This is a genomic window from Exiguobacterium sp. UBA3968, assembly GCF_002385115.1.
Lineage (GTDB): Bacteria > Bacillota > Bacilli > Exiguobacteriales > Exiguobacteriaceae > Exiguobacterium_A.
In genome coordinates this window covers 1-81,978 of record NZ_DGCW01000005.1, presented here as the reverse complement: position 1 = coordinate 81,978, position 81,978 = coordinate 1, and the positions used below count along the sequence as shown (strand labels likewise).

The 81,978-nt window shown below is 45.2% G+C and carries 74 protein-coding genes, 15 tRNA genes, 1 rRNA gene and 1 pseudogene; 25 read left to right on the top strand and 66 right to left on the bottom strand.

Annotation, left to right across the window (positions count from 1 at the left end; genetic code table 11):
* Positions 1-25 precede the first annotated feature (25 nt).
* The 9 genes from B3S86_RS02100 to addB all read right to left on the bottom strand — a co-directional run bounded on the left by B3S86_RS02100 (position 26) and on the right by addB (position 15,576).
* On the bottom strand, positions 26-859 hold the full coding sequence (locus B3S86_RS02100) for a phytoene/squalene synthase family protein (RefSeq protein ID WP_056060016.1): 834 nt from the start codon (positions 857-859) through the stop codon (positions 26-28).
* Positions 819-2,300 (bottom strand): phytoene desaturase family protein, encoded by a 1,482-nt coding sequence (locus tag B3S86_RS02095; RefSeq protein ID WP_035409351.1) that lies wholly within the window; start codon positions 2,298-2,300, stop codon positions 819-821. The genes B3S86_RS02100 and B3S86_RS02095 overlap by 41 nt, the downstream gene beginning before the upstream one ends.
* Positions 2,297-3,787: a phytoene desaturase family protein gene (locus tag B3S86_RS02090; protein ID WP_290748678.1), complete on the bottom strand. Its 1,491-nt coding sequence runs from the start codon at positions 3,785-3,787 to the stop codon at positions 2,297-2,299. Before B3S86_RS02090 ends, B3S86_RS02095 begins: the two co-directional genes overlap by 4 nt.
* A gap of 106 nt (positions 3,788-3,893) precedes the next feature.
* Positions 3,894-4,892, bottom strand: coding sequence for a class I SAM-dependent methyltransferase (locus tag B3S86_RS02085; RefSeq protein ID WP_035409355.1), 999 nt, complete (start codon positions 4,890-4,892; stop codon positions 3,894-3,896).
* Positions 4,893-5,031: 139 nt separating this feature from the next.
* Positions 5,032-5,412 carry a DUF1516 family protein gene (locus B3S86_RS02080; RefSeq protein ID WP_056060012.1) on the bottom strand — a complete coding sequence of 127 codons (381 nt, stop codon included), beginning with the start codon at positions 5,410-5,412 and terminating at the stop codon, positions 5,032-5,034.
* Positions 5,413-5,496: 84 nt separating this feature from the next.
* A complete protein-coding gene (locus B3S86_RS02075; RefSeq protein WP_290748674.1) occupies positions 5,497-8,040 on the bottom strand; it encodes a HAMP domain-containing sensor histidine kinase in 2,544 nt (847 codons plus the stop codon).
* On the bottom strand, positions 8,021-8,398 hold the full coding sequence (locus B3S86_RS02070) for a response regulator (RefSeq protein ID WP_035409361.1): 378 nt from the start codon (positions 8,396-8,398) through the stop codon (positions 8,021-8,023). The genes B3S86_RS02075 and B3S86_RS02070 overlap by 20 nt, the downstream gene beginning before the upstream one ends.
* A 198-nt stretch (positions 8,399-8,596) precedes the next feature.
* On the bottom strand, positions 8,597-12,148 hold the full coding sequence (gene addA, locus B3S86_RS02065) for a helicase-exonuclease AddAB subunit AddA (RefSeq protein ID WP_290748670.1): 3,552 nt from the start codon (positions 12,146-12,148) through the stop codon (positions 8,597-8,599).
* Positions 12,145-15,576, bottom strand: a complete 3,432-nt coding sequence (gene addB / locus B3S86_RS02060; RefSeq protein ID WP_290748667.1) for a helicase-exonuclease AddAB subunit AddB — start codon at positions 15,574-15,576, stop codon at positions 12,145-12,147. The genes addA and addB overlap by 4 nt, the downstream gene beginning before the upstream one ends.
* A gap of 138 nt (positions 15,577-15,714) precedes the next feature.
* Between addB and B3S86_RS02055 the strand changes: the two genes are divergently transcribed.
* Positions 15,715-16,092, top strand: coding sequence for a truncated hemoglobin (locus tag B3S86_RS02055; RefSeq protein WP_231496881.1), 378 nt, complete (start codon positions 15,715-15,717; stop codon positions 16,090-16,092).
* A gap of 60 nt (positions 16,093-16,152) precedes the next feature.
* Positions 16,153-16,494 carry a hypothetical protein gene (locus tag B3S86_RS02050; protein ID WP_029340963.1) on the top strand — a complete coding sequence of 114 codons (342 nt, stop codon included), beginning with the start codon at positions 16,153-16,155 and terminating at the stop codon, positions 16,492-16,494.
* Between the two features lie 44 nt (positions 16,495-16,538).
* On the opposite strand, the gene B3S86_RS02045 is transcribed toward B3S86_RS02050, so the two are convergent.
* From B3S86_RS02045 to B3S86_RS01980, 14 genes are all read right to left on the bottom strand, one after another.
* On the bottom strand, positions 16,539-16,946 hold the full coding sequence (locus B3S86_RS02045) for a hypothetical protein (protein ID WP_023467385.1): 408 nt from the start codon (positions 16,944-16,946) through the stop codon (positions 16,539-16,541).
* A gap of 98 nt (positions 16,947-17,044) precedes the next feature.
* On the bottom strand, positions 17,045-17,518 hold the full coding sequence (locus B3S86_RS02040) for a competence protein ComK (RefSeq protein ID WP_035409368.1): 474 nt from the start codon (positions 17,516-17,518) through the stop codon (positions 17,045-17,047).
* Positions 17,519-17,628: 110 nt separating this feature from the next.
* On the bottom strand, positions 17,629-19,011 hold the full coding sequence (locus B3S86_RS02035; protein ID WP_035409370.1) for a sensor histidine kinase: 1,383 nt from the start codon (positions 19,009-19,011) through the stop codon (positions 17,629-17,631).
* Positions 19,008-19,670 (bottom strand): response regulator transcription factor, encoded by a 663-nt coding sequence (locus B3S86_RS02030; RefSeq protein ID WP_023467381.1) that lies wholly within the window; start codon positions 19,668-19,670, stop codon positions 19,008-19,010. Before B3S86_RS02030 ends, B3S86_RS02035 begins: the two co-directional genes overlap by 4 nt.
* 134 nt (positions 19,671-19,804) lie before the next feature.
* Positions 19,805-19,960 (bottom strand): hypothetical protein, encoded by a 156-nt coding sequence (locus B3S86_RS02025; RefSeq protein ID WP_290748659.1) that lies wholly within the window; start codon positions 19,958-19,960, stop codon positions 19,805-19,807.
* 96 nt (positions 19,961-20,056) lie between these two features.
* The gene (gene mgsA, locus B3S86_RS02020; protein ID WP_029340960.1) at positions 20,057-20,491 is read right to left on the bottom strand and encodes a methylglyoxal synthase; all 435 of its coding nucleotides are present in this window, start codon (positions 20,489-20,491) and stop codon (positions 20,057-20,059) included.
* 66 nt (positions 20,492-20,557) lie between these two features.
* Positions 20,558-22,105, bottom strand: coding sequence for a fatty acid--CoA ligase family protein (locus tag B3S86_RS02015; protein WP_290748654.1), 1,548 nt, complete (start codon positions 22,103-22,105; stop codon positions 20,558-20,560).
* A 124-nt stretch (positions 22,106-22,229) separates the two neighbouring features.
* Positions 22,230-23,117: an SDR family oxidoreductase gene (locus B3S86_RS02010; protein ID WP_290748653.1), complete on the bottom strand. Its 888-nt coding sequence runs from the start codon at positions 23,115-23,117 to the stop codon at positions 22,230-22,232.
* Between the two features lie 50 nt (positions 23,118-23,167).
* Positions 23,168-24,157 (bottom strand): lipoate--protein ligase, encoded by a 990-nt coding sequence (locus B3S86_RS02005; RefSeq protein ID WP_214856732.1) that lies wholly within the window; start codon positions 24,155-24,157, stop codon positions 23,168-23,170.
* Between the two features lie 39 nt (positions 24,158-24,196).
* Complete coding sequence (locus B3S86_RS02000) at positions 24,197-24,877, bottom strand: DsbA family oxidoreductase (protein WP_290748650.1); 681 nt, start codon at positions 24,875-24,877, stop codon at positions 24,197-24,199.
* A gap of 146 nt (positions 24,878-25,023) precedes the next feature.
* Entirely contained in the window at positions 25,024-26,679 is a 1,656-nt protein-coding gene (locus tag B3S86_RS01995) for a glycerol-3-phosphate dehydrogenase/oxidase (RefSeq protein WP_290748648.1), read from the bottom strand.
* A 133-nt stretch (positions 26,680-26,812) separates the two neighbouring features.
* The gene (gene glpK, locus B3S86_RS01990) at positions 26,813-28,303 is read right to left on the bottom strand and encodes a glycerol kinase GlpK (RefSeq protein WP_035409380.1); all 1,491 of its coding nucleotides are present in this window, start codon (positions 28,301-28,303) and stop codon (positions 26,813-26,815) included.
* 30 nt (positions 28,304-28,333) lie between these two features.
* Complete coding sequence (locus tag B3S86_RS01985) at positions 28,334-29,158, bottom strand: MIP/aquaporin family protein (protein WP_035409382.1); 825 nt, start codon at positions 29,156-29,158, stop codon at positions 28,334-28,336.
* Positions 29,159-29,354: 196 nt separating this feature from the next.
* Positions 29,355-29,918: a glycerol-3-phosphate responsive antiterminator gene (locus B3S86_RS01980; RefSeq protein WP_023467370.1), complete on the bottom strand. Its 564-nt coding sequence runs from the start codon at positions 29,916-29,918 to the stop codon at positions 29,355-29,357.
* Positions 29,919-30,157: 239 nt separating this feature from the next.
* Here B3S86_RS01980 and B3S86_RS01975 point away from each other — a divergent pair, with 239 nt between their 5' ends.
* Positions 30,158-30,730: a hypothetical protein gene (locus B3S86_RS01975; protein WP_290748644.1), complete on the top strand. Its 573-nt coding sequence runs from the start codon at positions 30,158-30,160 to the stop codon at positions 30,728-30,730.
* A gap of 56 nt (positions 30,731-30,786) precedes the next feature.
* On the opposite strand, the gene B3S86_RS01970 is transcribed toward B3S86_RS01975, so the two are convergent.
* On the bottom strand, positions 30,787-31,530 hold the full coding sequence (locus tag B3S86_RS01970) for an ABC transporter permease (protein WP_290748642.1): 744 nt from the start codon (positions 31,528-31,530) through the stop codon (positions 30,787-30,789).
* Positions 31,508-32,425 (bottom strand): ABC transporter ATP-binding protein, encoded by a 918-nt coding sequence (locus B3S86_RS01965; protein ID WP_035409389.1) that lies wholly within the window; start codon positions 32,423-32,425, stop codon positions 31,508-31,510. The genes B3S86_RS01970 and B3S86_RS01965 overlap by 23 nt, the downstream gene beginning before the upstream one ends.
* Positions 32,426-32,577: 152 nt before the next feature.
* Here B3S86_RS01965 and B3S86_RS01960 point away from each other — a divergent pair, with 152 nt between their 5' ends.
* From B3S86_RS01960 to B3S86_RS01950, 3 genes are all read left to right on the top strand, one after another.
* Positions 32,578-33,048 (top strand): GNAT family N-acetyltransferase, encoded by a 471-nt coding sequence (locus tag B3S86_RS01960; RefSeq protein WP_290748637.1) that lies wholly within the window; start codon positions 32,578-32,580, stop codon positions 33,046-33,048.
* A gap of 26 nt (positions 33,049-33,074) precedes the next feature.
* Positions 33,075-34,658 (top strand): diguanylate cyclase domain-containing protein, encoded by a 1,584-nt coding sequence (locus B3S86_RS01955; RefSeq protein ID WP_290748634.1) that lies wholly within the window; start codon positions 33,075-33,077, stop codon positions 34,656-34,658.
* Positions 34,659-34,744: 86 nt separating this feature from the next.
* Positions 34,745-36,211, top strand: coding sequence for a glycoside hydrolase family 32 protein (locus B3S86_RS01950; protein WP_035409786.1), 1,467 nt, complete (start codon positions 34,745-34,747; stop codon positions 36,209-36,211).
* A gap of 49 nt (positions 36,212-36,260) precedes the next feature.
* Here B3S86_RS01950 and B3S86_RS01945 read toward each other — a convergent pair whose 3' ends face one another.
* The gene (locus B3S86_RS01945; protein ID WP_035409789.1) at positions 36,261-36,758 is read right to left on the bottom strand and encodes a GNAT family N-acetyltransferase; all 498 of its coding nucleotides are present in this window, start codon (positions 36,756-36,758) and stop codon (positions 36,261-36,263) included.
* Positions 36,759-37,005: 247 nt separating this feature from the next.
* Between B3S86_RS01945 and B3S86_RS01940 the strand changes: the two genes are divergently transcribed.
* Positions 37,006-39,168, top strand: coding sequence for an ATP-dependent helicase (locus tag B3S86_RS01940; RefSeq protein ID WP_290748626.1), 2,163 nt, complete (start codon positions 37,006-37,008; stop codon positions 39,166-39,168).
* A gap of 51 nt (positions 39,169-39,219) precedes the next feature.
* Here the strand turns inward: B3S86_RS01940 and mscL are convergent, their stop codons facing one another.
* The 7 genes and pseudogenes from mscL to B3S86_RS01905 all read right to left on the bottom strand — a co-directional run bounded on the left by mscL (position 39,220) and on the right by B3S86_RS01905 (position 45,987).
* Entirely contained in the window at positions 39,220-39,612 is a 393-nt protein-coding gene (gene mscL / locus B3S86_RS01935) for a large-conductance mechanosensitive channel protein MscL (protein ID WP_035409394.1), read from the bottom strand.
* A 12-nt stretch (positions 39,613-39,624) separates the two neighbouring features.
* On the bottom strand, positions 39,625-40,506 hold the full coding sequence (locus B3S86_RS01930; protein ID WP_214747401.1) for a Cof-type HAD-IIB family hydrolase: 882 nt from the start codon (positions 40,504-40,506) through the stop codon (positions 39,625-39,627).
* 75 nt (positions 40,507-40,581) lie between these two features.
* A pseudogene (gene cls, locus B3S86_RS01925) lies at positions 40,582-42,034 on the bottom strand (cardiolipin synthase).
* A gap of 133 nt (positions 42,035-42,167) precedes the next feature.
* Positions 42,168-43,577, bottom strand: a complete 1,410-nt coding sequence (gene hemG, locus B3S86_RS01920) for a protoporphyrinogen oxidase (RefSeq protein ID WP_035409399.1) — start codon at positions 43,575-43,577, stop codon at positions 42,168-42,170.
* Positions 43,567-44,499 carry a ferrochelatase gene (hemH, locus tag B3S86_RS01915; protein ID WP_023467355.1) on the bottom strand — a complete coding sequence of 311 codons (933 nt, stop codon included), beginning with the start codon at positions 44,497-44,499 and terminating at the stop codon, positions 43,567-43,569. Before hemH ends, hemG begins: the two co-directional genes overlap by 11 nt.
* On the bottom strand, positions 44,496-45,542 hold the full coding sequence (gene hemE, locus B3S86_RS01910; protein WP_035409400.1) for a uroporphyrinogen decarboxylase: 1,047 nt from the start codon (positions 45,540-45,542) through the stop codon (positions 44,496-44,498). Before hemE ends, hemH begins: the two co-directional genes overlap by 4 nt.
* 142 nt (positions 45,543-45,684) lie before the next feature.
* The gene (locus tag B3S86_RS01905; protein WP_035409401.1) at positions 45,685-45,987 is read right to left on the bottom strand and encodes a MerR family transcriptional regulator; all 303 of its coding nucleotides are present in this window, start codon (positions 45,985-45,987) and stop codon (positions 45,685-45,687) included.
* A gap of 117 nt (positions 45,988-46,104) precedes the next feature.
* On the opposite strand from B3S86_RS01905, the gene B3S86_RS01900 reads away from it, so the two are divergent.
* Positions 46,105-47,403, top strand: a complete 1,299-nt coding sequence (locus B3S86_RS01900; protein ID WP_035409402.1) for an ammonium transporter — start codon at positions 46,105-46,107, stop codon at positions 47,401-47,403.
* A 62-nt stretch (positions 47,404-47,465) separates the two neighbouring features.
* Here the strand turns inward: B3S86_RS01900 and B3S86_RS01895 are convergent, their stop codons facing one another.
* Entirely contained in the window at positions 47,466-48,602 is a 1,137-nt protein-coding gene (locus B3S86_RS01895) for an ABC transporter permease (protein ID WP_290748612.1), read from the bottom strand.
* Positions 48,599-49,333 carry an ABC transporter ATP-binding protein gene (locus B3S86_RS01890; RefSeq protein ID WP_035409404.1) on the bottom strand — a complete coding sequence of 245 codons (735 nt, stop codon included), beginning with the start codon at positions 49,331-49,333 and terminating at the stop codon, positions 48,599-48,601. The genes B3S86_RS01895 and B3S86_RS01890 overlap by 4 nt, the downstream gene beginning before the upstream one ends.
* Before the next feature lie 316 nt (positions 49,334-49,649).
* Here B3S86_RS01890 and B3S86_RS01885 point away from each other — a divergent pair, with 316 nt between their 5' ends.
* Positions 49,650-49,898 carry a GlsB/YeaQ/YmgE family stress response membrane protein gene (locus B3S86_RS01885; protein WP_035409405.1) on the top strand — a complete coding sequence of 83 codons (249 nt, stop codon included), beginning with the start codon at positions 49,650-49,652 and terminating at the stop codon, positions 49,896-49,898.
* A gap of 33 nt (positions 49,899-49,931) precedes the next feature.
* Positions 49,932-50,183 (top strand): GlsB/YeaQ/YmgE family stress response membrane protein, encoded by a 252-nt coding sequence (locus B3S86_RS01880; RefSeq protein WP_023467348.1) that lies wholly within the window; start codon positions 49,932-49,934, stop codon positions 50,181-50,183.
* Between the two features lie 57 nt (positions 50,184-50,240).
* Here the strand turns inward: B3S86_RS01880 and B3S86_RS01875 are convergent, their stop codons facing one another.
* Positions 50,241-51,293, bottom strand: a complete 1,053-nt coding sequence (locus tag B3S86_RS01875) for a TcaA second domain-containing protein (RefSeq protein ID WP_035409406.1) — start codon at positions 51,291-51,293, stop codon at positions 50,241-50,243.
* Positions 51,294-51,423: 130 nt separating this feature from the next.
* On the opposite strand from B3S86_RS01875, the gene B3S86_RS01870 reads away from it, so the two are divergent.
* From B3S86_RS01870 to B3S86_RS01850, 5 genes are all read left to right on the top strand, one after another.
* The gene (locus tag B3S86_RS01870) at positions 51,424-51,849 is read left to right on the top strand and encodes an HIT family protein (protein ID WP_290748603.1); all 426 of its coding nucleotides are present in this window, start codon (positions 51,424-51,426) and stop codon (positions 51,847-51,849) included.
* Positions 51,850-51,963: 114 nt separating this feature from the next.
* Positions 51,964-52,305, top strand: a complete 342-nt coding sequence (locus tag B3S86_RS01865; protein ID WP_214856756.1) for a hypothetical protein — start codon at positions 51,964-51,966, stop codon at positions 52,303-52,305.
* 83 nt (positions 52,306-52,388) lie between these two features.
* On the top strand, positions 52,389-52,958 hold the full coding sequence (locus B3S86_RS01860) for an HTH-type transcriptional regulator Hpr (RefSeq protein ID WP_035409411.1): 570 nt from the start codon (positions 52,389-52,391) through the stop codon (positions 52,956-52,958).
* 265 nt (positions 52,959-53,223) lie between these two features.
* Positions 53,224-54,138 (top strand): peptidylprolyl isomerase, encoded by a 915-nt coding sequence (locus tag B3S86_RS01855; protein ID WP_035409413.1) that lies wholly within the window; start codon positions 53,224-53,226, stop codon positions 54,136-54,138.
* 411 nt (positions 54,139-54,549) lie between these two features.
* Entirely contained in the window at positions 54,550-55,170 is a 621-nt protein-coding gene (locus B3S86_RS01850; RefSeq protein WP_052019077.1) for a hypothetical protein, read from the top strand.
* A gap of 174 nt (positions 55,171-55,344) precedes the next feature.
* Here the strand turns inward: B3S86_RS01850 and namA are convergent, their stop codons facing one another.
* Together namA and B3S86_RS01840 are read right to left on the bottom strand one after the other, a co-directional pair.
* Positions 55,345-56,376, bottom strand: a complete 1,032-nt coding sequence (namA, locus tag B3S86_RS01845; protein WP_035409415.1) for an NADPH dehydrogenase NamA — start codon at positions 56,374-56,376, stop codon at positions 55,345-55,347.
* Between the two features lie 12 nt (positions 56,377-56,388).
* Complete coding sequence (locus B3S86_RS01840) at positions 56,389-57,309, bottom strand: HD domain-containing protein (RefSeq protein ID WP_035409417.1); 921 nt, start codon at positions 57,307-57,309, stop codon at positions 56,389-56,391.
* Positions 57,310-57,413: 104 nt separating this feature from the next.
* On the opposite strand from B3S86_RS01840, the gene B3S86_RS01835 reads away from it, so the two are divergent.
* From B3S86_RS01835 to B3S86_RS01825, 3 genes are all read left to right on the top strand, one after another.
* Entirely contained in the window at positions 57,414-58,319 is a 906-nt protein-coding gene (locus B3S86_RS01835) for a magnesium transporter CorA family protein (RefSeq protein WP_290748588.1), read from the top strand.
* Positions 58,320-58,382: 63 nt separating this feature from the next.
* Positions 58,383-59,462 carry a DNA polymerase IV gene (gene dinB / locus B3S86_RS01830; protein WP_290748585.1) on the top strand — a complete coding sequence of 360 codons (1,080 nt, stop codon included), beginning with the start codon at positions 58,383-58,385 and terminating at the stop codon, positions 59,460-59,462.
* Positions 59,463-59,519: 57 nt separating this feature from the next.
* Positions 59,520-59,732 (top strand): YhzD family protein, encoded by a 213-nt coding sequence (locus tag B3S86_RS01825; protein ID WP_056059948.1) that lies wholly within the window; start codon positions 59,520-59,522, stop codon positions 59,730-59,732.
* Positions 59,733-59,785: 53 nt separating this feature from the next.
* Here B3S86_RS01825 and B3S86_RS01820 read toward each other — a convergent pair whose 3' ends face one another.
* Both B3S86_RS01820 and B3S86_RS01815 read right to left on the bottom strand, forming a co-directional pair.
* Positions 59,786-60,160, bottom strand: coding sequence for a YlbF family regulator (locus B3S86_RS01820; protein ID WP_023467337.1), 375 nt, complete (start codon positions 60,158-60,160; stop codon positions 59,786-59,788).
* A 20-nt stretch (positions 60,161-60,180) separates the two neighbouring features.
* Positions 60,181-61,317 (bottom strand): DUF445 family protein, encoded by a 1,137-nt coding sequence (locus tag B3S86_RS01815; RefSeq protein WP_290748578.1) that lies wholly within the window; start codon positions 61,315-61,317, stop codon positions 60,181-60,183.
* Positions 61,318-61,395: 78 nt separating this feature from the next.
* Between B3S86_RS01815 and B3S86_RS01810 the strand changes: the two genes are divergently transcribed.
* The 5 genes from B3S86_RS01810 (at position 61,396) to B3S86_RS01790 (ending at position 65,362) form a co-directional block, all read left to right on the top strand.
* Positions 61,396-62,229 (top strand): PucR family transcriptional regulator, encoded by an 834-nt coding sequence (locus B3S86_RS01810; protein ID WP_035409426.1) that lies wholly within the window; start codon positions 61,396-61,398, stop codon positions 62,227-62,229.
* A gap of 117 nt (positions 62,230-62,346) precedes the next feature.
* Positions 62,347-63,453, top strand: a complete 1,107-nt coding sequence (locus B3S86_RS01805) for an ABC transporter ATP-binding protein (protein WP_035409428.1) — start codon at positions 62,347-62,349, stop codon at positions 63,451-63,453.
* Between the two features lie 164 nt (positions 63,454-63,617).
* Positions 63,618-64,385, top strand: a complete 768-nt coding sequence (locus B3S86_RS01800) for a transporter substrate-binding domain-containing protein (RefSeq protein ID WP_035409429.1) — start codon at positions 63,618-63,620, stop codon at positions 64,383-64,385.
* Positions 64,382-65,032: an amino acid ABC transporter permease gene (locus tag B3S86_RS01795; protein WP_035409432.1), complete on the top strand. Its 651-nt coding sequence runs from the start codon at positions 64,382-64,384 to the stop codon at positions 65,030-65,032. The genes B3S86_RS01800 and B3S86_RS01795 overlap by 4 nt, the downstream gene beginning before the upstream one ends.
* Positions 65,033-65,173: 141 nt before the next feature.
* Complete coding sequence (locus tag B3S86_RS01790) at positions 65,174-65,362, top strand: hypothetical protein (protein WP_035409434.1); 189 nt, start codon at positions 65,174-65,176, stop codon at positions 65,360-65,362.
* Positions 65,363-65,536: 174 nt separating this feature from the next.
* On the opposite strand, the gene B3S86_RS01785 is transcribed toward B3S86_RS01790, so the two are convergent.
* Together B3S86_RS01785 and B3S86_RS01780 are read right to left on the bottom strand one after the other, a co-directional pair.
* Positions 65,537-66,433 carry an aldo/keto reductase gene (locus B3S86_RS01785; protein WP_290748571.1) on the bottom strand — a complete coding sequence of 299 codons (897 nt, stop codon included), beginning with the start codon at positions 66,431-66,433 and terminating at the stop codon, positions 65,537-65,539.
* Positions 66,434-66,570: 137 nt separating this feature from the next.
* On the bottom strand, positions 66,571-68,307 hold the full coding sequence (locus tag B3S86_RS01780; protein ID WP_290748568.1) for a phospho-sugar mutase: 1,737 nt from the start codon (positions 68,305-68,307) through the stop codon (positions 66,571-66,573).
* 92 nt (positions 68,308-68,399) lie between these two features.
* Between B3S86_RS01780 and B3S86_RS01775 the strand changes: the two genes are divergently transcribed.
* Positions 68,400-69,218: a sulfurtransferase gene (locus B3S86_RS01775; RefSeq protein WP_290748566.1), complete on the top strand. Its 819-nt coding sequence runs from the start codon at positions 68,400-68,402 to the stop codon at positions 69,216-69,218.
* A 41-nt stretch (positions 69,219-69,259) separates the two neighbouring features.
* On the opposite strand, the gene B3S86_RS01770 is transcribed toward B3S86_RS01775, so the two are convergent.
* The 4 genes from B3S86_RS01770 to B3S86_RS01755 are packed head-to-tail and all read right to left on the bottom strand — an operon-like array spanning position 69,260 to position 75,452.
* Positions 69,260-71,683 (bottom strand): glycogen/starch/alpha-glucan phosphorylase, encoded by a 2,424-nt coding sequence (locus B3S86_RS01770; RefSeq protein ID WP_290748563.1) that lies wholly within the window; start codon positions 71,681-71,683, stop codon positions 69,260-69,262.
* A 28-nt stretch (positions 71,684-71,711) separates the two neighbouring features.
* Positions 71,712-73,163 carry a glycogen synthase GlgA gene (glgA, locus tag B3S86_RS01765; RefSeq protein WP_029340919.1) on the bottom strand — a complete coding sequence of 484 codons (1,452 nt, stop codon included), beginning with the start codon at positions 73,161-73,163 and terminating at the stop codon, positions 71,712-71,714.
* Positions 73,164-73,177: 14 nt separating this feature from the next.
* Complete coding sequence (gene glgD, locus B3S86_RS01760; protein ID WP_035409446.1) at positions 73,178-74,278, bottom strand: glucose-1-phosphate adenylyltransferase subunit GlgD; 1,101 nt, start codon at positions 74,276-74,278, stop codon at positions 73,178-73,180.
* Between the two features lie 13 nt (positions 74,279-74,291).
* Entirely contained in the window at positions 74,292-75,452 is a 1,161-nt protein-coding gene (locus B3S86_RS01755) for a glucose-1-phosphate adenylyltransferase (RefSeq protein WP_290748557.1), read from the bottom strand.
* 205 nt (positions 75,453-75,657) lie between these two features.
* Here B3S86_RS01755 and B3S86_RS01750 point away from each other — a divergent pair, with 205 nt between their 5' ends.
* Positions 75,658-77,433 (top strand): transglycosylase domain-containing protein, encoded by a 1,776-nt coding sequence (locus B3S86_RS01750; RefSeq protein WP_290748553.1) that lies wholly within the window; start codon positions 75,658-75,660, stop codon positions 77,431-77,433.
* 1 nt (position 77,434) lies between these two features.
* Here B3S86_RS01750 and B3S86_RS01745 read toward each other — a convergent pair whose 3' ends face one another.
* The 20 genes from B3S86_RS01745 to rrf form a co-directional block, all read right to left on the bottom strand.
* Positions 77,435-78,001, bottom strand: coding sequence for a DUF5366 family protein (locus B3S86_RS01745; RefSeq protein ID WP_035409453.1), 567 nt, complete (start codon positions 77,999-78,001; stop codon positions 77,435-77,437).
* A 238-nt stretch (positions 78,002-78,239) separates the two neighbouring features.
* Positions 78,240-78,713: a tRNA (uridine(34)/cytosine(34)/5-carboxymethylaminomethyluridine(34)-2'-O)-methyltransferase TrmL gene (gene trmL, locus B3S86_RS01740; protein ID WP_214856782.1), complete on the bottom strand. Its 474-nt coding sequence runs from the start codon at positions 78,711-78,713 to the stop codon at positions 78,240-78,242.
* Between the two features lie 3 nt (positions 78,714-78,716).
* A complete protein-coding gene (locus B3S86_RS01735) occupies positions 78,717-79,196 on the bottom strand; it encodes a methylated-DNA--[protein]-cysteine S-methyltransferase (RefSeq protein WP_035409455.1) in 480 nt (159 codons plus the stop codon).
* Positions 79,171-80,331 carry a tRNA epoxyqueuosine(34) reductase QueG gene (gene queG / locus B3S86_RS01730; protein WP_035409457.1) on the bottom strand — a complete coding sequence of 387 codons (1,161 nt, stop codon included), beginning with the start codon at positions 80,329-80,331 and terminating at the stop codon, positions 79,171-79,173. The genes B3S86_RS01735 and queG overlap by 26 nt, the downstream gene beginning before the upstream one ends.
* An 87-nt stretch (positions 80,332-80,418) precedes the next feature.
* Positions 80,419-80,489 (bottom strand) — tRNA-Gly (locus tag B3S86_RS01725).
* Positions 80,490-80,527: 38 nt separating this feature from the next.
* Positions 80,528-80,598, bottom strand: a tRNA-Gly gene (locus B3S86_RS01720).
* Positions 80,599-80,602: 4 nt separating this feature from the next.
* A tRNA-Leu gene (locus B3S86_RS01715) sits at positions 80,603-80,683 on the bottom strand.
* Between the two features lie 36 nt (positions 80,684-80,719).
* Positions 80,720-80,793 (bottom strand) — tRNA-Cys (locus B3S86_RS01710).
* Positions 80,794-80,799: 6 nt separating this feature from the next.
* Positions 80,800-80,874: transfer RNA gene (locus B3S86_RS01705), tRNA-Gly, on the bottom strand.
* Positions 80,875-80,882: 8 nt separating this feature from the next.
* Positions 80,883-80,954: transfer RNA gene (locus tag B3S86_RS01700), tRNA-Gln, on the bottom strand.
* Between the two features lie 10 nt (positions 80,955-80,964).
* Positions 80,965-81,037: transfer RNA gene (locus B3S86_RS01695), tRNA-His, on the bottom strand.
* A gap of 9 nt (positions 81,038-81,046) precedes the next feature.
* Positions 81,047-81,117 (bottom strand) — tRNA-Trp (locus B3S86_RS01690).
* 4 nt (positions 81,118-81,121) lie between these two features.
* Positions 81,122-81,205, bottom strand: a tRNA-Tyr gene (locus tag B3S86_RS01685).
* Positions 81,206-81,236: 31 nt separating this feature from the next.
* A tRNA-Phe gene (locus B3S86_RS01680) sits at positions 81,237-81,312 on the bottom strand.
* 7 nt (positions 81,313-81,319) lie between these two features.
* A tRNA-Asp gene (locus B3S86_RS01675) sits at positions 81,320-81,395 on the bottom strand.
* 8 nt (positions 81,396-81,403) lie between these two features.
* Positions 81,404-81,477, bottom strand: a tRNA-Met gene (locus tag B3S86_RS01670).
* Positions 81,478-81,487: 10 nt separating this feature from the next.
* Positions 81,488-81,562 (bottom strand) — tRNA-Glu (locus B3S86_RS01665).
* Positions 81,563-81,583: 21 nt separating this feature from the next.
* Positions 81,584-81,674 (bottom strand) — tRNA-Ser (locus B3S86_RS01660).
* Between the two features lie 26 nt (positions 81,675-81,700).
* A tRNA-Asn gene (locus tag B3S86_RS01655) sits at positions 81,701-81,775 on the bottom strand.
* Positions 81,776-81,781: 6 nt separating this feature from the next.
* Positions 81,782-81,897: ribosomal RNA gene (gene rrf, locus B3S86_RS01650) — 5S ribosomal RNA — on the bottom strand.
* Positions 81,898-81,978: the final 81 nt, after the last annotated feature.

Genomic DNA, 81,978 nt, shown 5'->3' with positions numbered 1-81,978 from the left:
AAGGTCTTTTTTCTATGGTCTTGTATTAAATCGTTGCGAGCAACTTCATCTTTTGCCAACGGCTGACGTACGCCCGCTTCGTAAAGACGTCGTAATGATTATCCCGTGCCGCATCGAGGATACCACGGTATAAGAAGGCAGCTGCCTTTAAAGCGCGTCTGCTCTCCCGCGGATACCGATCAAACGATGGAATCGCCGCATCATACAGATGCTCTGCTCGAAGTGCAACCTCTTCCCAAAGACCAATGAAGTCTCCTGAAGGGCGACCAGCGAGTAATGACTCCGCTGTGACACCATATGTCTCCATCCATGAATGGGGCAAGTAGATGCGGCCGCGTTTTGCATCTTCTCCGACGTCTCGCAATATATTCGTTAGTTGCATCGCGATTCCAAGATCAATAGCAGATTTACGGAGATCAGGCTGTTGCGGTGCAAGGATGGGCAACAACATCAAACCGACAGTACTCGCTACGTAGTAGCTGTATTGCTCTGTCTCCTCAAGCGTCTGATAACGATTTTTCTCGATGTCCCAACGCATACCTTCCGCGAGTTCGAGAAAGGGTGTCTCATCCATTTCGTAACGTTCAAATACATCTGCTAACGCAATCCATAACGGTTTATTTAGTACTTCACCATTGCGGAATCGTTTGAATTCATTCAAGAAAGCTAGTAGACTCTCTTTCGGCGTATCCGACTCATCGACGGTATCATCGAGGAACCGGCAAAATGTATAAATCGCATAAACAGCTTGTCGATCTGCTTTTGGTAAGAGTGAAAAGGCTTTATAGAACGTTTTAGATCCGGACTGAATGACTTCCTCACATTTGATATACGCGTTCTGGATCGTCACTGAATTCATGTTTCCACCCCATCTCTTGTTCCATTCGGTTTACGAGTATCGTTGCGCCCATCATGACGACTGGTACTCCTCCACACGGATGCACCGATGCACCGACGGCATATAGTCGATCGATATCTGGATATGGTTTTGCCTGTGTCTTTAAGGCAGCTGATTGACGAATCGTCGGAGCAATTCCAAAACTGCCACCTTCGTATAGTCCAAATGCCTGTGCATCATTCGGTGTACGAATCTTCATTTCTTGTATCTTTTCCCGAAATCCCGGATGATGATGCTCGATTTTTTCGAGTACGGTCTCGACGAAGTCTACTTTTTCATAATCTTTCACACCATAGCCACGAGGAGAAGGAATTAATGAATAGACGACGCTATCGTCCGTTCCTGTTAAACTACGATCAATCTGACTCGGATGGAACAGATAGACTGCCGGATGTTCAGGTAATCGTCCTTTTTTAAAGATGTTTGTCATGAGTGGTTCCAAGTCATTCGGCATCAAAAATCGATGCACCGGTAAGTCAACTTTCCCTTTCATCTTGAAATACAGCAATAGCGTCCCGCCTGAAGGAGTATATGTTTTAGGTTGTTTACCTTCCACAAGACGTTCCATTAATGGAAACTCTCCATTTAGTACGATTTGATCGAATGCTTCATGTGTTCCACCTTGTAAGACGATTTCCTTCGCCTGTCCCTGGTCAACGACGACTCGTTCAACGGGTGCCTCGAAGACGAACCGGACACCTCGTTCGACTAATGTGTCATACATGCGTTCAGCAAGTGAGAAATAACCGCCTTTTACATACCAGACACCTTCTGCTTGTTCCCGGTATGGAATCAAACCATAGATGGATGGTGTCGTATACGGATTTCCTCCGATATAAAATGTTGGGAAACTGTATGCCATGCGCAAATATTTACTCTTGAAGTATCGCTTCAAATGATCATGCGCTGTCTCTAAAGCGTGCATCTGTAATAATGGACGCATCATTTCTGGATGCAACAGCTCCGTTTTCCGACGATAACCACGTTCTAAAAATTTCGATACACTCGTCTTATAATCCTTTTCTTTTTGATGCATGAATTCATAAAATCCACGACCTTCGCCGAATTGGCGTTCGATCGCAATGGCTTGGTCCACGACATCAGATACTTTCGTAACGACGGTCCCGTCGTCGAAGTGAAGGTCATACAATGGATCGACGCGTTCGAGTTTTACTCCCGTCACGCCTGCTTCTGCCAACTGCTCTTTCAACTTACCTGGCATCAAGACGATTGTCGGACCTTCATCGATGCGTCCACCGGATTCAAAATCGACGGATCGTAATCGACCACCGACATGCGCTTCTTTTTCAAAAATCGTAATCTCGACTCCCGGATGTCTTGCTGTCAGCAAAAGTGCTGCATGCAGTGTTCCGACGCCTGCTCCTACGAATCCTATTTTCATGTCCGCACCCCTTCTTTTTTGAGCACGAGTTCTGCCGTAATACGCGCGGATTCGAAGATTGTTGGTAAGCCGCTCCCTGGGTGTGTGCCTCCCCCGACAAGATACAAGTGATCCAGCTCTTCAAACTGGTTATGCGGTCGGAAATACATCATCTGTGTCAACTGATGCCCAAGGTTAAACGTCGCTCCTTGATGGATCCCCATCGCTTCCCAATCGTCCGGCGTGAACATCTCTTCGACTTCGATTGCCGCTTCAATCCCTTGATACGGTGAACGCGTTTCAAGCGTATCCAGAACACGTCGACGTAATTTTGGTCCTTCGATCGACCAATCGAGTTCCGAGTAGTTGTTCGGAACCGGAACTAACACATACATGGCGGACTTTCCTTCAGGTGCTAGTGTCGGATCAAGAACGGATGGATTTTGAACATAAAATGAAAAATCATCGGATAATTCTAAAGTCTGCGTCATCTCGCGAACGTTTTTCTCGTAGTCTTCCGCAAAATAAATCGTGTGATGTGGCGCATCGAATGTCCGATTGACGCCAAGATACAACATAAACGTCGAACACGAGAATTTTTTGCGATCAATTTTTGGTCGGGACCATTTTTTCAGTACTCCTTCCGGTACAAGGTGATTCATCGCATGTGCGAAATCAGCACCGACGATGACTTCATCAAATAACTCATGCTGACCTGACTCAAGGATGACCCCTTCGACGACTTTGCCGTTTAAGATCAATTGCTTGATACCTGTACCTAACTGAACCGCTCCACCGAGTTCTTCGATGGCACGTTGCATCGCAAGTGGCACCTGATGCATCCCACCAATCGGATGATGGACACCGTATGCATGTTCCATGTAAGACAAGATGGAGAAACCTCCTGGGCATTCCCAAGCCGACATCCCTAAGTACTTCGCTTGGAACGTAAAGGCATACTTCAGTTCTTCGCTCGTGAAATAGTCGGACAAGACATCATAAAGTGATCGCCCGAGTGAGAGACGCGGAAGTGCTGTTAAGACACGCGGTGACAAGTAGTCCGTTAATCGGTCATGACGTGTCTGTAGAATCGGCATCAACTTACCGAGCTTTAACGCTTGCTCTGCCATGAATCGATCGTACCCTTCCCCATTTCCCGGAAAGTGGCGCTCGATCGTCTCTTTCATCCGGTCCCGATCCGTCGTCATCGTGAACTGTTCTGTTCCACCTTTGAAATAGAGTGTATACATCGGATCAAGTGCCTTTAGATCTAAATAATCTTCTAACCGTAGACCGGCTTCGTGAAAGACGTTTTCTAAAATATGCGGCATATTAAGAAAAGTCGGTCCTCGATCAAATGTGTATTCACCTAGCTTGACGGCAGAAGTTCGTCCACCGACTTGCGGTTGTTTTTCATAAACGGTGACGTCTACTCCTTTTCCTGCTAATAACAAGGCACATGCAAGTCCCCCTGGTCCTGCTCCTATCACTGCTACGCGTCGCTTCACCCAAATCTCTCCTTTTTATCTCTCATCGTTTCAACTATTATACTAAGCACATAGTAAGAGCGACAAATTTGAACTGTCTTCCAACTGTAAAAACGCCAGACTTCGCTTAGGAAGTGGCGTTTGCAGTCACGATATACCAAGCACCTTCTTTTAAGAATGGTGTGATCGAAATATTTCCAAACCCAGCTTTCGATAAATCTTCTTTCAATTCTTCCTGGCTTGGTAATGGATACAAATTCTCATGCAGCGTCATAAAGGCATTGAATGCTGCTGAGAACGGTGCACCATGTGAACTGTCACGAAGTGGAGTGACGAGAATGACTGTTCCATCATCTTTGACGAAACGGCGTACCCCTTTTAGTAAAGCAAGACGTTCCGGTTGTGGGAAGTAATACAAAATATTATTCATCATGACACCATCATACGTTTCTTTTACGTCAAACGTTTTGATGTCTCCGACGACGAAGTCAATCTCTCCACTCGTATCTCGTCGTCTCGCTTCGGCGATGACCGACTCTTCAATATCGATTCCAGCGAGCCGCAATTCAGGTAACGCTTCATGAATTTTGCGAAGATAACCGCCATAGGCACAGCCGATATCGAGCAGTGATGTCAGATTGCGACTTCGAATGATATGACGTACAGCCGGGAAAGCAACGGTCTCGACAAGTGCCGACGTTTCGGCAACGATGTCGCCATGTTCTTCTCCATTAAAGACTTTCTGTTGCCCCTCTTCTAGGAATTGTGGATAAGAGAACAAGGCGGGTAAATGTAGCTCCATCATCTCAGATAACATAAAACCGATACTACGATCGTCTGATTGAGAAAGTTCTGGCAATACATGACGCGTCGCCGTATAACGTAAATCTTTTTTCTTTAAATGACCGACAGCTACGCCAACCTCAAACCAGCGGGATAACGCTTCCTGTGTCAGCGGACGTCGCATCCGTAGTTGCGCTTCCGCCTGCGTCGCTCCCGATTGAAGAGCATCGAATAACCCATATTTATAACCGATGTATCCATGCCAGAGTGGTAACACCGGTTCTGCGCGTTTCATCCATTTCCGTGCCCGGAAGACCTTCGTCCATTCCTTCAACTGTGCCACAAGCGTTCCCCTCTCTACTGTGTAATACATCCCTTTTCCCAAATAACAACCACTTGTAAACAAAAATTACTAGCAGACACGACAAAAAGAGTCCTTTCGACCCAAAAGGTCGAAAAGGACTCTTTGATTTCGCATAAAATCAGAAAAACTTCATACCGTATGGAAGCGAATAGCCAAGGAATACTGTCACAAGGACAAGCACGATGAATCCGATGACGAAACCGGAATAGGCTTTTCCTTTTTTGACACGAACGAGTGTCAATTCTCCGAAGATGAGCGTCAAAAGACCTGCTGTGATCTTCGCATGGTAGAGTGGATCTGGATTTTCAGACACCCCCATGATTTTAATGTACAGGTAAAGACCTGTCGCGAACGTCAATAAAAGCAGAAGACGGAACGCCATATGAATGCCTTTTGCGGCTTTCTTATTGTTCTTGTACATCGAAAACGCGACGAAGAACGTAACCAATAAAAGTACCCAAAGTAAGACGTGTGTGTGAACGAATGCTGTGATTGGCATTTCATTTCCTCCTTTCTTTTCCTATTTCATCGTATCTGATTTCCGTACGAACACCTAGTGTTATTTTGTTGCTATATGATTTTTTCAGGAGATTGTCACATGTGTGGACTGAACGAGTGGGAATTTGACAGTGAAAAGACTCCCTTCTCTTACGACCGATTCCACATGAATTTCTCCCCCATGACCGGTGACGATTTCTTTACAGATGGCTAGACCAAGGCCCGTACCACCGATTTTCCGACTATCCGAGTTATCGACGCGGTAAAACTTTTCGAATAGACGACTGAGTGATTGTTTCGGAATCCCGATTCCCTCATCCCGAACTTGAAGAATGACTTGATCACGTGATGTCGTGAGTACGACATCAATCGCACCACCAGATGGTGAGTATTTCACCGCATTATTCAATAAATTATTGAGTAACTGTCTGATTTTTTCTTCATCTGCTTCAATGACAGGCAACTGATTTCCTTCGTGACGGAACGTAATCCGGTGGGCTTGTGTCGAAGCCGCATAAAAGTGTGTCGTTTCTTCAGCAATCGCATGAATGTTCACAGATGTCTTTTTGTACGATTGTGTACCTGACTCCATGCGCTGGACGTCTAAGAAATCGTTGACGAGATTCGCAAGACGTTCTGTTTCGGAATGGATCGTCCGTAAGTATCGATCTTGGCGCGATTCTTCAATATCTCGATTGAGCATGAGCTCTGTAAAACCATAAATCGAAGAAAGCGGTGTTCGAAGTTCATGAGATACAGTCGAAACGAGTTCTGATTTCAAACGATCCATTTCGGTTTCTTTCGTCACATCCCGCATGACAAGCATCGTTCCTTTATGCACCTGATGAATGTGAATCACCTCGACATAAAATTGAATGAATACCGTTTCGTTTCTAATCGAGAACTGTAGACTATCTGTCGGTAATTCTCCACGAAGAACTGAATCAACATATCGACTGAAGTTTTCCGGTTCATCGACGACGGATTGAATGACTTCTAAGCATGTTTGAAGTGTTTCTTGTTCCGCCTGGACACCATATCGCAGTTCCGGGAATAGATCGTACAGTGGTCGATTGACGAAAACCTCTTCTTTCCCTGGCTCAAGATAGATGACCGCTTCACGAATTGAATCGAGAATCCGTTCCGTTTTCGTTTTTTCTCTCGTCATCTCGTCAAACAAACGCATCCGGAGAAGGGATAACGACAATTGACGAGAGAAGGACATGACATCCCGCATCTGTTCATTCGTAAACTGATCGCGGTAACGGACCAGATAGATATACGCGATGATATCATCTGCGGTTGGATCGAGAATCGGCACAGCCGTTTCATACATATAGTACGGGTACGGTAACGGATGATTGCTCACGACTTGTTTAGAGGAGTGAACTGGTGTCTTGAGTGATTCTGCTCGTTTTAACAGTGACGCATCGTTTTGAAGTAACTGCTCTGCCAGTTCATCCGTCATACCATAGGTGACGACGGAATAACTCTCTTCCTCATCGACGAATACTAATGCACCAATTTCAGAATCCGTGATCGTGACGAGCTTCTCGATGATTTCCGGATAAGCGGTCAACGATTCACGTGCCGCGAGCGTCTCTGTCAGATCATTCCGGTACTGAAGGTGTTGTTCATTGCGCATCGTCAGTTCCAATGCTTCTTCAAGTTCCTGTTGTTGTGCTTGCAATTCTTCTTGCTGCGCTTGTAATTCTTCCTGCTGGGCTTGCAACTCTTCATTTTTTGCCAATAGATGCTGTTTATTCTCAGAAATCGAACTTGCCATCTGATTAAACGATAGTGCTAAAATACCAATCTCATCTTTACGATTCGGTACTTTGACGCTTAAAACATCTTCACCATTCGCAAGCCGTTGACTGTTCTTAACGAGAGACAATAATTCAATCGTGATGCGACGAATGAATGGATAGATGAAGAAGATCAAAACAGCGATCAAAACGACGATATTCGCTAACCAAATCAGTTGCGTCGTTCGGATTTCCTGCTCCAATTGATCACTTGTCCGTTGTGCCCAATCTTCCAAAAATTCACGATAACCGCCGAGTGCCAGTTCACTTTTATTAATCTCTGATAATACATCGATGTTTCCTTGACTATCTAACTGAATCTTTCCTTCAGTTAACAACTTTTGACCGAGTGGCAATTCAGCTAGCGTCGTTCCTTTCAAGAAGGATTCTGTAATATCTCCTGACTCTTTCGCTTTGACATAGGATTGAACAAGCGGCAAGATTGCATCGAAATAGTATTGATATAGTTCTCTCGAGGACTGGGCGAATGCCTTTCCTTGATCGTAGATTGCATTTTTTTCGAACCAATCCGTTTGCTGAGCAATCTTATCTTGTTGAGCCATGACTTGGGTATACAATTCTTCATTTCCCATCAAGGCATAGCCACGCATGTTGAATTGAACATCCTGCCATTCTTCCCATAGAGCCCCTGCGCGTGCACTGCGATCTCGGATGTCTTCTAATTTCTCCCGTGTCGCTTGCAATTTCGTATCCGTGTAGTTGTAGACGATCAATGATGAAATCATCAATGTAGCTAATACGACATAAAAGGATGCCATAAGTTGGCGTCCGATTTTTCGATTAATCCACTTGGTGATCACTCAATATTCCTCCTACTACATCAATCAACTCAAGAGGACTAAAGGGTTTCGAAAAGAAGTAGTTTGCACCGATTTCTTCCGCGCGCTCTCGATCAGATTGTTGACTTTTAGCGGTCAACATCATAATTTTCAAGTGTTGCTTATCTGGATGTTGTCGAACTTTTTCGATGACTTCGATTCCTGTCATCCCAGGCATCATGTAATCCAACAGAACGAGGTCATATTCCGTGTTCATGATTTTTTGATATGCCTCGTCTCCGTCCGTCGCTTCATCAATCGTATATCCTTCATCTTCTAGTGTATCAAGTACCAACATACGTAAGACATCTTCATCTTCTGCTAATAAAATACGTGCCATCTATTAAAACCTCCCAAAATTATCCATCATTAAAGTGACATATCTTCTTTATTTTACACAGTTTTTTCACAATAAGAAACGGAAATCACTCCATACCTTGATTTTATTCCTTTATTCCTCATCCCTCTTTCGAACTATACTAAAACCTCCCTCGCCTCTACCTGAAGTAGGAGGACAAGAGAGGTCTCAGTCGTAAAATTAAACTAAATCAATCGTTTCTCCTAAAGCAAAAGCATAAATGACTTTCCGCGAGATTCGAATATGAAGAATAGCTTCTAATGCTTCTTGGTATAGATTCAATTGAGTCGCATACCGTTCACGTAACACATCAGCAGGTGTCTGTCCGACTTCCGTCGTAACGATTTGATCCGATTTATAGTCGAGTAAGATATATGACTCCCCATCCTGAATCAAGCAGTCGACGATTCCCTGCATGACTGCGTCATCCACTGGACCCGTCCAGTCTTTCCGAAAACGTGATGCTCCGATTTTATACGTAAACGGTAACTCTCGATAGACGTGGTTTGTCCGTAGTCGTTCGCTGAACAATTGTCCGATCTCGGAGTCTAGGAACTCTTGCAACTGTGGTGTTGCTTCCCGCATCGTCGTCGCTTCGATAGGTGTGATTCGTTCCATCGTTTCCCATTGATCGATCTGTTCTGAAATCGCTGTATCCGGTTTGTATAATTGCATCGCTAGGTGTAGGACCGTTCCTCGTTCCGCTCCACTAAGTACAGGTCCAAGGAATTGTGGCGTTCGGTAATACGTCGTCTGGCGATACGTCGTTTCAAATGCTGCGCGTTCCAACTGTTCTGCGCGCTTCAGTTCCGTAACGGTCTGTTTCGCTGCCGTCTCTGTCGCGAGTAGATGCGGATACTGATACGAAAATGCCGATTCAACGATTTCTTTGACGTGCGTATTGACGGGCACATCAATTTTTTCAAGCTTTTGGACGTGTTCGAGTTGCTCCACGAGTGTTGAGATTTCTTGATACGGTGCTAACTCCTCTAAAGACATCATGCGAATCGACCAGTTCGTCTCATCCGGACGTAGTAAACTACTGCGTAAGACTGCCGGAACGACCCATTCCGCATAACTCTTCGCTTGGCGCCGGTCATTTTCAGGTAGTAAGACTTCGTCGAGTGGCGTCATCTGCCAGGCCACCATTTGATCTTCTAAATCCTTGACTGTCCCGACGAGAATTAATTTTTCCTTCGCTCGAGTCATCGCAACATACAAGACGCGCATCTCTTCTGCCTTCATCTCGCGATCCATTTCCCGACGGATGACTTCCTTCAGTAGCGTTCCAGATCGCAAACGACGAATCGGATCAATGGCGTCTAGAGCAATGCCATACGTCTTATGCAACTGAATGGCCTGCATTTGATCCTGTTTGTTGAATTGCTTCGTCAATTGGCTGACAATCGTCACGGGGAACTCGAGTCCTTTCGATTGGTGGATCGTCATGATTCGAACGACGTCCTCGTCTTCTCCAAGCGAACGGGCTTCTGCGAAGTCTTCTCCTCGTTCGATCAACCGATTGATCAGGCGTAGAAAACGATATAGCCCACGATAACCGGACGTCTCATATTGCTTTGCCCGCTCATATAAGGCATTTAAGTTAGCTTGACGACTTCTGCCTCCAGCGAGACAGCCGACATACTCAAAATAGCCAGTCTGATCAAACAATGATCGAATGAAGGCAGGAAGCGCACTCCCACGTGCTTCGGTTCGCCATGCTTGAATCTGACGGATGATCTCGTCTATTCGAATACCAAGTGCTGATTCCTCTGTCGCCATCGCGAGTGCCGCCTCATAAAAGCTTCCTTCTTTTTGTTTTGCTCGAATCCGCCCTAGATCACGGTCCGCCACACCGAAAATCGGCGATCGTAACAGACTGGCGAACGGGATATCTTGAAGTGGATTATCGATTGTCTTGAGTAACGCCATCATGATTTGAATTTCCGTCGCTTGGAAATATCCGCCCGTCGTATCTGCATAGACCGGAATCTCATACTGTTCGAGTACTTCAACGAGTGCCTGAACACGCTTGCCGCGCGAACGGGCCAAGACGACGATGTCACGGTATTCGCATGTCCGGAATCGGTTCGATTTCGCATCGTAAATCAGATGTGGATGTCTAGAGTCGACGAGTTCTAGAATTCGTGTTGCAATCGCTCGTGCTTCAACTTCTTCTTTTTCACTATCAAGTGGATCAATCAAGAGTAATTCAGGGTCGACTTGCTCTGATTCTAAATAACTTAAATTACCGAGTCGAAGGTGCGCCGCTTCATCGTAATCAATTTCTCCGACTGTCTCATCCATGACTTGGCGGAAGATTTGATTCGTTCCATCCAACACCTCGAGGCGACTGCGGAAGTTCTTTGTTAAATCGATGCGTGTTCCGACGTCGGTCTGCTGGAATCGTTTGAATTTCTCCAGGAACAATCCTGGTTCTGCATGTCGAAATTTGTAAATAGACTGTTTGACATCACCGACCATGAATAGATTCCCTGTTGCCTCGTCCGTTTTCGAAACCAGTTGAATGATGCGTTCCTGGACTTCATTCGTATCTTGGTATTCGTCGACCAGTACCTCAACGAAGCGTTCCTTTAGAAGTTTTGCCACATCCGACGGTTGTCCCTCTTCCGTCAAGATCTCTAATGCAAAATGTTCAAGATCCGAAAAATCAACAATTCCACGTTGTTGTTTCGCTTCGAGATAATCATTTGCGAATTGACGCACGAGTGTAACAATCGTTTCTACATGTCGGAGCTGTGATCGTAAATCCTCCAAGTAATCGACACCTGTTTTTTGGACAAACAGTTCTTTCATTTTCTTGAATTCTGCAACGAGTCGTGTCCGCTCTGTCTGGAACGGTTTGATGCCTTCATCTCCGCGCGGACTTTTCCAACGACCGAATTCTACTGCTTGAAACGCAAGAGCAACCATCGACCATTGCCGTACTGACGTTTCAAGTACTCCAAAAGGAGCGATATCCTGTCGCATCATCTGTCCCATTTCCGTATATCCGGACTGTTCCAATTCAAAAGCAAGTTCTCGATAACGTCCTAGTAGATTCGACAACGTCTCCCATTCCAGTTCGACCAATCGTTGCATGAGCGGAGACTCATCCGGATCGATTGGTTGATCGTACTGATTGATTAAATGCGCATAAAACGCTTCCGGATCAGGTAAGGATCGAGAAAAACGGTAGAGATTTGAAATCAGCGAAAGCATCGCTTGATCGTCCCGATCTGATGTATAACTATCGATCAAATCATAGAATCCCGGATCCTCAGAGGCATAGAACGACTCAAAGACCGCTTCTAAGACATCATCTTGCAGTAATAACAGTTCAGATTCGTCAGCAATCCGAAACGCCGGATCCAAACCGATCCGGTAATAATTCTCACGTAGAATCGATAGACAGAATGAATGGATCGTCGTAATTTGTGCCCGGTTCATTAATTGACGTTGTTTTTTTAGATACAGATCATCCGGTGCCTCTTTGATACGCTGATCCATGACCTCAATGACTCGCGTTTTCATCTCACGCGCTGCTGCATTCGTAAAGGTAGCAACAAGAATCCGATCCGCCGACAACTCATCTTCGGGATCGATCAATCGTTGCGTCAGCCGTTCGACGAGGACAGCTGTTTTCCCTGATCCAGCAGCTGCTGAGACTAAGATATGTCCTCCCCTTGCTGAAATGGCTTGTTGTTGTTCTTCCGTCCAACGCACGCTCATTCTTCATCCTCCTTCAATCGTTCCAGTACCTCTTTTTCAGACATCGGTTTTAATGGACGATATTGATTTCCGAGTGATTCATCGAATTGACAGACTGAACGATATTCGCAGAAATTACACGGTGTTCGTTCCTGATAATCGAATGGATTGATTGCAATATCCCCATCATAGATATCTTGACTGCTGTCTTTTAATGCCTCCCACGCATGATCCATCAGTGCCGATAAATCTGCCTCTTGTACAACACCCTTCGTCTGTGATTTATGCAGTCCATTTTTCGTGAAGGTCACTTTGACGAGTGGGGATTTTTTTCGTTCATCGTATGCAATATGATCCATCGCTCGCAGTACCTCATCATTCTCGAGAATGACGCCTTGCATCTGATAGGACTCGAGTAATAGTCGATTACGTTCTGCTTCATCAGCAGATAAATCGCCTCTTAGCATCGGATTTTTAACATGGAAATACAGCGCACCAGCAGGTTTTGCCTGCTGTTGATACAGCAGCTCTGACTGTTCCACGACTGTTTTCAAATACAGCAACATCTGTATGGCGAGTCCGTAATAGATTTCCGCAAAATCCAGTCCTCGTGCACTCGACTTATAATCTATGATACGGACGTATAACTGGTCACCGATCATCGCCTGATCAATACGGTCAATGCGTCCTGTGAATTCAATTTCCGTTCCGTCTGGTAGCGTAAAGCGTAAAGGTGGAAACGTCGCATTCCCAAAACTGATTTCAAATAGATCTGGTTCAAAATCCGTTCGCTTCGCCTGCTCTACGAGCATCTTAGCGGTCTGTTCGACGACATCCGTCAACTTTTTCTTGATATAACCAAATCGACTCGAGCTCATCAAAATTGCATTCTGGATTTCTGGTGTCACCTTTTCAACAGCTTCCTTCGCAAGTTCTCCACATGTCTCACTATCGAGCTCGCGCCAGTGACGTCCTGAAGCTTTGATACTGAGCGACAGATCATTTAATGCGCCGTGGAACAGATTTCCGATGTCCGGCGCTTCGAATTTATAGAGCTTTCGCTCGCGTAAACGAAGTCCATACCGAGCAAAATGTTTATACGAGCAAGCATTATACGTTTCAAAACGCGAAACGCTCGCTTGCAGAGACTCGCCATATAAGCGATGCGCCAACCCTTCCGGTAACGCTTCCGCTTGATTTTGATAGAACAAGGCACTTGAGAATAGACCCATTCGTTCGCGCCCTTGTCCGTTTTCAAGAAGTGAATTATATACTTGAAACCAAATTGGCTGAATCGGATAACGTCGTTGTAAACGGCGGAGTTCAATCGCCGTCGCTGCTGCCGCGCGATCGGGACTCGTCACGAAATCGAGTTGTTCTTGCGGTGCATGTTCGCCAGCCTCCGCAAACTGTGTTTTGATCGGACGATCAAGCAACAGTTGCCGCTTCAATTGTTTCGTGATTGCCGCCGGCTGCAACGCCTTTCCTTCTTCATCGACAAGCGCATAACTGACATACAATGCTTCACTTGGAGCCATCATCCCTTGATACAGATAAAATAGTTCATCATCAAACACATCGAGGGACGCTTTTCCGACCGGAATACCATGTTCATGTAAAAAGTCATGATCATTTTCGGACAGTAACTTCGATTGATCTTGGACGAACGGAATCAGACCATCATTCGCTCCCAGTAAAAAGACGACTTTCACTCGTTGCAATCGTCCACGCACATAATCCGTCGCAATGACTTGATCAAGCGATGGGGGGACAAGTGCAAAACGCAGACTCTCAAGTCCTGTCTCGACCATTTGGACGAACAAGTCCGTTGATAAAGTATGCTCAGGCGCAGCAGCTTCTAGCTGTTCGAATAGGTGAAGAATCGCTTCATACACTTGATCATGTTCCCGAGCAGCAAGTAACTGATCTTGCTCTAATGCTTGCTTGCGCCATTCCATTAAATGTTCTGCAATTTTTTGTTCTTCGAGGAATTGATAAAGACCTTTCGTATACGCGCTCATCGTCTTTGCCTGCTTTAACCGACGGTGTAACGGTTCAATCAAGTCGACGACGAACGTACGGAGATGATTCAATTCCTCTTCTTGCGCGATTTCCTCTTCCGTTAAGCGAACTTCCTCTGCTAAGCGTCGCTTTAATTGCCACGGTTGTTGCCACATCGACCCTTTGATGCCGCGTTCGAGCACGAACGTCTCGAAACGATCGAGCGCTAGACGCGCATCTTCTGCTGGAATCGGTAAGAGCTCCGTCTTCAGTAAACGAAAGACTGTTTCTTCCCGATAACCCGATGTCACGATGTCTAAAGCAGATTGAATCAAGTCAACGAGCGGATGATGGATCATCGACTCACGTTGATCCAAGAAATACGGAACATCATACATGTGGAAGGCTCGTTCCAAGTGATCCGCATACGGTTCAAGATGTCGTACGACGAATGCCATTTCATGAAATCGATACCCTTTTTGTCGAACAAGTTGAATCGCTTTCCGCACGGCTGATTCTGCTTCGACTTGCCGGTTGACTGCAGCTGTCATCTGAAAGCCGTCAACGTCATGATCGACAGATGGATAACCTGGCTTTAACAAGGCCTGCTCTAAATGCCGTAGCCCTTCTGATTGAAATTTGATTGGCTGTTCATACAAGATTTCTTCGTACGGAATCGATTGTTCCTGCATTTGCCCGATCAACTGCATGTAGCAACGCTGGGACACACCAAAAGACGTTTGTTTTGCATAAGGATCCGCCGCGTCCATTGTAAAACTAATATGCATTTCAGCCACTTGTTGCATCAAGGCAAGCAGTACTTGTTGTTCCTGAAGCGAAAACTCATAAAATCCGTCGACGATGATCGTCGCTTGATCCAGTCGCGCTTTCGGAAGCAACTCAAGTAACGTCGTATAATAATCATCCGCATGGAGTGCCTTATCGACGATTCGTTCCGCAAAGCGCTCATAAATCAACGCAAGGTCGTTCAATTTTGGTGACCGTTCGAGAGACCGATCACTCACTTGACGCAACATATCTGGCTCGATCAATGAGCGTTTAAACGACGCGATGAGTTCATCAAGTCCTTGGAAAAATCCTGGCATATTTTTCGTACGCTTAAAAATCTTTAACTCGTCTTCTGATTCCTCGACGACCTGTCGGAGTAATAATTGTGTTCCTGTCTCATCGAGAAATGGAATTGCTTGATTTCCGTAATCGCGTAAAATATGAAACGCAAAGCGCCGTAAACTCATGACTTCGAGACGAACAAGACCTGCTATCCGTTCATCTGTCGCAATCCGACGCTCCATTTCAAATGACATCTGATCCGGAACGATGAAATACATCTTCTCGCCTAGTGGTCGTTGCTCGAGTTCTTGTACGACGCGCTCAATCAATTGTGTCGTTTTCCCACTACCAGCACGACCAATGTGCATATGGTTCATCAAGAAAACCTCCTCTACGTTTTTATGTATCATTATTATCGCACAAATAAGAACAAATGTACTGTTTTCGACGCATGTCTTTTCGATATGGATTTGCTATAATCAGAACACATCCTAATGTAAGGCAGGTGATGATTTTTGTCGCTCTATGAAATGCTTGGAGGCGAGCAAGTACTCACCTCTTTGATTCATTCGTTCTATCATCAAGTCTACCATGATTCCTTATTGCGTCCGTTATTCCCTGATGATCGACACCGTGTCGAACAGGCACAATTCGCCTTCTTGACCCAAATGACAGGAGGTCCACGCGATCCGAATCAACCGCCGACGAGTTTAGCGATGATTCACCGGCTATTGCCGATTCAAAAAGAGCATGCCATCCGTTGGTTGGAACTGATGGAAATAGCTTCTCTTGATACGATTCCAAATGAAGAAGCGCGACTCCAACTCCTCGAGCGATTACGGATTGGCGCAACGAATGTCTTACGTGTTTGCGAAGCACACCAGATGGACTGAGGGATTTTTCTTTCTCATCTGTCCATTTCCATGTAAAATAATAAATGGAGGCGATATAACATGACGGAAGAACAAGAACAACGACCGGAACTCGTAAAGAATGCGATTGAGCAAGCAGAAGCATCGACGAACGAGGACGATACACTCGAAGAAGAACAAACCGAAGAACAAAAAAAATTGGACCATATCAAAGGTCTCGTCACCCTTGAACGCGGTTCTGATTACTACCGTGTCGTTTTTTATGACGATCATAAACACTTGATTTTCAAGGAACTCGATTACGACCGTGTCGACTTTGTAGGTCGGTTCTACAATGATAGCTTTGATCCAACGAACTTGACGGAACTAGAAGAAATCGCAGACAAAGCACTTTCGACTTCTTTACGGAAACGATTCCTTTAAGACATAAAAGAAGCCGTCCTCCCAACTGGAGAACGGCTTCTTTTTTATTGATCGGATTGTTTTTTCTTCCGACGAAGGACATAGGCAAGAACGCCACCTGCGACAGCGATTCCTGTTGCCGCCAAGATTGGAAGTAAGACTTTTTTATTAGATGCTAGTTTTTGTTTGACTTGTTCAAGTCGCGATTCATTCGTCTCTTTTAAGGCGATCGATGTTCGACGATTCATCGTGACATGCTTCGCAGCATCCGTCACAACGATTCGTTTCGTGACCCAACGGCGATTTCCGGCATCATCGACGACTAGTTGTCGCGCGCGTTTGATTCCTTTGATTCGTTTACCCGGTGTATTTTCCGGACGCACGATGCGGGAACTGATAAAGCGTCTGCCTCCAGTCGCACCAAATCCAGGCTGCAATTTTCGGCGATTTAACCATTCATATGATTCATTCATCGTGTCGCGGTAAAAGTTACCGCTTCACCTCCCTATGATTTCTCTCTCTACTTCTTTCTCCTTACATAAGTAAGATTCCTGTTATGTGTTTCCACTTTTCATCGATTCTTAAACTCCGGCAATTGGAAGCGCCGTTGCATTTCATACGCCAGTTCCAACGTTTTGATTCGTTGCCGTTCGATGCTGTATGCGGATGCGTCCGTATCAATACATTGACCTGTCTGAAACTCTACCTGTACTTTTCCAGACTTTTTTTGAACAGTCTTCATTTGCTTGAAATTGATCCAAATGCATTCCGCCTTTTCTTTTGCGGTCGTCGGAAAAAATATCGTTTGTGCCTGCCAATCTACTAAAACAGGTGTCTTTCGGTTCGGACCAAGAATATGTCGCGCTGCTTCGATCCGTCCACGCATCGATGAACCAAAATATAAACAGGATTCTTCAATCAACTTAATCGGATGACCCTCTAAAATACTTTCCGAATGCTCCTTGATGACAAGTGTCTGTGGTTCACCATATTGACCATATCGTGGAATCAAAGCTAACGTTTCTTCCGTAACTGGGTATGACATCTCCTTCACTCCCTTCCTGAATTATATTGGTTATATCAAACTTCCTTCTACTCTGCATGAGTATACCAATTATTTCCTAATGAAAAAAACGAGATCCTAGGATCCCGTTTTTAAAATTCTTCTGGCTTTTTTTCCTCTTGTTCAATAAAGTGACGTGGGAAATTAAAAATCACACAAACTTTCCCGACTCCATTTCCCGCAGGGCGATTCTCAATTGCTACCGTACCATCATGACGCTCAACGATCCTTTTGACAATGTAAAGACCAAGCCCAAACTTTCCTTCTTTGCCCCGTGAAAATTGATGAAACAAGGGCGAAGAGTCATCAAGTGGCGGTCCATCATTTTCAATTTCGATATGAACCTGATCCGCTGTCCCAGACAGTCGGATGTCAATTTGTGTTTCAGCATAACGAATCGCGTTGTCCATGACGTTTTCGAGTGCAACTCGTAATTGTTCCCCTTCACCAAGGACGATTCCCGCTTCTCCACTAACATGCCATTCGAGTGACTTCGTTCCAGAAAAACGATTTTTCAGCAGGTGTATCATCCGATCGATATCGACATTATCCCACGTCGAACGATCGAGCTCGAAATAGTCGAGCTTCGTGACGTAAAGAAGAGCCGCCACTTTTTTCTCTAATCGTTCCGCTTCCTCATCAATGACCGATACGGAGCCGGTTAAATCACCATCTGGATAGATCCCATCTGAAATGGACTGAGCATAACTTCGAATGACCATGATTGGCGTCTTCAAATCATGTGAAATATTTTGAAGCAACGATTTTTGTGCCTTATCCTGCTTTTCAAGATCCATCCGCATCGCATCGACGGACCGTGCCAGTCGACCGATTTCATCCCCACGATCGAGCGGAAGTGGTGTATCCCACTTTTGAGCCGCGATTTTCCCGACTGCTCTTTCGATTTCGACGAGCGGATGTGTTAGACGACGCGCCAACCAGAAGGCAATGAATAACGTAAAGATACTACCGATGATGACGACGAAGCCGATTTTTGAAAACAGTTGTGTAATCAGTTCTTGTCGATAAGCATCCCAGACGTAAGAGACACGATAGTAGGTTTCGCCGCTCTCTTCCATTTTACGAATACTATAATAAACGTCTTCTTTATCAAGACGCGTCGTATACTTTGCCGTAACTGTTTTTTGATCAATTGCATCACGGTACATCTGATTGATCAGTTGTTGCGGTGCCCCACCATAATAAAGTTTTCCGTTCTTAGATAGCAATAGGATATTAACTGATCGAGATTCTTGTTTTCGACGATCGAATTCAATCGGATTATCTTGTAGCATCTCGATGACAGAGGCATCCTTCGAGAAGAAGACCTCACTATTCTCAAGCGTCGAATAGACCTGTTCATCGATGAAATTTCCGATCGATGAGCGGATGACAAGGAGAATGACTGCAGATAATGTGACGATGACGAGCAGAAACATCGCCCAAATCTGAAATCCGAGACTGCGATTTTTCATGCAGACACCAAGCGATAGCCAATACCATAGATCGTTTCGAGTTCCAGTTTCGATAATTTTTTACGGACACGACGGACAAGATCATCGACGACGCGGTCCGAACCGAAATAATCGTCACCCCAGACACTGACGAGAATCTGCTCGCGAGACATCGGCGTCCCGATTTGTGTCGCAAATAAAATCAGTAGATCATACTCTTTTGAGGTTAGATCAATTTCTTGACCGTTCTCCTCGATGATTCGTTTCTCAGGATAAATCATATAATCGCCGTATTGAATGACTCCACTTTTCGGTGTCGCATACGTACGTGCTAAGATTTTTTTGACACGAATGACCAGTTCGCGCGGAAGGAACGGCTTCGCAATATAATCGTCCGATCCCATCTCAAGACCAATGATCTTATCGATATCCTCATCACGCGCCGAAATGAAAATGACGGGTGTCGTTTCATCATGCGCCTTGATTCGCTTAATCAATTGAAAACCATCCATATCCGGTAGCATGATATCTAAAATCCACAAATCTGGCTTCTCTACGATCGCAGAAGCAGCTGCCTCACCAGATGTAAACGATTTAACCTGCCAACCTTCTTGTTCCAAGTACTTTACGAGTACACGATTCAAGTTCACTTCATCATCAACCAAATAGATTGTATGCATGGCTCTCACTCCTCGACTAATGTGCTTTGTTTCAGTGTATCAAAGGAATTCCGCAAAATTATGGGAGAGTGGATAATAATTCAAAAAAACCTTTCTTTTCAAAAGAAAAGAAAGGCGAAGTCATAAATTTTCTATTATTTGACGAGACGGAGCGCTGGATACGCTACTTGCTTGTTCTTTGAAGTCGCAGGTGCCACCTGTTGAAGTCGTTCCATTTTCACGACGTGCGTCAAAAATCCAACGCCGCCTCCTAGCAATACTGTTACACCCGTCATTAATAGAATTTCCATTTTCTTCGCCACCTTTTCCATCGCAATTGATAATCAGTATCATCCTCAAACTGACTATAGCATGCTTAAACGAAAATGAGAAGCGTTCTCACAAAATTAATCATCTAAAAACTTTTTTTGTTCTAGTTCATGACGTTTTCGAATGATTTCCTTCCAATCGAATTGTCCTTGTTCAAGTCCATTGATTAAAATTTCGGCAGTTCCGACATTCGTTGCGAGCGGCAGATCGTACACATCGCATAATCGAATGAGTGCGGAGACGTCCGGTTCATGCGGTTGCGCCGTTAGCGGATCGCGTAAAAAAATCACGATATCGATCTTTCCTTGCGCCACGAGGGCTCCGATTTCTTGATCACCGCCGAGTGGTCCAGATTTACAGCGATGAACATGTAAATCTGTCGCTTCCATGATCCGTTGCCCGGTCGTTCCTGTCGCATACAATGTATTTTTCTTGAAGAATGCAGCATAAGCTCGTGTAAACCCCATCATCTCATCTTTTTTTTCATCATGTGCGATCAATGCGATATTCATTCGTATCCCCTCCTTCTTGTCTATGCACAGAAAAAGAACTTCAGAAACCTGAAGTTCTTGAAACACTCATGAATTCGTCGGTTGCTTCTTCAACACGGTCCGTAAAATCTTTCCGGTCGTATTACGAGGTAATCGATCGATGAACTCAATCTGTGTCGGACATTTGTATTTCGCGAGTGATGTGCCACAGAATGTCCGCGCCTCCTCTTCTGTCATCGTCTCACGGACAACGACGAATGCTTTGACAGCTTCGCCCATCTCCTCGTCCGGTATGCCGATAACAGCGGCTTCAATGATATTTGGATGCTGATAGAGCACTTCTTCGACTTCACGTGGGTAGACGTTATAGCCACCGACGATGATCATATCTTTTTTGCGATCGACGATATAGAAATAACCATCTTCATCACGACGAGCCAAATCACCCGTATATAACCAGCCATCGCGTAACGTCGCTTGCGACTCTTCTGGCATCTTGTAATAACCCGTCATGACGTTTGGTCCACGAACAATCAATTCTCCGACCTGACCATCTGGTAATTCCTGTCCGAGTTCATCGACAACTTTGTTTTCAACATCGACGATCGATGTACCGATCGAGCCTGGTTTCTGAACACCATCGACCGGATTGAAACAAGTGACGGGCGATGCTTCCGATAAACCGTATCCTTCGAGGATATGACACTGGAATGTCTGATCAAACGCTTCAAGGAGTGGTACTGGAAGACTAGCTCCTCCTGAGACGAATAGACGGGTTGACTCAAAATAGGTCGCGTATTCCGGATGTGCCTTCACGGTTTGCAGTAAGAAATTATACATCGTTGGCACGCCTGCAAAAATCGTCACCTGTTCTTTTTTCGCTAACTCAAACGTCTCTTGTGGTGAAAACCGTGAAGCAATGATGATTGAGGCTCCATGTGCGAGCGAAGCATTGATGACGACTGTCAAACAAAAGACATGGAACATTGGTAATACGGCAAGTGTCCGGTCTTTACTTGATACGTGTAGATAATCTCCGATTGAGCGCGCATTTGACGTCAGATTACGATGCGATAACATCGCACCTTTTGGTTTTCCTGTCGTCCCACTCGTATAGAGAATGACGGCGATGTCGTCCAGTTCATTCGTCACGTCTGTCAATGGATGTTCGATTTCGAGCCAGCGATCGAGCGTGATGAACGTCACTTGTTGATGTGTTTCGTTCGGTCCTTCTTGATCCGCGTAAGGAACAGAGACGACAATCTTGAGATTCGGTAAATGCACGAGACGATCTTTTGCAGCTTCGACGAGCGGTGCAATCCCCAAAATCCCCTTCACATCACCGTTCATCAGGATATACCCGATTTCATCCGGTGTATATGTAGGGTTGATCGGGATCGCGATTGCCCCTTGTTTCATGATGGCGTAATATGCCACTAGGAACGCTGGGCTATTCCCTAAAATCAGCGCGACATGATCGCCTTTTCGAATCCCGTTCGCTTCGAGCGCACCGGCTGCCCGGTGAAACTTCTCGACGAACTCACGATAGCTGACTTGCGTGTCCTCAAACACATACGCCGTTGTGTCCGGATGTCTTCGAGCTGTCTCCTCAACGGATTGAATCAATCCAAGCATGAGCAAAATTCCCCTTTCGAATGAATGACTATTCATTTTTTACGTAAAAAAAATCCATACGTAGTCAAAAGCGACCGTATGGATAGTGTAACACTTTTTGGAAACGTTTTCACCGAGTTTCTTTTTAACCGTTAACGATGACACCACCATTTAAGTGAAGGACCTGTCCTGTCATATAACTTGAATCGTTACAGGCGAGGAAGACATAAGCAGATGCCATCTCGGCCGGTTGCCCTGGGCGATCCATAGGTGTATTCTTACCGAACGTCTTGACTGATTCATCCGGGAACGTCTCCGTGATGAGTGGTGTCCAAATTGGACCAGGCGCGACGGCGTTGACACGAATTCCCTCTTTTGCCAGATTCATTGAAAGACTCCGCGTGAAGCTAACGATTGCTCCTTTAGTAGCGGAGTAGTCGATCAATAATGCGTTCCCCTCGTATGCTGTCGAAGATGTTGTATTGATGATGGCAGAACCAAGTGAAAGGTGCGGTAGTGCGGCACGGGCAAGACGCATCATTCCGAAGATATTTGTCTTGAACGTCTTCTCCATCGACTCATCCGTGATATCCTTCAGACTATCTTCTGGTTTTTGCATACTTGCATTGTTGACGACGATATCTAAGCGACCGAAATGGTCGATCGTTTTTTGAACAAGTGTTTCACAGTAGTCTGCGTCCCCAATATCTCCTTTAGAAAGTAGGACTTCGCCTCCTAATTCTTCAAGACGCGCCTTCGTTTCTTCTGCTCCATCTTGATCGCCATAGAAAGCAATGACGACCTTTGCCCCTTCACGGACATAAGCAATCGAGACAGCACGACCAATTCCAGAATTGCCGCCTGTGACGATTGCGACCTTTCCTTCAAGCTTACCTGCTGCCTTATAATCATCACGCTCATAATAAGGTAACGGTTGTTCGTCCTCCGTCTTCGGTAATTGTTTTGAAATCTGTTCAAAATCGATAAAGTCCGTCAACGAACCTTCTAAAAAGTTATCTTTATTATAGTCCATGAAAAAAACTCCCCCTATGCTGTTGATAGAAGGAGTTTTCCCATAAAGACTTACGCTAAAACGTCTAGCACCTCATCAAGTTCGACGGCGCCGAAATATTTTTTCAATTCGTACCGACCGAGCACTTCGCGAAGAGACGCGCGATCATAACGTGTACCTTCAAGCGCCCGTGCGATTTCTTCCGCGTCCTCGACGCCAAAGAAGTCACCGTAAATCTTCGCTTCTTCAATGATGCCTTTTTTGACATTCAATCGGAAGTCAATCGTTCCGATCGGGAAACGTTTTTTTTGAATGACATCGAATTTCGGTGATTTTCCGAAATTCCATTCCCAGTTGCCATAACGTTCTGCCGAGATGGCACGTACTTTATCCCAGTCTTCTTCAGTTAAGATATACCGTTCAATCTCTTTCCCTTCATAGATCGAGGCAAGGAGATGATCGACGAATTGTTCCATCGTCAACGGTTCTGTCAGGAATTCCGAGATGTTTGCGACACGACTCCGAACCGATTTAATGCCTTTGGAACGCATCTTCTCTTCACTGACGACAAGCGCATTGACGACTTCTTCGATGTTCGAATCGAGCATCAGCGTACCATGACTAAACATCCGTCCTTTTGTCGTGAACTGGGCATTCCCGCTGATTTTCCGGCTTCCGACATGAATATCGTTTCGTCCAGATAATTCCGCTTCGACACCGAGTTTATGCAGCGCTTGCACGACCGGCTCCGTGAACTTTTTATAGTTGTTGAACGAATCACCGTCATCTTTCGTCAAGAAACTGAAGTTCAAGTTTCCTTCATCATGATAAACAGCGCCACCGCCGGAAAGACGACGGACGACGTGGATGCCGTTTTCCTCGACATACTTCAAATTAACTTCTTCATTCGTGTTCTGGTTTTTTCCGACGATGATGGATGGACCGTTGATATAAAACAAGAAATAGTCTTCTTCATTGACGTTCAGGTTGTTCAAGATGAATTCTTCGACAGCGAGATTGATTCGCGCATCGCGAATCTCAGGATGGAAGATGAATTTCATAAGGGTTTCGTGCTCCTTTGTGATGGAATCATAATGTGATCAGTTACAGCCGTCGACACCACACGCATCACCTTCAGCGATGATTTCAAGTGTTTGTTCTTGGCGGATCTTCGTGAAGACTTGTTCGAATGCTTCTACTGGTTGTGCGCCGGAAATAGCATATTTTCGGTCGAAGACGAAGAACGGTACACCACGAACACCAAGTTGTTGTGCCATCGCCTCTTCTTCTCGAACATCTGTCGCCAGTTCTTTTGATGCGAGAAACGCTGTGACATCTGCTTCAGCAAGTCCTGCTTCTACTGCGATCCGCGTCAGAATGGTTGGGTCATTCAAATCTTCTCCATTCATGAAATAAGCTGTGAACAAAGCTTCCGATACTGCATTCATCTTACCATGTTTTTTTGCAAATTGAGTCAGGCGATGAGCCTCGAATGTATTGGCTGGGATGACACGATCCATCTCGTAGTGCAAGCCTTCCTGACGTGCCGTATCAACGACACCTTGCGACATATTCCGTGCTTGTTCGAGAGTCGTCCCATATTTCGAAGCAAGAATTTCGTATAACCCTTGCGTCGGCACTGCTGGTGCATCTGGGTCAAGTTCAAAGCTTTTGAATTCGACCTCAACATCCAACTTTTCGTTCGCAATTGCTTGTTCTAAACGACGCTTCCCAATATAACAAAACGGACATGCATAATCCGACCATACTTCTACTTTCATCTGTGTTCTCTCCTTTTGTGCAGTTTCATACATTAAGCATAGTCGCCTCTAGACAGAGTTGCAATCTTTCCGCCCAGGTCGATTCGAATATGTGCGAAAAAAGAACCAAGATCGTTTTGATCTTGGTTCTTTAGTGCGTTCATCGCTTATTCTGTTACAAGCGCGTGTGCTGCATCTTCGATCTCAATATCGAGTTCTTTCGTGTAAGCAGCTGTTTGTTCTGCTGTCCAGTTCAAGACAGTTTTCATTTCTTCGATGACCGCGTCTTTGTGAGCACGAGCCCAAGCAATGTCGAAGAAGACAGCACCTGTACGACGGATGAAGAAGTCGATCGGACGAGCGACCATTTCATGTTCGATACCATAGTGAAGTTGTGCGTAGACAGAACGTGGAAGATCTGTCGTAGCAGCATCATATGCTGCTGCATATTCAAGCACTTTCGGTAAGTTCGAACCGTAGCGTTTTGCTAAGAATTGAACTTCCTCTGTTGTTAGACCATTCGTTGCTGTTTGAGCTTTTAGGAATTCAGCAAATCCTTTTGCTCCGCCGACATGTCCACCCGACATTGGCATGTTTTTCGTCGAGCAACGTGCATACGCAACATTTTCTTCTTTTTTCAAGAGTTTTGCAACGAGATCAACGACGTGCTCACCCATTTTACGGTATCCAGTCAATTTCCCACCAGCAATCGTGATGAGACCTGACTCAGATTGCCATACTTCATCTTTACGAGAGATTTCAGAAGGGTCTTTTCCTTGTTCATAGATCAACGGACGTACACCAGCCCAGCTTGATTCTATATCTTCCGCTGTTACTTTAACATCTGGGAACATATAGTGGATCGCGTCTAGGACGTAGTCTTGATCTTCGACTGTGAACTTCGGATGTGCTGTATCTTTATCGAAGAACGTATCTGTCGTACCAACGTATGCTTTTCCATCACGTGGAATCGCAAAAATCATACGACCGTCTGGTGTATCGAAGTAGACCGCTTGTTTGAGTGGGAATTTCGATTGATCGATGACAACGTGGACACCTTTTGTCAAACGAAGTTGTTTCCCGACTTTCGAGCCATCTTTTTCACGTAATTCATCAACCCATGGACCTGTCGCGTTGACGACTTTTTTCGCACGGATTTCATGCATGTCACCTGTCAAGAGGTCTGTCACACGCATCCCGACGACTTTTCCAGCATCGTAGATGATTTCTTCTGCTTTTGTATAGTTGACGACACGTGCGCCATGTTCGACTGCTTCTTTCATGACTTCAATCGTTAGACGAGCGTCATCTGTGCGGTACTCGACGTAGTAACCGCCACCTTTAAGACCTTGTTGTTTAACGAGTGGTTCTTTTGCTAATGTTTCTTTTGCAGATAACATCGTACGCCATTCAGAACGTTTAACACCTGCTAAGAAGTCATAGACACGAAGACCGATTGACGTACTGAACGGTCCGAATGTACCGCCCTTATGCATCGGAAGTAACATCCACTCTGGTGTCGTAACGTGTGGGCCGTTTTCGTAAACAATCGCACGTTCTTTACCGACTTCAGCGACCATTTGAACTTCGAATTGTTTTAAATAACGTAGACCACCATGGACTAATTTCGTTGAACGACTAGATGTACCAGATGCGAAATCCTGCATTTCGACGAGGCCAATCTTCATACCGCGTGACGCCGCATCGAGGGCGATTCCCGCACCTGTGATCCCGCCACCTACGACAAGTAGATCGAGTTCTTCACGTGTTAATCGATTATAGACATCTGCACGGTTTTTGCTTGAGAATGGTTGGTTAGCCATGAATAGTTCCTCCTGTTTAGGTTCGAAAAAAAAGAGACCACAACAAACACGTTGACTATGTCAACTGTTGCTGTGGTCTCTCCATATTCTCCGACCGGTTTATTAACTTGACCTTACTATAACATAGATCACATCATTTGAACAACATCGTAGCTTGAATAGCTTTTTGCCATCCGCCATAAAGCGCATCCGTCTCTTCTTTTGCCATACTCGGCTCGAAACGGCGTTCTTTTTTCCATTGCGTAGCAATTTGTTCACGGTTTTCAAAGAATCCGACAGCAAGACCTGCCAAGTAGGCTGCACCTAATGCCGTCGTCTCATTGATTTCCGGACGTTCGACCGGCGCTTGAATGATGTCACCTTGGAACTGCATTAAGAAGTTATTTTTAACCGCTCCACCGTCAACACGAAGTGTCTTCATCTCGATACCTGAATCTTGCTCCATCGCAGATAAGACGTCACGTGTTTGATAAGCGAGTGATTCTAATGTTGCGCGGATAAAGTGTTCTTTTTCCGTACCACGTGTCAAACCGAAGACTGCACCACGAACGTCTGAATCCCAGTAAGGTGTTCCAAGACCAACGAATGCCGGTACGACGTAGACACCTTCTGATGACGTGACACGCGTTGCGTATCCTTCTGATTCCTTTGCATCATCAATGATGCGTAATCCGTCTCGTAACCATTGGATTGCGGATCCTGCGACAAAGATACTGCCTTCTAAGGCATACTCAACTTTACCATCGACGCCCCACGCAATCGTTGTGAGCAGTCCATGATCAGATTTCACAGCCTCTTCGCCTGTGTTCATCAACATGAAGCAGCCTGTACCGTATGTGTTTTTCGCCATTCCTGTGTCAAAACACGCTTGACCAAACAAGGCGGCTTGTTGATCACCCGCTGCACCAGCGATCGGAACCGCTTCTCCGAAGAAATGATAACCTGCTGTTTCTGCGTACACTTCAGAAGAAGGTCGTACTTCTGGAAGCATCGCTTTCGGGACGTCTAAGATGTCGAGTAATTCGTCATCCCATTTTAATTCATGAATGTTGTACATCAACGTACGACTCGCATTCGAATAGTCGGTCACATGTGCTTTTCCGCCAGATAATTTCCAGATGAGCCACGTATCGATCGTCCCGAATAATAGTTCACCACGTTCAGCACGCGCTCGTGCTCCTTCGACATGATCCAAAATCCATTTGACTTTCGTACCAGAGAAATAAGCATCAATCAATAGACCTGTCTTCTCACGGAAGAGCTCGGCATGACCGGCTGCTCGAAGCGCTTCACAAATTTCAGCCGTTTGTCTCGATTGCCACACGACTGCATTGTGAATCGGTTTCCCTGTTTCTTTTTCCCAGACGACGGCTGTTTCACGTTGGTTCGTGATCCCGATGCCGGCAATCTGCGACGGTTTTATGTTTGCTTCCGTCAGACAAGTCGCCACGACCGCAAGGACACTTCCCCAAATCTCGTTTGCGTTGTGTTCGACCCAACCTGGTTTTGGAAAATACTGCGTGAATTCCTGTTGCGCTGAATGTACGATCTCACCAGCACGATTAAACAGGATCGCACGTGTACTTGTCGTTCCCTGATCCAATGACAAAATGTAGTTCTCCATCTCTTCCCCATCCTTTTGTATCTAAATAAGTTAAGCTGACTTTGACTTCACTGACGTTGTTTTGTTCGGACGAACACCGAATCTATAGCATAAGCCTAATATGATGATTGTCACAAGTCCTACAATCCAAAAAGCCGGTGTATCTTTTCCTGTGAAGACCGAACGATAAAACAATCCGCCAAGACTTCCACCAAGAACTGGTCCAAGAACCGGAATCCAAGAGTACCCCCAATTCGATGATCCTTTTCCATGAATCGGTAGGATGAAATGGGCAATACGAGGACCAAGGTCCCGCGCCGGGTTCATCGCATATCCTGTCGTACCTCCGAATGACATACCGAGGCTGACGATCAAGAAGCCGACAATTAGAGGATTCAGACCATCCGAGAACTTATTCGCTCCGATTGATAACAACCCGATAACAAGTAAGAACGTCGCAATCATTTCACTCATTAGATTAGCAAATGTGTATGGAATCGCTGGAGACGTTGCAAAGACGCCAAGCTTCGTTGCTGGATCCTTCGTTTCCGCCCAATGTGGTAAGTAGTGCACGAAAACAAGACTTGCACCTAATATCCCGCCGGCGATTTGAGCGACGATATAGCCTGGTACATCCGCCCATGCAAATGAGCCGTCAAATGCTAAACCAAGCGTCACTGCTGGATTAAGGTGTGCCCCACTGAATTGACCAACGGCATACGCGGCAATCGCTACGGCAAATCCCCATGCAAACGTGATGACGATCCATCCTGCGTCCTTCGCGAACGATTTCGTTAAGCTAACGCCTGCGCCAACACCATTTCCAAGCGCGACTAGCAAGGCTGTACCTAAAAATTCTGCTAATAAAGGTGACATAAGTGTTCCTCCTTTTTTATTATGTGAAAAAAGCAACATAAAAAGGAGATCCACGTCAGCTCATACTTGAATTTTCTTCAAGTAGAACTCACACGTGAATCTCCCTTTTCTCCGTCACTTTGTATCAACTTGATATCACTATAACAATCGGTGAAAACGCTGTCAAACGTTCCAAATGATTTTTCTCACATTCCGATTAAGAGCGTGGTTCAAAATGCCGCCATAAATCCTTATTCGATGTCGTAATGCTTGAGGCACCTGCTTCAATCGCTTGTTCGACTTCTTCTACTGTATCAATCAGTCCCCCTGCGAATACGAGACGTCCTGTCTTTTCCTTCACTTCTTGAATATACTTCGGCATCAACCCTGGTAATACTTCGATGTAATCAGGTTGTGTGCGTTCCATAAGTTGATAACTTTTTTCAAGTGAACTGGAATCGAGTAAGAACATACGCTGCATCGTCTTGACCTTTTTTTGACGTGCCTTCAAGATGACACTCGCCTTCGTCGAAATGACGCCATACGGTTTCAGTTCTTGGCAAACATATTCCGTCGCGTACTCATCATTTTTTAACCCCTGGACGAGATCCATATGCAAAAACATTTTTTTATCGTATCGATGTGCCATCTCATAGACTGCTTTTAAACGCGAGACGTGCATTTCGAGTAAGACCCCATACTCATATGGACTCTTCAGCATCTTTTCAAAGTCTTCTAATTTTCTAACGGAAGGCAGGATCTTCTGTCCAAAATATGTCATGCGTTCTCCCCCTGATTCGTAATGTGTCCTAAGTATGTCGTGAAACTGAGGTATTAGGCAATGCTCTTTTCATGAAAATAAGTGAAAAGAGCGCTACGATTAGGGTATAGCTTAACGAAACGATTTATTTTCAGGAGGTGAATGCGCAGTCCTACCGTCTGTGCACGTCAATGAGTCAGCAAAAACGGATCACTATTTATTTATTTTCGATTTTAATTAATGCCCTAGGTAACAGCTTTATGGTGACCGCCTCGATCGGCAGTGCACCTTGGACATCCGCAAGCGAAGCTGTCGCGGCGATCTCACCGTTAACTGTCGGGCTGGCCATCATCGTTTTACATGTGCTTGCCTTGATTGCAGCGCTTTCTCTTGGAAGCCGCTTCAGTTGGTGGACGATCGTCCTCAGTTTCGCACTCGTCGTACTGTTCGGCGCCGCAATTGATTTCTTCTTATCAATCCATCAATTGATCTACACACCACAAGGACTATGGATGCGCGCCTTGTACATGTTAATCGGTATGCCGTTGATTTCACTTGGACTTGCACTTTATCTCCAAATCGGCTTCGTGTTGATGCCGCCAGATTACTTGATGAAATCACTCATCACCCGCTTTAAAAGTACATCAATCGGAGCAACGATTAGTCTCGGGATTCCTTTTTTGATTGCCAGTCTCTTTTCACTGATTGAACGTCAATTGATCGGCATCGGAGTCGGAACTTTTATTTTCTTAATATTGAATGGTCCGCTGATTGAATGGTTTCAGCGACTGTTCCCGATTACGGCTCGTCCGCCTAAACGAACTAGTTCTTAAATACTCAAAGAAAAGAGTTGCTCACAGACAAATTCGTCCGTGAGCAACTCTTTTCTTTACGTGTAGGATTTTCTCTGGAAAACAAGAATTGACGCGCCTAATAAGACGATGATATGCGCCATTACGAACAAGACCGAGAATGTTAAAGATGTTCCCATTGCTTCACTGATACCATAGGAAACAGAATCCTTGAAATACATCGACCAGTCCAAGTGCATGAATACGATCCATTTGGCAATCGCTGGTTTAAAGCCGATCAATAGACTTCCCGCAATGCTCGTAAAGAACTGCGCTAATACGGTAAAGCCAATGATCATACCGACCGAGCGGAATAATAATGAGAAGAACAACGTCATAAATATCGTAAAAATCGGACTGACGACCTCAACGATCGTTTCGCGGAACAGGATCGGATCTCCTACCTCTGAAAACACAAATGAGCCTGCGTAGACGATCGCAGCAATGAACACGAATTGGAATAACATGATCAAGATCGAGAAGATCAGCTTCGAGAAATAAATCATCATTCGTGAATATGGACTCATTAATAGATGTTTCATCGTATCATACCGTACTTCATTCCCGATAGCTTCTGCCGTGAAGACGATCGTGATGATCCCTAATAAGGAGGTCAACAACACAAATGTTAAGGAATAGTAATCATAGCGTGTGAACTCAAAATCATTTGTCTTCGCCACAATGATAATACCAACCGCAATGACGACATATAGCGCTAAGACGATTTTCGCTTTTTTAGTCGTCCACCATTTCATCCATTCATTTTGTATGAGCGAAAGCATGTGAATCCCCCTCTTTTTTCGTTACTTGCAGGAATTGTTCTTCGAGCGTCAAGCGTTTGACGGTCAATTCATGTAAGTCAGCAATCGGCACGACAAGTCGGGCAATCGCCGGACACTCACTTTCTGGTGCTGTGATGATGATTTGTTCATCAAGTACTTCTGATGGATAGTTCGCGATGCGAAGGGCTTCAAGTACGTCAGTCATCGCTTCCTTATTGACGCGGAGTGCCACCTTTGCTCCGGTTTCGTTACGAACCGATTCGACCGACTTGATGACACCTTGATCAATGATGGCATATCGATCACTGATTTGTTCCATTTCACTCAGCATATGACTTGAGATCAAAATTGCGATATCCTGCTCACGCGCCATTTGTCGTAAATACTCACGAAGTTCTGCGATCCCGGACGGATCTAGACCATTTGTCGGTTCATCTAAAATCAAGACGCGCGGATTATGTAACAACGCGCGAGCAATTCCAAGACGTTGCTTCATTCCGAGTGAATACTCTCCAACTTTCTTCGAAAGCTTTCCTTCTAAACCAACGAGACGAGCAAGTGCGTCATAGTCGACTTGTCCGAGTCCTGGAATCAGGTTTTTTGCATGTATCAAGTTTTGTTTGCCTGTTAAATAAGGATAAAAAGCTGGATTTTCAACGATTGCTCCGATTTGCGTCAATGCCTTCGAACGCTCTTCTACGACATCATAGCCATTGACCGTGACTCGCCCAGCATCCTGCTCAAGCAAACCCGTGATGATACGAATCGTTGTCGTCTTCCCTGCCCCATTTGGTCCGAGGAAGCCGAACACTTCTCCTGGGGATACCTCAAAACTGACGTCTTTTAGAATTTGCTCTTTTCCGAGACGCTTTGAGATATTTTCAATCTTTAACATCTGCTCTTCCTCCTCATTCATATTTTGTCTATGCTATATAGTGTACGTGAATTCCCTGCGAAAGTTTCTTTTCTTACAAATGTGTAATCTGATTCCAAATAAAAATCCGCTAACGCAGAAATTTGAGACTAAATAAGGAATGGAGTCTTCAGATGATTCTTTTTGAAGAAATGACACGTGAGCATTTTCCGATCGTTCAATCACTGTACGCAAGCGTTCCAGAGTATGCATGCCTAGAAGAACGGGCGCTACCACTCTCTGATTCGATCTTACAGGAGGAATTCTTGAATCCCGATACTGTATCGCTGATCGGGTATATCGATGGAGAACCTGTCTTACTGATTGACTACCTCCCAAAGCATCCGCAAGACGGTACAACGTGGATTGGTTTATTTTTACTTGATGCTTCTCATCATGGCACCGGAACGGGTAGTCGGTTACTGTCCGCCTTTTTCAATCAATTCTTAAGTCGAGAGTCACAGATTTATCTCGCCGTATTACCTGATAACGTAAAAGCCCGACGGTTTTGGGAAAAACATGGATTCCGCTACGTACGAACGAGCATCTCGAACCGTAAACAGCAAGTAGACGTCTATGTATATGAGTCAAACAAAAACAAATGAGAAACGTATGAATGGAGTATCACACAATGTCCAGACCCTCACTTCGCTTTGACATCCTGTTAGCGGGATTGATTTCTCTATTATTTTTAAGCATGACGCTGTTGTTGACCTTCTTCATCAGTCAACACGCGACAAGCCGACTCCAATCGGAAGTCGGAATGAATCTGTCAACGACTGCTCATCAACTATCCGACAAGCTCGATCATTACATGTGGTCACGCTATGCAGAAGTGAAGTTGCTTGGCTCTTTATCAACGATTCAACAAACAGATCAAAAAGTAGAAACACGTCGGACACTAGAGGAGTTACAACGACAGATTCCCGACTTTTCTTGGATTGGTCGTTTAGATGCGAACGGTAAAGTCATTGCGTCAACGAACCAGATTCTTGAAGGAACATCGATCAAAGAACGACCTGTTTTTCAAGAAGCATTATCGCAACCATTCATCGGTGATGTTCATGAAGCCGTCCTACTCGCAAAATTATTGCCGAATCCAAGTGGTGAGCCACTCCAATTTGTCGATATAAGTACACCTTTATATGATAAGGGACGATTTTCCGGCGTCCTCGCGACACACCTCAGTTTCGAATGGGCTAAAGCGATTGAACAAAGTTTCCAGAGCGCTACCTCTTCTCTCCAAAAAGTCGATGTCTTCATCGTTAGTCAAGATCGAAAGACGATTTTGCTTGGACCAAACGGATGGAGTGGTAAGACATTGCCTACTAGTGTAACGCTCACTTCGAATGCTCCTGCGACCGCTTTTTGGAAAGAGAAAGAATTCGTCTCTGGTCAAAGTACGAGCCGTGGTTACAAAGACTATGATGGACTAGGTTGGACGGTTCTCGTGCGTCAACCGACATCGATTGCCTTCGCTGATGCCGACGCTTTACGCCAAACGATTTTTATCGCTGGGTTAATTGCCTCTCTCATTACAGCTCTGCTTGGGTGGATGTTAGCGAAACTGCTGACTCGACCACTCTTAAAAATCACGCATGCCGCACAACAAATGCAAGGTGATCCTTCAAAATCACTTCCGAACCATCGTGGAATCCGAGAAATCGAGACATTGACAGATGCCCTACAGCAACTGATTCGTCGATTGCTGCATACCGAAAAAGAAAAACTGACGTTTGAACGATTATCGCAACGTGACAGTCTCACGGGTCTTGCGAATCGAAACGGTCTTGCTCAATACATCGAACAATTACCTATAGGAACGCATTCCATCTACCTTTGTCTCGATTTAGACGGTTTTAAAGCAGTTAACGACACATATGGGCACGCACTTGGTGATCTCCTCCTGATCGAGGTCGGTCAACGTCTCAAACAGTTACTTCCACCTGGTGGCTTCGTCGCTCGTCTTGGTGGCGATGAGTTCATCATCGTCTTAACGCATCAGTCTGTAGCAGAAGCACAACACTTAGGTGAACAATGGATTGCCCATGTCTCGATGCCTTATCATTTAGAAGAACAAACCGTCCATATCGGAATGAGCATCGGACTTGCTGAACAGATAGCAGGTGAATCGCTCGAGCAAGTCATGCACCATGCGGATTTAGCGCTCTATCGTTCGAAGCAAGATGGTAAAGGATGTATGTCCGTTCATTGACCTTTTGGAACGGAGGATTGACAAGCGCGGTTCTCCTCCGTAAGGTGAACGAGAAGCGTATAAATTTTCAACAAGGAGCTGTCAGCATGAATCAATGGACACGTGAAGCACGATATCGTCCCCTCTCGGATGTCGATCCGACCGTATACCAAGCGATGAAGGAAGAAGTAAGAACATCTCCTTGGCGATTTTCTTACCATATCCAACCTCCAACCGGACTTTTGAATGATCCGAACGGCTTCGTCTACCACGACGGTCTTTATCATTTATTTTATCAATGGTTCCCACTCGGTCCTGTTCATGGTCTAAAGTACTGGTATCACATGACATCAAAAGACCTCGTACATTGGTTCGATGAAGGGGCCGCCTTGATTCCAAATGACGATCCTGATTCGCACGGCGCTTATTCCGGTAGTGGCTTCATCAAAGATGATCAAGTGCACATCATGTATACCGGTAACAAACGGGACGCAGAGTGGAATCGCCATACGAGTCAAATCGTTGGGCACCTTCGTTCGGATGGACGGATTGAAAAACACTTACCACCTGCTATTCCAACCGTTCCTGAAGGCTATACAGAACATTTTCGTGATCCGAAAGTCTTTCAAGATGCATCGGGCATCTGGTACTGCATACTTGGAGCACAGCGCACTGACTTGACAGGTTGTACTGTCATTTATCAGTCTCAAGATGCAGAGCACTGGACGTTTGTCGGTGAGTTACGGACGAACTACCCGACATTCGGTTATATGTGGGAATGTCCTGATTATTTCGAGCTTAATGGAAAAGGCGTCTTTCTCTTTAGTCCTCAAGGGATTGAGCCAGATGGTACGAACTATCAAAATATTTTCCAGTCCGGTTACTTCATCGGGGAACCGTTAGCTTTACCCAACTTAACATTCACACATGAACCTTTCCAAGAACTCGATTTCGGATTCGACTTCTATGCGCCACAAACAACTGAGGCGGCAGATGGTCGACGGATTCTTGTTGGTTGGATGGGTTTACCGGACATTAGTTATCCTTCTGACATTTATAACTGGGCACATGCTTTGACATTGCCACGTGAATTAACGATCGAACAGGGACAACTTCGTCAACGACCTGTCCATGAACTGACACAGCTACGAAAAGAAACCTTATTTGACGAAACGATTCTTTTCGAGCAAGATGTGACGGTTGCGGAAGCCGAGATTTTCGAACTCGTGATGACAGACTTGAAGCTGTCGTCGGATTCGTTCCGCTTCTCAATTCGTCAAGACGCTACAGAAGAAACCCTATTTAAATATGATGTCGTTTCGCGTCAATTTACGATTGACCGGAGTCGTTCGGGTGTAGACGTTCCTGCTGAATCATTTGGTACATCACGATCGACTGTCCTTTCGAAAGACTTGCAGACATTACGTTTGTTTGTGGACCGGTCCTCGTTCGAACTTTTCCTCAATGATGGAGAAGCCGTCGCAAGCGGACGTATTTTCCCAAAAGCAACGAGTCGAGGTATCGGATTCTCTGGTGAGGCGACTGCCCACCTCTCTATTTATGATTTATCTTAAATAACAAAAAGCATTTTCCTGAACATAATCAGGAAAATGCTTTTTTACTTCACTGCTTCAATCGTGATTCCTTTTCTAAATCGAAGGCGAGAATATGTTGCTCTCCGATTGGACCCATGACCGATTGTAACGTATCGACATATCCCGTCTTGAAATACAGTGATTTTGCAGCGATATTCTTTTTATTGACCGCAAGTGTAATCGATGTGACTTCCGGGAAATGATGATGAACGAACTCCGGTAACTGCATCATCGCTTCCTTCGCGTATCCTTGATGTTGATGCCGTTCATCAATCGAAAAGGCACGTAACAGGACACTTTGTTCATCCGTCCGGTGTGTTTTAGGGGGATTGAGATGGAGAATAAAAAATCCGACGACGAGCTCGTCTTTTTTAATAACAACCGGAAACTTATCGGGATGTGCAACCGCATCCGTAACGACATCCGTTGGAAAAGAAGTAAACTGAACTTGTTCTTCCGGAAGAATGAACGCCTCACATTGTTCATAATGTTCATTTGTATACATGTGTAATTTCACTACAGACATTCTCATTCCGCCTTCCCTCTTTGTACAGGACAAGAGAGTACTCTCTTACATCTATTCCCATTTTAATATTTTTGAGTCCATTTGCCTAGTCTTTTAAAGGCACTCCTCTTACATTGATTCCAATAGTCTTTTGTCTCTTTATTCCACGGTTCGTCTTTCAGTAATCCAATCCGATCATTAAAAATGCTACACTAGGGAGAGTTCGATTTAATGGACACGAAATTAAACGCTCGAGGTGAACTGTATCATGCATGAAGATTTTTTCGAACAGATGGAGCGATTGACCGGCATTCAATTGAATCCTGTCCAACAACAGGCAATTGAACATGACCATGGTCCGTTGCTGTTACTCGCCTCACCCGGCTCTGGAAAAACAACGACTCTTAATTTTAAGATTGCCTATTTGATTTTACAAAAAAAAATTGAACCACATCGTATTCTTGGACTGACCTTCAGTAAAGCGGCAGCTCGCGAGATGGCGGATCGATTTTATCATTTATTCCATGAACTAATTGGAACAACAGCGGCTTTTTCGACAATCCACAGTTTTGCTTTTCAAGTCGTCCGGGACCATACGTCTCAACAACGCCTCTCCTATACGATCATCGAAGGACCGATGGATCAACAACATCCGAATGCGCCACATAAACGGATGTTACTGCGCCGTATTTTCCAGGAAATTAATCGAAGTGTCATTACCGATGATCAAATGGATGAGTTGTTACGGATGATTTCCTTTGTCAAAAATCGCCTTCTTTCTTTAAAAGAAATCAAGGCAGTACCGACGACGATCAAACACTTTCCTGACATCTACGTTGCATATGAACAATTCAAGTCTCGTGATCCTCTACATGCGTTACTTGATTTCGATGATATGTTGACGTACGCTAATACGATTTTGGAACAAGACCGTCGTCTATTGCAACATTACCAACGTCGCTTCGATTATATTCTGACAGATGAGAGTCAAGATACATCACTCGTTCAGCATCAACTGGTTGAAAAGTTAGCCTTACCCCACAATCGCCTTTGTGTCGTCGCGGACGATGACCAGACGCTTTACAGTTGGCGTGGCGCAGATGCATCCAAGATTCTCCACTTCAAGGATACGTATCCGAATGCGACGATTCTTTACATGGAACAAAATTATCGCTCATCAAAGGACATCGTCTCAGTCGCCAATCAGTTCATCCAACGTAATAAAGCACGTTATCCGAAACAGATGTTCACGGAGAATGCTGCGGTTCGTCCAATTATCTTAGAGACGCTACCGACTTATGAAGATCAGACTCGTTATTTATTGAATCAGTTACGGACGGAAACGAATTACCGCGAAGTCGCCATCTTATATCGCAACAATGCTTCTTCGATCAACGTCATGAATGCGTTAGATCAAGCAAACATTCCTTTTTACATTAAGGATGTTGATCATAAATTCTTCAGTCATTGGATTTTGAAGGATATTTTAAATTTCATGACATTCGCACAAGATCCAACAGATATCGAGATTCTAGCAACCATCCATACGAAGTTCGCCGGATATATCTCAAAAGCTCAACTGGCTCAATTGCAACAGTTTGGTTCGGGTGAATCTGTATTTGATCTACTCATAAACAAAATCGAGATGAAGTTTTATCAAAAGAAACAACTTCAACAAATGAAGCGCACATTCGCTTCCATTCAGACCGTTCGACCGTCTGCTGCCCTCTCTTTGATTCGTCATGAACTGGGCTACGAAAAGAATTTGCGGAAAATGAGTGAGAGTCTCGGTTTTAGTCTCGATCACCTGCTTGAGACATTAAATACGATCGATAACATCGCAAGTGATGTACCGACGTTACTCGCCTTTCGTGAGCGGATCGCGCATCTCGAACAGTTGATGCGTGATGCGAAACAAAACAAAAATCAAAATGCGGTCACCCTTTCGACCTTTCACAGTGCAAAGGGGCTTGAATTTGATCGCGTCTTTATGATTGATCTCGTTGCTGGTATTCTTCCATCGGCTGACACGATCAAGGCGTACAAGAATGGACAACTCGATGATATGGAAGAAGCAGCACGCTTGTTTTACGTCGGGATGACACGGGCACGACACGAACTGCATCTCCTGTCTTATCGTTTTAAATCGAAATCGTTCGATGTCTCACCATTCGTCGAAGACGTTCATCGTCTTGTTACACCGGATTCCGCAAAACGAAAAATAGAACGCCAATGTCCTGCCATTGCAGCGCGAGCTAAAGTTCCTCCACTTCCGATCACTGAGAACATGCGTGTATCGCATACAGCATTTGGTCCCGGAACCGTCTTGCACCTGGTTGATGACGTGCTAGAAATTTCATTTGATCAAGGAATGAAAAAACAGCTTTCGTTACAAGTCTGCTCCGAAAATGCATTACTCGAAATTTTATGAGCCAAAAAAGCCTGTTTCACATAAATATGTGAGACAGGCTTTTGGTATATATCAGTTTTTAGGTGATGACTCATTTTGACGAATCAAGGCATCTCTGATTTCTGTCAATAGTTTTTCTTCTGTCGTTGGTACCGCTTCTTCTTCGACGACTTCTTCCTTCTTCCGGAACGAAGTGATTCCTTTGACGAAGATGAACAAAGCAAAGGCAATCAATAAGAATTCGATACTCGCCTGAAGGAACTGACCGTACTGTAATTTTGCATTTCCGACCATGATTGATAATCCTTTGACATCAATACCACCGATGATGATACCGATCAACGGCATGAAGACGCTGTCGACGAGTGATTTGATAATACCGCTGAACGCAGCACCGAGAATGACTCCGACCGCTAAATCGATCACATTGCCTCGAAAAGCAAACTCCTTAAATGCCTTAAACATGAAACGTCCCCCTTACCAAGCACGGGACGCCAGTTGCTGAATCGCATATCCGACGCCGTGCTCATCGTTTATTTTCGTCACATGATGCGCAATCGCTTTTGCTTCATCATGACCATTCCCCATCGCGATCGCCTTTCCAGCAACCTTAAACATGGGAAGATCGTTCAGATTATCACCGATGACAGCGACTTGTTCGATCGGCACACCAAGGTGGTCCGCGAGGATTTTAACTGCCGTTCCTTTATCGGCACCGACTGCCATGACTTCGATGTTATCGTGTCCTGACGACGTGACATAGACACCCTCGACTTTCTGCTCGATTTCCTGCCAGATTGTTTTCATCAATTCTTGATCAAATGAGAACGAAATGAACTTGAATACTTTTCCCGCTTGATTACGAATGTATGACCGGAATCCATCAATCATCTTGACGTCTTCGTGGACATAATAGCGATCGTGGAAGAAATCAAGCACTTGTTTTGCCCGATCACTTTCTTCACTTAATTCTTTTAACGAATCGTAGGCTGCATCAATCGTCGCTCCTTGCGCTGTCACGAGTCCTTGATCACAGAACATCTCGAAGAAGACTTCGTACTGGCTAATGATGCCGTAAATTTGCTGTGCTTGTTCTGTCGTCAGAGTCGTCGCACTCAACTCTTCTCCATCGACGGTCATCACACGTGCCCCGTTTGAAGCAATGATCGGACAATGAATTCCTGCGGCATCCGTCAATTCTTTAGCATTTAAGTAATTACGTCCTGTTGCAATTGCAAACTCGACACCTTGTTCGCGTGCTGCTTCAATTGCCTGAATCGTCTCCGGCTCTATTCGTTGTTTGCCCGAAAGAACGGTACCATCCATGTCTGATACGAGTAATTTAATTGGATTTGCCATCGTCTTCACTCTCCTCTTTTTCTATTTCCATACTACTATACCATTTTTCACATTTTGACTGGTCGTAAACACGGTTTACAAAATCGGTGACAACAAACGCGAAATACTTTCCTTGAATTTGATCATTCTTGAACGCGCAACATACGACTCGACCGTCATGAGCTTTGATACATCACAATCGGCTAAGAAGAGCCGTTCTAGTTCAATTGCTACTTCCTGATCATAGACAATTGTATTCATTTCGAAATTTAAACGGAAACTTCGTGCATCGATATTCGTCGTCCCGACTGAAGCAATCTCTCCATCAACAACAATCGTCTTCGCATGTAAAAATCCAGGTTCATACGTGTAGACTTTAGCTCCGTACGACAACAACTCTCCTACAGCAGCTGTCGTCGCCCAATAAACGAATGGATGGTCCGGCTTATTCGGAATCATGATGCGCACCTCCACTCCAGACAGAAGAGCTGTCTTACATGCATCTAAATAACTCGTGTCTGGAATGAAATAAGGCGATTGAATGTAAATCGTCCGCTTTGCCTCATTGATCATCTTGATCAAAGCAAGCTTCAGATATTCTGAACGGGAATCCGGACCCGACGTGACGATTTGCATCGGTAATATATTCTGAACCCTGTGTGTCCCGTAGTAGAACAATGATTTTTCTGTATAGACGTCACTCGCTTGATTCCAGTCAAGAATAAAACGGTCGAGCTGATCGTGAACGACATCACCTTTCAAGCGAAAATGCGTATCCCGCCAGTAGCCGAACTTTTCATCGATACCTAGATATTCCGTACCGACGTTAAATCCACCAATGTAGCCGATTCGACCGTCAATGATACAGGATTTACGGTGATTGCGGTTATTTAAGCGAAAATTAACGAAACCAATCGTCGACGGGAAAAAAAGCGAACACTTCTCCCCCATGTACCAGTAAATCTTTGAAATCCGTCCGTTTGAGACTACGTGATCCGACAGCATCATATAATAGACGGACTTTGATTCCACGACGGGCACATTCGGTTAATGTATCGATCAACGCTAGCCCAAGGCGATCTTTCTGAATGATGTAGTATTGAATATTCACTTCATGCTCTGCCTGGCGGATATCTTGAATCATCCGATTGAATTTCTGTTCTCCATCCGAAAGAATCTGCAGTTGATTCGAGAGACTGAGTAACGAACCGTTCGACATCAGATTCATCCGAATCATATCCCGGTGCTTTTGAATCATCGGGTGCCGCCCCATCGTCACGAGTTCTTTTTTCTGTAAGGCAATCCGTCTATCGTGTTCTAGTTGTTCTTCTTCCGTAATACGATAAAAATTCGATTTTTTCAACAATCTTCCGAAAAACAGATAGACGAGAAACCCAACGAGCGGAACGAAATACAAGATGAAAACCCATGCCCACGTCGCACCAATATCGCGCCGTTCGAGAAAAATAACCGTTAGGACCGCCAAGATATTCATGATGAGCAATCCGTAGACGATGATGATCGTGAACGTACTCCATACTTCCACCATACGATTCCCTCCCGTTTCAACGGTATTGTTCGATTTTGGTCCCTTGTCTCCTATTCCCGTTTCCTTCCGCGTCATTCTTTTGAAGACAAAAAACCTTTTAAAGCACGAATGGCTTCAAAAAGGTTTAGGTCTTTCATGATTCTTGACATGGTTCCGGTTGTTGTAACGCCATTTGTTCAAGTGTCGCTTTGACACCTGCTACACAGTCTGGCAATCCAACACCATCATAAGCAAGTCCGGCTAAATGAATGTGTGGATAGTGCGAAGCGATGGTTTCTCGCACTTCTTGAATCCGCTGTGCATGCCCTACCGTGTAGGCCGGTAAGCCGTCTAATAGACGACTGATGACGACACGTTCCGGTTGCAACGGACGACCACAGATGGCTTCAAGATCTTCTAAGACGACCCGTTCAATCATTTCGTCTGATTCACGAACGAGTGCATCTTTTCCGGGACGACCGATGAAGGCACGAAGCACGGTATGATTCGGTGCTGCATGATTCCACTTTTGATCAATCGCCGTACACGCTGTAATCGAATACGGTGCCTGACGGTTGACGATGAAACCTGTTCCATCGATCGGCAACGCTGTTTCCTTATCGAAAATCAACGTGACTGTCGCCGTCGAGTGTGTCGAGAGGTTCGCAAGCCCAGGCAGCGTCGCTTCTGGTAACAGGGACACGACTTGGCGATGCGGAATCGTTAACAAAATATCATCGGCATACTCTGGACCATGATCCGTTTCGAGACGATACCGTCCATCTTCTTCCCGTTTAATCGAGCGAAGTGGTGTCTCAAGACGAATTTCTGTCCGTTCAAGCACCTCTTCTAGCCGCTCGACGAGAGACTCGAGTCCAGTAGCGAGCGATAAAAATTGACCTGTCGCTTTGAGCGTCGGACCTTGTTGTTGGTCAAGCGGACGCATGAGACGCATTCCTTCAAACAAACTTCCTGCCTTTTGTTCATTTGCAACAAATTGCGGGTAGGTCGCAAACGTACTCATCCGATCGATATCACCAGCATAAATGCCTGAAAGAAGCGGTTCGATCAGCTTCTCGACGAGCGCATCTCCAAGACGCGGACGCAAATACTCTCCTAGTGGGATATCTGTTTCTGGAATCGTCAAATCAGGAGCCGGGTGAAGCAATCGTTCTGACACTTCTGCTTTTTCTTCTTCCGTCAACAAAGAAGTCTCTGCAAATAACTCTAAATCCGTCGGGATACCCATGACGGCACCTTTTGGAATCGGGTGGAGACCTCGCGCATCCAATATATAGGCTTGCGACGTGTTATTACGAACGAGTTGCTCCCCTAATCCAATCTCTTCGATGAGATCCGTCAGTACGTGTTTTCGTGCTACATACGAATCTGGTCCCCGCTCGATCGTCAATCCTTCGTCCCGATATGTTGCCACCTTACCACCGAGACGACCTTCTGCCTCAAGTAACGTGATGTTCATTTCCGGAAACTGTTTCTCTGCATAATAGGCGGCCGCAAGTCCTGATATACCGCCGCCCACGATGACGAGACGTTTACTGGACATAACTACCCACCTGTTTCGCGACGGCTTCCGTGACAGCTTTCATGAAAGCAGGATCCGCGTTTGGCATGACAGGTCGCGCATAATGGATTCCGAGTTCGTCGCAGACGACTTTACACTCATAGTCATTATCGAATAATACTTCTAGATGGTCCGCAACGAAGCCGACTGGCACGTAAACGAACGCTTCGTATCCTTTTTCTTCGTAAACATCACGTGTCAGATCCTGAACATCAGGGCCGAGCCATGGCTCAGGTGTTTGTCCAGCTGATTGCCAACCTGTGATCATATGCGGTACACCGGCACGTTGTGCAATCAATTCGGCAGTTTCTTTCAATTGCTCTGGGTACGGATCGCCGTTTGCGATGATTTTCTCAGGCAGACTGTGCGCTGAAACGACGAGAACGGCTTTTTCTTCAGGAACTGGTAAAGCGTCGAACGTCTTGCGGATTTCTTTCCCCCACCAATCGAGAAATGCTTCTTCTTTGTACCACGATTCAACGGATGCGAGACGAATACCGTGCTGATCTGCGACTTCCTTCGCACGACCATTATATGAACGAATACTGAACGTCGAATAGTGCGGTGCTAAAACGACTGTGACCGCTTCTGTGATGCCGTCTTTTGCCATTTGCTCGACAGCATCCTCAACGAATGGCTCGATGTGCTTTAGACCAAGATAAAGCTTAAACTCGATTTCACCGGCATATTTCTCAGACAATTGACGGTGCAGCTCTTCTGCCTGGTCAATCGTGACTTGTGCGAGTGGTGAGACTCCACCAATGGCTTCGTAGCGTTCCGTCAACTCTGCCAATGCTTCTGGAGACGGTTTGCGTCCGCGGCGGATATGCGTATAATACCGCTCGATATCTTCAGGTTTATACGGCGTACCATACGCCATGACAAGTAATCCTAACGTCTTCATTTTTCTACCTCCATTTTTTCTTTCGAATAATCATGGATAAATGCAGTCAAACGTTTCAATACTTCTGGATCAACTTCCGGGAAGATACCGTGACCGAGGTTAAAGATGAACCCTGGTTGTTTCATTCCCATGTCGAGAATCTCCTTCGCTTTCGCTTCAAGGATATCCCATGGTGCTAACAGATAAGACGGATCGAGGTTCCCTTGGACGGGTTTCGTCAGCCCACGTTCACGTGCTTCATCGATCGATAAGCGCCAATCGAGTCCAACGACGTCTAACGGTAAGCTATGCCACTCTTCTGCCAAATGACTCGCCCCTACACCGAACATGATCATCGGCACGCCTGTATCTTTTAGTTCCGTGAAAATGCGTTCCATCGTCGGTTTGATGTAACGGACATAATCTTTCCGGCTTGTCGTTCCGACCCATGAATCAAAGATTTGGAACGCTTGAATCCCTGCATCTACTTGTGATTTGATGTAATCGATGACCATGTCACCTAGTTTCTCCATTAAGGCATGCCATACTTCAGGTTGTCCATACATCAATGCTTTCGTTTTATGGTATCCCTTTGAAGGTCCACCTTCAATCATATAGCTCGCAAGTGTAAATGGCGCCCCGGAAAAACCAATTAATGGCACTTCAAGTCGTTCCCGTAATAAACGAATTGTTTCATAAATGTACGGAATATCTTCACGGTTGAACGGTTGCAGTGCTTCGACATCTGCCATCGTGCGAATCGGATTCGCAATGACTGGACCGATGCCACTCTTGATTTCAACATCAACGCCCATCGACGGAAGTGGCGTCATGATATCTTTATATAGAATCGCTGCATCGACCCCTAGTTGTTTTACAGGTAGTTCTGTCACATATGCGCCTAGCTCCGAGTCATGTGTGATCTCGAAAAGCGTCCGTGTCTTCTTGATTTCACGATATTCCGCTTGATAACGACCTGCTTGTCGCATGTACCAGACGGGAACGTGATCAATCTGCTCGCCACGGATCGCCCGCAAAAACGTATCATTGAATTTCTTCATCATAACTACCCCTTTATACTCGTTCTAACGCCCCAAAAAACGTACGATAAGTTTGTGAACACAGAAACATTATATCTGAAATTAAGAAGTCTGTGCCAATAAATCGTTTACAAAATGACAGTTCTGTTACCAGTTCATGAAATGTTCACTGTTTCTTGTAAAGACCGAATGCAGCGTTTAACTGACCACGAATTAAGTCAGAACGTTGCTGTTCCGTTACCTTACGTTCTTTTTCTCGAATTTCGTGCGTGCGCCAACCATCCTCGATTTTTTCCGCGACTTCGACGAGTCGCTCGACATCCGTAAACGAATATTTTCGCGTCTTTCCATTTGTCCGTTCTGGAAAGATTAATTTCCGTTCTTCATAGTAACGAATCTGACGTTCTGACAAGCCGGTCAATTCACAGACGATTCCGATCGACATCACCTTTTTTTCGCGGTACTTCATCTTCGTCACTCCTTTCCACAAAAATACCATGTCAGATTTTCTGACACAATACGTTTCTTTGAAAGTATTTCCGTCTAAAGTAAACACATACTTTAAATGGATAAAGGAGGAACGACAATGAAACTGGAACAACTCGCAATTTCAGTCGATACGTTTTATGTCTTATTCGCAGCACTGCTCGTCTTTACGATGCAAATCGGATTCTTACTTCTGGAAACAGGGATGTTACGGGCAAAGAACGCGGGGCACGTCGCTGTTAAACAAATTATCAGCTTCTCAGTTGCCGCTCTCGCCTTTTGGGCTATCGGATTCGGATTGACGTTCGGTGATGGTAACTCCATTATCGGAACAGAAGGATTCTTCTTACATGGAGGATTCAGCAGCCTTGATTGGTCGAACATCACGATTGATGTAAAGTTCCTCTTCCAACTCTCGTTTGTCGCCGTCTCTCTCGCAATCGCTTGGGGCGGATTCGCAGAACGTGCTAAATTATCCGTTTACTTGTTGTTCGGAACGTTTTTCGTTGCTATCATCTATCCGATCATTGCTCGTTCCGTTTGGGCAGGTGGATTCCTTGGTTCGCTCGGAATGCAAGATTTCGCCGGGTCAACGGTCGTCCACTTACAAGGTGGGATTGCTGCACTTGTTGCTGCTTTACTGCTTAAGAAACGAATCGGTGCTGAAAAAACACCGTTGCTTGGACACAATGTCATTTATTCTGTCGTCGGTGCCTTCATCCTCTGGTTATGTTGGTTCGGCTTCAACGCTGGTTCGACATTAACGATTGCCGACGGATTCTTTAGTTACGTTGCTTTGACGACGTTACTCGCGACTGCAGCAGGTGCCCTCGGCGCTCTTGCCATCTCGTTCTGGCACCGTCGCGTCGCAGATATCCCTTCGATCATCAACGGTGTGTTAGCTGCACTCGTTGCCATCACAGCAGCCTGTGCCTTTGTGGAACCATGGGCAGCCGTCGTCATTGGTTTCCTTGCTGGTGTGATCACGTATGGAACGAGCATTCTTCTCGCAAGTCGCGTGGATGATCCACTTTGTGCCTTCTCCGTTCATGGCGTCGCTGGTATCTGGGGTACACTCGCAACTGGATTCTTCGCTTCACCACGACTCGTTGAAATCACAGGTATCGGACAAGCAGGACTCTTCTATGGAGGTGGCTTCACGCAACTCGGTGTTCAAGCTCTTGGTGTCGTCTTTGCTATCGTCATCGTCAGCGTCTTAAGTTATGCTTTCTTAAAAGTCCTCGACCTTACGATCGGACTTCGAATCACACGCGAAGATGAACTCCGTGGTCTTGACGTCGCGGAACATGGTCAAGCTTCTTACGATCTTCCTGCTCCTGTCAGCAAGGAATTGCATATGGTTGAAGAAGAAGATCTATCAAACGAACGTGTCAATTAATGGTTCATAACGAATAAGAGCCTATGCGATGAACATCCATCGCGTAGGCTCTTTCTTGTTTATTATTTTCGGGCATAGTATTCACCAATTACAAGTGCTATGGCTGCCCCACCAACGACATACATGGATCCACTTAAGAAGAATCCAAGTACCGTCAAAACGATGCATTGACTGATTGCTGCGAAGCGGATGATTTTCCGTTTAGCATGTACGGCATTCCCAAACGGCAGTAAGCGAGTCAACAGATGCTGATCGACTGCTTTCGTAAACGGCGCCAATTGAAAACTCGTCAGCCCACCAAATGCAGGAATCGCAAGTGCAACGAACCAAACGTTACCGCTCGCCAACCACATGAACACAGCCCCGATCAGTGTTAAACGAACAATCAATCCGATGCCGTCCCCACTCCGGATGAACTGTTTGACATACAAATAATCAAATGTCGTCTGGGCTTGGTACGGAAACCGCTCGACCATCTTACTTAAGAGACGACGGTGTTTATACGTTGCCGATAGATGTGGGACATCGACGAACCAGTTGGCTAGTCGATAAAAACGATCACGTGATTCTCGTTCGAGCGCAATCCATTCACGTAACGGGAGATGATCCTGACGCTTCAGATGAAGGACGATCATTAACAGCAAGGCAACGACGATCGACATCCACGCCATATCGATGATGACGAGTAGTGCTGCTCCAAATGCATACAATAACACTGTTCGATGTGCGATGCCTTCAAGTTTCGACAAATTCGCTGCCGCTCCGAATAGGGCAAGAGCTACGCCCATTAAGACAAGTTCAAACGGTGTCGTCTGTTCTGTCCGAACATAGAGAACAACGACTGCTAGAAACGGAATCACGGCACGAATGATACCAAAAATCGCATTATATGCGCGCACCTGTTGCATGAAACTGGATAACTTCGCTAACACGGGTAATAGAAACACTTGATCCGCCTCGACAAGAAACGTTCGACTTGTCCGGTAGAGCGGCAGAATCAGAAATAAGGCTGCCATGACGAATCGACCTGGAAATGATGGATCGAGTTGGTCGAGGAAACGACCGTAGACGACTAATGCGTATAAAATAACAAAGTAGACGGTGAATAATAGTCCACCATTCGCCATATATCGTGTATATTTCACTGTTTCCGTCATCGCCGCCTGATACCGTTCCTTCCATAAGGACTGGCTATTCATCGTTCTGCCTCCTCGATCGCAGCAACGTACAGATCATCCAGCGTTCCATCTTGTAGTCCATAGCGAGCTCGTAAAGCAGCCGTTGTCCCTTCCGCCGCAATATGTCCTTCATGTAAGAGAACGAATCGGTTGCAGTGGCGCTCGGCTGTCTCCAGGATATGCGTTGACATTAAAATTCCTTTACCGTCCTGCTTGAGTTCACTGAAAATCTGAAGCAACTCTCGGATTGCCAGTGGATCAAGTCCAACGAATGGTTCATCAACGATCAACAATTCACTCCCCGTGACAAGGGCGCACAAGATCATTGCTTTTTGTTTCATCCCTTTTGAGAAGACACTTGGAAACCACTCTAATTGTTTCGTCATCCGAAGACGTTCAGCATAATGATTTGCTCGTTCTATCGCTACTGCTTCTTCGACATCATATCCTTGTGCCATGAGGCGAAGGTGCTCCCGTAACGTTAGTTGTTCATATAACATCGGCTGTTCCGGAATATACGCGACTTGACGACGATACTCGGTTTCGTTCGTCGCTAAATCCAATCTATTGATTCGTACAGATCCCGTTTTGACCGGTAATAGACCGAGGATGTGTTTAATCGTCGTTGATTTCCCCGCACCATTTAAACCGATTAAACCAACGAGTTCCCCTTGATCCACTTCAATATTGATATCATGAAGGACTGTTTTAGATCCGTATCCTCCTGATAAACCCTTGATCTCTAATAACATGTTTGCCACTCCCTTTAAGCTCATCGTAAGGTAGATCTTCTTAGACTTTCTAGCTTCGTGCCTCATTTTTTAAAATATAATGTTTTAATACTTGTTTTTTCGGCAATTACTCTAAGTGTAATCGTTACATCAATATATGAAAACGATTTACATGCAAATCGAAAGTGAAAACGATGAATCGTTCATTTAATCTTTATCAAGTGGTCTAATCTTCTAGTCCTTTCAATGAATGAATGATTTCAATTTTTTCACTTTCACACGTGTTTATAACTGCCTGAAAACAGGTAAAACTAATATGTAGAGGAGTTGTTTAAAAATGGGATTCTTATGGGCATTAATCGTTGGTGGTCTCATCGGTTGGATCGCAAGTTTAATCATTGGAAAAGATGTACCGGGCGGCATCATCGGTAACATCATCGCTGGTTTCATCGGTTCGATGATTGGTCAAGCTATCTTTGGTTCAATGGGACCAGAAATTGGCGGATTTGCAGTCATTCCGGCTATTCTCGGGGCAGTCATTTTGATCTTCATCGTCTCACTTATTCTCCGGGCAGTACGCAAGTAATCATATATTTTAATCGAAAAGGAGTGTTTTGAAATGGGATTCTTATGGGCATTAATCGTTGGTGGTATTATTGGATGGTTAGCAAGTCTAATTTTAGGTAAAGACGTACCAGGCGGTATCATTGGTAACATCATCGCTGGTTTCGTTGGTGCATTGATCGGTCAAGCATTATTCGGAAATTGGGGTCCAATGGTTGCTGGATTCGCAATCGTACCTGCTTTACTCGGAGCTATCATTCTCATCCTCATTGTATCGTTCATTCTCCGTGCGGTGAATAAACGATAAACAAAAAATCCTCGGACATGATGTCCGAGGATTTTTTATGCGTTAGTTTTTTATACTTTAATCTTTTAATTGTAACCACATGCCATCTTCTCGCTCGACGACACGTTTTTCCACTCGTAAATTCAACCATTCGAACACGCCTTCGAGAAAGCTAGATGGATATTCCCAAACCGTACCGACGCGCTCTCGCTTCTTTCGTTCTGGTTTTCCAGCGACAGCTTCCAATTCATCCGGAGTTTTATTCAATCGGATTAATAACTCCTCCACCTGTCCCGACTGATAGGTCACTTCATATCCATCGTACCGTGCTCGATTCGCAACTGTCGAATCAGGCGTTCCGAACGCGTTCTCGAATGCATCGCGCGATTTCCCGAGATAGCTGGTCATCGTATCGATACTTTTTCCAGTCCGCGCTTTCACTTCCGTCTCAAGTAATGTTTTAATATCGACTGCATATTCGTTTGATACAGTCGTATTGAACTGATCAGCTAATTTAAAATCAACTGCCGTGTTTGGTTCATCACCGAGTTGAACTGTTTTTGAGTCCTGAACGGTCTGTCCTGATTGGTCGGCACTCACCTGGACATCATATTCTCCTGGAGAACGCTTGATTTCTAGTGATGTTCCATCCATCGTTCCAATGACTTCCCCGTCTAATGATACTTCTGTTTTAGGGACATCACTTGAAACGATCAATCGTTGTGGATTCAGATTGAGAGAATACCGGTCATACCAAAGCCATCCATCCTCTTTTTGTAACGTAAATAGATGTGCCTTTACTTGTTTACCAGAGTCTTGATCCTGTTTGACTTGTTTGATGACCCGATCTGTTCGTTCTGATTCAGTCGTCAACCAAGTAATGAGTCGTGTCGCCTCACTCATCGGTAATGGTTTATCGTTCATCGTGACTAGTTGTTGGAATCCACGCTGATCCTTTTCCTTCAATAGAGTAGCAAGCCGCTCGTCCGTTTTCTCCATTTTTGCCGCCTCTTGCATGTTGCGCCCAAACCAAAAGGCAACTAACAAAAACAGACAGGCGATGAAGGCGCTACCAATGAGTAAACGTCGTTTTCGTTTTTTCTGTGCCGTTGAGGCTATTCGTGATGCCATGCACTTCGCTCCTTTTTCTCCATTAGCTGTATGGTCTTAAGTGTATCGGGTTCAAGTTGACTGTCAATCGTGCGGAAGGCGGAAACTTTCCGTATACTAATATTATCTTACCCAAAGGAGTGACTGTTCCATGCAAAAAGAATCATGTATCTTCTGTAAAATCGCTCGCAAAGAAGTCCCTGGTCATATCGTATTTGAGAACGAAACCGTTCTCGCCTTCCTCGACTTGTCACAAGTGACGAAAGGACATACGCTCGTTATCCCAAAACAGCATGCCGATAATATGTATGATCTCTCGCCTGAACAGGCACAGGACGTGTTTGCGACGATTCCGCAAATCAGCCGTGCGCTTCAACAAGAGACAAATGCAGCTGGTATGAACCTTCTATCCAATACAGGAAAAGTAGCGGGTCAATCAGTCTCACACTTCCATTTGCATCTCATTCCTCGTCACGATAAGCAAGACGGATTCGGCGCGAAGTGGGAAGTCCATAACGACGAGTATACGGCAGAAGAATTGGCTGAGCTCGCAAATTCAATCGCTTCGCATATCTAAGGCTGTTCTTTTTCTTCTCTTCTTAGAAAAATATTGCCGAAATAGGTTTCTTTCATTCAATTTTCGGTAAAATAATATGAAACAAATATTTTAATATTAAAAAGGAGGTTTATCATGTCGAAGCGTCCCGCCCGTAACTGGGTCGCTTTTGGTGCTACGCTAACACTTGTGACTTTTTATGGTCTGAAGGCGCTTCGCCAAGGTACGAAAAGCGACTCTTCGAACGGTCATCAACGTCGAAATTCTTATTCTACAATCGTAACGAATGTGCAGGATTTGACCCACGAGGGCAAGAACTTAGTAGAGACAGCAAAAGCGTCTGGTATGCACTTCAAGGAAGAAGTCATGCAGAGCGTCTCGGAATACCAAACGGAAGTCCAAGCATCGCTCACGAAGATCCAGTCTCTCGCTGATGAGGCGAAACAGGAAGCAGACCAGCTTTCTCCACAAAAGTAAGATCCGTTGCTTCGATTTGTTTTTGTATAGTTTGCATTTTGCGCGTTTGAGCCATTGTCACCTTTCGAAAGGATGAGTCAGATATGGAACACGAAAAGTTATATCCTGGACAAGAAGCATTATTGTATAGCCATAAAATTGTCCAATTAAGCAAAGCACTATGGAAAACGGTAGAAAAAGATTGGCAAAATTGGATCAAGCCTTTTGATCTGAACATCAACGAACACCATATTTTATGGATTTCGCATGCCCTAGGTGGTGCCTCGATTTCTGAGATCGCGAAGTATGGTGTCATGCACGTCTCGACAGCATTCAACTTCTCGAAGAAGTTAGAGGACCGCGGATTGTTGACGTTCTCGAAAAAGGAAACCGATAAACGAAATACCTATGTCCAGTTGACACCGGCAGGCGAATCACTTTTACTCGAGACGATCCAAGCATTCCGTCCCGAAGAAAATGGCGTCTTCCGCGCATCACTTCCTCTTCAGGAATTGTACGGTAAGTTCCCAGAACTGACGGATATTTCTGCAATCGTGCGTCGTTTGTACGGAGACAGCTTCATGGACATCTTTGCCGAGACATCGAAGATGATCACGGAAGAAGCAGATCGCCGTCCGCAAGATCCTGTCATGGACTCGATAAAAAAAGCATAAGCATACTATCATCAAAAGCGTTTTAGCCTTCAGCTAGAATGCTTTTTTTAGGTCTTATTTCCTCATGACAGGGACATTACTACTATGTCTCAAGAGCGTTATTTCCCTCACAATTTCCCATAAAAATTATCCTCAACCGACTACCTGGATGTGATAGCATGGAAAAGAGCAAGTATCTCTTGGCATGACAAGATACAGCTGTCAACCAAACGAGAATATGATATGATAAAACGGTTGAAATAAATGGTAAATTAGGGGTGTATGTATGAAAAAGAAATTGCTAGGCGCAGCAGCAGTCGCAAGTGTATTTACGTTAGCAGCATGTGGATCAAATGACGAAGCCGTCATCAATTACAAAGGTGGCGAAGTCAACAAGGCTGACGTCCAAGATGAAGCATACGAAAAAGCTGGTGCTCAAATCGCCTTCCAGCAAACGATGAACAAATTGCTTGAAAAGAAATACGGTAAGGAAGTCACGGACAAAGAAGTCGAAGCAGAAGTCAAGAAAACAAAAGACCAGTTCCCGGATAAAGAGCAGTTCAGCTCAACACTGAAATCTGCTGGAATCAAGAACGAAAAAGAATTCGAAAAAGTACTTCGCACACAAATGCTCTTAACAGAAGCAAAATCTGCGAAATCCAAAGTAACAGATAAAGAAATCCAAGAGCGTTTCGATCAAGAAAAAGTCGAAGTCAAAGCAAGCCATATCCTTGTTGCGAAAGAGTCAGAAGCAAAAGACATCAAAAAGCAATTGGATAAAGGCGCAGACTTCGCGAAACTTGCAAAAGAAAAATCAACAGATACAGGTAGCGGTGCAAAAGGTGGAGACCTCGGGTACTTCACAAAAGGTAAGATGGTCAAGGAATTCGAAGATTACGCGTTCAAGGATGGCGTTGAAGGTAAAATCTCCGATCCGATCAAAACACAATTCGGCTATCACATCATTAAAGTAGTCGATCGTAAAGAGAAGAAAAACTTCACGCTCGATAAAGAAAAAGCACGTATTAAAAAAGCACTTGCTGAAGAGAAAGCAGCACAAGTCAACCCGAACGATATTTATCGTTCACTCATGAAAGAATACAATGTCAAAGTCGAAAACAAAGACTTCAAAGACGCTTTCGATCTAGACAAACAAGAACAACAACAAATGCAACAACAAATGATGCAACAACAGCAGTAATCAAAAAAGAAGCATTTGTATCAATATACTCTCCATAAGATGTACAGGTTAAAGAATTAATCTGTACATTTTGTGGAGAGCTTTTTCAGATTAAGGCATTCACATTTCAATAATTAGTACTGTTTTTTATAGAGCCTTAGTACCCATGTTCGCAATTTGTATATTTATTCGTTAAATATCTAGATTAGTTATACATTTTTAACTTAATAATATTTAATTTAAATGTATTAACTTTAAGAACAAGATTATTTGAAATTAAAAATATTAATTTAAAGATAAAAATAAGAAATTAGTAATTTTATCTTAAAAAGATAAAATTAAGAAAAATACCAACTAAAACTATAGGAATAGTTTTTTTGATATGATAAATTATGTAAGAGTCATAAACTTACATAAAAAAGGAGTCTTATCATGAAATTTGTAAAAGTTCTTAGTGTTTTATCTTTAGGTAGTATTTTATCTGCTTCACTAGTGGGAAACGTAGACGCAACTTCAAAGCAAACTGCATTATCACAGCAGCAAAAAAATGCATATTATGAGCAATACTTATTAACAGTAAAAAAAATTAATAAAAGTACTTCTACTTCTCTTTTAGAAGTAGCTCCAAAAAAATCTTTTAAAGAAAGCGATTGGATTACACCAAAACGTTTTAAAGAAATTGCCGAAAAGCGTATTAATGCTAAATTTGAACAATCTAATAATGTCTCAATGAAAATGTCTGCTGATACTGCTAAAAAAACAAAAACCATTAAATCAAATGGAATTTCAGTAAATATAGCAATAACTGGTGATTTTAATACAGAGTATAGATCATCTGCTAAGCGACAAGTTTTTTCAGGTATAAACTCAATTCGCTCTACTGATACTTCTTCAAAGGGAACTTGGAAACAAACTGGGTACACAGCAAATTTAATTGATGCAGCTAAAACTTATGATATTACTGTTGGAGGAAAATATACTCAAAATGGTCTTACTTCTTCACATAATATCTCAGTTGAGTTTTATTGCAGTACAACTGGTGGAGTAAGTTAAAATAGAATTCCAATACAACAAACCCTCATTTTTTTGAAATGAGGGTTTGTTGTATTGGAAAACATAGATGATAAAAAAACTAATTTTGCGGCTTTTTTATAGTGAACAAAAACTATAATAGAAGTTCCCTAAACTATACTTTCTTTTAATTCGCTCCCTTAAAAAATGATTACTTTAGCGAACCGTCCGAATCGGTGCCCGTTCGTATTGTTTCGGCAAGGCAACCGTATCCCCTAGTTCGGCTGCCGCATGATAGACCCAGTATGGTTGGCGAAGTAGTTCACGTGCGAGCAGGACGATATCTGCTCGACCGTTACAGACGATCTCTTCTGCATGAGCAGCTGTCGTAATCAATCCAACCGCTCCCGTGGCGATACCTGTCTCTCGTTTCAACTCTTCCGCATAGCTGACTTGATAGCCCGGATACACTTCAGGTACCGCATTGGCGACGACAGCACCAGAACTACAATCGAGTAGATCGATGTTACGTGCAGCTAGTTCTTTCGCAAGTGGAATATAATCCGTCGCCGTCATTCCCCCTGTTGCGTGATCCGCTGCTGAAATCCGGACCCAAATCGAGAGCTGTGAGACTGCTTGAATTCCATCAATGATTTCTAACAACAAGCGCATCCGATTTTCAGTCGATCCGCCGTACTGGTCTTCTCGAATATTGGATAACGGAGAGAGGAACGTGTTCAATAAATAACCATGTGCGCCATGGATTTCAATGAAGTCATATCCTGCTCGTTCCGCTCTTAATGCTGCATCGATGAACTGTTGTTTGATTGTCGCGATTTCATCAAGTGTCAATGCATGTGGATGCATATACGTATCATCAAACGGTAAAGCGCTCGGTGCGACGGGTGGTTCTGCCGTCGTGCTTTTACGCCCGGCATGGGCCAGTTGGATCCCCGCTTTTGCGCCCGCTGCTTTGACTTGCTCTGCGATTCGTTGTAATCCTTCAATATGTGCATCTGACCAGATCCCAAGGTCCCCAGCTGAAATGCGACCGTCTGGCGTGACAGCACTCGCTTCTAAAATGACACCACCAACGCCTCCCATTGCACGGGTTGCATAGTGTGTGACGTGCCAATCCGTAACGAGTCCATCTTCTTTTGCACTGTACATGCACATTGGCGCCATAATGACCCGATTGCGGAACGTCAACGTTCCGAGTTGAACCGTATCAAACAACTTCGTCTTCATCTTTCTTCCCCCTTATAGCTTCGGACGGTAGAAAGCACGATTATCTAGTGCAAATGATCGTTCCGAGAACTGTCCCGGTTCGACATATTCAAGAAGACGATCCATCATCGTCATTCGCGCATCGAGGTTATCGATCAAGAACAAGACTTCAGCCTCACGCATTTGTGGTGCTACAGCAGATCCCCATTCCGGTCGTCCATGATGGCTTAAGACGAGATGTTGCAAGACAGTCAGTACTTCTACGTCAATTTGTAATTCTGCTCCGACTTTTTCGAGTTCCGCTACCATCATCGTAATATGACCGACGAGTTTACCAGGCAACGTATATTCCGGTGCAACCGGATCGGATAACTCCTTGATTTTCGCATAATCGTGTAGAATGATGCCACTGATTAGCACGTCACGGTTTAAGGTCGGATAGAGTTGAGCGATTTGATCCGCTAAGCGCAACATCGAAAGGACGTGGTACGACAGTCCCGAGTAAAAGGCATGATGGTTCTTGACCGCTGCCGGATGCGTGAAGTAGGCGTCAAATCGTGAAGTGATCAAATGTTTGACGAGCTTTTTCATGTCACTGTTTTGAATCGATTCTACGAACGCGAGTACTTCCGTCTCAATCTGCTCTCGTGGAATAGGTGCTGATTGAACATAGTCCTCGACATTCGTCTCCTCTAGGACCGTAATTTGTTTGAGCTTCAGTTGTGTCCGTCCTCGATAGTCCATGACTTCTCCAGCAGCATGAACGATTGACTTTGGCGCATATTTTTCAAGGTCACTCGTATCCCACATCTTCGTCTCGATTTCGCCTGTCTTATCCGTCAAGATGAGCGTCAGGTATGGTTTCCCATTTGCTGCAATTCCTTTGACTGCTTGCTTGATCATCGCTCGTTGATCGAGCGTTTCTCCAACTGCTAACTTCCCGATTCCTTTCATTCTTGAAACACGTCCTTTATCTGTAAAATAGGTGTCTTTTTTATATTCCATTGACTACACTTAAGGCATATACTATTTCATTCTACTATATGGGAGTCATGAACATGGAACTGGAACCTCAATTTAATTGGTCCCGCTATCTCGATTTAGCTGACTATGAACAAATATTTCCGACGGCTGCCGTCGACCAATCCGAAATGGACTGGATCACGCAGTTGCGATCGAAAGATATGAACTTCACGCGTTCAGAAAAAGGGGTTCTCTATGGCGCTGTCGTCACATGGCAAAACCCTGTCGACAAAAGTGACCGCCGCTCGATTTGCTTTTATGTAACGAAAGAAAAACTGATCACGATCGGATTGTCGGATTCAATCGTGTCCTTAGTCTCACCCTATTCTCCCGCTCATCCATTCGCGGCTTTTTATACGATTCTCGCTTTACAGTTGAATACGTATTTCGCCGGTATCGATCAGTTTGAGACAGAACTGTTTTCAAGACAAGATGAACTACGCGGCAGCATCAATGAAGATTCGCTTGATAGCATCTTCGCGTTACGCGACACGATTGAGAACTGGTCCGATTTGATCGTTCCATTTCAAGAACTCGTCATGGCTGGCGAAGAGTCGTTTCTCGAGGAAGAAACGTATCTTGAGGACATTTCCTTGAAACTAGCTATGAAACGTGTCCGCCGTCTGTTGATGCTCATTGAACACTACCAAAAAGACATTGAAGTCCTTCTCGACTTATCAACGACCGTTTCGAACTTCCGAGGAAACGAGATTATGAAGGCATTAACGATCTTTACTGCCGTCGCGACACCGACGATGGCCCTCGGTGCGATTTGGGGGATGAACTTTAAAATCATGCCGGAATTAGACTGGAAATACGGCTACGCCATATCCCTCGGTCTAATCTTTTTATCGACTAGTGGTATCTTTTACTGGATGCGCTGGCGTGGATGGTTAGGCGCTCTTGTGCGTATGCCAAAGAATAGTCGACCAAAAAAATAGATATCAGAACATAAGTTCGTTATACTAATTGTATCATATCCACTGAAAGGAGATGCTTGTCCGATGGAACGAAAAATCATTCATATTGACATGGACGCCTTTTACGCTTCCGTCGAGCAACGCGATCGTCCTCGATTAAAAGGTGTTCCCGTCGTCGTTGGTGGACCCCCTCATGCCCGTGGTGTCGTAGCGACCTGTTCCTATGAAGCACGGAAATACGGCATCCATAGCGCGATGCCGTCAAGACGCGCCTTTCAGCTCTGCCCTCGCGCGGTCTTCATTCGCCCCCGCTTTGACGTCTACCGAGCTGTCAGTGCGCAAATCATGGCGCTTTTCCGAGAAGTGACACCGCTCGTCGAGCCTCTCTCGCTTGATGAGGCGTACCTCGATGTCACGGAAAATTATTTTGATCAAAAAAGTGCAACCTATATCGCGCAATATGTTCTACAGCAAATTAAAGAACGGACGGGTCTGACAGCATCTGCCGGTGTCTCTAACTCTAAACTCGTCGCGAAGGTCGCTTCCGGATACGAGAAGCCGAACGGGATGACGGTCGTCCCACCAGAAGAAGTTCTCAATTTCTTGTCTCCATTGAAAATTGGAGATTTACATGGCGTCGGAAAAGTCACAGAACAAGCGTTACGAAAACAAGGAATTGAAACCGTCGCGGATGTCCAAGCAATGCCCGTCGAACAATTACGAGCAATACTTGGACGCGATCGGGGAGCGGAACTACATGCGATGGCGCATGGGATCGATGAACGACCAGTTCGTCCGGAACGCGAGCGAAAATCGATTGGTTCTGAGACTACCTTTGAAGAAGATACCGAGGATATCGATACGATATTTGAGACGTTGATTCGAGAATCAAAATCTGTCATTGCAAGTCTTCAAAAAAAAGAACTCGTCTGCCGAACGATTACGATCAAGTGGAAGACCGACACATTCCAGTCACGTTCGAAACGGCATACGTTTGCAGAAGAGACGGCGGACGAAGAACGATTACTTGAGGAAACAACGAAACTGTTCAATGGCATTACCTTCGATGGACCAATCCGCTTGATTGGTATGACGGTGAGTCACCTCACAGCTCCTCCCGCTGCGAGACAGTTGACGTGGCAGGACTTGGACTTACGCTTGTGAAATGAATAGCGATTCATTATACTGAGTACAAGACCAATCAGACAAGGGGGAACAAGTATGCAGTATACGATTACAGTATTTTCAGATCGTGGTGAAACGTTACTCGATGACGTCTTTGAAGCAGAGACGGATGGTCAGGCACGAGAAGAAGGGATTCGGCGCTTGAATGAAAGCGGTTATGCCCATCATGCAGCTCGCGTTACACGTTCAGGTCGTCTCATTCATTTCGAGCGCGCTTACTTACCACGAATCGTTCCTGCTTCATCTTAAACCATACTAAAAAAGGAAGACGCGCTATATCGGCACGTCTTCCTTTTGTTTACTTATTGCACGTCGTCTTGTTGCTCCATCATTGGCGCATAGAGCTCTTCTAACGGCTTCATGATGATTTGTGTGACTTCCGTCAACATCGTGTGCATCCGTTGCTCTTCTTGCATCAGCTGACTGATCAATGGGTTGTTTTGGACTTCAAGCATCTTTGTTTGGGCAGACGCCATATCGTCTGGTGTAATTTCTTCACCCTGCATCTGTTTTTGTTGTAATTCGAGTTGGATGTTACGGAACGATGCGAACAATTCGTTTGATTCCGGATCTGCGTTAACTTGCGTATACAAATCTTTTAATGTCGTGTACTCCGAAGTTTCGCGCAATGCGCGCTCCAGTGTGTACGCGTGATCGTATAAGTTTGTTTCTGCCATGAGTAAAACCTCCAATTTGTTTAGACGAGATAAAGCCCCGCCTGTATCAATCCAATTAAACCACCTAACAACCCTCCAAGCCAAGTGATAGCCCGGAATTCCCGCTTGGAAATCGATAAGACGATTTCCTCGAGATACGCAGTATCCAGCAAATCGACTTCTTCTCGAACGATTGTTTCGAGATCGAGCGTCTGAAGGATCTGCCCGATTTGATTCGTCGTCCGTTCGAATAGATGATCGATGATGACAGGGACATGTTGCTCGATTAATTGTGACTCGAGTGGATTCAACCAGACGCGTAACGGTGTAGCAAGCATCGACTCAATCGGTAAACGTGCCATGACTTGTTCTTTGACGGTCTGTCGAATCCGCAACTCCGTCTCTTCCATCATATAGGATGAAAGCGGGCGATCCAGTCCCTTTTGCCATTCCTGACGTAATAAAGAAAGAATGAACTGAGACGTCGACTCTGATTGAAGTACCCTTTTCAGCTCCGGCTGAATCATATCGACGATGTTGACATTTGCGAGCAACATCCCGAACATTCCGCCACCCAGTCGCTGTTGGATGAAACGAGCAACGGTTTCCTCGAGTTGTAGACGTCCTTCTGGTCCGTCAAAGTATGCTTCTGCTTGGTGTAATACGGATGCGACTAGTCGCGGCATGACTTCTTCGATTTTTTGTTCTCCGCTTGCTCCGATCAAGTTTCGCACAGATTGCTCCCGCCATTTATTCATCAGACGCGAAAACTCCTGCTCCAAGTGATAACTGATCTTCCCTTGGATCCGTTGTTTTGGTTCGTCGATGAATCGACTAATCCACGCTTCCGTCGTCTCTTCCGAGCGTGTCCATTTCATGACTTCTTGTTCGACGAGACGCGTGACGGCTCCACGAACAGCTGGTGATGCGAGACGTTTCCCAATCCCTTCTGGCGTCAAGAGATGCTTGACGACCGTCCGTCCGAGATTTGCTGCCAGTTCATTCCGTCGTTTTGGAATCAGACCAGGCGTGAATGGTACGCGAAATTTTCCAATGTATTTCGGTTCAAGTGGTCGAAACAACATTCGGATCGCCAAATGGTTCGTGATCGCTCCGATAAGAGCACCGATGATGACGATTCCAACAAGCTTCAACACGAGTAACAAAGTGTCTGACATAAGTTATCATTCCTTCCGATTTTCGACTTATGGTAAAGTCGAGATAGTTAGTTATGTACGATTTAGGAGTGATGCCGTGTGTTACGACAACTGATGACTGTATTCAATGACCAGCTTACGACCGATCCGAATCTGTATTGCCAGGAACAGTATAGCGTATATCGTCTTACAGATGGGCTTTGTTTTGGGATCAAGACGACTGCCATCTCCGACCGTGAACAACAACTGCTTGATGTATTTGCCGAGCGCATCATCACGACGTCGCGGTCAGATATCGATCTATGGCGAGAACGTCTCCAATCTGCTCATGCTGTGGAAGATCGACCATTTCGACTTGTCCACTTTTTATTTAATCCAACTGATGAACGTATGAGTGAGGAAATCCAACAACTGCTCTCCTCTTTCTTTTCGCAGACCAGTACGCTCATTCCTTTCAGTACTCATCGTTTTACGATCATCGAACGAGAAGAATTCGTTATTGAGGCAGAACTACACGATTTATTTTTAGCACTACAATCTGATTTTGTGCTCGATGGTAAGGTGTTGCTTGGTCAACAGCGTGCTACCGGCGACATTGCCGTTCAATTCCAACTCGAACAAGCAGCGCTCACCTCCGTCCCTTCCATGCAAATCGAACGTTTTTTACCTGCCATGACTCGTCTTGCAAGTCTAGATGACCGATATCGGGCAACACTCGTCGATCAGTTCATCCTGTCCCTCGAGCCAGAGTCTCGTGAGACGATCCTCGCTTTTTGCCGAGCTAACTTGAATGTCTCTTTGACAGCAAAACATCTATTCTTACATCGGAACAGTCTCCAGTATCGACTTGACCGGTTGACGGAACAGACGGAAATCGATGTCCGGTCGTTTGAAGGAGCTACTTTCCTTTATACCTTGCTACTTGTAGCATGATGCCTAATTGAAAACGTTTGCATTTAGTCAGGTTGTCCATAGGCAGACTACCTGACTTCTTTTATACTATTTCTTGTAAGCGTTATTATTTCATCATTTACTAGGGGGAACTACAACATGGCTGAAATTCGTCTTGAACATATCGATAAAATCTACTCAGGTGATGCAAAAGCGGTTGATGATTTCAATCTGCATATTAAAGATAAGGAATTCATCGTCTTCGTTGGACCATCTGGTTGTGGGAAATCGACGACACTCCGGATGATCGCTGGACTTGAAGAAATCTCAGGTGGAGACTTTATCATCGATGGTAAACGCATGAATGATGTAGCGCCAAAAGATCGCGATATCGCGATGGTCTTCCAAAACTACGCTTTGTATCCACACATGAACGTCTTCGATAACATGGCGTTCGGATTAAAGCTTCGGAAGTTCCCGAAAGATGAAATCAAGCAACGCGTTGATAACGCAGCTCGTATCCTTGGTCTTGAAGAATATCTCGAGCGGAAGCCAAAAGCACTCTCTGGTGGTCAGCGTCAACGGGTCGCGATTGGTCGCGCCATCGTTCGTGATGCTAAAGTCTTCTTAATGGATGAGCCGCTCTCGAACTTGGACGCTAAATTACGTGTACAAATGCGTAAGGAGATCATTCAGTTACACAAACGTCTTGAGACGACGACGATTTACGTCACGCACGATCAGACGGAAGCGATGACGCTTGCGACACGGATCGTCATCATGAAAGCCGGAATCATTCAACAAGTCGGTACGCCGAAGGAAGTCTATGATCACCCGGATAACATGTTCGTTGCTGGATTCATCGGTTCACCATCGATGAACTTCTTGACAGGTAAACTGGCAGAAGACGGTCTCTTCCATGTTTCAGGAACAGAAGAGAAATTCGAAGTACCAGAAGGAAAAATGAAAGTTCTCCGCGACCGCGGTTACACGAATAAAGATCTCGTCCTCGGAATTCGTCCAGAAGACATCCATGCGGAATTGATCTACCAAGACACTAAAACAGCACATCGTTTCCCAGCGCATATCGAAGTTTCTGAATTGATGGGTGCAGAGTCTTATCTCTACTCAAAAGTCGGACAACAAGCATTCACGGCACGTGTCGATTCACGTTCACATGTCGAGATGGGATCACAGCTTGATCTCTTCTTCGATATGACAAAAGCACACTTCTTCGATGCTTCAACAGAAGCAACGATTCGTTAATCACATCATCGATCAGTTATGATGTTTCAGACTGTCCATTTAAGGGCAGTCTTTTTTATTGACAGACGTTCCTGTAACTTTGTATGATACTGCTTGTAGCTTAAAATTAATCCTATTCGAAAACTAGGAATTGAAATCATTCATTTATAAAAGGAGAGAGCGCTATGAAACACGGTTTGAAATTAGCTGTAGCAGCATTATCGACAGCGGGGGTGCTTGCAGCATGCGGCGCTTCGAACGACAACGCAGGTTCTGGTAAAGAGTCAAAAGTCATTACAGTCGGAACGGAAGCAACATACCCACCTTTCACTTATAAAGAAAAAGGAAAATTGACAGGTTATGACGTAGACGTCATGAACGAAGTCGCAAAACGTGCCGGCTATAAAGTCGATTACAAAGCGATGGACTTTAAAGGACTCATCCCGGCACTTGATTCAAAACGAATCGATGTCATCGCGAACCAAATGGGCATAAACAAGGATAGAAAAAAGAAGTATGCTTTTTCTGATGCGTATACAGTCTCTGGTTCAACGATCATCGTCAACAATAAAACGAACGACATCAAAACACTCGACGACTTAAAAGGAAAGACAGTCGGTTCGACACAAGGTTCACTTTATGCAAAAACGGCTGAAAAAGCAGGCGCTAAAGTAAAATACTATAAAGGTGCGAACCAAGTCTTAAAAGATCTTGAAGCAGGTCGCGTTGATGCAGCACTGAACGATCGCCTCTTCGTTTTGACGCAGTTGAAAAAAACTAATTATAAAGTTAAAGCTGTTGATAAGACATTTGACAAGAACGAATCAGGCTTCATGATGGCGAAAAATAGCAAGTATACAAAAGACTTCAACAAAGCACTCGCTGAGATGCAAGAAGACGGCACTCTTGCAAAAATCGGTAAGAAGTACTTCAACGAGGATATCAGTAAGTGAGTGAATTACTGACGATCGTCCGAGATAACTCGGACGTCTACGCAAAGGCGATTGGCACGACCCTTCTAGCAAGTGGTCTCGCCATCGTCTTTGCGCTTATTCTCGGGTTGATTCTTGCCGTCATGCGTGATAGCCGCGTTGCCGTTTTCAGCGGTTTTGCACGTTTATACGTCTCGTTCTTCCGCGGAACGCCACTCTTGTTGCAAATCTTGATTCTTTATAATGGTCTCGTCACGCTTCAATTAACTGGATTCCAAGCACTTGCCTTCGGTTTGTCGCTTCACTTTTCCGCATATATTTCGGAATCGTTCCGCGCTGCCATCTCCTCTGTCGATCGTGGACAATGGGAAGCTGCTGACTCACTTGGAATTCCGCGTCGCAAGACATTCAAGGACGTTATCTTGCCGCAAGCACTATCTCGGGCGATTCCACCGCTTTCGAACTCTGTCATCGATATCATCAAGTCGACATCACTCGGTACGATCGTTGCTGTCGAGGAATTAACGTACGTCTCTGACCAGATTTCAGCGACGACATACCTCGTCATGCCGCTACTTTTGTTCTCCGCTGCAATTTACTGGATCATGTCAACACTTATTCAAAGCGTCCAACATCGTTTAGAAGCACGTTTCAGCATTCCAGAATGAATTTTTCACACTTGGAACCGTTAGGATTTCAAGTGTATTTTTTTAGATTTTTTGAGGTTTAGCACTAGTCAATCCGGGAATAATCAAGTATACTAATAAAAATCAGAATTATCTGACAAATTACAAAGGAGCGTGGCCGAGATGAAACAAGTAATTGAAGCTTTCCGTAGACAAGATGCAGAGCAGCGAATTCCAGTGCTACGTCTCGAAATCGATTATGAGCTCAGTACGCTCTTCGATGCGATTCAAGCCAATGACCAAGCTGGCATGTCAGCAAGTAAAGATCGTTTAGATAAATATCGTCAGGAGATGCTTCGCTTAGAAGCTTAACCTCATAGATCTCCCATCTCTCCTCCCCCTTGAGATGGGACTTTTTTTGTTTACTGTTACTCTATTCATAAACGAAAGAGAGGATCGTTTCCAGATCGTGTACTGGTTGATCCTCTCGCTTCATTTCTTAAACAGAAAATATTTTATGCGTTTATTTCTGTCTCACAGTCTAGATTAATCGACATCACGACCTCGTGATGCCTTCAAAATCTCAAACCATTGCTCGCGCGTCAACGACAGATTCGTCGAACGAACAGCAGATTCGATGCGTTCAATCTTACCAGAACCAACGATCGGCATGATACGTGCTGGATGTTTAAGTAACCATGCATATGCGACTTCGTCGATTTCTTTTGCCCCGATCTTTTCAGCGATCTCAGCTAATTTTTCACGTAACGGTGCGTATCGCTCGTCCTTAAAGAGACGACCGCCCGCAAGCGGACTCCATGCCATCAATGGCATCTCATTTTCATGACACAGATCGACGGATCCATCCTCGAAATGTTTCAGTTCCGAAACCGATAACTCGAGTTGGTTCGTCACGAGCATGAACGGTAAGCGTGATTGTATAAGACTCTGTTGTGCAGGTGTATGGTTCGATAGACCGAATGTCCGTACCTTACCCGCGTCCTTCAGCTCAACGAACGCTTCTGCAATCTCGTTCGGATCCATCAATGGATCTGGACGGTGAATCAACAACGTATCGACGTACTCGACATCGAGTTCTTGCAGGGAACGATTGACCTGTTTGATAATATGCTCTTTCGTCGTATCATAGAACGATAATGACTGATCCGAGAAATGATTCCCTTTCATCTTGATGCCCGTCTTCGTGACGATCTCCATCCGGTCACGTAATTCCGGTTTTAAGGCAAGAGCTTCCCCGAATAAGCGTTCATTCGTATAATCGCCATAGATATCTGCGTGATCAAACGTCGTAATTCCTAAAGCAAGGCATGCTTCAATCAATTCAAGACGCTCTTCCTTCGTCATTTCCCATTCATTCAATCGCCACAGACCATGAATGATCCGTGAGAATGATAAATCTTCTGTTAGCTGAATCCGTTCCATGTTTCTTCCACTCCTCTATCGTATGAACTCTATCTCGTTTACTGTACCTCAAAATGGTAACGGTTGCACGAATTTCAATTTTCAATGCTCTAAGACAAAAAACAGGATTCCGTCATCGACGGAATCCTGTTTAGGACTTATTGAATTTGCTCGACTTCCTGCATGACTTCATCTTCGATTTGCTGACGTTTTCGTGTCGTCTCAGCAGCATCTGGTGACGTGACGCTGAAATAGAACTTAATTTTTGGTTCCGTGCCCGATGGACGAAGGCAGAACCACGATCCATCACTGAGCGTGAACTTCAAGACATTGGATTTTGGCAGATTGATCGGTGAGGGTTGATGTGTCTTCAGATCGTGAGCGATGCTCGCATCATAATCCTCGAACAAGACGACCTGTTCTCCAGCCACTTGTTTTGGTGGATTCTCACGGAACGTATCCATGATACGACCGATCTGTGCCACGCCATCCTTCCCTTTGAGCGTCAGAGAGCGGAGTGACTCTTCGAAGTACCCGAACTGCTCGTAAATCGACTGTAATGCCTCATAGAGCGTCCGTCCTTCTTTTTTGTGATACGCAGCCATCTCAGCAGCTAACAAGCACGCTTGGACGGCATCCTTGTCGCGGCAGAAGTCCCCGATGAGATATCCATAGCTCTCTTCATAGCCGAAGAGATACTCATATTGACCCGATGCATTGTATTGTTTGATTTTTTCCCCGATGAACTTAAAGCCTGTCAACGTGTTCTCGACATGGAGATCATAATGACGTGCAATCAACGCACCTAGTTCTGAAGTAACGATTGTCTTCGCGACAAATCCGTTCTCTGGTAGTGTCCCCTGCGCCGCTTTTTGTGAAAGGATGTAGTCAAGCAACAATGCCCCCGTCTGATTCCCTGTCAAGACTGTCCATTCTCCGTCTGCATCACGTGTTACTACTCCGACGCGGTCAGCATCGGGATCCGTCGCAATCAAGATATCGGCATCTGTACGATCTCCGTATTCGATCGCCAGTTTAAAGGCAGCATGTTCTTCCGGGTTCGGTGACGTCACGGTCGGGAATGCACCGTCTGGCTCTGCTTGCTCCTTGACGACTGTCACGTGTTCGAAACCGTAACGTTTCAAGCCTTCTGTTACCGGGACAAGTCCTGTTCCGTGAAGTGGAGTGAAAACGATTTTTAGTGGATCGGCTAATTCCGATTGGATTGAAGGTAAGACACGAATCGTCTGTAATTTTTCTTGATACGCTTCGTCAAGTTCTTCGCCGACACAGACGATTAAACCGTTCGCACGAAGGACTTCTTCTTGCTCAAGTTCAATCGACAGCTCGTCTTCGATTTGACTGACGTACGATACGAGTTCATCCGCTTCTTTTGGTGGAAGTTGTCCACCGTCGTCTCCGTACACTTTATATCCATTGTATTCTGGTGGGTTGTGACTCGCCGTAATGACGATCCCGCCCGCTGCTTGTAAAGACCGAACCGCAAACGAAAGTTCTGGTGTCGGACGTAGACCGTCGAACAGATACGCTTTGATGCCGTTACTTGCGAGCGTCCGTGCCGCCTCCAGCGCAAATTCTGGTGAGAAATGGCGTGAATCGTGTGCGATGACGATTCCTTTTGCTGCCGCTTCTTCTCCTGATGCCTTAATAAATGCTGCGAACCCTTGTGAAGCTTTTCGAACTGTATACACATTCATCCGGTTCGTTCCGACACCGATCTCCCCGCGCATACCACCTGTTCCAAACTCGAGTTCTTTATAGAATGCTTCTTCAGCTGCTTTTTCATCCGCTGCTAGCGTGACGAGTTCTTCTTTTAATGTACTGTCAAGATCAGCGAACTGATCCCATTTTTGATAGGTTTCTTTCCATGACATAGTAAATCGACTCCTTTTTGAATGAGGGTAAGACTTGCGATGATACGATACCTTTCATATGATTAACACTAGAAAGGGTAAGGTGATGAGGCATGTTTCCTACGATTCAAATGGCAGACCTTCAACAGCTCGTCCGTACGGATCAGATTCGCTGGTTTGACTGCCGCTATGACTTACAACAACCTGAATATGGACGAAATGCTTTCTTAGAACAACACGTCGAAGGTGCACAGCACCTGGATTTAACGACTGACCTTTCTGGTCCAATCGATGAGGTCGGCGGTCGGCATCCGCTTCCTTCAAAAGAAGCGTGGCAACACACACTGGAACAGCATGGTGTGACCCCGGAAGACTTCGTCGTTTTGTATGACGATGGTTTTCCATATGCCGCTCGTGCATGGTGGTTATTTAAATGGATCGGACATGAGCGTGTCGTAGTTCTCGAGGGCGGATTCTCCTCTTACCTAGCGTTCGATCTTCCGGTTACAGACGAGACTTTTACTTATGAACCCTCTCAGTACACGCCGCGTTTCCAAGACGAGATGGTCGTCTCGTTCGAAGAGCTAAAGGATCAGCTGACAGAAACGCTGGTCATCGATTCCCGAGCGCCCGATCGGTATCGCGGAGAAATCGAACCACTCGATCATGTCGCCGGACACATTCCGGGTGCCGTAAATTGTTACTTTGAACAAGCACTCTCACCAGATGGTCGTTTACGAGATGCGGAAGATCTGAAAGAACTATACGCCGACATCCTGCCGGTCACGGCACCTATCCTCTACTGTGGAAGCGGTGTGACAGCGTGCGTCAATGTCATCGCTCTCCACTCACTCGGGAAAACCGATGTCCGGCTTTACGCCGGCTCTTATAGTGATTGGGTCAGCCGCGGTGAAGACGTCTCCCGTTCGTAAACATCAGACGCTGACAGAAACATCTGTCAGTGTCTTTTTGTTTAGAGTTGAATTGGTTTGATGTTCCAGATCGCATTCGCATACTCTTTAATCGTTCGATCACTTGAGAACACACCTGACCGAGCAATATTAAGAATGACACGTTTATACCATTCTTCCGGTTGCTGATACATCCGATCGATACGTTCCTGCGCTTGTTGATACGACATGAAGTCTTTCAGGATCAGATACTCATCATTATACGTCAATAATGAATCGTAAATTGCTTGGAATTCACCCGGAGCAAATAATGTCCCGTCGACGAGACTATCGATGATTCGTCGCAACTCGGGTTGGGCACTGTATTGATCATACGCACTATAACCGCCGTATTGCTTATAATTCATGACTTCCTGCGGCGTTAAGCCGAAGATGAAGATGTTCGCATCCCCAACTTCATCTCGAATTTCGATGTTCGCTCCGTCGAGCGTTCCAATCGTCAAAGCGCCATTCATCATGAACTTCATATTGCCGGTTCCAGAGGCTTCATAGCTGGCAGTCGAAATCTGCTCACTGACATCACTTGCCGGGAAAATCTTTTCAGCAAGCGATACACGATAGTTTTCTAGGAAGACGACTTTCAAGTATGGGCTGACCTCTGGATCCTGATTAATTAAGCGAGCTAACGCATTGATATAACGAATGACTTCTTTTGCATAATGATAGCCTGGCGCTGCCTTTGCACCAAAGATGAATGTCCGCGGTGTCATCGTAAAGGAACGGTCTTCCTTCAGACGATAATAGAGCGAATGAATGTGTAACGCATTTAAGAGTTGACGTTTGTACGCATGCAATCGCTTGACTTGAACATCAAAAATCGAGGTTGGATCAACGACGATACCTGTTTCCTTTTCAATGAGCAACGCTAATTCTTCCTTACGCTGAAGCTTGATCTCGGCGATGTCCTTCTGCAGTGCTGAATCCTCTGCCCATTTCGTCAATTTTTGCAAATCGGACGGATGCTGAATCCAACCATCCCCGATCGCTTCTGTCACACGGTTTGCCAGTGCTGGGTTCGATGAGAGAAGCCAGCGACGATGTGTAATCCCGTTCGTCTTATTATTAAATCGAAGCGGAAACATCTCATAGAATAGTCGCATCTCGCGCTGCTTCAGAATCTCAGTATGAATCTGAGCGACACCGTTCGTTGAATGCGTGCCGACGACAGCCAGATTCGCCATGTTGATCCGATCGTCCGCGATGATGGCGATATCTCGCATATGTGCTTCCATGTGTGGATAGTTCGCCAGCACATCTTTACAGAAGCGTCGGTTGATTTCCTCGATGATGAGATAGATGCGTGGCAACAAGCGACGGAACAAATCAACCGGCCAACGTTCGAGTGCTTCTGATAATAACGTGTGGTTCGTAAACGACATGACACTCTTCGTGATCCGCCATGCTTCTTCCCATCCAAACCTTTCTTCATCAACAAGAATCCGCATCAATTCCGGAATCGCGACGACCGGATGCGTATCATTGATATGAATGGCAATATGATTCCCGAGTTGCTTCAATGAATGGTTTCGTTTTTTAAAGGACGTCAAGATACTCCGTAATCCTGCAGAGACGAAGAAATATTGTTGCTTCAGACGGAGTTCTTTTCCTTCGTACGTCGTATCATCCGGATACAAGAACTCTGAAATCGTCTGAATCGATTGTTTATGTGCCAGTAAATCTTTATAGTTCCCACGGTATTGACTAAGTAATTCATCATCATCAAGTGGAGACTCAGCACTCCAGAGTCGCAGGTTATTGACAACCTTGTTTTGATAGCCAACGATCGGCATATCGTACGGAACAGCACGGACGATTTCAGTCGGTTCATGATGGACGCGATACCCATCACCGACTTCTTCGAGCCACACATGTCCACCGAATGAAATATCGACCGCTTTATCAGAACGTCTAATTTCCCACATGTTTCCGTTCTTCAGCCAGTTATCCGGTAGCTCGACTTGATAGCCATCGATGATTTTTTGCTTAAACAGACCATATTGGTATCGGATACCGTTCCCATGTCCCGGTAGACCAAGCGCAGCCAAGGAATCAAGAAAACAGGCTGCGAGACGACCGAGACCTCCGTTTCCGAGTCCTGGTTCCGGCTCTTCTTCTGTCAGGTCACTGAGCTGATATCCGAGTTCTTCCAGTCCCCGTTCCACATCCTTTAAGACGTCAAGACTTAATAGGTTGTTATGCAAGAAACGTCCGAGCAAAAACTCGAGTGAAAAGTAATAGACTTGCTTACTTTTTTTATGGGTATATGTTTCCTTTGTCCTTAACCAATCGGTCGTGACCGTCTCACGTACCAGATAAGCAAGTGTCTGATAGATATCGTTTTCTGTTGCTTCCGTTATTGCCTTGCCATGCATCGAAACGAATCGTTCCGTAAACCTCTCCTTGAACTTCTCTATATCTTTGAACATGACGTAACTCCTTTTCCCAGTGATACGATCAAGTGGCGGACGGTGCAATCAAACGATATAACGCCAAGTATTCGTCGGCTGAACGCAACCAACTGAAATCCTCATTCATCGCCGTCTCAATCAAGTGCTCAAAGACCGGGCGATCATGATAGACCTCAATAGTACGTTTAATCGCTTCTAAAAACTCATGTGCATTATAATTCGCGAACGAGAATCCATTTCCTTCTAACGTAAACTGATTGAATGGCTTGACCGTATCACGAAGACCACCTGTTTCCCGGACGACTGGTAAACAGCCGTACTTCATGGAAATCAACTGACTGAGACCACATGGTTCAAAACGCGAAGGCATCAAGAAGGCGTCACTGCCCGCATAGATTCGTTGCGCGAGACCAACGTCGAACCCGATGTAAGAAGCGATTTTGTCTGGACGAATCGATGTCGCATGATGGAACAACCCTTCATATTCCGCTTCACCTGATCCAAGGATGATGAACTGCGCATCGAGTTCAAACAAATCTGGCAAGATATGCGCGAGCAAATCAATCCCCTTTTGGTCGACGAGACGAGAAACGAAACCAAACAATGGTACATCCGGATTGATGGGGAGACCTAGTTCTTCTTGTAAGGCAGCTTTGTTCTTCGCCTTTCCTTCCGTGACGGTATCGACCGAATACGTCTCAACGAGATGCGTATCATGTGCAGGATCAAATTGACGATAGTCGATTCCATTCAAGATTCCGCGTACGTCGACAGCGCGATGTTGTAAGACGGGTTCAAGCGTCTCACCGTAATACGGATCCATGATCTCATCACGATATGATGGACTGACTGTCGTGATTTGATTGGAATGGACGAGTCCTGCCTTCATGTAATTGACGAGACCGTTATGAGCAATACCATCGGCTGTGAAGTGTTCATGACTCAATCCAAGTAAATCACCGAGTACTTCCTCCGGGAAAACACCTTGATATTGTAGATTGTGAATCGTAAAGACCGTTTTAATATCTTGATAGCGCTCTAGGTGCTGATAATGGATTCGTAGGAACGCCGGAATCACACCTGTTTGCCAATCGTGACAATGGATGACGTCCGGTACTTCTTTCCGATCGAGATGTTGAATCATCTCAAGAACGGCACGTGAAAAATACGCAAATCGTTCCGCATCATCATAATGTCCATAAATGACACCATCGCGTTTGAAATAGTACTCATTATCGATGAAATAGAACGTTACACCATCTTGTTTTAATCGGAGGACAGCACCAAATTGCTGTCGCCAGCCAACTGGTACGATGAAGTCGAATAAAAACTCCATCTCTGATTTGTATTGTTCCTTGATTTGACCATAATTGGGTAAGACGACCGAAACGTCTGCCCCTTCCTCAGCAAGCGCTAAAGGGAGCGAGCCGACGACGTCAGCTAGCCCCCCTGTCTTGATGAAGGGTGTCGCTTCCGTGGCAGCAAACCATACCTTCATGAATGACATCTCCTTTAAACGATTGTTTGTTTTTTGATGACGATTGGTTCTTCTGCCGTACCGCGAATGACTTGACCGCGTTTGACGGTCACTTCTTTGTCGAGAATCGCGTACTCAACGACCGCGCCTTCTTCAATGACCGATTTTTGCATGATGATCGAGTTTTTGACGCGCGCATGCTTTCCGACTTTAACACCACGGAACAGGATGCTATCCGTCGTCGTGCCTTCTAACTTACAGCCGTTTGCGACGAGTGAGTTCTTAATCGCTGAACCTGGCAAATAACGTGTCGGCGGTTCATGCTTGATTTTCGTGTAGACATGCTGGAAGTCGTTGATTGCTCCCCACTGTTCAAGCAATAGCATGCTCTCACGGTAGTATGAACGAAGTGAGTGGATGACTTGTGATGTACCACGATATTCATAACCATGTACATGCAAGCGATTTAGCTGCGAACGGATGATACTTTGTAGTAAATCGTACTCGCCACGCGCAATCGCCTCATCAATCAAACGAACGAATAGGTTCTTCGATAGAACGACCGTTTCCATGTAGAACGTCTCATCAGTCGGCTGGAATCCTCGTGATCCGATTGCAGTCACGCGGTTCTGCTCGCCAAAGCGAATTGGACGGCAGTATTTGCAAGGCAGTTCACGCTTCGTATAAACGACTGTGATATCCGCATTCGATTCTTTATGTTCGCGCAAGACATCACGATAATCTACGGCTGATAAGATGTTCGAACCAGAGACGACGACATAGTTCTCCTTACTGCGCAGGAAGAAATCGCGATGAAGGTGGAAGTTTGAGAGATCTCCCCGGAACTCATTCGCATCTTGTGATAATGCAGGCGGGAAGATGTAGAGTCCACCGTTTGAACGGTCAAGATCCCACTCTTTTCCTGAGCCGAGGTGATCCATCATCCCACGATATTTTTCAAGCGTAAAAATTCCGATGTTCGCGATATCGTTTTGTACCATGTTCGTTAATGTAAAATCGATCAATCGATAACGACCCGCAAATGGCACAGCTGCCAAGTTACGATGCTCTGTTAGTTCTTTGAAAAATCCTTCTTCACCACTTAGATTGATGACGCCTAATAAATCGACCTTCATTCGAATATCCCCCTTATTGAATTGCTTCTTTGATGACTTCGTTCTTTTTAACGATGCTGTCTGCTTCAATGACGAAGACTTCTCCGTCCGGAGATCCAATCGTCGCACCATCTTCAACGATGACACCATCTGCTAAAATCGCCCGGTGAATCGTGACGTCTCGTCCGATTTTAACGTTCGGGAAGATGACTGAGTCTTTGACGAGTGATCCTTCCGCTACTTCTACACCATGGAAGAGGACTGAATGATTAATTTCACCTTCGATATGGCATCCTTCATTGATGATTGATGACTCGACCGTTGCAGCGTTCCCGATATATTGAGGTTGTTGGTTCGGGTTGACAGAATAGACTTTCCAAGATGGATCGTATAAATCAAATTCTGGTTCTGCCGTCAACAAATCCATGTTTGCTTCCCAAAGCGATTGAATCGTTCCGACGTCTTTCCAGTATCCTTTGAATTTATACGCACGGATATTCAGATTTTCAAAGAGCATGTTCGGAATGATGTTCTTACCGAAGTCGAAACTTGATTCCGCATCCCCTGCATCTTGAATCAAATGACGTTTCAATACATCCCAGTTAAAGACATAGATTCCCATCGATGCGAGATTCGATTTTGGATTCTCTGGCTTTTCTTCGAATTCATTGATCCGGAGATCATCGTCAGTATTGAGAATTCCGAATCGTGGTGCTTCTTCCCATGGGACTTCACGTACAGAAATCGTCACGTCAGCTCCACCAAGTCGATGCTCCTCGATCATTTTTTCATAATCCATTTTATAAATATGATCGCCTGATAGGACGAGTACATAGTCAGGGTCGAATTGGTTGATGTAACTCATGTTTCGATAAATGGCATTCGCTGTTCCTTCATACCAGTTCTTTCCGTTTTGAGCTTGGTAAGGAGGTAGAATCGTTAAACCACCGTTACGTCGATCTAAATCCCACGCACTCCCGATTCCGAGATAGCGGTTCAATTCAAGTGGTTCATATTGCGTTAACACGCCGACTGTATCGATTCCTGAGTTCGTACAGTTCGAAAGCGGGAAATCAATGATGCGGTATTTTCCTCCAAATGCAACAGCTGGTTTTGCAGTATGTTTCGTTAAAGCTCCCAGACGTTTCCCTTCTCCGCCCGCAAGTAACATCGCAACGACATTCTTTTTAGCCATTTCGTCCCCTCCATTTATGCTCTTTTTTTCAGACAATTTGAGTTATAAAATCCACAGATACTTCTATATACCCAATCTTTTCTCTTTTTAATATAACATTCCTGCAAAATAGGTTTATTAAAATACAAAAATCGAAAAAAAATCTACTGATTTCTCCATAAAAGACCGATAATAGGAATGAAATGGCTTTTTGAAAGGAGTTCTCATGCGAATTACCACCGGATATCTCGTCTTATTTGGTCTTGCAACGATGCTTGTATTTTCCTTATTTTCAATTAAAGATGAGTTGAACACAGCACGCACACTTTTTTTCTGGGCCGACGAACAGACGACACGACATCCACTGACCTCCTATCAACCAATCACCGTAACCTATGAAAACAAACAGGTCGAGCTTTATGATGGATTACGACGGGATGACTTGACGCCTCAAACATTACCCAAAAAAGTCGAGCAAGCGTTTGTAGCAATCGAAGATCAACGTTTTTATCAACATGACGGTTATGACATCACAGGAATCTTACGTGCATTTACTAAAAACCAGTCTGATTCTAAATCCCAAGGCGGAAGTACGATCACACAACAACTAGCAAGAATGACATACCTATCAAACGAAAAAACATATACTAGAAAAATAAAAGAGTTGTTAATCGCTGTTTCTTTAGAACAGAAATATTCTAAAAAAGAACTAATGACAGCGTATGTCAATCAAGCATATTTCGCGAATAATATTTACGGGATCGAACTGGCCGCAAAATCATATTTCAATAAGCCAGCGCGCGAGTTAAATTGGTCTGAAATCAGCTTTTTGACAGCGATTCCGAACAATCCGTCACTCTACGATCCGCTTCGTTTTCCTGAAAATACAAAAAAACGTCAGCAACGAATCGCTCAAGCATTAGTGCGCGATCGTGTACTGACGAAAGATTTTACTATTTCTCATGTGACACCTCGATCTTATAAGCCGCGGGTTCCTTATCCGGACTATATCGATGCAACCGTCCAAGCTGCCATCCGGATGACCGCTCAACAGCACGGATGGAGTGAGAAGCATGCTTCGGAATATCTACATCAACAAGGTGCGATCATCTCGACATATCTCGACTCAGCCGAGCAACAACGAGCTAAAGAAGCTCTTCGTCGTCTACCAGACCCGATTGAGGGAGCCTATGTTGGCATTGATGGACAAACACACGGGGTTACGGCTTTAGTCGGCTACAAATCAAATTTGACCGGTCAGTTCAACCGAGCAGTGCAGTCGTACCGACAACCTGGTTCATCCATCAAACCTTTACTTGTCTATGGTCCTTATCTCGAGAAGACGAAAGCTCGATTGTCGAATACGTTAGACGGTAGTCCTGTCTGTATCGATGGATACTGTCCATCAAATAGCGGAAATCGGATCCTTGGACAAGTGACGATTGCCGATGCGATCGCTTATTCTTATAACACACCAGCGATCCGTGCTTTTGCTGTTTCTTTCCAAGAAGGATTGAAGTCCATCCGTCCGTTCCATTTCAGTCAGTGGACACGGAAGGATGATGCCTTCACGAGCGCTTTGGGCGGTTTGCAGTACGGCATTAGTCCGTTTGAACTGACAAATGCCTATACCGTATTCGTAAATGACGGGCTCTATCGACCGGCTTCGATGATTAAAAGTATTACGTTTCGAAACGGAACGGTCGAACGACCGCAGGAAAAGGAACAACGGATTTGGTCCAGTCAGACGAACCGTGAATTACGGGCTGGTTTAAAGAATGTCATGACGTATGGAACAGGGCGCAAAGGATACGATCCTTCCGCGCGCTATATCGGAGGAAAAACAGGAACAACGAATGATAATAAGGATATGTGGTTCGTCGGTATCAAAAATCAACACATCGGGGGTATTTGGTTAGGAGCTGATCGTCCCCGCCCTTTCCCTGCTGAAGCCAATGCAACGTTACAGGTCCAGACGTGGGCGACGATTTTACGTCCTTGAGTCAACTCGGAAATAAAATTGCTTCTCCAAAGGAATTGAATAAGGTCAGACCAACCCATGATAGACCAGCGAGTAGAACGCCCCAGGCTAAGAAGGAGAAGATGATCAACCCAACAGCTCCAGCCGCACTCGTCATTTTACTAATCTGTACCGTGTAAAAGATAAAATAGATGAAGAAGGATACAAGCAATACGATCCCAACGTGCAAGAAGGACGTCATGAAAGCAAAGCTGACACATCCTCCGACGAGCAGGAGAATACTGCCCGGACGTAACATACCGAGTGTCGTTCCCTCTTGTTCTTTGATGAAAAAGGCGAAACCGAGCTGATTGATCGTGTCCGATAGTAGTTTAAGCGAACTAAAGATCATGAAATAGACGATCAAAAAACCAAGCCAAACGACGAGCTTCGTATCACGTGCCGTCAGTAGCTGGAGCAGTTCATCGTACACGCCGACTTGATCGAGCCAATGCAATGCAAGTTCCGTCGTCGCGATCGCAAGGGATGTACTAAATAACAAGATGCTGATCAGTGGGGCATAACTTAATAGGTAAACGTTCGTACGCATGTGGAGTCTCCATTCATAGAAAATTCATATGTAGCACACAATTTCACTTACAGGTATACTATAATAGATTATATCGGTTCAAGAGACTGAAGGGGGAAACAAAAATGGCATTTATCTTAATGGTCGGCGTAAGTCTTGCGTTTTTGACAGCAATCTTCACTGCAGGCTACAACAAAAAACCTGAAGGTAACGAATAACTCATAAAAGCTCCATCCTGAATCAGGATGGAGCTTTTGCTTTACAGAAGACCTGCGTATCCTTGCTGACGTAATGCTTCATAGACGATGATCGCTGCCGTGTTCGAGACGTTCAGTGAACGAACGAGATTCGATTGGGGTAAACGGATACACCGTTCTGCATTTGCATCGATGACTTCAAGCGGCAATCCTTTTGTTTCCCGACCAAAGACGAAGAAATAGTCCTGTTCAACGTCCGATAAGTCAATCTGACTTGGGTACTGTTCCCCGTATTTCGTAATATAGTAGAAAACACCTTCCGGATGTTTTTCCCACAGTTCTTCTAACGAATCATGATAACGGACATCGACAAATTCCCAGTAGTCAAGACCCGCACGTTTAAGTTGCTTATCGTCTGTCGAGAAGCCGAGCGGTCGGATCAAGTGAAGGACGGAATGCGTCGCTGCACACGTTCGCGAAATATTACCTGTATTTTGAGGAATTTCCGGTTGATACATAACGACATGAATAGCCATGGTTCAATTCTCTCCTATCTCATGCGCTAAAAGCGCTTCTTTATGGGCAATTCCGCTTGCGAAACCCGTCAATTTACCGGTCGCCCCGATGACACGGTGGCATGGATAAATCAATGCGATCGGATTCCGATTCAAGGCACCGCCAACAGCTCGTGCTGCCTGTGGTTTTCCAATCATTCGAGCCAGTTCACCATAACTGATCGTCTGACCGAACGGAACGGTTCGCAAAGCTTGTAACACTTTCTCTGCAAATGGTGTGACACGCAACTGACAAGGAAGCGCATCAAGCGCTTGTACCTCTCCTTGTGCATAACGATCAAACGCCATACGCCAAGCTTTCGGTAATGTACCTTCGTCTGTCTCTTCTGCTAAATAGGTCCGAGCACGATCTTTATTCAATCCAAAATCGAGGTACACGATTTGCTCTTTTTCCCATGCGACGAGCAATGTACCGAACTTATAAGTGAGCTGTTGAAATGGCATCTGCTTCCCCCCACTCTTCAATTAACCGTTGTCCTTCTGTCTGAACATCCACTGCAGTATCCGCTAAAAGACGGGATTCGATGTACGACTTCTCATCAATTCCGCCAATCCGACCGACTGCCCAGAGTGCAAGCGCCCGCATGTCTTCGCGGGCATCTGTTTCCGTCATTAACCGTAGCGCGTCAATAGCACTCTTGTCTCGATAATGAACAAGCGCACAAATCGCATTACGTTGAATCGGCTTCTTACCACGCCATGCTCCGGATAATGTTCCGAAACGACTCTTGAACTCACGGTTACTCATTGATAAGAGTGGAACAAGGAGCGGTTTGACCTGCTCCGGATCCGGTTGTAGTTCAACATGATGTGTCGCATTCTTCTTCCGGTTATATGGACATACTTGCTGACATGTATCACACCCATACAGACGGTTCCCAAGCGCCATCCGAAACGGTTCTGGCAGTAACGTTTTCGTCTGTGTTAAAAACGAGATACATCGTTTAGCGTCGATGACACCAGGTTCAACTAGCGCATCCGTCGGACAAGCATCGATACATTTATTGCATGTTCCACATAATTCTTCGACTGGCTGATCCGGCGGCAAGACGAGGTCAGTAATCAATTCACCAAGGTAAAGATACGATCCGTGCTCTTCACTGATGATCGAGCAATTTTTACCACTGAATCCAATCCCTGCTCGTTCTGCTACTGCACGATCGACGAGTTCTCCTGTATCGACCATCGAGCGCGTCCTTGCACCTGGACTCAACTCTTGAATTTTTTCTTCAAGCAACGTCAAACGTTGTCGCAACGCCTGATGGTAATCCAGTCCCCAGGACGATCGACAAAAAATACCCCGCCGCTCCCCTTCCTTGCCACGAGGTGCATTTTTGAGAGTACTTGGATACGCGACCGCAATGGCAATGATCGAAGCCGCATCTTCTACGAGTAACGAAGGAGTCGTTCGTAGATCGAGATCGGGCTCTTCAAAACCAGAAGCAAATCCTTTCTCCTGTTGTGCTTGAAGTCGACGTTTTAAGACAAGAAAAGGGTCAGCCGTCGTCACCTTCAGCTCATCGATTCCAATCTCAACTGCGTACTCTTGTAAAGCCAATTTCAATTGTACACCATCCATTACGACTCGCTCCTTTCCTCTTAAGATTCCTTCCTAAACAAAAAGAGCAAGGTGTCAGCGAAAACGACACATTGCTCTTTTTAGGTAAGCGGGTGAAGGGAATCGAACCCTCGTCATCAGCTTGGAAGGCTGAGGTTTTACCATTAAACTACACCCGCATGATCAGGTGAAACATCAGATTGTGTAAAAAGTATAAAGCGGGTGAAGGGAATCGAACCCTCGTCATCAGCTTGGAAGGCTGAGGTTTTACCATTAAACTACACCCGCAAGATACCGGTGGTCGGAATCGAACCGACACTCCAAAGGAACACGATTTTGAGTCGTGCGCGTCTACCAGTTCCGCCACACCGGCACAATCTCTTGCAAAACTATTTAATTGAGAAATAGTTGGAGGCGCCAGTCAGAATCGAACTGACGATAAAGGAGTTGCAGTCCTCTGCCTTACCACTTGGCTATGGCGCCACTCATTGGAGCGGAAGACGGGATTCGAACCCGCGACCCCGACCTTGGCAAGGTCGTATTCTACCACTGAACTACTTCCGCTTGAAAAGCTGGGCTGGAAGGGATCGAACCTTCGCGTGCTGGAATCAAAATCCAGTGCCTTACCACTTGGCTACAGCCCAATAATAAGAGGGCGACTGATGGGAATTGAACCCACGAATGCCGGAATCACAATCCGGTGCGTTAACCACTTCGCCACAATCGCCATGGTAAACAGGGGCAGCAGGAATCGAACCCGCGCTGACGGTTTTGGAGACCGTAGTTCTACCGCTAAACTATGCCCCTATGGTGGTGGGGGGGGGCGGATTCGAACCGCCGAACCCGAGGGAGCGGATTTACAGTCCGCCGCGTTTAGCCACTTCGCTACCCCCCCACAAATGGGAAAATCATGTTGTTAATAAAGATGGTGGCTTTGGACGGAATCGAACCGCCGACACAAGGATTTTCAGTCCTTTGCTCTACCAACTGAGCTACAAAGCCTTAACAATGGCGGTCCTGACGGGATTCGAACCCGCGATCTCCTGCGTGACAGGCAGGCATGTTAACCGCTACACCACAGGACCGTATGTAATTGCGGGGGCCGGATTTGAACCGACGACCTTTGGGTTATGAGCCCAACGAGCTACCAGACTGCTCCACCCCGCGACGCTATAAATGGTGACCCGTACGGGATTCGAACCCGTGTTACCGCCGTGAAAGGGCGGTGTCTTAACCGCTTGACCAACGGGCCATTCTGAATTGAAAGTGATGATGGCGGAGAGCAAGGGATTCGAACCCTTGAGACGCTTTTGACGCCTACACGATTTCCAATCGTGCTCCTTCGGCCACTCGGACAGCTCTCCATTGTACGTGGTGAAGAAGTAATAAATGGCTCCGCAAGTAGGATTTGAACCTACGACCTACCGGTTAACAGCCGGTTGCTCTACCGCTGAGCTATTGCGGAACGATCGCCTGGCAGCGTCCTATCCTCACAGGGGGAAGCCCCCAACTACTTTCGGCGTTCAAGTGCTTAACTTCCGTGTTCGGCATGGGAACGGGTGTGACCACTTGGCTATCGCCACCAGACATTTATTATCTTAACATTATGTTCACATAACGTCAAGACTTTTTTTCATTTTTTTGAAAGGCTCGCGCCCTCAAAACTGA

What these genes read in the sequence shown, in the direction of transcription:
- B3S86_RS02100 (WP_056060016.1), bottom strand. Translation starts at nt 859, where the DNA reads ATGAATTCAGTGACGATCCAGAACGCGTATATCAAATGTGAGGAAGTC.
- B3S86_RS02095 (WP_035409351.1), bottom strand. Translation starts at nt 2,300, where the DNA reads ATGAAAATAGGATTCGTAGGAGCAGGCGTCGGAACACTGCATGCAGCA.
- B3S86_RS02080 (WP_056060012.1), bottom strand. Translation starts at nt 5,412, where the DNA reads ATGCCAATCACAGCATTCGTTCACACACACGTCTTACTTTGGGTACTT.
- B3S86_RS02070 (WP_035409361.1), bottom strand. Translation starts at nt 8,398, where the DNA reads ATGGCACGTATTTTATTAGCAGAAGATGAAGATGTCTTACGTATGTTG.
- addA (WP_290748670.1), bottom strand. Translation starts at nt 12,148, where the DNA reads ATGAGCGTGCGTTGGACGGAAGAACAACAACAAGCCATTTCAGCAAGG.
- addB (WP_290748667.1), bottom strand. Translation starts at nt 15,576, where the DNA reads ATGAACCATATGCACATTGGTCGTGCTGGTAGTGGGAAAACGACACAA.
- B3S86_RS02050 (WP_029340963.1), top strand. Translation starts at nt 16,153, where the DNA reads ATGACGGAAGAACAAGAACAACGACCGGAACTCGTAAAGAATGCGATT.
- B3S86_RS02045 (WP_023467385.1), bottom strand. Translation starts at nt 16,946, where the DNA reads ATGAATGAATCATATGAATGGTTAAATCGCCGAAAATTGCAGCCTGGA.
- B3S86_RS02040 (WP_035409368.1), bottom strand. Translation starts at nt 17,518, where the DNA reads ATGTCATACCCAGTTACGGAAGAAACGTTAGCTTTGATTCCACGATAT.
- B3S86_RS02035 (WP_035409370.1), bottom strand. Translation starts at nt 19,011, where the DNA reads ATGAAAAATCGCAGTCTCGGATTTCAGATTTGGGCGATGTTTCTGCTC.
- B3S86_RS02030 (WP_023467381.1), bottom strand. Translation starts at nt 19,670, where the DNA reads ATGCATACAATCTATTTGGTTGATGATGAAGTGAACTTGAATCGTGTA.
- B3S86_RS02025 (WP_290748659.1), bottom strand. Translation starts at nt 19,960, where the DNA reads ATGGAAATTCTATTAATGACGGGTGTAACAGTATTGCTAGGAGGCGGC.
- mgsA (WP_029340960.1), bottom strand. Translation starts at nt 20,491, where the DNA reads ATGAATATCGCATTGATCGCACATGATGAAAAAAAAGATGAGATGATG.
- B3S86_RS02015 (WP_290748654.1), bottom strand. Translation starts at nt 22,105, where the DNA reads ATGCTTGGATTGATTCAATCCGTTGAGGAGACAGCTCGAAGACATCCG.
- B3S86_RS02010 (WP_290748653.1), bottom strand. Translation starts at nt 23,117, where the DNA reads ATGGACTATAATAAAGATAACTTTTTAGAAGGTTCGTTGACGGACTTT.
- B3S86_RS02005 (WP_214856732.1), bottom strand. Translation starts at nt 24,157, where the DNA reads ATGAAATTCATCTTCCATCCTGAGATTCGCGATGCGCGAATCAATCTC.
- B3S86_RS02000 (WP_290748650.1), bottom strand. Translation starts at nt 24,877, where the DNA reads ATGAAAGTAGAAGTATGGTCGGATTATGCATGTCCGTTTTGTTATATT.
- B3S86_RS01995 (WP_290748648.1), bottom strand. Translation starts at nt 26,679, where the DNA reads ATGGCTAACCAACCATTCTCAAGCAAAAACCGTGCAGATGTCTATAAT.
- glpK (WP_035409380.1), bottom strand. Translation starts at nt 28,303, where the DNA reads ATGGAGAACTACATTTTGTCATTGGATCAGGGAACGACAAGTACACGT.
- B3S86_RS01985 (WP_035409382.1), bottom strand. Translation starts at nt 29,158, where the DNA reads ATGTCACCTTTATTAGCAGAATTTTTAGGTACAGCCTTGCTAGTCGCG.
- B3S86_RS01980 (WP_023467370.1), bottom strand. Translation starts at nt 29,918, where the DNA reads ATGACATATTTTGGACAGAAGATCCTGCCTTCCGTTAGAAAATTAGAA.
- B3S86_RS01975 (WP_290748644.1), top strand. Translation starts at nt 30,158, where the DNA reads ATGGTGACCGCCTCGATCGGCAGTGCACCTTGGACATCCGCAAGCGAA.
- B3S86_RS01970 (WP_290748642.1), bottom strand. Translation starts at nt 31,530, where the DNA reads ATGCTTTCGCTCATACAAAATGAATGGATGAAATGGTGGACGACTAAA.
- B3S86_RS01965 (WP_035409389.1), bottom strand. Translation starts at nt 32,425, where the DNA reads ATGTTAAAGATTGAAAATATCTCAAAGCGTCTCGGAAAAGAGCAAATT.
- B3S86_RS01960 (WP_290748637.1), top strand. Translation starts at nt 32,578, where the DNA reads ATGATTCTTTTTGAAGAAATGACACGTGAGCATTTTCCGATCGTTCAA.
- B3S86_RS01955 (WP_290748634.1), top strand. Translation starts at nt 33,075, where the DNA reads ATGTCCAGACCCTCACTTCGCTTTGACATCCTGTTAGCGGGATTGATT.
- B3S86_RS01950 (WP_035409786.1), top strand. Translation starts at nt 34,745, where the DNA reads ATGAATCAATGGACACGTGAAGCACGATATCGTCCCCTCTCGGATGTC.
- B3S86_RS01945 (WP_035409789.1), bottom strand. Translation starts at nt 36,758, where the DNA reads ATGTCTGTAGTGAAATTACACATGTATACAAATGAACATTATGAACAA.
- B3S86_RS01940 (WP_290748626.1), top strand. Translation starts at nt 37,006, where the DNA reads ATGCATGAAGATTTTTTCGAACAGATGGAGCGATTGACCGGCATTCAA.
- mscL (WP_035409394.1), bottom strand. Translation starts at nt 39,612, where the DNA reads ATGTTTAAGGCATTTAAGGAGTTTGCTTTTCGAGGCAATGTGATCGAT.
- B3S86_RS01930 (WP_214747401.1), bottom strand. Translation starts at nt 40,506, where the DNA reads ATGGCAAATCCAATTAAATTACTCGTATCAGACATGGATGGTACCGTT.
- hemG (WP_035409399.1), bottom strand. Translation starts at nt 43,577, where the DNA reads ATGTCCAGTAAACGTCTCGTCATCGTGGGCGGCGGTATATCAGGACTT.
- hemH (WP_023467355.1), bottom strand. Translation starts at nt 44,499, where the DNA reads ATGAAGACGTTAGGATTACTTGTCATGGCGTATGGTACGCCGTATAAA.
- hemE (WP_035409400.1), bottom strand. Translation starts at nt 45,542, where the DNA reads ATGATGAAGAAATTCAATGATACGTTTTTGCGGGCGATCCGTGGCGAG.
- B3S86_RS01905 (WP_035409401.1), bottom strand. Translation starts at nt 45,987, where the DNA reads ATGAAGTACCGCGAAAAAAAGGTGATGTCGATCGGAATCGTCTGTGAA.
- B3S86_RS01900 (WP_035409402.1), top strand. Translation starts at nt 46,105, where the DNA reads ATGAAACTGGAACAACTCGCAATTTCAGTCGATACGTTTTATGTCTTA.
- B3S86_RS01895 (WP_290748612.1), bottom strand. Translation starts at nt 48,602, where the DNA reads ATGAATAGCCAGTCCTTATGGAAGGAACGGTATCAGGCGGCGATGACG.
- B3S86_RS01890 (WP_035409404.1), bottom strand. Translation starts at nt 49,333, where the DNA reads ATGTTATTAGAGATCAAGGGTTTATCAGGAGGATACGGATCTAAAACA.
- B3S86_RS01885 (WP_035409405.1), top strand. Translation starts at nt 49,650, where the DNA reads ATGGGATTCTTATGGGCATTAATCGTTGGTGGTCTCATCGGTTGGATC.
- B3S86_RS01880 (WP_023467348.1), top strand. Translation starts at nt 49,932, where the DNA reads ATGGGATTCTTATGGGCATTAATCGTTGGTGGTATTATTGGATGGTTA.
- B3S86_RS01875 (WP_035409406.1), bottom strand. Translation starts at nt 51,293, where the DNA reads ATGGCATCACGAATAGCCTCAACGGCACAGAAAAAACGAAAACGACGT.
- B3S86_RS01870 (WP_290748603.1), top strand. Translation starts at nt 51,424, where the DNA reads ATGCAAAAAGAATCATGTATCTTCTGTAAAATCGCTCGCAAAGAAGTC.
- B3S86_RS01865 (WP_214856756.1), top strand. Translation starts at nt 51,964, where the DNA reads ATGTCGAAGCGTCCCGCCCGTAACTGGGTCGCTTTTGGTGCTACGCTA.
- B3S86_RS01860 (WP_035409411.1), top strand. Translation starts at nt 52,389, where the DNA reads ATGGAACACGAAAAGTTATATCCTGGACAAGAAGCATTATTGTATAGC.
- B3S86_RS01855 (WP_035409413.1), top strand. Translation starts at nt 53,224, where the DNA reads ATGAAAAAGAAATTGCTAGGCGCAGCAGCAGTCGCAAGTGTATTTACG.
- B3S86_RS01850 (WP_052019077.1), top strand. Translation starts at nt 54,550, where the DNA reads ATGAAATTTGTAAAAGTTCTTAGTGTTTTATCTTTAGGTAGTATTTTA.
- namA (WP_035409415.1), bottom strand. Translation starts at nt 56,376, where the DNA reads ATGAAGACGAAGTTGTTTGATACGGTTCAACTCGGAACGTTGACGTTC.
- B3S86_RS01840 (WP_035409417.1), bottom strand. Translation starts at nt 57,309, where the DNA reads ATGAAAGGAATCGGGAAGTTAGCAGTTGGAGAAACGCTCGATCAACGA.
- B3S86_RS01835 (WP_290748588.1), top strand. Translation starts at nt 57,414, where the DNA reads ATGGAACTGGAACCTCAATTTAATTGGTCCCGCTATCTCGATTTAGCT.
- dinB (WP_290748585.1), top strand. Translation starts at nt 58,383, where the DNA reads ATGGAACGAAAAATCATTCATATTGACATGGACGCCTTTTACGCTTCC.
- B3S86_RS01825 (WP_056059948.1), top strand. Translation starts at nt 59,520, where the DNA reads ATGCAGTATACGATTACAGTATTTTCAGATCGTGGTGAAACGTTACTC.
- B3S86_RS01820 (WP_023467337.1), bottom strand. Translation starts at nt 60,160, where the DNA reads ATGGCAGAAACAAACTTATACGATCACGCGTACACACTGGAGCGCGCA.
- B3S86_RS01815 (WP_290748578.1), bottom strand. Translation starts at nt 61,317, where the DNA reads ATGTCAGACACTTTGTTACTCGTGTTGAAGCTTGTTGGAATCGTCATC.
- B3S86_RS01805 (WP_035409428.1), top strand. Translation starts at nt 62,347, where the DNA reads ATGGCTGAAATTCGTCTTGAACATATCGATAAAATCTACTCAGGTGAT.
- B3S86_RS01800 (WP_035409429.1), top strand. Translation starts at nt 63,618, where the DNA reads ATGAAACACGGTTTGAAATTAGCTGTAGCAGCATTATCGACAGCGGGG.
- B3S86_RS01790 (WP_035409434.1), top strand. Translation starts at nt 65,174, where the DNA reads ATGAAACAAGTAATTGAAGCTTTCCGTAGACAAGATGCAGAGCAGCGA.
- B3S86_RS01785 (WP_290748571.1), bottom strand. Translation starts at nt 66,433, where the DNA reads ATGGAACGGATTCAGCTAACAGAAGATTTATCATTCTCACGGATCATT.
- B3S86_RS01780 (WP_290748568.1), bottom strand. Translation starts at nt 68,307, where the DNA reads ATGTCATGGAAAGAAACCTATCAAAAATGGGATCAGTTCGCTGATCTT.
- B3S86_RS01775 (WP_290748566.1), top strand. Translation starts at nt 68,400, where the DNA reads ATGTTTCCTACGATTCAAATGGCAGACCTTCAACAGCTCGTCCGTACG.
- B3S86_RS01770 (WP_290748563.1), bottom strand. Translation starts at nt 71,683, where the DNA reads ATGTTCAAAGATATAGAGAAGTTCAAGGAGAGGTTTACGGAACGATTC.
- glgA (WP_029340919.1), bottom strand. Translation starts at nt 73,163, where the DNA reads ATGAAGGTATGGTTTGCTGCCACGGAAGCGACACCCTTCATCAAGACA.
- glgD (WP_035409446.1), bottom strand. Translation starts at nt 74,278, where the DNA reads ATGAAGGTCGATTTATTAGGCGTCATCAATCTAAGTGGTGAAGAAGGA.
- B3S86_RS01755 (WP_290748557.1), bottom strand. Translation starts at nt 75,452, where the DNA reads ATGGCTAAAAAGAATGTCGTTGCGATGTTACTTGCGGGCGGAGAAGGG.
- B3S86_RS01750 (WP_290748553.1), top strand. Translation starts at nt 75,658, where the DNA reads ATGCGAATTACCACCGGATATCTCGTCTTATTTGGTCTTGCAACGATG.
- B3S86_RS01745 (WP_035409453.1), bottom strand. Translation starts at nt 78,001, where the DNA reads ATGCGTACGAACGTTTACCTATTAAGTTATGCCCCACTGATCAGCATC.
- trmL (WP_214856782.1), bottom strand. Translation starts at nt 78,713, where the DNA reads ATGGCTATTCATGTCGTTATGTATCAACCGGAAATTCCTCAAAATACA.
- B3S86_RS01735 (WP_035409455.1), bottom strand. Translation starts at nt 79,196, where the DNA reads ATGCCATTTCAACAGCTCACTTATAAGTTCGGTACATTGCTCGTCGCA.
- queG (WP_035409457.1), bottom strand. Translation starts at nt 80,331, where the DNA reads ATGGATGGTGTACAATTGAAATTGGCTTTACAAGAGTACGCAGTTGAG.